The sequence below is a fragment of the Paenibacillus sp. FSL R7-0198 genome (assembly GCF_038000415.1).
Classification (GTDB): Bacteria; Bacillota; Bacilli; order Paenibacillales; family Paenibacillaceae; genus Paenibacillus.
Genome location: NZ_JBBOCB010000001.1, coordinates 922,741 through 1,038,083, shown reverse-complemented (window position 1 = coordinate 1,038,083; position 115,343 = coordinate 922,741). Strand labels below are relative to the sequence as shown.

Genomic DNA, 115,343 nt, shown 5'->3' with positions numbered 1-115,343 from the left:
GGACATTGAACAGGCACATTTCTATCCACATACAGACCTGATCTCACATACGATCTACTCGGCTTCTGCCAAAGATGTTGAGCACGTATGGGTGGATGGGAAACAAGTGGTGAAACATGGCGAATGTCTGACGCTGGATGAAGAGCGCATTTTGCGTGAGTCTCAATTGGCATTTGATGGTCTGCTTGCTCGTTAATTGCAGGATAGAGCATCATAGGGAAAGGAAGTTCGACTTTTGAAGAAAAAAAAGAAGTGGATATGGATTTCGCTGCTTGCACTGGTTCTGATTCTGTTTGGACTTCAGCGTTATTACGTCCATGTCACGCAGGACCAGCGCAAGGAAGAAGCGCTCGCCATACAGGCAGCACAGGAGCAACTGGGCATTACATCCTATGATGAATTGCGCAAGTACATCTGGGGAGACAAAGAAGGCTCTGACAACATCTACTGGACCCTGATCGGCAAAAACAAGGATAACCAGGATGTTATGGTCTGGGTTAAATTCGATGCAAACAATCAACCGGCTAAGGGTGCAAACGCTGTACACAGTGAGCTGCTGCAGAATGGCATGTCCGAAGCGCAGATCCGCAATCGCTTCAGTTCTGAAGTTCCTGCCGGCGAGATTAAGCGAATCATGCCTGGAGTTGTGAATGGAATATATGTGTGGCAAGTGTATTATAAAGACGGTACGCATAACCACTATCGTTTTTATCGTTTTAGCAACGGAGAACAGGTGGACCTGGTCTACACACTCCCGAACAGCTAGAACAAATAGAGTGACGTAGCTAGAGAATGAATGAAACAAAAGAACCGGCAGACGGATATCCGACTGAACCGGTTCTTTGTGTTGCCCATAAACTTAAATAATTTAAATAGTTAAAATTAATAATTTATTCATATTTTCGCCTTCGAAATTGTATATACGATGTGATATACTCAGATATGTACTCAAAGTTACATTCAAAACAAATAAACCTGTCGAAATTATCGCAGGAGTCAATGTGCACATATTCTTATATACCAATAAGCCAGTAGGTTGGGCCAAAATCTGGGAGGGGTAATTCACTTGAAACTAAAAGTATTGCCTATTGCTTTAACTGCCGTCATTTCAGCCGTTGTGTTGTTTGGAGGTTGGTTTGTATATCGTCAGGTGGCTGTGCAGAATCCGATTGAAAAGATGGTTACCCAGTACGATGGAGTTAATGACGTTCAATTAACTATTAACCGCAATGACGTACAATTGAAACTGGATCTGCAACCTGATGTTGATTTGGGCAGACTGGTACAATATATTCACAAAGAAGGACAGACCCTGATTGGAACACGATCACTAAAATTGGACGTTGTGGATCATTCCAGTGAAGCACTGGAAAGTTGGTGGGGTGATGCGATGTTTACCGTAGCCCAGGCGATGGAGAACAAGCAATACACCGAGATTACACCAACGTTGTCAAAGATGGCGACCAATGGAATTAAGGTAAATACAGCGATGGATGACAACAATGTATATGTCAGTCTCAGAGACGGAGATGCCAGCAAGTTTATTATTCTGCCGCGTGTGCCCGGTCAGATAGGAGTGTGGCCTAATGCCTAAGTGGACAAAAGAAGTTGCCATCGGATTTTTTCCCGTATTGATTATTTTTCTTGCTTTTACTGGTGTTAATATTGTTCCGATTCTGATTGCAGCGGTGCTTGTCGGAGCTTTGCTGTTCATGATGCAAATGCGTGGCGGGATTACAGTAGGCGCTGCACAGGAACGTAAACGGAAGAAAAAAGGACCTTCCAAGCTCACTTTTGAAGAAATTGGCGGACAGGACAGTGCCAAGCAGGAATTGCGTGAAGCACTTGACTTTCTCATCAAACATGAAGAAATTCGGAAGTTCGGGATTCGCCCGTTAAAAGGGATCTTGCTGACGGGCCCTCCAGGGACAGGAAAAACGTTGATGGCCAAGGCTGCTGCCCATTACACCGATTCTGTTTTTGTAGCAGCATCGGGCAGTGAGTTCGTGGAAATGTATGTTGGTGTAGGTGCCAGCAGAATTCGGGATTTGTTCAAGGACGCGAGAACTCGTGCCACCAAGGAAAATAAGGAAAACGCTATTATATTTATCGATGAAATCGATGTCATCGGGGGGAAACGTGAGGGCGGTCAACAGCGTGAATATGATCAGACCCTCAATCAGCTCTTGACGGAAATGGATGGAATCTATTCTTCCGATACGCCGAGAATCCTTGTTATCGCTGCAACAAACCGCAAAGAGATGCTCGATAGCGCTCTGACGCGCCCGGGACGTTTTGACCGCCACATTCAAGTGGACTTGCCTGACAAAAAGGGCAGAAAGCATATTCTGGAACTGCATGCGGTGAACAAACCTCTGATGAAGGAAGTTAATCTGGAGAAAACAGCTGAAGAATCGTATGGTTTCTCCGGTGCACAGCTCGAAAGTGTGATGAACGAAGCAGCAATATACGCCATGAGAGACGGCCTGTTAAATATCGAACAGCGGCATTTGTCTCTGGCTATTGATAAAGTCATGATGGGTGAGAAGACAGACCGTGAGTCCAGTGTGGAAGAGAAGAAAAGGGTCGCCATTCATGAATTGGGACATGCCATTATGGCAGAACTCGTTCGTCCAGGCAGTGTAAGCCAGGTGGCACTCAGTCCGCGTGGTCAGGCGCTGGGATATGTGCGTCATAACCCTCAACAGGAACAGTTCCTCTATACGAAGCGCTTTCTGGAAGAGCAGATTATGATTGCACTCGGAGGAGCAGCTGCGGAGGAAATGTACTACGGTGGTCGTTCCACAGGTTCACGCAATGACTTCGATCAGGCAACCAATGTTGTACAGACCATGATGGCTTCGGGATTGACTTCACTTGGGATTGTGAACATGGATATGGTCACAACCGAGGAACTCATGCGTGAGAATAAATTAATTCTGCAAGAACTGATGGAACAGACAAAGCGGTTGCTTGAAGAACAACGGACAATTTTCGACAATTCACTCGACATCTTGATTCGTGAGGAAGTTTTGTCCGGCGAGCAATTTCGTTGTCAATTTCGTGACAGTGCCCTTCTACCAGCATAATTTATTTATGCTGGTTATTTTTTTTTACATTTCACTCGTGCTAAGATATTATTATATGTTGGGTCGAAATTTGTAATTTTCGGCGAACAGGGTACAATAGAGAAATAGAGAACCGAAAGGATGGAGCAGAACCATGTTTTTCAAAAAAATAGGAGTTGTCGGCGGCGGTACGATGGGGCAAGGTATTTCCCAGATGCTAGCAGCCAAAGGACTTGATGTGCTTCTCGTGGAGCATACAACACAAAAGCTGGATCATGCATATGACATGATCGAAACCAATCTGGATAAACAACTGGAGAAATGGGCGATTACAAAAGCGGAGAAGAAGTTGATTCTTTCCCGCATTACCAAGGTAGCTCATTTAGCTGAACTTGGAACTTGCGACATGGTCATTGAGACGATTTCAGAAGATCTGGATGCGAAAAAAGCAGTATTCAGCCAACTGGACCAAGTTTGTCCAAGCAATGTCATTCTGGCAAGTAATACATCCACGCTGAGTTTGACCGAGCTTGCAAGCTCGACCAAATACCCAGAGCGTGTTATTGGTATGCACTTTATTCACCCGGTATCCCGGGTTGATCTTGTAGAGATTATTCGTGGACTGAAAACTTCGGATACAACTTTCGAAGAGACCAGACGTTTTGTTGAAGAAGTAGCGGACAAAAAAGGAGTCATGATCTATGAATCACCTGGATTCGTAACTTCCCGCTTGATCTGTCTGCTGATTAACGAAGCGTTGCATGTATTGCAAGAAGGTGTTGCATCTGCTGAAGATATCGATGATGCAATGCGTATCGGATATAACTTCCAGCATGGACCACTCGAAATGGCTGACCGTTTCGGATTGGATTCTGTTGAAGCTGCACTCGAAAGAATGTTCCGTGAATTCGGAGAATTGAAATATCGTCCTTCTACAGTCCTGAAGAAAATGGTGCGTGCAGGACACCTGGGTGCCAAAACAGGCGAAGGATTCTTCAAGTACGACAAGGATGGTGACAGACTGTGAAAGTACTCGTAATTAATGCGGGGAGTTCCTCGCTCAAATATCAACTGTATAATATGACTGACGAATCTGTACTGGCTAAAGGTTTGGTAGAACGGATCGGAATGGATTCCTCCATTCTGACACATAAACCGACAGGCCGTGAGGATGTTACAGAAGTTAGTGAAATTCTGGAGCATACAACAGCGATCCGTAAAGTCATTGATATTTTGACTCACAAAGAAAATGGTGTACTGGATTCTGTAAGTGAAATTCAAGCTGTTGGACACCGTGTCGTTCACGGTGGTGAAGCATTTAAAGAATCTGCATTGGTAGATGATGCTGCCAAAGCTGAAATTCGTCGTTTGTTCGACTTGGCTCCACTTCATAACCCTGCAGCAATGATGGGTATTCGTGCGGCTGAATTAAATATGCCAGGTGTGCCTCAGGTAATGGTCTTTGATACAGCATTCCATCAGACGATGCCTGAAAAAGCTTACCTGTATGCCATTCCGCGTGTACTTTACAAAAAATATAAAGTACGTCGCTACGGCGCACATGGTACTTCCCATGATTTCGTAAGCAAGGCAGCTGCTGAATACTTGGATCGTCCAGTGGAAGATTTGAAAATTATCACTTGTCACGTCGGTAACGGTGGTAGTGTAACAGCAGTTAAAGGTGGCGTATCCGTGGATACTTCGATGGGTATGACTCCGCTTGAGGGACTGATGATGGGAACGCGTTCTGGTGACCTCGACCCAGCCATCGTACCTTATGTAATGAACAAGGAAGAACTGAGCGTAAGCGAAGTGAACTCCATGTTGAACAAACACAGTGGATTGCTTGCGATCTCGGGAATCAGCAGTGACATGCGTGAGATTACGGAAGGTATGGAGAATGGCGATGCCAACTCCACGCTTGCTTTTGAAATGTACGAATACCGTCTGCGTAAATACATCGGCTCATATGCAGCTGCAATGAACGGTGTAGACGTGATCGTCTTTACGGCTGGTGTAGGTGAGAACTCCGTTGTACTTCGCCAAAAAGTATGTGAGCAGCTCACTTATCTGGGTGTTGAACTGGATGAAGCGTTGAATGCCATTCGTTCCGGCGAACCACGCCGGATCACAACAGCGAATTCCAAAGTGGAAGTTCTCGTTGTGCCAACTAACGAAGAATTGGTAATTGCACGTGATACACACCGAATCGTATTGAATTCTCAGTAATCTAACTGTAAAGTAAATATAGAATGACAAGGAAGTGCAGAGGACAGGCATAAGCCTGCCCGCTGCATTTTCAAATTCAGGAACCAAGGGGAGATATGGGCATGAATACGAATTGTGTAATTCGTAATGTGAACGAGCATGTGGGCGAAACCGTAACAATCGGTGCCTGGATTAACAACAAACGTTCCAGCGGTAAAATTCAGTTTTTGCAGCTGCGTGATGGAACCGGATATATCCAAGGGGTTGTTGTAAAAAGTGAAGTTAGTGAAGAGATCTGGAACAATGCCAAGAGCCTGACACAAGAAAGCTCTTTATATGTTACAGGTATTATTCGTGAAGAACCTCGCAGTGCGTCTGGTTACGAGATGACTGTTACAGGGGTTGAGATCATTCACCTGACTGAAAACTATCCAATTACGCCTAAAGAGCATGGTGTTGATTTCTTGATGGACCATCGTCACCTGTGGCTTCGTTCAACGAAGCAACGTGCGGTTATGGTGATTCGTGCAGAGATTATTCGCGCTGTTCAGCAGTTCTTTGATGGTAACGGATTCACACAAGTTGATCCTCCGATTTTGACACCATCGTCTGCGGAAGGAACAACGAACCTGTTCCACATCAAATATTTTGATGAAGATGCTTATCTGACACAAAGTGGTCAATTGTATATGGAAGCTGCAGCCATGGCGCTGGGCAAGGTATATTCCTTCGGTCCAACATTCCGCGCTGAGAAGTCCAAAACACGTCGCCACTTGATTGAGTTCTGGATGATTGAGCCGGAAATGGCATTTGTAGATCACGAGGAAAGTCTGCGCGTACAAGAGAAATTTATCGCTCATGTCGTTCAATCCGTGGTGAAAAACTGCCGTGCAGAACTGGAATCTATCGGTCGTGACGTATCCAAACTCGAAGGCATCGTAGCGCCATTCCCGCGTATTACGTATGATGAAGCAATTGAATTCCTGCATGGTCAAGGCTTTGATATTCCTTGGGGAGAAGACTTTGGTGCACCGCACGAAACAGCAATTGCTGAGAAGTACAATACACCGGTCTTTATCACGCATTACCCAGCTGGAATCAAAGCATTCTACATGAAACCAGATCCGAATCGTCCAGAAGTTGTTCTCTGTGCTGATATGATTGCACCAGAAGGATACGGAGAGATTATTGGCGGTTCGCAGCGTATCGATGATCCGGAATTGATGCAACAACGTTTTGAGGAGCACAATCTCTCGGATGAAGCTTACCAATGGTATCTGGATTTGCGTAAATACGGATCGGTTCCTCACTCCGGTTTCGGTCTGGGATTGGAGCGGACGGTAGCATGGATCTGTGGATTGGATCATGTACGTGAAACAATCGCATTCCCACGTATGCTTTATCGTCTGTACCCTTAATGCTTAACCGAGGAGCATCTATGGAAGACACCACATCCAAAGCTTGGTTGGATGGAGCAGCTTATGGCATGACATCGGGTACAGCCCATCTGCCGTATGCCTTGTTACGTTTTTATCACCAGCTTGGTCTATCAGATGCAGAAGTGCTTCTTCTGATTCAACTGCTAGGGTTCCGTCAGGCAGAGTTCAACGAGTTTCCCACGCTTGAAGAGCTTGCGGCGCGCATGGGACTTGCACCTGAAGGCATTGCCAGAATGTTGCAACGTCTGATGAGGGATGGGTATATTGCTATTGACGAGCACCGTGACGAAGAACGGGACATCCAGTACGAGCGATATGACTTACATGGATTATATGCCAAGCTTGCAGCGTGCACTGCTGAAGAAGTAGCCGCATTCCGTGCGGAGCAGCAGAGTATCAATACAGCACGTCAAGATTCGAACAGTGTTCAAAAAGAAGAGGAAGAACGGAATATGTTCTCCATCTTTGAAAAAGAATTTGGACGTCCGCTCTCTCCAATGGAGTGCGAGACGATATCCAGCTGGTTGGATCAGGACCGTTATCAAGAGGAATTGATTCTAATGGCTCTGAAGGAAGCGGTTTTTGCAGGCAAAGTACATTTCCGGTATATCGATCGAATACTGCTTGAGTGGAGTCGCAATCGTGTCAAGACCGTTCAAGACGCGAAGGCGTACACGCAGCGGTTTCGTAATGGTGGACGTTAATTCAAGTGTAGGCAGGGACAAGAAACAGGCCAGAAGTCATTCTGTGCCTGTTTTTTTTGGATTAAAGATTGGATGAGTGATTAGCAGCATCAACCTTTCAGGCAATGATTTCATTTTGTTTTACAAAAATTTGATAGATCACGCAGGGGTTAACGCACAAGCTGTCGTCTATTGTATTGGAGAGGAGGGGAGAGTTATTGATGAAGCGCGCGTAATCGAACAAATCCGTCAAGGAGATACATCCCAGATGCGTACTCTGATTGATAAGTATAGCCAGCATGTATATCATGTGGCCTATTCCGTACTCAGGAACGATCAGGAAGCACAGGATGCAGCTCAGGAGGCGTTCATACAGATGTATAAATCTCTCCCCGACTACCGTTCTGAAGGTTTCAAAACGTGGTTAACCCGAATTGCCTTTCACAAAGCGATTGATGCCAAACGCAAACTGGGCAGACGAACTGCTGAGGATCTGGGTGGAGAAGAAAAAATAATCAATATGCCCGGACGGGATGAAGACGTTCTTACCCGTCTCGTTCGTGAAGAGCGTCAGGATAAACTTCGCGAAAGAATTAATCAGTTGCCTGCTCAGCATCGTGACATTATCACTGCGTATTATCTAAGCGAAAAAAATTATGAGCAGATTGCCAGTGATGCACAGGTGGCTGTGAAGACCGTGGAATCCCGCTTGTATCGTGCCCGGCAGTGGATTCGAAAACATTGGAAGGAGGATGAATGGCGTGAGTAAACAGGAGAAGTATACCGCTGCGCAATGGACTGATTATATTGAAGGCCATATGAGTGAAACTCAAGCGAACCAAATGGAACAGCTTCTGATGGAAGATCCGGATGCGATTGACATCTATCTGGAAGCGCTTGGTATCCATGGAGAACTGCCTCCGCTACATGACCCAACAGGGTTCGCGGATTCAGTCATGCATCGGATTGAGGGCATTCAATCACCCAAGGTACAACGCAAATCCCGTGCTGGACGAAACCGGCGCTGGCTTGATCATAAAGTGTTCCATTACGCGGTAGCGGCCTGTTTGACATTGATCTTCCTCTCGTCTGGACTTTTTGACAAGGTAGCACCATATCACAAGTTCCAGGATGGCGACCACAGAGGGTCATTTACCGAGAAATGGACGGAGGCAGCTACTTCATGGCTGGATAACCTCAAGCCTAAACCATAAATGGTTTCGCATTGCCTGAAAAGAAAGGATGACGACTGTGCACTCAGATCGTAACAAATTACTCGCATTTCTATTAAACCTGATACCCGGTCTTGGTTTTATGTATTGGGGACGAGCCGCAAGAGCCGTGATATATCCATTGCTTTTCTTCGGAACAGCTGTTGGCTCATTCATGTTAGCGATGGTCACTAATGAACAAGATTTATTGATTTTCGGTGCACTTTTTGCGGCTTTCTTCTGGGGGATCAGCATGCTGGACATGATCATTGTTCTGCTCCGTGCGCCTTCTGCCCGAGATGCTCATTATAGGGGATACGGTGCGCCTTATGGAGCTCCTCCACACCAAGGAGCAGCCTACCAGGGAGCATACATGGGTCAGCAAGGGCCTATGGAGCAGATGAATGAAGATGAGCTACATCAACATCCAGGTGGTGAATATGGCCATCCTGAGGGTCCCTATGGTCAACCCGTGTATCGAAAAGGCAGTGAGGGTGAACGATTCTTCACCATTTTGCTCTCATTTGTTCCAGGATTGGGACATCTTCACCTGGGATTGTTGCATCGTGGGTTGTCCTTCCTGATGGCGTTCTTTGGTTCATTTGCCATGATGGTTTTTGTAGCTTCGATCACCAATGAATCGGTATTTTTAATGTTCTTACTCATTCTGCCTGTAATATGGGTATACTGCATGTTTGATGCGGTGCAGCACGTTCACCGTAAGCAGGCTGGTGAGGTGTTGCAGGATCGGACATTATTCGAAGAATTGGAGATGGGCAGAGTAGCCGGACGACGTAGCAAAGTGCTTGCAACGCTGCTATCCGCTTTTCCAGGTGCAGGTCATCTATATCTTGGATTGCAGAAAAGAGGCATGCAATTGATGTTCCTGTTCCTGGGCAGCATCTATGTACTGGACCTGCTTCACTTATCTGTGTTTCTGTTCATGATTCCACTGGTCTGGTTCTACAGCTTCTTTGACGGGCTCCAGTGCTCCAGTCGTTATGGACGCGAGCCTTTGGTTGATCAACCGATCTTCAAGGACTGGGCCCGCCATCAGCGTCTGATTGGATTCGGGATTGCCGCGCTGGGTCTATATTACCTGACGATCCGTCTTGTCATTCCACAGCTGAATGAGCTCTTCCCTAATGCATTTATGACGTATGAGATACGTTCCTATTTGAATACCGTCATTGTATCCTTGCTGCTCATTTTTGGCGGCTTGAAACTGCTGTTTGGCAAGCAGAGGGGGGCGGGGATCCATAGTGCTGCTCAACGAAATGATGAGGGGGCAGACAGTCTCTTTTTATTCAAGGATCGGGATGATCGACTGTAGAGTGACCTAAAGTAGAGTTACACTGACACTACGATGACAGAGCAACCTTCTAATCGCTGTTATCCCCACAACATAAAAACACGCCAAGGGCTATGTATACCAGCCTCTGGCGTGTTTTTTGTTGTGCAGCTTTGATTTCGAATAAATGATTGCTATTTCGTAGCGCCCTTCAACAGAAGTTGACGGTACATCACTTCGAACAGGAACTCGAACGCTTCCAGATGACGTTTCGCTTCAAAAGCATCTTTACCCCACGCATATATGCCGTGATTACGAAGCAAGATCCCTGGCACTTTGGCATCCAGTACATCGGGTACCAATTCAGCAATGGACGGAATGTCTGCAAAGTTAGGCAGGACAGGTACACGAATCTCCGCATTTTCTTCCCAAATGTTGAAAGCCTTGATCAACTCGATACCTTGAATCGGCACCTGACCCTCTGCTCCAAAGAATTCACTGATCAGGTTGTTAAACACAGTATGCACGTGGAATACAGCACCACAGCCGGTCAAACGATAGATTTCACAGTGAATCAACGTTTCGGCACTTGGTTTCAACGTTGTTGTTTCAATTGCTTTGCCGTGTTTGTCCACAAAAAGAAAGTCTTCCGGTGTGCGAAGAGATTTGTCTTTGCCTGAGGCGGTAACCGCAAAATAAAATTGCTCCGGGTCAAAATCTCCTACACGCATCGACAGATTGCCACTTGTTCCGGGGAACCAGTTACGACTTGCGAACAATGCTTTAATATCAGCCAGTTCTTCAAGGACCTGACGTTTGTGTTCCAATGTAATCTTTTCAAAGCCCATCGTTTACAGCACTCCTTGTGTTTGCTTCTGTTTCATATCTTCGATGATATCGTAAAAGGTAGCGAATGGCACATGGTCCACACCAAGTTCAATACATTTGTCCGTCAAAATGGAGCGAGAGTAGACAAGATCGGCAATCTTTGCACCCTCAAAGTCTGTCAGACTGTCTCCAATGAGGATTCGATTGTATTGTTCTTCCGGGAAGGTACGAATCACGGTTGTTTTGCACATGCCGCAGCCATTCTCACAAGGAGGCTGACAGGGATTCGGCCATTCAATCTTAATGGTTTCACCCGCGAAGTCAGCTCCATTGCAATAGACATGATCCTTAGGGATATCGAATGGCGCGAGTAAGGGTTCGATAAAAAAGTCCATACCGCCACTGGTCACATTGAATTCGATCCCTTCGCTGCGAACGTAGTCAAGAAACTCGCTGAATCCTTCACGGATCCCCGCTTGTCCAAGCACAAATTCCACAATTTCATCTTTTTGCGATGCGGGCAACAGAGCAAACATGGCTCCAACACCTTCACGCAGCGAGATGTTCTGCTCAATCGTATCTTTCATAATCGCTTCAATGCCCTCAGGCTTGAAATGTTTCATGATTGCGACAATATTGTCCGAGAGGGTAATCGTACCGTCAAAGTCACAGAAAATGACTGTTTTTTTATCACTTCTCATCGTTCGCCACCCCACAGATCCAGTGCGCTTTTCAGTTCCGGATGCTCGGTTGCATATTGTGCAAGTGGAATGGAACGCTGAGCTGCCTCAATGGCTTGCAGGAATGCACGTCCGCCTGCCTCAGTGCCCATAGGATGTCCATGAATACCGCCACCAGCATTAACGATGACATCTGTACCAAAGTCGCGCAAAATAAGCGGTACAAGGCCTGGATGGATGCCGGCTGAAGGCACTGGCATACTGGTTCGTACTGGCAGATCAGCTGTCAGTAATTGCTCCGTGATCGCCATATTTTCTTCCTTCGGCATCGTAACCGAACCATAAGGAGAAGGGAAGAGCACCAGATCGGCACCCGCAAGACGCATCAACTGGCCAAGTACAACCGAAGCCGAGATGCCGTAATGTGGTGAAGGATACAATGCACCCGCAAGTGCAGGGTGAGCCATAATTGGCACTTTGATATCTGGATCACTGCTGAGTTCATGCAGGACATCATATCCGTAAGACAATACGTTGAACAACAAGGCATTGGCTCCTGCGCCGATGGCACGTTCAGCTTGCTCTTTCAGACGAGATGTAGGCCCTGTGAGATTGGTTGCATACATAAGTTTCTTGCCAGTCTCCTGGCGTGCCTGTTCGGCAGCTTTCATGCAGACCTCGACTCTTTTTTCGATGGGTGTCAATTTGTTCTCGAACAGAATCTCATCGTCCTTGATCAGATCAACGCCCCCAAGGGCCTGACGAATAAATTGTTCACGCAGTTCATCTGCATTTAGCCCAATAACTGACTTGAAGATACTCATTAACAGTGGACGATCATGCACACCAAGCAGATCACGAACACCATTCAGTCCAAACTTGGGTCCCGGGAATGCACTGAGGAAACCATCCGAGAAACCAAGCTTTGTTAATTTGATCCGGCCATCCATTGAGATTTTGCCAAAGACCGTCACGAGCAGGGCAGGGATATCACGACTGAAGTTAATATCGGGATATCCGATGGTAATATCGGCGTAACGCTCACCTGCAGCCATTCCTTCAGCTTCATGGACTTCTACGCTGATTACTTCACCCAGATGCTTCTGCATCGCTTCACGCTGGGCTTGCGGCAACTCAGTCCAGCTACCAACGGTCATGCCAATCGCGATGGACTGAGCCTTCTTGCGAAAGTCTGCATGATCATCATGCAGACGATATGTGGTTGTGCACATGTTATTCATTTTAAATCCCCTTCCAAAGCAGCTCCCATCTCCCGTGAGCGCTCTGCACAGCGGTTGACGGCTGCGATTACATTTTCAAAGAAATCTCCTTCGTCCAGCGTTTTCAATGCTGCTTGCGTTGCCCCTCCCGGGGATGTCACATCACTACGAAGCTTCATCGGTTCCAAGCCGGTTTGTTGTACCATACGTGACGCGCCCAGCACCGTCTGAACGGTGAGATCACGAGATTGCTGGCTGGATAAACCACCACGAATACCTGCGGCAATCATGGCCTCCATTAAATAGTATACATAAGCAGGGCCGCTTCCGGAAATCCCTGTGAGCACTTCAAGTTTATCTTCAGGCACGATGGTCACGATACCAACCGCTTCAAACATGGTCATCACTATACTGCGCTGTTCATCCGTAATCTCCGCAGAGAAGGCAAGACCCGTTGCACCGAGTCCAATGGTACTGGATGTATTCGGCATGGTTCTGGCGATCGGTTGTTTACGACCGAGCAAGGACTGCATCGTGCGGATCGATAATCCGGCAATGACAGACACGATCAGTTGATCAGGTGATAACAATGGACCGAGTTCACGCAGCGCTGCGGCAGCATCTTTGGGTTTCATACAGAGTACGATGACCGGAGTGGAGGCAAGATGATCCAGAGATTGTGAGGCAGTTCCGGTATGCACTGCATAACGGGTGCTGAGCTCCTCCTGACGTTTCTGGTTGCTGCGGTTCAGCATCGTAATATCCTGAGGACGAACGACTAGGCGGGAGATCAGTCCGCGCACGATGGCTTCAGCCATCGCGCCTGCTCCGTGGAAAGTAATCTTCTGTTGTAGTAACGTCTGTTGCTCTTGACTCATATTTATCGTTCCTCCTATATAACTGGTGCTGAGATATTATTGACGAATCTGTCCATTGCCTGTAATACGATATTTGGTTGATGTCAGTGCTGGCAGTCCCATCGGTCCACGTGCATGCAGTTTCTGGGTACTGATTCCGATTTCGGCTCCATAGCCAAATTCAAATCCGTCGGTGAAACGTGTGGATGCATTGTGATAGACGGCTGCCGCATCCACATCATGCATGAAGCGTTCTGCATGGGCTGTATCACGGGTTACGATACACTCGGAATGTTTGGTTCCGTAATGTGCGATATGCTGCATCGCTTCGTCCAGGTTCTCAACCACACGGATATTTAAAATATAATCGTTATACTCGGTCGCATAGTCTTCCTCGGTTGCCTCAAGGGCAAAAGGGACAAGACGGCGCACGGTGTCGCAACCTTTCAAGACCACATTGGCCTCACGGAATTGCTCGGCAAGAGCAGGCAGATGCTCTTCCGCATATGCGGCATGCAGCAGCAACGTTTCCATGGAGTTACATACGGATGGCCGTTGTGCCTTGGCATTGATGGCAATTTCGGCTGCCATAACTGGATCGGCTGATTCATCCACATAGGTATGACAGATGCCCGCCCCAGTTTCGATAACAGGTACGGTTGCATTGGCAACCACATTACGGATAAGGGAGGCCCCGCCGCGTGGAATGATGACGTCCAGCAGTCCGTTCAACTTGAGCATTTCATCTACGGAAGCACGGTCTGCATCTTCAACCAGTTGCAAAGCATCAGCAGGCATGTCTGTCGTTGCGAGTGCCCGATGCAGCACCTCGACAATTTTACGATTGGAGGACAGGGCTGAGGAGCCGCCGCGCAGCAGGACTGCATTACCTGTTTTGAGACATAATCCGGCTGCGTCTACAGTTACATTAGGACGAGCTTCATAGATGATACCGATCAGGCCAATCGGCACTCTTAATTTTTCAACATGTAATCCGTTTGGACGGGTAAATGTCTCTAACACTTCACCGACTGGATCAGGCAGATCTGCAATCTGACGTAATCCTTCAGCAATGCCAGCAATGCGCTCCTTATTAAGTGCGAGCCGATCCAGCATGGATTCCGGCGTGCCTTGTTCTCTGCCGCGTTCCAGATCTTCGGCGTTTGCCGTAATGATGGAATCCGTCTCCTTAATCAAAGCATCTGCCATGACACGCAGGGCCGTATTTTTCTGTTCTGTATTCAATCGGTTCAGCTGTGGAACCGTGGCTTGAGCTTTGATGGCTTTTTCTCTGACTTCACTCATCGTAATTCCTCCTCATATATAAAAAATAAAAATTCTAACCACATGTTGAACTAAAGATTATTCACACAGACACTACGATGACAGAATAACCTTCCAATCGCTGTTATCCCCAGATTTTTTTGATTCCCTTTTCTGAGGGGAAAATCCGGGGATAAAGGCGAACGCTCCGCTTTTTCAGGTTTTTTCTGTCCTCTCCGTTACGTGTAAATGATTAGTTTAACTTAATATACCTTCAAGTTTATTTTAAAGTAATCCATTCGTCTCTATGAATAACCTCAAGCCTATGGATGCTAGCGAGTTGTTTCATCACTTCGCCACTGGGAAGTCCGGCAATGAGTCGAAGCTGGTCATCATCATAATTGACAATACCGCGACCAAGCAAGGTTTCATCCATTCCGATGACCTCTACAACGTCTCCTGCATGAAACGTTCCCAGTACCCGCTTGACTCCTACAGGTAAAAGGCTGTGGCCCCCATGGACAAGTGCTTCTTCAGCACCATCATCCACAACGACAGTTCCCAGTGGAGTAGACATGAAGCCAAGCCACTGCTTTTTACGGGATAACGAAGCGAGTCGTGTCTCAAAGTAAGTTCCTTTGCCCGTGCCATCAACCGCTTTCTGCATATCTCCGGGTTCTTTCACACTTCCCACGAATACAGGTACGCCTCCACGTGTAGCAACCTTGGCTGCATCAACTTTGGATCGCATGCCGCCTGTGCCAACCGCTGAACCTGAACCGCCGGCAAAAGCGTAGATCTCCGCCGTTATCTCGGGGATACGGTCGTAACGCACGGCAGAAGGATCTTTACGCGGGTCTGCGGTGTACAGGCCGTTGGTATCCGTAAGAATAATTAGATGCTGTGCCTTCACCAGGTTTGCAACCAATGCGGACAACAGATCGTTATCCCCGAACTTCAATTCGTCCACCGATACTGTATCATTCTCATTGAAAATCGGAATCACTCGCTGTTTGAGCAGTTCCTCCACGGTCATACCTGCATTACCCATACGTTTACGACTGTGAAAGTCTGTACGGGTTAACAGAATTTGCGCCGTAGTAACGCGGTGCGCTGCAAAAGCCTGTTGATATGCCTGCATCAGTAACGCCTGCCCAACAGCCGCTGCAGCTTGTTTCTCATGCAACTGTTTGGGGCGCTGAGGGTAACCGATCTCCCGGAAGCCGGCAGCTACCGCTCCAGAGGTGACCAGAAGTACTTCATGACCCTGATCAGCCAATGCTGCAATTTCTCCGGCAAAAAAAGTGATCGAACTGCGATCAAGACCGCCTTCCTCCGTTGTAAGCGAGCTGCTTCCAATTTTAACTACAATACGTGAAGTCATGGTTTCACTTCCTTAAACATGATTAATAAGTGCTTCTGGAGCAGGCTTTAGCGGGTACAAAAAAAACTCCCGCCCTTTAGTTAAAAAGGACGAAAGTTTGTTACTTCCGCGGTACCACCTTTATTGATGATTAGATCATCCGGCTTCATGCCCTGTAACAGAAGGCACTGTCCTGTACGTAACAGGCCGCTCAGGGGTAGGTTTCAGAGAAGAGCCGCGGTAAATTCTTTCAGCAGGGTGGAATTTACTCTCTGTGCGCGACTGATATTCTCTTACTGGTCCCGTCATCACGTTTCGTTCAATATTTCTTATAACATACCATGGAAACTTGGCATATGCAAAGGGGTTATGGTCCTGTAAATTACTTGAATAAATTCAGCTTGCCAATCCGCTCCACAGCTTCGCGTAATCGGTTTTCATCACTTAGCAGTCCCGCACGCACATAGCCTTCGCCATGTGAACCAAAACCAATACCTGGGGCTACGGCCACCTTGGCTTCTCGCAGTAACAAGTCTGCAAATGAAGCGGAGGTATAACCGGCAGGTACAGGCAACCAGCTGAAGAATGAACCTGCGGGTTTCGAAGCTTGCCAGCCTATCGAGGAAAGAGCGTCATAAAATGCATTACGACGGGATTCGTAACGTGAAACCAGCGAAGTGACACATTCCTGAGATCCAGTAAGTGCTTCCGTTGCCGCAGCTTGAATCCCACCGAAAAGACTGACATAGATATGATCCTGAAGCAGATTAATTTTAGAGACAATCTCTGCGTTACCTAGCGCGAATCCAACACGCCATCCAGCCATATTGTACGTTTTGGATAACGTATAGAATTCAATGCCCACTTCTTTGGCACCAGGGGCTTGTAGGAAACTTACTGGACGATGTCCGTCGAACCCAATCGCACCGTAAGCAAAGTCGCTGGCAACGACGATTTGATTTTGAATGGCAAATTCAACCGTATCTTCGTAGAACGAAAGGGGAGCCGTTGCCGACGTTGGATTGTTGGGATAGTTGAGGAACATCAGCTTGGCCTTCTCCCGATCTTCGGCTGTAACAGCTTCATAATCCGGCAGGAATGCATTGGACTCCAACAAAGGCATAAATGACATGTTTGCTTTGGCGAGTGCAACACCGGACCAGTAATCCGGGTAGCCTGGATCGGGAACAAGAACGGTGTCACCGGGGTTAAGCAGGACCTGAGGTAACTGAACCAGTCCTGTTTTGCCCCCGAACAGAATGGCTACTTCAGTCTCGGGATCCAGATCAACGTTGTAATCTTCCTTATAACGTTTGGCGACGGCTTCCTTCAGGAAAGAGTACCCTCTAAAAGGGGAGTATTTGTGGTAGAGGGGATTCTCAGCCGACTCTTGCAGTGTTTTCACAATATGGGGTGGTGTAGGTGTATCCGGGTTCCCCTGACCCAGATTGATCACATCATGTCCACTTGCAATTTCACGATTTACATTTTGAACAAGGGTAGCAAAAAATTGCGTTGGCAGCTGTGTCATTACATCAGAAGTTGGTATCGTAAAGGCTGAACGAGCAGTTATATGGTCTGAATGGGTCATTATATTCATCACTCCGGTTATTAAAAATGGCAAATAGTTCTCATTAATTTATCACGTCAATCCCGAGCTGTATAGAGGGAAATGCACTTGAATATACAGTACATAGGAGCAAAGCGCGGAGGATTGTACAAAACTTAAAGTGCCCATATAGTTTTGTCCATTGAGCTGAGAGAAGCCTTGTTTTATGATAATATCCGATAATGATAATCAATATCATTAAATTATATTGCACAATGCACATGATACAGGGGGAGAAATAGCAATGAAAAAGGGCATACGAAATACGGCAGTACTATTTACGATTACGTGGTTATCCATTCTGCTACTGGCTTGTGGAAATCAGGCTACAACACCTGCTGCTGGCTCAGATGATTCCAAAGCAGCTACAGAAACACAGGCTGATGGAAAGACAACCAATGAGGAACAGACCGCAACGGAAGAGACAGATGAGGGCGAGACCCGGGTATTCAAAGATTGGACTGGCCATGAGGTAGAGGTCCCTGTAAATCCGAAGCGAGTCATCTATCATGGAGAAGTTACCGGGGATCTGCTCGCGCTTGGTGTTGTTCCTGTAGGCATACTTCGTCAGGATGGAACTGTATACGATGATCAGGTTGCTCAGGCAGAGGATGTAGGATTTCCGATCAGTGTGGAAAAAGCTCTAGCCTTGAATCCCGATCTGATCATTTTCTCGAACAGTGATGGGGCACAATACGATCAGATCTCAAAAGTTGCACCTACGGTTACATTTGATTCGTTCGGGTCAATAGAAGATCGTATGCTTATCCTTGGCGACTTGTTGAACAAAAAGCAAGAAGCGGAGGATTGGATTACGAATCATCAAAAAGCAACAGAAGAGATGTGGAAGCAACTCCATGAGAACGGATTGAAAGAAGGGGAGACTGCTTCGGTGTTCACCATGTATCCCGGGAATCGTCTGTTTGTCATGGCGGGTGCAGGATTGCCACAGTTGTTATATGGAAAAGACGGGCTGAAGCCAACAGCGGAAATTCAGAAAGTATTGGATCAAGACATGGGATTTGTAGAGATTTCGACTGAAAAATTATCTGAATTTGCCGGTGATCGGATATTTATTCTGGATCCTGTGACCGACGATGCGAAACAATCCACTAAGGAATTGCTGGATAGTACAATCTGGAAGAACCTGCCTGCGGTGAAAGAAGGAAAAGTATATCGTTTTAATATCGTAAAAGCTTCTAGTGATGCTCTTTCCAGGGAGTGGCTGTTACAAGAACTTCCAAAACAGATGATCCAATAATTGGTGATGAGTTCGTAAGGCACGATTAACATCTTTGAGTAATGCATTTTTATAAAAGTAAAAGGAGCCTTCAACCTTTCGTTGAACGCTCTTTTTTGCTGAATAAACTCATATCTGGATTATTAACAATCGCTCACTTATAATCAGACCATACAGAATGATTGATAATTATTCTCATTTTAGAAAAACGAGGTGAACCGACATGCAGGCTTTGGATGCCGATAGGGGAGCGTTGTTCTATTCAGCATTCATGTTTCGGCTGGATCATCTGGTACGACGAATTGAAGCACCTGAACAGGTGATGCTGGAAGTTGCTTGCGAGAAACATGCCTTCCTGATCTGCGAAGAAGGGGATGGGCGTTTATATATTGGACATGAACAGTTTCCGTTTACTACGGGATGTGTCTATCCGCTTTCTCCGGGAGAGGGGTACCAGATTGAACATCGTAATAACTCGGAATTGAAATATATCGTAATGGCTTTTGATGTTATTCATGTGTTAACGGGTGATCCCGAGCTCTTTACTCGCCCTGTATTTGAGCACAGAAACCAATTGAATGGTTATCCCTATGCTCCGTTAAGTGGGCTGCTGGAGCAAATGTATGTCATTCGAAATTATAAAACAGATGCCGAATACAGTCATTTGAATGCGCAATTCCAAAAATGGATGGAGATGATCATTACCCGGTACACTTCTCCAAAGACGGAGCAGAGTATGGAAGCAAGACTACACAGTACGATTCAGTATGTGGACGACCATTATGCTGAAGAAATCACTGTACAGAAACTGGCACGTCTTGCGGAGATCAGACCTGTACAATATACGACCCTCTTCAGACAACTCACGGGTCACAAGCCACTCGATTATGTGAATCATGTACGCATCAAACATGCCAAGGAATGGCTTCGCAAATCGGATGAACCACTTCGGGATATAGCGAGCCGCGTGGGGTTTAAGGATGAATATTATTTCAGCAGGCGTTTTCGCCAAATGACCGGATTATCTCCTCGTCAATATGACAGATCGATTCAGCAGCAGACATTAGTACAAGATTGGTTGGGTCATGATGTGAATATTCCAGTAAACCCGGAGCGAATTATGTATTACGGAGATTCCGCTGGGGATATGCTGATGCTGGGCATTCAATTGCTGGAAGATCGGACATATGATGCTGTCGCACCGGTTAATGTGGAAGCGGCTGTTCAAATGAAGCCGGATTTAATTATTTTTGATAGCAGCAATGAACAGCAGTATGAACAACTTTACCGGATTGCACCGACGCTTGCTTACAATTCACATGCCACGTTGGAAGAACGAATGCGCAGATTGGGCAGCTGGTTTGGCAGACAACCGCAGGCTGAACAATGGCTAACCTCCTATGCGGAGCGTACTGAGCAGATGTGGGCGAAGATCCATACTGTGATTGAAGAGGGGGAAACGGCATCCGTATTTACATACCATCGGGGTGCACGATTATTTGTTATGGGCAATATCGGGCTGGCGCCATTGTTATATCATCCAATGGGATTCAGGCCAGTTACCAAAGTGAAGGAAGCACTTGCGGCAGGCAGAGCCTATAAGGAAATTTCGGCTGAAGCGGTACGTCAGTATGCGGGAGATCATGTATTTGTTATGCTGCCTGAGGAAATTGTGGCAAGACAGGCTACAGAGATGCTGATGAAAAGTCCCAGTTGGCAGGCCCTTCCGGCTGTGCAGAATGGACGGGTGTATCCTGTGGAAGAGTCGATCTGGAATGTGGGTGATGCGCTTACGAGTGATCGATTGCTGACCCTGCTCCCTGAGTTGTTGTGTGCAAGTTCATAACAACAACAGGCTTGCAGTCCTCAGGAGGATCAAGCTATGATAGCAGGTATTACGGTTCAGAGGAGTGCTTGTCATGACAGAAAAACAACAGGGAGAAATGCGTGTAGCCCTGATTCAGGGCGATATTCAGCTCGGAGACCCTGAGGCCAATCATAAACATATGCAGACGTTGCTTGAGCGTGCGGTAGAACAATATCCGGATCTGGGGCTGGCTGTGTTACCTGAGATGTGGAATACCGGATACGCTTTGACTCAAATTCATGAACTCGCTGACCCGGAAGGCCAGAAATCTCGGGAATGGCTGTCTGCTTTTGCTCAAAAACATCAAATTTCCATCGTTGGCGGTTCAATTGCCGAGAAACGGGATGGTCAAATATACAATACAATGTACGCTTATGATCGTGAAGGAAAACAGGTAACACGATACGATAAATTACATTTGTTCCGTCTGATGGACGAAGAGAAATATTTACAGCCTGGTACAGAACCTGAAATTTTTGAATTGCAAAATGGTCTTACAGCCGGTGCTTCGATCTGTTATGATATCCGGTTCCCGGAACTTGCCCGCACCCTTGCTTTAAATGGTGCCAAGGCATTGATTGTACCCGCCGAATGGCCGAAACCTCGTCTGCACCACTGGCGTACGTTACTAACGGCACGAGCGATTGAGAACCAGATGTATGTGATCGCATGTAACCGTGTAGGTAAAGGGGGAGAGACCGAATTTTTCGGACATTCCCTTATCATTGATCCTTGGGGTGAGATTGTGGCTGAAGGTGGCGAAGGGGAAGAGATCGTGACCGGAATTATTCGTCCATCTCTGGTGGATGAGGTTCGCGGACGTATTCCCGTATTTGAAGACCGTCGACCTGGCGTTTATTTTGGCGGAAAATAAAAACGGAAATAAAATTCTTCAGTAAAAGTGTTTATTCTTCCAGGACGCGGGTAATGATAACTATCCCGTCACCAAGGAGGATGATCAATCAATGGACAACCATGTGAAAGATACGCTCAGGAGACTGGAACAGGATAACACAAGGGAAGATCACTTAAGGGCATTCTTAGAGAATGGAGCAGGAGGGCTATCACCCCCTGATTCAACTGTTCAGGACGAAGGCCGTGTAATGAATCAGCAAAACAGGCTGACAAGCGATCGTAATTTGCGAAAATAAACCGCCAAACATGAAGTTTTCTTATGTACGTTTCCACGTTAACATTATAAATTAGCATTGTAGCTTAACAACTTAACAAGCAACATTGTACTGTAACCAGTTACTGTGATTGCAATGTAAGAACTCTATCCTGCGGATGCGGGAAACGAGTATATGACAAAGGCTTGGCCCATAAGGGTCAAGCCTTTGTTTTGGTTCAGTATGAAATGTACCCATACCCATAGGAAAAAAATTTAGTCTCCCTTTGACAGTTCGGCCACGGTTTGTTGAAACGTATGGATGAATGCTTCGGCTGCCTTCGACAGCACTCTGCCTTGACGATAAGCCACAACAAGTGTTCTGCTGGGAGTAGGCTCAGCAAGTGGCACATACACAGGCACGAACTCACTGCGCGGAGCCCGGGCAATAAAGCGAGGTACCAAGGTAATACCCATACCTGTGGCGACCAGCGACTGAACGGTTTCAATATTGGTGCTTTCAAACACAACATTGGGGTCAAAACCGGCCTGCTCACAGAGATCAAAAGTAAGTTTGCGGAAACCTTGTCCTTTTTTCAATACAACAAAGGGTTCATCACGAAGCTCTTCAATTCGCACCGGAAGCGGATTTTCCGGATCTGCCCTGCGCGCCAAAGGGTGATTCGGGGGAACCGCCAGATCAATTTTTTCCTCTCCAATGGCAACGTAGGCGAGACTTGGCTCTTGTAAAGGAAGAGATAACAGACTGAGATCTGCTTTGCCGCTTGCTGTCAATTTCTCAAGTGTAAGCCCGGAGTCTTCCAATAAAGTAACCTCAATCTCGGGATAAGCTTGTTGGAACGCTGGAAGCACGTGTGGGAGCAAGTGTGAGCCCGTGATCGGCATGCTGCCTACAACGACTTTACCTTTGCGAAGCTGGGAGATATCGGACATTTCCTGACGCAATAGCTCCACGGCATCTACGATCTTCTGGGCTTGCTCGACAAACGTAACACCGGCATGGGTTAACTCTACGGTACTCGTATTACGCTGAAAAAGGAGTACACCCAATTCTTTTTCCAATTTGGATAATTGCTGGCTTAATGAAGGCTGGGCAATATGCAGCTTCTCTGCTGCCCGGGAGAAATTGCGTTCGGCCGCAATTTGCAACGTATATTGAAGTTGTCTGAATTCCATCGCATTGGTCATTCCTTTCGTTATGCCACCATTATATCATTACAGATGAAGAAATCATTAATTTCGCTTAACCGCTTGCACTCCATCAGAAGAGTTGATATACTGATTTTGAAAACGCTTAATAAGAACCACTTACCCGGGTAAAACAAAATCAACGTTTTCATGTGTAGCAGTTTCAAGTGTTAGCACAGAACCATTTCAAATGTTCATATTCTTTTTCGTTCATATAATTGAATAACATTCATCCAACGATGGCGTGTTACTGTTCGGCAGGCAAGACCTAGATTGGGTGGGAAGAGTTTCTTTTTCCTACCCTTTTTAGGTCTTTTTTTGTTCCCATCATGAAGAAATGGCGGAGGTGTCGTTATGAATCACAAACAATTAGCCCAATCGATTATGGAGCTGGTCGGTGGCAATGATAATATCAACACGTTAATTCATTGCTCTACCAGGCTCAGACTTACCCTGAAGAATCCGGATATGGCGAAGACCCAAGAAATTAAGAGCCTTGATGGTATTATTGGCGCAGTGAATAGCGGCGGACAATATCAGGTTATTATCGGTAATGACGTCGCGTACGTCTACAATGAACTTGCCAAGATGATGGATACTCGGCAATCAAACGAAATTCAGGAGAAACAAAAAGCGGATTATAGCCCCAAAGGACTGTTTAATACTTTTGCCAGTGTCATTGCAGGCATTTTCCAACCTATTATCCCAGCCATTGCTGCCTCGGGCATGCTTAAGGCACTGTTGCTACTGGCGACCGTGACCGGCCTGATGTCTAAAGAGAGCCAGACATATACCGTTTTGAGTGTCATGTCTGATGCTGCCTTTTACTTTCTTCCGATTCTACTGGCCTATTCCAGTGCAAATAGATTTAAAACGAACCCCTTTGTTGCCGTTCTGTTTGGTGGAATCATGTTACACCCGAATATGATTGGTCTGCTTGGCGGTGAAGATCCGGTGTCCTTTGTTGGCATACCCGTTGCATCCGTTCAATATGCGACATCCGTGGTACCGATTATTTTAACGGTCTGGTTCATGTCTTACATTGAAAAGTTCGCGGACAAGATCTCACCAGGGCCGGTCAAAATTTTCCTTAAACCTTTGATTGTTATTCTCATTGTTGCTCCAGTTGCCCTGATTGTACTTGGACCTCTGGGAATGTATCTCGGAACGGGAATGTCCAACCTGATCTATTGGATTCAGGATAAGATTGGATGGTTGACCGTTGTCATTATGGCTATACTGATGCCTCTGATTGTCATGTTTGGTATGCATAAAGTATTTTATCCCATTATTTTCGCAGCCTTGGCTTCACCTGGATATGAAACACTGGTGCTGGTCGCGATGCTGGCATCCAATATGGCGCAGGGAGCAGGCGCACTGGCGGTGTCATTCAAAACCAAAGACATCAAGCTGAAACAAGTCGCTTTGTCTGCAGGAATTTCAGGTGTATTCGGTATCACGGAACCTGCTCTGTACGGTGTACATCTAAGGCTCAAGAAAACGCTGTTTGCCTGCATGATCGGGGCCGGAGTCGCTGGGTTGTTCGCAGGTATTGTGAATCTCAAGGCATATGCTGCCGTGGGTCCGGGGATTGCATCTATGCCTATGTTTATCAGTGAAGATCATATGAATATTATCTATGCGATTATTACCATGCTGATCTCTGCCATTGTCGCGTTTGTCGCCGTATATGTCATTGGATTTCAGGATGTTGTTCCAACAGCAGTGTCGATAGCAGGCAGTCCTACAAACAAAGCGAGAGGCGAATCTGAAATCCAGCCATCCACAGGGATCAAATCGAAAAAGATCGTTTTTGCTCCATTGGAAGGTAAAGTTTTGCCATTAAGAGAGGTGAAGGACGAGGCCTTCTCGCAAGAAGCCATGGGACAAGGTATGGCCATTCAGCCAAGTGTTGGCAAGGTGTTTGCCCCGTTTGATGGTACCGTTGAGACGGTGTTCCGTACCAAACATTCCATCGGTCTGAGATCGGTAGAGGGGGTAGAACTTCTGATTCATGTCGGATTGGATACGGTGAAACTGAAAGGCCAGCATTTCCATGTAAAAGTGAACGAGGGAGAACAGATCTCTCATGGTCAGCTCCTGATCGAATTTGATCTTGAAGCTATACAAGCCGCAGGTTATGACACGACGACCCCTGTAATTGTGACCAATTCATCGGATTATCTGGAGATACTGGGCAATGAAACTGCGGCGACAACAGGACCGGGGAAACCATTAATTACGGTGTTATAACCCGCTGAAATATGAATGAAAGGCAGGCTGCCTGATATGGAAGTCATAAAAATATTGAATTCGAGCATTGTTCTTGCGAGACGTGGTGAGGATGACAAGGAAATTATTGTGATGGGAAAGGGCATCGGCTACAGGAGCAAACCGGGAGATGTCGTGGGCGAGGATGAGATCGAGAAGATCTATGTCCTTGAAAATGAAACGATCTCTTCGGATCTCACCGCCCTGATGAAGGAAACGCCAAAAGAATATCTGATTCTGGCTGACGAAATCATCTCCCATGCCAAACATACATTGTCCCGCCATCTGAGTGATCATCTCTATGTCGCATTAACAGATCACCTGTATATGGCCATGAAGCGATTCAAGGACAATATGACGATACAGAACCGAATGTTGTGGGAAGTGAAAAAGTTCTATCCGCAGGAGTTCAGTATCGGGTTGCATGGCCTGTCTCTCATTCAAAAACAGCTTGGACTCTCCTTGCCTGAAGAGGAAGCGGCGAATATTGCCTTTCATCTCGTTAATGCGCAGCAGAATGATGACAATATGAATCAGGTCATGATGATGACCAATACCGTCAAGGATGTACTCAATATTATCAAAATTCACTATCAAGTGGAGCTGGATACACACAGCATCAACTATTCACGCTTTTTGACCCATTTGCAGTTTTTTATTCAACGGCTTTTTGAACATAAAACATTAAACACACAGGATCATGAGCTCTTTGAGCAGATCGCGAATAAATATCCCCAGGAAGAAGCCTGCGTACTGCTAATCAAGGATTATATTGAAGCCCGGTTTGAACATACGATCTCCAATGAAGAGATGATGTATTTGATTATTCATATCAATCGGGTCATGAGTCGCAATTGAGCAAGAATGAAAGAGTCACAAAGATAATCCAAGGAGGAATACACAATGACCAATACAACAAGAACGTTTCCAGAAGATTTTCTATGGGGAGGAGCGATTGCTGCCAATCAGGCAGAAGGAGCGTGGAATGTGGATGGCAAAGGTCTGTCTACAGCCGACATTGCTATCTATCGAAAAGGTGTAGCCAAGAGTGAGTATAAAAAGCATAATGCGATCAATGAAGAACAGATCAAAACTGCGATGGAGTCTACCTCGGACAGAGAATATCCGAAACGCAGAGGCATTGATTTCTACCACCGTTACGAGGAGGATCTGGCCCTGTTTGGGGAGATGGGTCTCAAAACGTTGCGCTTATCTATTGCTTGGACCCGAATTTTCCCGAATGGCAACGAAACAGAGCCGAATGAAGCCGGTTTACAGTTCTATGACCGCGTTATTGATGGCATGCTGAAACAAGGGATCGAACCATTGATTACGTTATCGCATTATGAGATGCCGATGTATCTGGTGAATCACCATGGTGGATGGACGGATCGGAAAGTCGTCGAGTACTTTGTTCACTTTTGCAAAACCGTGTTCACCCGTTATAAGGACAAAGTGAAGTATTGGATTACATTTAATGAAATCGACAGCATTGTTCGTCATCCGTTTACGAGTGGTGGTATTGTTCCGGAGCGTTTCGAAAATGTGGAGCAGGCTGTATATCAGGGGTTGCACCATCAATTTGTAGCGAGTGCGCTCGCAGTGAAATACTGTCATGAGATCATTCCCGGTTCCCAGATTGGATGTATGCTTACCAAACTGACAACATACGCTCATACATGTAATCCCGAAGACGTACTCGTTGCTTCCCGGGATAATCAATTCAATCTTATGTTTACGGACGTACAGGTGCGTGGAGCGTATCCGTACTTTACGAAGAGATTTTTTGCCGAAAAAGGGATTAACCTGGATATGCTTGAGGGGGATGAAGAGATTCTGAAAGTACACACTGTGGACTTTATCTCATTCAGTTATTATATGTCCTTGGTATCAAGTGTGGATGGCGACCGATTGGAGCAGGTGAGTGGCAATACAACTGGAGGGGTGAAGAACCCGTATCTGCAAACGAATGATTGGGGCTGGCAGATTGACCCGGTAGGTCTGCGCATCTCACTGAATGAACTGTACAGCCGTTACGAGGTGCCTTTGTTTATCGTTGAAAATGGAATTGGAGCGGTAGACACGATTGAAGCTGATGGTAGCATTCAGGATGATTATCGTATTGATTATTTCCGCTCTCACATTGAACAGATGCATGAGGCGATTCTGGACGGTGTTGAACTGCTCGGCTACACCAGTTGGGGAGTGATTGATCTGATCAGTTATTCTTCTTCAGAGATGGAGAAACGATATGGCTTTATTTATGTAGATCAGGATAATGACGGCAATGGAACACTGGAGAGAAAACGCAAGAAGAGTTTCTATTGGTACAAAGATGTGATTGCGAATAACGGTTTGTAATACAGTAGTCGGACAAGTACTCTCTATAGAAGGCGTTGATATGATAATTTTCATTTCATAACAGAAACTAGGAAAGCAGCTCTGGATTCAGGGCTGTTTTTTATGTTTTAGATAAAAAGCATTGACAGCGAAGCAGCGGAAACGTAGTATAAGACTTATATGATAATGATAATTGTTATCAATTGAAACCTCTGCGATGAGCAGTGGTTTATTTGTCTTTCTCTCATTATAGGTTAAACCTATTACATCTATAGATATTATATCTTGGAACAATGAAGGACAGGGTGATATATTTATGTCATTCAAGAGCTTCACTTTTTAAAGAAAACAGAGGCTCTTCCAAGGACCGAACTTATAATGAGGTGAAAATGATGAGTAAAAAAACGATGTTTGAGAAAATTTGGGAAAATCACGTAATTCATCAAGAAGAAGGCAAACCAAGCATTCTGTATATCGATCTGCATCTGGTGCACGAAGTAACTTCTCCGCAGGCATTTGAAGGTCTTCGTCTCAGCGGACGTAAAGTTCGTCGCCCTGAATTGACATTTGCAACAATGGACCACAACGTTCCAACGAAAGACCGTTTCAACATTACAGATCCTATCTCCAAACAACAAATTGATACACTTTCGCAAAACTGCCGTGATTTCGGCGTGAAATTGTATGATCTGGACACGATTGATCAAGGCGTTGTACACGTTATGGGACCTGAACTGGGTCTGACTCACCCGGGTAAAACGATTGTATGTGGTGACAGTCATACGTCCACACACGGTGCGTTTGGCGCACTGGCATTCGGAATCGGAACAAGTGAAGTTGAGCACGTTATGGCAACTCAATGTTTGCAACAAGCAAAAGCCAAAACGATGGAAGTTCGTTTTGTCGGCAAACGTAACCCGGGTGTAACCGCAAAAGACATGATCCTCGCAGTCATCGCCAAATACGGTACAGACTTTGCAACAGGTTATGTTATTGAGTACACAGGCGAATCCATCCGTGAGTTGAGCATGGAGGAGCGTATGACAGTCTGCAACATGTCCATCGAAGGTGGAGCAAGAGCAGGACTGATCGCGCCGGATGAAACAACATTTGAATATCTGCGTGGACGTGAATACGTACCAGCGGATGCCAAATTCGATGAAGCTGTAGAAGGTTGGAAACAGCTTGTAACCGATGAAGGTGCCGAGTTCGACCATGTGGTTGAAATCGATGTGGAGACATTGATTCCGCAAGTAACTTGGGGAACAAGCCCTGGCATGGGAACCGATATTTCTTCGAAAGTTCCTGTTCCGGCTGAATTGCCAACAGAAAACGAACGTAAAGCGGCTGAAAAAGCGCTTGAATATATGGGACTTGCACCGGGAACACCAATCGCCGAGATTCCAATTGATTATGTATTTATCGGTTCTTGCACCAATGGTCGGATCGAAGATCTGCGTGCAGCAGCAAAAGTGGCTAAAGGTCACACGGTATCCAGTCAGGTTACAGCAATTGTTGTACCAGGTTCAGGACGAGTTAAAATCCAAGCAGAACAAGAAGGTTTGGATAAAATCTTTACGGAAGCCGGATTTGAATGGCGTGATGCGGGATGCAGTATGTGTCTGGCGATGAACCCGGATGTATTGAAGCCAGGACAACGTTGCGCTTCGACTTCCAACCGTAACTTTGAAGGACGCCAAGGACGCGGAGGACGTACGCATCTGGTATCTCCGGCAATGGCAGCAGCTGCAGCGGTTAAGGGTCACTTTGTGGATGTACGGGACTGGAATTTCAAAACAGAAGCAGCGATCTAATCTATAACAGACAGAAGGGAGAACGTTTAATATGGAAGAATTCAAAACATTACAAGGCATCGTTGCACCGGTAGACCGGGTCAATGTAGATACAGACGCAATCATTCCAAAACAGTTCCTGAAACGGATTGAACGTACCGGATTTGGACAATTTTTGTTCTATGAATGGCGTTTTGATGAAGAGGGGAACAACAATGCTTCCTTCGAAATGAACAAACCTCGTTATGAAGGGGCATCGATCCTGATCTCACGTGCCAACTTTGGCTGTGGATCTTCCCGTGAGCATGCGCCATGGGCAATTATGGACTATGGATTCCGTTGTGTCATCGCTCCATCTTTTGCAGATATTTTCTATAATAACTGCTTTAAAAACGGAATCTTGCCAATCAAGTTGTCAGAAGAGCAAGTTGAAGACTTGTTCCAACGTACAGCGACACATGAAGGTTATGAGATGAATGTAAATCTGGAAAACAAAACGATTACTGATGCATACGGACTGCATATCGATTTTGATCTGGATGAGCACCGTCGCCAATTCTTGTTGCAAGGATTGGACGATATCGGTCTGACTCTTCAACATGATGATGAAATCGCTGCTTACGAACAACGCCACGCGGCAAAACTGTTCGGTTAATCGTTAAAGTATCGCATAGCAGAAAGCTTCTGCCTCGCCAAAGGGATCTTGTTCCCAGCGGTGAGACAGAAGCTTTTTTTTGTAATACTTCCTATTCCGATATATGTATACTTTAAAGTTACATTAATAGATGGAATATCGTCAATTTATGACATCACTGATACGAAATCGATACACATTCATGTAAAAGAGATTATGTTCTTAAATGTGATCTGCTTTTTTATCTTATTTCCGACTGAATATGACAACGTTGTAACCGGATGAAGGGACAATATCTGATAAACTGATTAGTAGATTATGGAAGGTTACATAGGCTCATTGATGTTATGCTGTGCAGAGAATCAGGTCGGATGTTCAAAAGACAAAAAGAATGGTGGATGAGGTATGAAAAAATGGTCGGCAGCAGTTGTTTTTCTTCTGTTCCTATGTTTATTTCCAGTCATGGCCCATGCAGACACCACTCCCTCGATTGTACTCGACGGTGTAACCATTAATCAGCAGAGGGGTGCACCTGCTGAAAATATCGGAAAAACGGTTATGGTTCCGATTCGAATTGTATCCGAGAATCTGGGTTATAAGGTGAAATGGGAAAAAGCAACCCAGTCAGTCCAGGTTCAAAAAGGAAACAGCACGATTCTAATGACGGCTGGCAAAGATGCAGCTACAGTGAATGGAAACGTGGTGAATCTGGATTCGCCTCCACTGATCAAACAGGGAACGACGCTTGTTCCGTTACGCTTTGTCGGGGAAGGCATGGGTCTGCGTGTTGGTTGGGACAATGGAACCAAGACAGTAAGCCTATTTAGTATTCCTCCCGTAGTTGGAACGGAAGGTGACAGTGACCCCGTTGAGGCACCTGTCCCGGATGGTCTGACAGAGCTTCAAGGCATCAGCTTCAGCGGAGATCGCTTGATTGTAGCAACAAACGGTAATATTAGCCCCAAAGTATCCAGTATTGGTGGGCCAGACCGAATTATTGTTGATCTGCCATCGGCGACATTCTCTCAGGAATTCATTCAGGGACAAGCATCTAATGTGGATGGCAGTGGACAGATTCTCGTTACGGATTCATCATTAGTTTCCAAAGTCCGGTATGCCATGTTCAGTAAATCGCCTTCTACCGTGCGTGTCGTTCTGGATCTGAATCAGACGGTTACAGCCAAATGGTCTGTTGGAGATAACAATGTCTTGCTCGTTGACCTGACAGCCACGAGTGGAGAACCGACAAGCCAACCGGCAGTACCTACGAATGATGGTAAAACGATTGTGGTCATTGATCCGGGACATGGTGGTCGTCAATCGGGTGCAGTGAGTTTGTCAGGAGCTTATGAGAAGGATTTCAATCTGGCTGTAGGACTGAAGGTACAGGCAATCCTTCAAAAATACCCAAATATTCAAACAGTCATTACACGCCAGGATGATACAGAACTTTCGCTCAAACAGCGTGTGGATATTGCTGAATTGAATCAGGCAGATGTTTTTGTGTCCATTCATGGAAACAAATTCACTACACCGGTACCAAACGGTATTGAAACGCTCTACAGTCGTAAAGAAAGCAAGACATTGGCTGATACTCTTCACAAATATGTATTGCCGATAACAGGACTCAAGGATCGTGGGGTTAAAACGGCTAGTCTGCATGTGACGCGTGAAACAACCATGCCTGCTGTGTTACTTGAACTTGGTTTTTTAAGTAACCCTATAGATGAAGCAGTTATGCTCACGGAAGAATACCAGGACAAATGTGCACAGGCGATTGTAGACGGAATAGTTGAATTTTTGGGACTGTAAATTGAATTGTGCGCAAATATGAAGGTTAGGGTAGTACGTTGTTTAGAGATGTATATTTGATAAATAAGGAAAAAAGAAGACATTAAAATGTAAAAAAAGCTTGATCTGACAACGTTTTTTTTCTGTTATGTTGGAATAAATTCGCAACTTTTAAGAGCGAGGGGCGTCTAATAGGTGTCTGGTAATGCCCAAGCGGTCAGTCGGAGTTGGAAAATGACAACATGCGGCAAAAAAATATGAGAATGGTAGGGGTGAAGGATGAAGAAGTTCGGTTTTTTGGTACTGTTATTTGTCTTTGGGCTCGTATTCCCGGGCTATAGTCACGCAGCAACAGACACGAAAATTATCCTAGACGGAAAAGAAATCGTACAGCCATCGGATACAAAAGCGGAAATTATCAACAGCAAGGTGATGGTTCCGATCCGGGTTGTGTCCGAAAATCTTGGATATAGCGTGGAGTGGAAGCAGCAAACGCAAACGGTGACTATTAGCAAAGACAACACTGCCATGCAGATGATTGTTGGACAGAAGACGGCAACGGTGAACGGCAGTAACGTAAACCTGGATGCCCCGCCACTCGTGAAAAATGGTACTACGCTCGTACCTCTCCGATTTATTGGTGAGGAAATGGGTCTTAAGGTGGGTTGGAACAATGCCACGAAGACGGTAACATTAGTTACCCAGAATTCAGGTTCCGGAAACGGGACAACCACACCTCCGAACTCTGGCAATAATGGCGGAGGATCGGATCAGGAAGGTCTTGTACTGGTGAACGGCATCAGCTTCAGCGACAACCGCTTCATGATTGCAACAAGCGGAAGTACGAAGCCGAACGTCTTCACGATGACAGGACCAGATCGAATCGTTATAGACTTGCCGAATACCGCATTTGCTGATTCGTTCAGTGAAGGACAGGCTCTAGACAGCAACCAGAATGGACAACTCGTCGTTAGCGGCTATCCGGATGTGTCGAAGATTCGTTACTCGTTATACAGCAACAGTCCATCTACAATTCGTTTTGTAATAGATCTGTCCAGTTCAAAAGGGTACAGTGTGCAAAATGATTCCGGACTGGTTATGATTAACCTCGACAATCAAAGTGGTACACCTGCTCCTCCGGTTGGTAATAATGGCAAAAAAGTTGTCGTTATCGATGCAGGTCACGGAGATCATGATCCTGGGGCAATCGGTGTAACTGGTAAACGTGAAAAAGACTTCAATCTGGCAATGGCTCTGAAAGTGGAAGCCTTGTTGAAAAAAGAATCCAAAATTGACGTTGTGTTAACGCGCAGCGATGATACATTTTTGGCATTGAAAGAACGTGTGAAGATTGCACAAGACATAAAAGCGGATATCTTCATCTCCATTCACGCTAACAGTGGCCCTGCTGCTGCGAACGGTGTAGAGACATTCTATACACGCTCCAACAGCAAAGCACTTGCTACAGTGATGCACAAGTATCTTTTACAGTCTTCCGGACTGAAAGATCGTGGAGTGAAAACGGCAAGTCTCCATGTGACCCGTGAAACGACAATGCCAGCAGTTCTGCTGGAAGGTGGATTCCTTAGCAATAAGAGCGACGAAGCAGCCTTGTTCACTGAGAGTTTCCAGAACAGTGTTGCCAAAGGGATTGTTGCAGGAATCAAGGAGTATCTGGGAATTAAATAAGGGACAAGCCCTTATGTTGAGGAGGCGGAGTTAGAATGAACAAGAAAATATGGATTGCAGCCTTGCTGCTAACGGTTATGGCAGTTGCTGCTGGATGTGGAAGCAAGCCAACAGCTGCTCCGAATCAGACGCAAGGCGCAGGAACTGAAAACAATGTGACCGAGGTTGAAGGCGAAACAATTACCGAACCGGTAACTGCTGAACCTGAAGAGAACACAACACCTACAGAATCGACGGAAGGCAGCTCGGAGGAAACAACTACAACAACTCCGCCAAGCGAAACGTCTACGGAGAAGCCGCCAACTTCCGAAAGTAATGAAAAGAAAACGATCACTGTATTCTATACGGATGAAGAAGAACTGGAGTTGCACAAAGCTGCGGCAGAGATTTCATACGCATCGGATGATGCCAAATATAAAGCTGCCTTTGAATCACTGCAACAGAGCAAAGACGCTAAGCTTGTTCCGCTGTGGTCTAAAGAAATTGAATTGAAGTCTGTTCAGTTCAAGGATGGAGCTCTTACGCTGGATATTCATATGCCAGATACGGCACGTCTTGGAGCAGGTGGAGAATCTTATGCGCTGGATGCTCTAAAACAAACGTTCTTCCAGTTTGATGAAGTAAAATCACTTGATTTACTGGTGGATGGTCAGCAGACGGAGAGTCTGATGGGCCATGTGGATCTTGAACATCCAATGACAAGATCCGAATAGGCTGTACAGCATGTTGTTGTACCGTGAATCCACGGAATATGGGTCGTTTTACATGAGAGAGGGGAATCATAGGTGACTTTTAAATATAACAATCCATCACACTCTAAAAAAGTAGTATCAGCCGTGCTTGCAGGCATGATGGCCCTTAGCGCCGGCGGAGCTGCCATGGCAGCAGAATCAACAGAAACAGGGCAGGGTCAGACTGCTGCAATAACAAATACGGCTGCACCAACTGGTTTGTTCAGTGACATCAAGGTCGGATACTGGGCTGAAAAACATGTCTACAAACTGGCATATCAAGGTATTCTTCTCGGTAACAACGGCCTGTTCCGTCCAGGAGACGCGGTAACACAGCAAGAAGCTGTAACGATGGCAATCCGTTTTATGAATCAAGAGGGCCAGTTGAATACCGACACGGCTGCGGCATTACCGACAAACATGGAAGTGGGAAATTATTTCAAGCCATATGTCGCGCTGGCACTTCAACTGGGACTGATTGACAAAACGGAAGAATCAACAGTGGATGTATCCAAGACCTCCTGGGGTCAAAAGCCGGCTTCACGGGAATGGATTACGAAATTGTTAATCCGTTCATTGGACAAGGATGCTGAAGCAAAGGCACAAAACAATCAATCTACCGGATTTGCTGATAATGCAAGTATCTCCGAAAGTGGTAAAGGTTATGTCAATCTGGCTGTTAGCCTGGATCTGGCCAAAGGTGTGGAAGGCAACAAATTCAATCCAACCGGTTCCGTAACCCGTGCTCAACTCGCTACCTTCTTCAGTCGTGGCGAATCGTTAACGGATACGAAGTACCCGAACACATCCACGGGTTATGTGACTGGATTGAAAGATGGGCAGATCACGCTGGTTGTGGACGGCAAAGCCGTTAACTTCACAGTGAACAGCAGTACGCCTTACTTTACGAAAGACAGTGAAACTCGTGCTTTCGCCACAGATGTAAAACTATATACGAAAGTTATGGTTGTAGGTTCGGCAGGTGTGGCTTCCTATGTGGAAGTTGTTGATGCTACACCGCAGGTGGAGAGCGTGGAAGGTACGTTTGCGCGTTCATTGTCTGGTAATAAAATTGGTATCTTTGTGGGCGAGAATTACGAAACGTACAGTTATGATGAGGCAACTGCATTCATCGATCAGAATGGTAATGCAATCAAACTGTCCGATATTACGGCAGATAGTATCATCGAAGTTCAGCGTGAGACGTTCTCAGCTGACAAAAAAACAGTCGCTATTCGTGTGAAATCAGGCATTGTTAACAAGAGTGACAATGGCGTAATCGCTGAAGTGTCTACCTCTGGCAAAACAATTAAGCTTGTTAACGCAGCGGGCAATACAGAGCAATATACGTATAATGACAATCTGATTATTCGTTACCAGGACCGCATTCTCTCTCTGGCAGAGCTTAAAGCAGGCAGTGCCGTGAAATATACCGTGAAAGACAGCATCGTGCAAACGATCGAGTTGTCTCAAGGTATGGAGCAATCTGTGCGCGGAACACTGGTTGAGATTGGTGGTAACCAGTCCACGTTAACGTTCAAACGTGAAGGGGGTTCCCTTGAGGCGAAATTGCTGACTGAAAAGCCGGAAGTCATTATCAATGGCATTCAGGATGCAACGCTGAATGATCTCATCACGGATGCAACGAACGGAGATCAGGTGGAGTTGACATTGAACTCTGACGACCAGGTAACGCGTATTCAGGTGATTGGACGTCAAATGGAACCTATGAACGGGGTAACGGTTGTGTCTTACAACAGTAAAACAAAGTTACTTACCGTGTTAGATAACAACAAAAAACCGTTTGTATTTACATTGGATGAGAAAACCAAGCTGGATTATAATACAACCAAACCTACACTGGCTGGTCTGGAGTCACTCTTAAATGATGGTCGCAAATTGGATCTGACCTATGTGGGAACACGTGCATTGTCCGTTAAAGTGATTTACAAGTATGAAGGTACGATCAGCAACATTGATACTTCTGGCAAGAAAATCAGCTTGTTGTCTGGTAATCAGACAATTACAGTGCCTTATTCTACTGTTCCTACAGTTGAGATTTATAACAAATCCGGCGCAAGTCTGGGAGATTTGAAGATTGGTGACAAAGTTACCGTAACGCTTGGAGCAAATCAGGATGTCGTGCAGAAGGTTGCACTGAACACTGTGGCTCAATTCGAAGTGGTGGCCTTGGAAGCAAATAGTCGTATTCGAGTAAAATCCGATCTGTTGACAAGTCAGTTCTACGTGGATCAAGCGGTACTGACAGGAGAGAGTGGTCAGACGATCACGCCTTCACAACTGACAGCAGGCAACCTGATTAATGTAACGTTTGAAGGAGCTACGCCAAAAGCGGTTCAAGTTGTGAAGCGTACGCTGGCTGAAGTTACAGCGGTGGATGCTTCATCTGTAACGCTCAAGCAGTTTAACGGCCAGACTGAAACCGTGCCTGTTAGCGGTTCTGTTAAAGTCGTAAAATCTGGCTCTACATTAACTTCATTGACTAGTCTTACGGTTGGAGATCGTGTGGAAATGACAAAAGATACGGATAATTCCACACGCTTCAGAGTACTAACTGTCATGAGCAAACAATTCTGGTCTTATGATGGCGTTGGTAACCAGATTTTGGTTAAACGGGAAACGACAGCAGACACGAACTATCGTTTTGCACTCGGATCAAGTGTATTTGTTCACCAGGGTGACAATACTTTAAGCGTGCAATCTCTCAGAGATAATGATAATATTGTATTGTATCTCCTGAACAATGTTATTCTGGAGATTCAAAAACAGTAATCGTTTCTTTTCGAGGATCAAAAGAATGACCGTCTTGATACGGGATCTTTCCCGCATCAAGACGTTTTTTTTGCAAGCTTTTTGAGGTCCCCGCAAAGTACTCGGATGAAGCTTCGAAGTAAGGCTCCGCAGAGTGGAGTCATTTTGTGGGAGGTAGCTCTTCATGAATGCAGCGACGGTTAGACATATACTCGAAACTATGGAAGCAATGTTTCCTGATGCACATTGCGAATTAAATCACAGCAATGCATTTGAATTGACGGTAGCTGTCCTTTTGTCTGCCCAGTGCACCGATGAAACGGTGAACAAGGTAACCGCAGATCTGTTCCAGAAGTACAGAAGCCCAGCAGATTATCTGGCAGTTCCTCTCGAAGAGTTGGAACAGGATATTCGGCGAATCGGTTTGTACCGGAACAAGGCCAAGCATATTCAGAACATGTGCCGAATTTTAATAGAGCAGTATGGCGGTGATGTACCGCAGGAACATGATCAGCTTGTGACGCTACCAGGTGTCGGGCGGAAAACCGCGAATGTAGTTGTTTCCAATGCGTTTGGAGTACCGGCAATTGCGGTAGATACTCATGTTGAACGTGTATCCAAGCGGCTGGCGCTTGCAGGTTGGGATGACTCCGTACTTGAAGTCGAAAAGAAACTAATGAAGCGCGTACCCCGGGACGAGTGGACTTTAACTCACCACCGGTTTATATTTTTTGGACGCTACCATTGCAAGGCACAGAACCCTGCGTGTCATATCTGTCCATTGCTGGACATATGCAGGGAAGGGAAAAAACGTATGAAAACGTCCCAAATCAGGAAAGATAAGGAACGTGTCACCACCCGAAAACGAAAAATAAATTAATGAGCAGAAAAGGATGAATAATCATGAAATGCATTTCCGTGTACACTGACAATTTTGAGGCCTTCTCCGATATCTTTGAACAAATCGTTGAACAGGAAATGGCTGAAAATGAAGAAAAAGAAGTAGAAGGCATCACAGTAAGCCACTCTGGCGACGTGCCTGAACATTATCTGGAGCGTATGTCCGTTAAACCCGAAGTTGTTGTTATGAGAGACAAAGGCAGAGACATTACAATTCTGCAACATGGACAAGTATTTGAAATCTTGCTGCCTTCCATGGAGAACGCAGTTTCATAAGAAGTGATTACACTATTGGTTCTGTTGTATTAATGTCATGAGGATCGTTGTGGTTAAGGTGATCGCATCGCATTCATGCAACAGACACTTGGCGTAAGCATTTGCTAAATACCGAGTATAAAACGTATTACAGATAAAACCGACTTGTTCGGTTTTATTTTTTTTAGATTATAGAACTTATACGTTCATTTATGTATATTCAATTCCAACCGTTCAAATTCAAACTTGATAATGTTAAAATAAATGTTGTAAAAGAGATAGACGTCGAAACGGATGTCAAATTAGAGGAGCCAGGGGGAAGGCCAGTCATGTCCAGAACAGATTACCCAAAAGAAATGGCCAAACCTCTGCTTCCGCTGCGTGAAGCGATGGAGCAGACAGGGGACCATACGGCTGTACAGGCTATAACGGATTTAATCAGCAAGGCGGAAATGAAACATCTGACGATTGCGTTCTGTGGTCATTTCTCTGCAGGCAAATCGAGTCTCATCAACAGTTTATGCGGTAAGCGGGTGCTGCCTTCAAGTCCCGTGCCAACAAGTGCAAATGTGGTATCCATACGTAATGGTAAGCCAAGAGCGCTTATTTATACTACTCCAAACGTAAGCGCTGACAATGGAGCAGGAACACTTGAAGTTTCTCCAGAGGAATTGGAGGCGTATTGCAAAAATGGCGGAGCGTACAGCTCAATTGAGGTATGGGATGATATTCCGCTGCTGAAAGATGATGCTGTCCTGCTGGATACACCAGGTGTGGATTCAACAGATCGCGGACATAGTCTCGCGACCCATTCCGCGCTCCATCTGGCGGATGTGGTCTTCTATGTCATGGACTACAATCATGTTCAGTCCGAGACGAATCTTTCATTTGCCAAGAGTCTGTCGGATTGGGGCAAACCATTGTTTTTGATCGTGAACCAGATCGACAAGCATCGGGAACGTGAGCTTTCTTTTGACCAATATACCGAAGGTGTCGAAGCTATATTTGCAGCCTGGGAAGTCAGATATGACGGACTGTTGTTTACTTCCCTACGCGACAAGCAGCATCGCTACAACCAGTGGGATGTGCTTCCGGAACTCATTGGACACATGATGCAAGAGAAGGAAGCGTTAATTACGCACAGTTTGGCAAGTTCGGCCAGTCATGTAACGGAGCAACACCTGACGAGAGAAGCGGAGAAACGTGAAGACGAAGAGAATTCCCTGCTGGATGAGATTGGTGGCAAGGAAGGAATTGAACGCTTGGAACGAGAGCTGGAGCTTCTTGATCAACAAGCAGCAGACATTCGTAACGGGCCTTCGCGAGTGCGCGAGAAATTCCGGGCGGAGCTTGAACCTCTTCTGGCAAATGCAAATCTTACACCTGCGGATATTCGTGCGTCGGCTGCTGCCTATTTGGAGAGCCGCAAACCAGGTTTCAGGGTAGGTTTATTGTTCTCAGGTGGAAAAACCGAGCAGGAGAAACAACGCCGTGCTTCTGAGCTGGTCAGACTGTTACAGGATCAGGCTTCCGGACAAGTTGAGGTACATATTCGTACGATGCTTAGACAGCTGGGTGAATCCCATCAGCTATGGGGAGCAGAGTGGGAGCAGGCGCTTAATACGGAGCTGCCTGCTGTAGATGAGGCACTATTGGAGATGAAACGCAGTGCCAGTGCTGAGGTATCTCCAGAGTATGTGATTCAGTTCAGTAAAGATGTGCGGGGCGAGATTGAGGCCCGCTATCGCAGGTCGGCCATGATGCTGGCCGACCGCATGCTGGAAGCGCTGGGCGCGCGAGGCGAAGCCGCGCTCCAGGCGCTGGACGCCAGCCGCGCAGCGCTGCTGGCGCAATCCGCGGCGGCGGCGCGCTACACGGCGCTCCAGCGCAGCGCCGCCGCAGAGGCAGCAGGGCTGCGCAGCCTGCTGCCCGATGCGGGCCCCCTCCCCTCCGGGCTATTGCCGGAGGTGAAGGGCCCGCACGTGCCCGCGGTGCCTGAACCGGGCGAAGCTCCCGGTTCGCATGCGGGCACGTCAACGTCAGTGGCTGCGCAGCCACTGACGCCAGAGGCACCGCCGCAGCAGCACGCAGCCGCGGCGGTGCCTGGGCCATCGTCGGCGGCAGGCGCTGAACGCCGCCGACGCCTGGACGCAGCAGCGGCACGGCTCGAAGCCGCTGCTGCGCTGGTGGAGCCGTACCCCGCCATGGGGTCGGCGGTACGGGATCTTCGTGCACGCGCGGCTTCGCTTGCGGGCGGCACGTTCACTCTGGCGCTGTTCGGAGCATTCAGCGCCGGCAAATCCTCCTTCGCCAACGCGTTGCTGGGCGAAGCCGTACTACCCGTCTCACCGCATCCAACAACTGCGGCGATTAACCGGATCATGGCTCCTGCCGGGGGCGCGGAGCATGGAACAGCCCGGGTCCGCATGAAGACCCGGGACGCTTTCAAGGAAGATCTCGCCTATTCCTTCCGATTGCTCGGACTGGGTGAGCCTGGAGCGGAGTGGCAGAAGCGAGTACGCTCCCTCTCACCACAGGATGTGCATCCGGCGGGGCGCCCGCATTACAGCTTTTTGCAGGCAGCGGCAGCCGGCTGGGAAGAAACCGCGGACCAGTTAGGTCAGGATGTGCTGGTGGATCTGGACGGTTATCGTGACTTTGTCGCAAACGAGAAAAAGTCCTGTTTTGTAGACAGTATTGATCTGTACTACAGTTGCGATGTGACTGAACAAGGCATTGTATTGGTGGACACACCAGGAGCAGACTCCGTGAATGCTCGTCATACGGGTGTAACCTTCAATTATATGAAGAATGCGGATGCACTCATTTTTGTAACGTATTACAACCATGCTTTCTCCCAAGGAGATCGCCAGTTCCTGAATCAGTTGGGACGTGTTAAGGATAGTTCTGCCATGGATCAGATGTTCTTTGTTGTGAATGCCAGTGACTTGTCTTCCTCTGAGGAAGAACTGGAGCAGGTTCTCGATCATGTGAGTACCCAACTGCGCAGTAATGGAATTCGGGCACCACGACTCTTCCCGGTATCCAGCATACTGGCGATGGAAGGCAAGATGGCAGGTGATTCGAAGCTGCTGGAGCAATCCGGTTTTATCCGTTTTGAGGAAGAGTTCAATCAATTTGCAGGCAGAGAATTAGCCGATCTTGCCGCAGGTGGCGCTTCCGAAGAGATGGCACGTGTCATTCAGCGGCTGAAGAAGCGTGCAGAGGATGCGGCTCAGGGCGAAGAAGTATTGCAGCAACGACGGGATGAACTGGAGACGATCCAGGGACAGTCACGCCAGCGCATACAGCAACTTGCAGCAAGATCCATGAAGGAAGAACTGTCACAGGAAACAGCAGAATTGCTGTTCCATGTGCGGCAGCGACTTGCCTATCGCCTTGGTCTATTCATGGCAGAAGCATTCCATCCTTCCGTACTTCGGGAGGATCGGGGCAATTTGAAGACGGCTTTTGCAGCCTGTGGACGTGAACTGTTACGCATGATTGCGATTGAACTGGAGCAGGAACTGCTTGCTACCACCCTCAGACTTGAACAGGCAGGTCAGACCTGGCTGATGAAGCAAATTACGGATTGTATAGACGAGGTGAGACAGTTATCTGGAGGCGTGGATGTGTCACTGCCACTGAACGAACGCTGGAGTACACCTGTGCTTGAAGAAGTTCGTCTGGAAGAACCGTCTGGATGGAAAAGCTATTTGAATTATTTCCGCAATCCGAAACAGTTCTTCGAAGGGGATGGACGTCAGCGGTTACAGGAGGCACTTGATCCTGTCCTCAAACAGATGATCATTGAAGTTCTTCCTGCTGCGCAAGACAAACTGATTCAGTTTTATGACAACCAGCTCTGTCAATCCTTGCAACACCAATCCCGTCAGTTGGAAGAACGTCTGGACGAGGCGGTAAGTGGAATTCAAGATACACTGGAGAGCGGAATTCCGGCGGAGCAATGGACCAACTTGTCTAACCAACTGGAACAGATTGAACGTAGTTAAAATTGCGGCATAACGCGTATTCTCTGGAAGTCTTTGTAAAACAAAATGAATGATACAGCAACACATTGAAAATGTTGCGAAAATCAACCCAAAAAGGCCCCTGCCGAAAAGGCATATAGGGAGCCTTTTTTTGGTACGAACAACCTGAAATAAAGAGAATATTCAAACATTTGATTGAAAGGTGGGTATTTACCTTCGTTAATGCGTCAATAAGCTGAAAGCAGGCAGAATATGGTCTGTTATTCGCTTTGCCGCGAATGGGGTACGGTGATAAACTTCATAAATGTTCATAGTATTTTTGAACGATATAAGAGGAGGAGAAACATGGATGTTCTTAGGCAACTGCAAACCTTTTTTTGGGAAAAGCGAACGTATTTATTTGTATCAATCTTGTTCCTCGCCTTAGCGACCGCACTTGGGTTGGTGTATCCGTACATGCTGAGGATACTGATTGATGACGTTATTGTTCCGCGAACTTTTGAAGACGTTCCCATAATTGCCTTGACTGTGTTAGGTGTAGTTATTTTGAAAGCGGGAATGCAGTTTTTACACGGCTTTTTTGGAGGACGCTTGGGTAACTTCCTGGCGTACAGACTTCGTAACGCATGTTACGAAAAGCTTCAATTTTTATCCTTCCGTTATTATGATACGGCCAAGACAGGTGATCTGATGTCCCGCCTCACGGGAGATTTGGAAGCCATCCGTAACTTTATCGGATTTGGTTTCGCCCAGATTCTCAACATGGTTTTGATGGTCGTATTCGGCGCAATCATGATGATGACCATGAGTTGGCAGCTTACGCTGTTCACACTCATATGCATCCCATTACTTGCCTTCGTTGCGCTGAGATTCGAATCCAAAATTCACCCTGCGTTTCAGGAGATGCGGCTGGCGCTCAGTTCACTGACAACAGCGGTACAGGAGAATATCACTGGAGTACGTACTGTAAAATCCTTTGCACGTGAGCCTTATGAAGTGGAGAAATTCTCTACACGTAATGAGCGTTACAAGACAAATCAGATTCATGCTGCAACATTGTGGAGTCGTTATTTTCCGATCATGGAGATTCTTGCTTCGGTGAGTATCGTGCTGTTGCTGGTGATTGGTGGAAGAATGGTTATACAGAAGACGCTGACACTCGGTGAACTCGTTGCCTTTTTCAGTTTGATCTGGTACATAATCGGTCCAATGTGGAACCTTGGGTTCCATATCAACAACTATACGCAATCCAAAGCTTCAGGTGAACGGGTGCTCGAACTGCTCAATACGCCAGTGGACGTGGAAGAAACGCAAGATCCGGTCATTGTGGAGGCAGACCAGGTGAACGGCCATGTGACATTTGAATCCGTTACCTTTGCCTACGGCAACAAAATGCCAGCGGTAACCGATATTAATTTTGATGCTGCACCCGGTTCTGTAATCGGTTTCCTCGGGGGGACAGGGTCTGGTAAATCAACCATCATTCAGCTTCTGATGCGTGCATATAACGTGAACTCAGGAACGATCAAGCTGGATGGCAAAAACATCAAAGATATAGGCATTCGCAGTTTGCGGAGTCAGATCGCTTCTGTTTTCCAGGAAACATTCCTGTTCTCATCCAGCATTCGTAATAACATTTCTTACGGACTTAAGAATGTCACCATGGATGAGATTATCCGTGCAGCGAAGCTGGCCAAGGCTCATGAATTTATTATGGAGTTCCCGGACGGATATGACACGGTAGTAGGTGAACGCGGCATGGGATTATCGGGTGGACAGAAACAGCGGATTGCGATCGCAAGGGCTTTGCTGAAAAATCCGAAAATTCTGGTACTTGATGATGCAACCAGCGCCGTGGATATGGAGACGGAACATGAGATTCAATCCGGTTTCCAGGAAGTTATGCGCGGCAGAACGACATTTATTATTGCACACCGGATATCTTCACTACGACATGCAGATGAGATTCTGGTGCTCGATGAAGGCCGCGTGGTACAACGGGGCAAACATACCGAACTCATTGAAGTGCCTGGACCATACCAGGATGTTTATAAAATTCAATATGCAGATTATATTGCCCGCGGTAAGCGGGAGGCTGGGGAGCAGGTGAATTCATGAGTGCCGAAACGATAGCCGACAGGCGCGAGGCCAAAGTGGCCTCTGAGAAGAAACTGAATGAACGATTTGTGTATCAGGATGATGAAATTATTGAAAAACCGTTTAACTGGAAAGAGTTCGGACGTTTATTTGCATACATGAAACCTTATGCGAAACAACTGTTACCACTTGTTATTCTAATGATGATCTTGGGTACCATTACGAAATTGTCCGTCCCTTTTCTGATCAGTCTGGCGATTGACCGGGCCATCGCACCGGCAACAGGGTTACCAAGCATGACTATGCTTTATCTTATCGCAGGCTCCATATTTGTGTTGTATCTGATTCAGTGGGCAGCCAATACGTACCGGATCAAACTGACGAACATTATTGGACAGCGCGTTATTTATGATCTTCGCTCGGATCTGTTCAAGCATATCCAGAAGCTGTCCTTTAACTTTTTTGACAAAAGGCCGGCAGGTTCCGTACTGGTGCGTGTTACGAATGATATTAACTCCCTTCAGGATCTGTTCACCAATGGTGCAGTGAACGTCATGATCGACTGCGTACAGTTGCTCGGGATCATTGTGATCTTGCTATTAATTAACTGGAAACTGGGTCTTGCCGTAATCATTACGGTGCCAATCATGTTTATCATCTCGACCAAACTGCGGGTGCTGATCCGTCGGGCTTGGCAGGATGTGCGCATGAAGAACTCTCGGATTAACTCCCACTTGAATGAATCCATTCAGGGGATTCGAGTGACTCAGGCCTATACCCAGGAAAAAGAGAACATGAAATACTTTGACAACATGAATCTGTCCAGCAAAAAGTCATGGGATAGAGCATCAGCGATGAACCAGGGCTTTGGACCGCTGATTGAGATTACCGGCGGATTCGGTACATTAATCCTTTTCTGGTTTGGTGCTTATCTGATTCAGGAAGGTCAATTGACTGTGGGATTACTTGTTGCCTTTGCCAACTATGTGGGCAACTTCTGGGACCCAATCAACCGTCTGGGACAGATGTACAATCAGTTGCTGGTTGCAATGGCATCATCGGAGCGTATCTTCGAATTCATGGATGAAAAACCAAGTATTGCGGATAAATCAGGTGCCAAGCCACTTCCTTCTATTAAAGGAGATATTGCATTCGAAAATGTGGTGTTCGAATATGAGAAGGGCAGACAGGCGCTGAAAGGAATCAGCTTCTCGGCGGCTGCGGGCCAATCGATTGCACTTGTTGGTCATACGGGCTCGGGTAAAAGTACAATCATCAATCTGATCAGTCGTTTCTATGATATATCCGGCGGACGTCTCACCATTGACGGACAGGATGTGCGGGATGTAACAGTAGAGAGTTTACGCAGCCAGATCAGCATTGTATTACAGGATACCTTCATCTTCTCGGGTACGATTCGTGACAATATTCGATTTGGACGACTGGATGCAACGAATGAAGAGGTGGAGGATGCAGCCAAAGCAGTCAATGCACATGAGTTCATCATGAAGCTGCCTGGCGGATATGATACTGAAGTAGAGGAACGCGGGAACGTATTATCCATGGGACAGCGACAACTGTTATCCTTTGCCCGTGCGCTGCTTGCTGATCCACGCATACTGATTCTGGATGAAGCTACAGCCAGTATTGATACGGAGACAGAGCTTAAAATCCAGGAAGCGTTGAAGGTGCTGTTGCAGGGAAGAACGTCCTTTATGGTCGCTCACCGTCTCTCAACCATCCGGAATGCAGATAACATTATCGTCCTGGATCATGGTGAAATTAAAGAAGAGGGTAACCATGAGCAACTGATCCAAAAACAAGGCGTCTATAATGGATTAATAGAAGCTCAATACAGATTTTTGTGATGAAACCTTCGGACGCCTGTTAAGCGTCTGAACACATATGAACTTATAACACTCTGGTGTTTTTTAGCCTGATCCTTCAATAATAAGTGCATCTTATTCATTGAAGACAGGTTAGAGGATAGCCGGAGTGTTTTTTTTATTCGTTAGTGTGGTATGTTATATTTTTGAAGAATGAAATCAATACAATCGTTCATGGCTGGAGGGAGATCAATGCAGATGGACAACAACGAAATAAATTCAAAGCATTTGGATCACCTGGATCATATGAATTTTAGGCTCCTTCACGTGAATTATACGAGTGATCCTGCGACGGAGTGGCTTCTGAGGAAACACTTCATTGAAACATACATGTTATTATTTGTAGCCAGTGGGCAAGGGTGGTTAAAGATAGATGGCAGTTTCATCGAATTGAAGGCGGGCGGACTGTATGTAGGCTTCCCGGGGCAACTGGTTGAGGCAAATGTGCATTCGTTGGATGAACGAGGTGTGTATCACATGAGTTTTGATGTCATGTACGCACTGGAGCAGGAGGGTGGAACAGCCCTTGAAATGATGAAGCAACTTTTACGTAATGAAGTGAACGGCGAGGTCAACTCATCTTCACCCGTTGCTGTTGGCGTGATCTGTCAGATGATTTACCACCACACATTGAAGAAGGATGGTTTGCAAAGGTACTATGGTCAGATTCGTTTTCAGGAACTATTGTATACCATGTTTTACGACGTGGCCTGTGCCGAAAAGACGGATCTGGCTTCACCAATTGAACATGTTAAAGGCTACATGGAGCAGAATTATTCGAAGAGATTAACCATTGAGGAATTAGCAAATGTGGCGCGAATGAGCCCACGACATTTCATGCGTTTATTCAAGAAAAGGTATGGTTACAGTCCAGTGGACTATTTAACGCTATATCGAATTAAACAAGCCCAGATCTTAATGAGAAATGATCACAGTTATCGACTCAAGGATGTGGCATCGTACGTGGGTTATCAGGATGAGACGTATTTCCGGCGTAAATTCAAACAAATCTCTGGCATTCCACCAGCAGCGTTTATACGTAATAGCAAACAAAAAATTGCTGCACTTCATTCTTTGAGCATTGGTATACTGCTTGCTTTGCAGATCATTCCATGTGCCGCGCCGGCAAGTCATCCGTGGACATACTATTATAGACGTAAATATGAAACGGACAAAGTTATGCCACTTGCAGAGAGTGAGACCACCTGGCTGGAACAGCTTCAATTAGTTAAGCCTGATTATATTATTACGATGGGGACGGAGTCTGAGGCTTCGCAAAGTCAGCTTCATTCCATTGCTCCTGTGTGTGACCTCCCGTGGGAAAAAGGCGATTGGAGAGAGCATTTGAGATATGTTGCAAGTTTTTTGGACAGGTCGGATATTGCAGAGGTGTGGCTTCAAAGATATGAAGAGAAGGCAGAGATCATTAAGAATCAGCTTACAGATTTCATACGAAAAGACAGGCTGGTTGTACTCAAAGTTCATGGTGAAGCGTTGCAGATGTTAGGCCCAAGGAGCATTGCTTCCGTTTTTTACGTTGATATGCAAATGGAAGCTCCCCAAGGAGCTGAGACTTATTGGGAACGGGGCACAGTGACCATTAAGGAGTTATCTGTTCTCAACGTGGAAAGAATATTACTGATTGTGGGTGAGGATGAGACATCGAGGCAGACATGGTCTGCTGTGCGGAAGTCTGAAGAATGGCTTGCGTTGTTAGCGGTACAGAAGGGCAGAATGGATATCCTCTTGTCGAGCGTTCTGCTGGACTACACCGCGTTTACCCATGAGCTTATGTTGGATGAAATATTAAAGTTATGGCAAGATCGTCCATAGCAAAAAGTCTGAATAGTCAATATCATACCTGAACATATTTTAATATACTTACTCCTATATCAAATGATAATGATAATTATTATTGATTAGACATTGTCATATATTAATGACCTATAGGGGGTACATAGAGAATGAGATTTAGATGGTTAACCGTAATATGCACAATGATGTTGATGCTCGTTATTTCTGCTTGTGGGGCAGCAGGCAAAGAAGCATCCTCGAGCGAGGGACAAGAAGCGGGTACCGCCAATTCTTCAACAACAGAGGCCAGTCAGGTGAAAAAAGTGAACACGGAAATGGGAGAAGTTGAAATTCCGGTGAACCCACAAAAAATAGTTGGATTGTCCGTTGTATATCCAGAATTTTTATATTCACTTGGCATCGTACCCATTGCTGTACAGAACTACCATGAGGATTTTCCTTCTTACTTGCAAGAGCCATTTGCAAACACGATGAAAATGGGAATAGGAAGAACGCCTAACTTTGAAGCCCTGATGGAGGCAGCTCCGGATTTAATTATCGCTCCTGACTGGTGGTCCAAAAAGGACTATGATCAGCTTGCTCTGATAGCACCTACCGTACTTTTGCCACAGCGTGATGATTGGCGCGATGAACTGCGGGATATGGCCAAAATTTTGGACAAAGAAGAACAGGCAGAAAAGGTGATTCAGGATTTGGTGGATAAGGAGAAGGTAGCTGCTGCCAAATTGAATAAGCTGATTGGTGAGGAGACTGTTCTCTACATTAGAGTGATGGAAAAAGAAATCGTACTTCATGGGGAGAACCTTGACCGAGGAAACTTTGTCCACAAACGATTGGGAATGAATCCACTTCCTAATTTCCCGAAAGATCAAACTGCCATGTCCGTATCCTTGGAAGTATTGCCTGAATACGACGCAGATCATCTGATCGTTCAGCTGGATGATGAGACTAATCCGGAAATTAAAAAGAAATTTGAAGATATGTTATCTTCATCGTTATGGAAAAATCTGAAAGCAGTCAAGCAGGACCACGTCTACATGGTGGGTGGCAAGGAATGGTTCAATCTGGGAATGTCTCCACTTGCCGATGAATATGTCATTGATGATATTGTTGCTGCTTTTGAAGCAAAAAACAAATAAAGCAAACTGGGAATGTTACTTGTATCTCGAATTCATAACTAAATAAACAAGGTGTGTTTAAAATGAATGAAGAAGATATCTATGATGTAACCATCATTGGAGGCGGCCCTGCTGGCATGTATGCAGCTTTTTATGCAGGGATGCGTGATATGAAAGTTAAAATCATCGAAGGTAAAGACCAGCTTGGTGGATTTCTGCATACCTATTCGGAAAAAACAATTTGGGATGTAGGCGGTTTACCGCCTATGAAATGTTCGAAGTTGATCGAGTGGCTTGTTCAGCAGGCCAATACGTTTAATCCAACGGTTGTATTGAATTGCAAAGTGGAAAGGTTCACTCGACTGGATAACGGAATATGGAGTATGTATACCACTGGAGGGAAGATACATTATACGCGCACGATCCTTGTTGCAGTAGGCCGCGGTATCGCAGAGATTCAGAAGCTGGAGCTTCAGGAGCCGATTGAATATGAGCAAGAGAACCTTCATTACACCGTGCAAAATCCAGAACATTTCGCTGGGAAGCGTGTACTCATTTCGGGTGGAGGCAACAGTGCTGTAGACTGGGCAATTGAACTTGCTCAACTTGCTCGCAGTGTAGTTGTAATCCACCGGAATAATGAGTTCCGCGCGATGGAACGAAATGTAAGTGAGATGAACAATATAACGGATGTGAGAACACCATACAGCATCACGCAACTTCATAATAATGGCAAGCGAATCCAGCAGGTTGAGATTACACATATGAAAAGTCAGGACAATGTGGTGTTAGAAGTGGATGAAGTCGTCATTAGTCATGGATATAAAAGCAATTTAAGTGATCTTGCCAGTTGTGGCTTAGAAATGGACGATGGAATGGTTCTAATGAGTCACCATGCACAGACGAGTCTGCCGGGTGTTTTTGCAGCAGGGGACTGTGCGACCCACGAGAGCAAAGTTAGACTCATTGCAGGTGCCTTCAATGATGCGATCGTGGCAGTTAATAGTGCGAAACAATATATGACGCCAGACGCACCCCAGATGGCTTATGTTTCTTCCCATAATGAAATCTTCAGAGAAAAAAATCGACAAATCCCAAGTGTTTAAACTTGGGATTTGTTTGCGTATTTCGATTCGTTGGAATATGGAAGTCTGCTCTTTTAACATTTCCTTAATTTTGGGAGGAATGGAAGGAGTATCGAATCTGTGAGCGGTAATTGTAAAATTTGATCGAAAAAACACAAAAAATCTTGTAAAATTCACAAGAAAAATAGGGAGTACTCTTGCAATCTTTAACCAAAACCCCGAAAATAGAGAGACAGATATAGAAGATTTCTCTTTGGGAGGATTGGAAAGAACATGTGGGGTGCTCCTTTTACGGCTCAAGCCAAAAAAATGCTGCTACTAGGCAGTGGAGAATTGGGAAAAGAGGTCGTTATTGAGGCCCAACGACTGGGAGTAGAGACGATCGCTGTTGATCGTTACGAGAACGCACCTGCAATGCAGGTCGCGCACCGGTCTTACTGCATCGACATGCTGGATGCCGAAGCTTTGAAACAATTGATCCGTAAAGAAAAACCTCATTACATCGTACCTGAGATTGAAGCTATTGCAACAGAAGCTTTACTGGAGCTTGAGGAAGAGGGATTTTGTGTAGTACCTACTGCCCGAGCTGCACGTCTAACGATGGATCGCGAAGGCATCCGTCGGCTTGCAGCCGAACAATTGAAACTTCCGACAGCTGACTACCTTTTTGCGGACAACCTGGAACAACTTCAGGAAGCCGTACGTGAGCTTGGCACACCTTGTGTCATTAAACCATTAATGAGTTCATCCGGCAAAGGGCAGAGTGTATGCCGAACACCGGGCGACGTGGAGGATTGCTGGAACATTGCTCTTTCGGGGGCTCGTGGCAAATCCGTTCGTGTTATCGTGGAGAGCTTTGTGCAATTTGACAGTGAGATTACATTACTTACCGTTAGGTCTGTATCAGGCACCGTATTCTGTCCTCCGATCGGCCACATTCAGAAGGATGGGGATTATGTCGAATCCTGGCAACCTCATGCAATGACTCCTGAACAATGGGAGCAGGCTTGTCATATTGCCAAATCCGTCACGGATGAACTTGGCGGTTATGGACTGTTTGGAGTGGAATTATTCCTGACTCCAGATGGTGTTGTGTTCAGCGAGGTATCTCCTCGTCCACATGACACAGGAATGGTTACAATGGTGACGCAAGACAGTTCCGAGTTTGCGCTGCATGTACGTGCAATTCTTGGTTTTCCGGTCACAGGTGTACATCTGTTGACACCGGGAGCTTCAGCAACGCTGAAGGCTAATGATGAAACATCTGACTTTACTGTAGGCGGGATAGAAGAAGCACTGGCTCTTCCTCGTACTCAGATTCGTGTATTTGGCAAACCTGAGACCAAAGTAGGACGCCGAATGGCTGTAGCCTTAAGTGCTGGCCAAGATGTGGAAGAAGCTCGTAAAACAGCGGTGCAAGCCGCTAATATGCTGAAAGTGGAGGTAAATCATGTCCAATAATGTTGAGGCCCCTGTACTGATGATCCGAGAGTGTGAGCTACGAGATGCTGAAGCGGTAACGGGACTGATGCGAGAGGTCAGCTATCCGACAACAACCAATGTCATGAAAGAACGTATTGAATGTTTGGAAACCAATCCAAACGCATGCATGCTTGTTGCCGAAGTGGATGAACAAATTATTGGTGTGATTGGCTTGCAATGTGTGCAAAGTCATGCCTATCCAGAACCTGCCGCACAGATTACTTCCCTGATTGTAGGTCAAGAACATCGTGGTGGTGGGATTGGCCGTCGTCTGATGGCTCGTGCCGAAGATTGGGGCAGACAGCAAGGTGGTAAACAACTGTTTGTCACGGGTGCAAACCGTGAAGTGACTTCAACAACGTACTCTTTTTATGAGCACATTGGTTTTCAGAAGAGAGGCTATCGGTTCAGTAAAGTTCTTCTATAGTATAAATAAAGTTTCTTCTATTGCATGGAAATTCTCATGATATCCTGATCTGCACATTCTGGTGTGGTGAATGATAAATAGATGGTGAAGCGACATTCGACTAGCATTTTTAGTTCGAATGTCTTTTTTTTATGGCTAAAAAATGACAAAAAAGTTACTTTTCCATATTTTATAGGTTCACAATCTCCTGTTGAATTGATATACTGCTAGAGTATTAATTACAAAGTTGTAATAACTAATCTTAAGGAGATGAATGAATTTGAAAAAGAAATGGATGAAAACTGTCGTAACAGGTAGTCTGACAGCCGTACTGGCCGTAGGGGTAATGCTTCCTGCTTCCGCGTCTGCTGCAGATTCAACATATAAGACTGTCACAACGTACAAAATTACAAGTACAGACAGCTTGAAAGCTTATATTGAGAAATGGCTCAAACAAAATGGATACACCGTATCCGAGGGGCAAATTGTAGAGAAGCCTGCTACGCAGCCTGATCAAACGACGAAACCTGCTGAGCCGACAACAAAACCAACTCAACCAACAACAAAACCTGCTGAGCCTACAACTAAGCCTGATCAAACGACTAAGCCAGCACAACCAGCACAACCAGCTCAAGAAGAAAAACCGGCAACTACACCGGCTAAAGATCCTTCAAACACGGGTAACACAGGTAACAATACAAGTAATAATGGTAGCGAAAGCACACAATCCGACTTTGCTACTCAAGTTGTAAAACTTGTGAACGCTGAGCGTGCTAAAGCAGGTCTGAACGCTCTGTCTTCAGATGCACTTCTGGACAAAGTAGCTGTTGCTAAAGTAAAAGATATGAGTAACAATAACTATTTTGATCACCAGTCACCTACGTATGGTTCTCCGTTTGATATGATGAAACAATTCGGAGTAACTTACAGCTATGCAGGTGAGAACATTGCCAAAGGACAAAAAACACCACAGGAAGTTGTTACAGCTTGGATGAATAGTGAAGGTCACCGCGCTAATATCTTGAGCAAAAACTTTACGCATATCGGTGTAGGTTTCTACAACGGATACTGGGCACAAGAGTTTATCGGTAAGTAATCGGTTTATAATGAAGAAAATATGAATTTCTTTTCCACAAGGTTATGCCAGCACACAGTTCAAATCTGTGTATGGTATAACCTTTTTTCCGTAAAATGACATAAGGAAAATGAATTTTGCGAATATAGCGCCAAAATTTGCAAATTAACGACAGAACATTTATGTTATTTAGGAATAGCATCATTAAGGCGTGTCTGAAAACTCCGAAGGAAGCGGATTTTCAGACACGCCTTAATGTAAAGTCATTATAAATTATAAAGCACCCGGACTGGTGTACATGAGCGGAGATGTGATGATGAAAAAGAAAAAAAGCCTTGATTCAGCACCATGGATCTGGAGAACTGTCAGTACAGTTTCCATCTTGGCAACTTTGTTGTTGTTATTTGGATTTGGATACGCCATAAAAGACGTGATTTTCCCCGAGGGAGATTCCGCATTAACTACAGGCCAGGAGGCAACTGCTCCATCTAAGGATATCGAGGGGGAACCGGCTGTCGTGGAAGATGGCAAGATTCGGATGGCCGTCATCGGCGATTCCTTGGCAAGAGGCACGGGGGATGATGAAGGACTCGGTTTTGTGAGACGTGCAGGAAACCTGCTTAAAGATAAAGGATATGACGTTCAGGTTCTTAATAATCTGGGTGTAAACGGTTTGAGAACAGATGCTTTAATGACAAAACTTGATGAGCAAGGTGTGCGTTACGTCCTGCAGCAGTCCAATTTTATTTTGCTCTCGATTGGCGCAAATGATTTGTTTCAGGGAGGACAAGTTCTACAGGGGGAAGATCCGCCAACAGCAGAGCAGCTGGCAGCGGCTTTACCAGAAACGTCGAAGCGCCTTCAAGAGATATTGAAGAAAGTCAAAGAAATTAATCCTGATGCACAGATTGCGTACATAGGGTTGTACAATCCATTTGGCGATGTGAAGGAACTGGAGAAGCCGGGTAATGCAGTGGTTGCAGCATGGAACGATGCTGCACTGGCTATTTTGAACAATGAGGACAAGATGACACTGGTCCCTACATTCGATTTATTTGAAAATCATCTGGGGGAGTATCTCTCTTCAGATCATTTCCATCCCAACGGACAAGGTTATGAGCAAATTGCAGTTCGGATTGCACAGGAATTCCAGGCAGATACACCGGCAGAAGGGAGCGGAAATTAAATGGCAGAGCAGCAGTATGATTCCGTTTTGTCTGTACAGCATCTGAAGAAGCGGATCGGACGCAAGTGGATCATTAAGGACGTTACATTTGACGTAAAACCTGGTGAAATCTTTGGATTTCTCGGTCCCAACGGTGCCGGCAAAACAACAACGATACGGATGCTGGTGGATCTGATCAAACCGACAGAAGGGAAAATTAAAGTCTGTGGTTATGATGTGAATCGGGACCCTGAGCGTGCTTTGAAGTATGTAGGCTCCATTGTTGAAAATCCGGAGGTATATACATATCTGACAGGATGGGAGAACCTGGAGCATTTTGCCCGCATGCAACCAGGTGTGGACAATGAACGAATTCAGGAAGTTGTAGATATTGTGCGTCTGGATCAGCGGATTCACGATAAAGTCAGAACGTACTCATTGGGTATGCGTCAACGGCTCGGTATTGCACAAGCGCTGCTTGGGCGACCGCGTCTGCTTATTCTGGATGAACCGACAAATGGTCTTGATCCAAAAGGCATTAAGGAACTTCGTGTCTTTATTAAGCAACTTGCCAGCGAAGGTATGGCTGTATTTGTCAGCAGTCACTTGTTAAGTGAGATCCAGCTTCTCTGTGACAGAGTAGCCATTATCAGTGCTGGACGTGTGCTTGCTGTTGGAGGTGTAAGCGAACTGATTGAAGATCATTCGAAGTTGGCTATATGGCATGTTTCACCACTGGAGCAAGGCAAAAAAATGTTGCAGGATGCAGGCATTGCTCTGGTAGGTCGACCTGCGGATGTGATGGATGATACCATTGTTGCGGGCCTTGGTCCCAACGCCGTGGTTGCCGAGATGCATGAAGATCGAATTCCTGATCTGGTGCAGCAGATGGTTCAAGCAGGTATTCAGGTTGAAGGGGTACAGCGGATTCAGCCTACGCTCGAACAACTATTCTTAAAAATGACAGAAGGTGAATCCATTGAGTAATATCATGCCTCTGATCCGCAATGAAACGATTAAGATGGTGAAGAAAAAACGGCTTTATATTATATTTATTGTACTTGCGGTCCTCGTACCGATGTTTACGTATGCCCAGATGAAATCTGCGGAGAATAATCGTGACAAGTTTGGCGGCGATTGGCGTCTTGAACTTCAACAGGCCATCACAGACAATCAGAACTCGCTCGGCAGTGATCGGGTACCTGAAGAGTACAAAAAATATAGAACAGTATATATCCAGCAGATGCAGTATTATCTTGAAAATGACATCAATCCCAAAGAACCGGGTGGTGTTACCTTTACGCGGGAGTTCATGAACAACGCAGTTGGATTGTTTATTCCACTGTTAATCATGGCTATTGCTTCAGATCTTGTTTCTGGTGAACGTACGACAGGTACGATTAAAATGCTTTTAACGCGTCCTGTCAGACGCTGGAAAGTGCTTCTGAGTAAATTAATTACGCTGATTATGTTTGTTTCGATCATAGTGGTATCAGCCTACATTATATGTTATGTCATATCGGGTGCGGTCTTTGGTTATAAAGGCTTCAACCTGCCAATCTTCACAGGATTCAAAGTTGTGGGAACAGATGTCGATATGTCGGCAGTGCATGCTGTAGACCAGTGGCTGTATATGCTAATGCAGGCAGGACTGATCTGGTTTGTGAGTGTAATTGTGGCTATGCTTGCATTTATGGTATCCGTGCTTGTGCGCAGTACTGCTGCAAGTATCGTTATCATGATGGCCGCTTTGATTGCAGGAACAATCTTGACCAGTATGGCAGCGTCCTGGCAGACCGCGAAGTATTTGTTCATGGTTAACCTCGAACTTCCGAATTATTTGTCTGGCGGGTTACCTCCAATCGAGGGTATGAATTTAGGTTTTTCCCTTATTGTGCTTAGTGTTTGGGGCATTGCTTCACTCATTGTGTCATTCCTTGTCTTTACGAAACGGGATATCTTGAATTAAAATGGACAAGGATAAGAAAACATCTGTTTGCATTTTAGGCATTTTTTTAGTTGCAAGTTAAGAAGGGGGAGCATGAATGGTCGAGCAAATCGATATGTCGGCAGGTTCGACAGGCGGAGGACAGGGGTCTTCAGGCTACGACGCGGACGACATTCAAGTACTTGAAGGGTTGGTAGCGGTACGGAAACGGCCGGGGATGTACATCGGCAGCACCAGCACTTCGGGTCTACATCATTTGGTATGGGAAATTGTCGACAACGCTGTCGACGAACATCTCGCCAAATTCTGCTCCAAAATCGATATCACGCTGCATAAGGACGGTTCTATTACGGTTCAGGATAACGGAAGGGGAATTCCGACAGGTATACATAAAACAGGGATTCCTACTCCCCAGGTCGTGTTTACGATTTTGCACGCAGGCGGAAAGTTTGGTGGATCAGGATACAAAAAATCAGGCGGTTTGCACGGTGTAGGTGCGTCAGTTACAAACGCATTGTCCGAGTGGCTTGAAGTCGAGATTTTCCGTGATGGCAAGATTCATCGTCAGCGATTCGAGTATTGGAAGGACAAAAAAGGGATTGAACATGTCGGTGAACCGGTCTCCGGTCTCGAAGTGTTGGGCAATACCAATCGGACAGGTACAAAAGTTACATTTAAACCGGATATTCGGGTGTTCCAGAACGGCATTCAATTTAATTATGATACATTGGCAGAACGCCTTCAGGAGATTGCTTTTCTGAATTCAGGTCTGAGAATTGTGCTCAAGGACGAACGTTCCGGCAATCAGGATGAATACATGTATGAAGGCGGAGCAAGCCAATTTGTTGCTTTTCTTAACGAAAATAAAGATGTGCTGCATGATGTTATTCACTTCTATGCGGAGAAGGATGACATTGAAGTCGAAGTGGCAATCCAGTATAACGCGGGTTATACGGAAACACTGGCTTCGTTCGTGAACTCGATACCTACTCGGGGTGGCGGTACTCATGAGACCGGATTCAGGGCTGCGTATACCCGTGTAATGAATGATTACGCACGGCGTACCAGCATGATTAAGGAAAAAGACAAAAACCTCGAAGGTAATGACCTGCGTGAAGGTATGATGGCCGTCATCAGTGTCAAAATGTCAGAGGTTGAGTTCGTAGGTCAGACAAAGGATCAGCTCGGCAGCGCTTCCGCTCGAAGTGCAGTGGATTCGGTCGTGTCCGAGAATATTCAAAGGTTCCTGGAAGAAAACCCGCAGGTAGCGCAAACGTTAATTCGCAAAGCGGTTCAAGCCTCCAGAGCCAGAGAAGCAGCTCGCAAAGCACGTGATGATATGCGCACAGGCAAGAAACGCAGTGAAAGTTCCAACCTGAACGGCAAACTGACGCCGGCGCAATCAAAGGATTTTACCCGCAATGAGTTATTTATTGTCGAAGGGGATTCCGCAGGTGGTTCTGCCAAACAGGGACGCGACTCGAAGATTCAGGCTATTTTGCCCCTCAAGGGAAAACCGCTCAATCCGGAAAAATCAAAGCTGGCCGACATTCTCAAAAATGAAGAATATCGTGCGATTACAGCAGCGATCGGTGCGGGCATAGGAACCGAATTTGCAGTTGAAGACAGCAATTATTCCAAAATTATCATTATGACCGATGCGGATACGGACGGCGCACATATTCAGGTGCTGTTGTTGACCTTCTTTTATCGTTATATGAAGCCTTTAATTGATGCAGGCAAAGTATATATTGCTCAGCCGCCATTGTACAAACTTACTCGTAAGTCTGGTAAGCTCGCGACTGTTCGATATGCATGGACGGATGAAGAACTGGCGAATTATATGAAGGAATTTGGTAATAATGTTGAGCTTCAACGGTATAAAGGTCTTGGTGAGATGAATCCGGATCAACTGTGGGAGACAACAATGAATCCGGAAACTCGTGCGATGCTGAAGGTACAGATTGTTGATGCAGCAAAAGCAGAACGTCGTGTATCTACGCTCATGGGTGATAAGGTTGATCCGCGGAAACGCTGGATTGTAGAGAACGTCGACTTTACAGAGTACGAAGAATAGAAGGTGCTTGGAATGAGTCCATCAGAACAATTTATGCCGGCCTTTCTCGAAGAGGTCGTTGGGGACCGTTTCGGTCGCTACTCCAAATATATTATTCAGGATCGAGCCATTCCGGATGTCCGGGATGGGTTGAAGCCAGTACAACGGCGTATTCTGTACGCCATGTACGATTCAGGTAATACGCCTGACAAGACTTACCGCAAGTCTGCCAAAACCGTTGGGGACGTAATGGGTAATTATCATCCACATGGTGACTCCTCCATCTATGAGGGTATGGTGCGGATGGCTCAGCCTTGGAAAATGGGCCATATGCTCGTGGACGGTCATGGTAACTGGGGATCACAGGATGATGACCCGGCAGCGGCGATGCGGTATACGGAGGCCCGTTTGTCGCCCATCGCAATGGAGATGCTTCGCGATATCGAGAAACGGACGGTGCTGTTTAAGGATAATTTTGATAATACGGCCAAAGAACCGGTTGTATTGCCATCCCGTTATCCGAACTTGCTGGTTAATGGCGTCAGCGGTATTTCCTCGGGCTTTGCAACCGAGATTCCTACACATAATCTGCGTGAGGTCATTGATGCTTCCATCGCTGTGATGGAGAAACCATCGATTGAGCTGGACGAGATCATGATGTTTATGAAGGGTCCTGACTTTCCAACAGGCGGATTGATAATGGGCGGTGACGGCATTCTGGATGCCTATCGCACAGGTAAAGGACGGATCTATATCCGGTCCAAAACCGAGATTGAAAACATGCGCGGTGGCAAACAGCAAATCGTCATTACCGAAATCCCTTATCAGGTCGTGAAGTCTCGTCTGGTTACAGCGATGGAGAACATCCGACTTGAGAAGAAGGTTGAAGGTATTGCCGAAGTGCGTGATGAGAGTGGACGTGAAGGTCTGCGAATCGTGGTTGAGCTGAAAAAAGAAGCGGACGCACAAGGTATTTTGGCTTATTTGCTGAAGAAAACCGACCTGCAGGTCACCTATAATTTCAATATGGTGGCGATTGTGAATAAAGCACCTCACCAATTAGGATTGAAATCGATCCTCGAGGCTTACATTGCCCATCAGCGGGAAGTTGTAACATTCCGTACCCGGTTTGAGCTGGAGAAGGCGCAAGACCGTGCGCATGTGCTCGAGGGCTTGGTAAAAGCACTTAACATCCTTGATGAGGTCATTGCGGCCATCAAAGCGTCTAAGAACCGTCAAGATGCTCAAAATAACCTGATGTGGATGTTTGGATTCACGGAACGCCAAGCGGATTCCATCCTTACTTTGCAATTGTACCGTTTGACTAATCTGGAGATCAATTCTCTGGAGAAGGAACTCGGTGAACTGATGAAGAAGATTGCACAACTACAATCTATTCTGGATAGTGACCGCAAGCTCATCGGAGTCATCCGCAAAGAATTGATGGAGATTCGTGAGAAATACGGCATAGACCGTCGTTCCGCGATCCAGGGTGAAGTGGAAGAACTCAAGGTTAATCTCGAAGTGCTTGTCAATGCGGAAGATGTATTTGTTACGTTATCCAAAGAGGGATACGTGAAACGTACAGGCATGCAGTCCTTTACACGTTCAGGTGGTGAACGGAGCGGAAGTGGAGTAAAAGATGGCGATTATATCGCTCAGGTTCTGGAAGTAAATACGCTTGAGAACTTGCTTGTCTTTACGAGGAAAGGGCAGTACTTCCTGTTACCTGTTCACCAGGTACCTGAATTCAAGTGGAAAGATCCAGGCACAGCCATTGTGAATGTCATTCCCCTTGCGAAAGATGACCGTATTGCAAGTGTGCTTGCTGTGAAATCCTTTGAAGAGCCAAACCACAGTCTGGTTTTCGTTACGCGAAGAGGACAGGTGAAACGAACGGAACTGAAGGATTACGTTACCAAGCGTTCCGGTGCAGTTGCGGCTTGTAAAGTGGGCAAGGACGATGAAGTGTTATCTGTACATCTAAGTACAGGTGGTCAAGATATTATGTTGATTACAAAAGAAGCCATGGCGATTCGTTTCCGAGAGGATGAGGTTAATCCAATGGGACGTGTATCCGGTGGTGTTCGTGGTATTCAGTTAAGAGATACAGATGAAGTTGTATCTGCCCTATGGGTAGAAGGAGATGAAGGTGAAGTTGCCGTGTTGTCCGATTTGGGATATGGTAAACGTTCATTACTCCTGGATTATGCTATCCAGAGCCGTGGAGGCAAGGGGCTTGCCACATTCGAGTTCAAGGAAGGCAAACGTGTGAAACCGAATGGCAGCTGTATTGTTGGAGCGTTTTATTGCAAAGAGCAACGTAAGATCACTGTAATGACCAAGGAAGGCCAAGTGCATCCGATCTCTTCGGAAGGTGTTCCGATTACTGAGCGCAAACATATTGGCAAACTGATCGTTCCTGTGGATAAACAGGACGAGATCGTTGAACTTCTGAGGGACTTCAATGAGAATCAACCAGCATCATCTTCATAAAAACAAACAAACGAGACTTTTCGCAGAACAGCTAATCCTGTCATGCGAGGAGTCTTTTTTTGTTGTTCGAAGGCGGATTAGAAGAGGTCATTCATGCGAAGTTTAACAACCTTCGTCGATTACGGTCGATCGCTAGGAAATTGAAAAAAGGCAGCAGGAATGCGGCTTTGGAGCGCGAAAACTTAAGCAGGTGAAGTGATAACCGGTTGCAGAGAGGAGCGATGGAAGATGTATAATTCCGATTTTGCCAAGTGCTGGTCCAGGTTAACCAAAGATTATAAATTGCATATGGATCAAGAGCTGGCACCCTCATTAACGGAGGCTCAGCTGGCTGTTCTGGAGGTACTTGAAGATCATCAGAAGATGAAACCTTCGGATCTGATACCTTATCTGGCGACTACGCCAGCTGCTGTAACCATGCTGCTTGATCGGATGGAGAAGAATGATCTGATTCGCAGGAATCGGGATAATCAGGATCGACGCATTGTGTGGGTATCTCTGTCAGAGAAAGGAAGAATGGAGACAGAGCGGGGAATCACCATCCGTAATGAATTCATGAACTCTGTTCTCAGTAACATTTCGATGCACAATCAACAATTGCTGGTATATCTGTTAGGCAAAATGACAACACCGAAGACCAAAGAGCCTGCCTTATCTACTTCGGTATAATACCATGCTGATTCTTCTGAATAACCATAGGAGTGCCTGCTCGTTTCATGCAGGAACCCTATGGTTATTTTATTTACAAATTACATATGATACACACTGTGTCCAGGTTAGTTGAGTAAAGACATGGATGTAACACAGTTAGTATGTCCTGATATTATTTTTGTGAATTCATATGTAAAGAGTTGACTATGTAAATATTTTTGTTATAATAAATAATTGTTCCCCTGATATTTCGTGTACGAAATATTATATTCCAAAAGTAAAAGGGTGAAACAATGACTGATACGTATGAAGTATTCTATATTATTAATTCGTTCCGCCAAGTGAATCAAATGCTTTTTCGAGCATTTTGGAATGAAAACAAGGAGATCGAGCTGACTTCGATCCAGTTTATGGTGTTATCCATCCTGAGGGAGCGTCCTTCCATTGGCATCAATGAAGTGGCTGAGCTATGCCATATGGGCAGCAGTTCCATGAGCGCTGTTGTGGAGCGACTGGTCAAAGGCGAGTATATCGTTCGCACACGTTCGGATGCTGACCGCCGATCCGTTAAGCTTCAGATTACGGACAAAGGGGAACAGGCCCAACAGGAAACGCACCATTTGTGGATGGAAAGAGTGTCACCCATTCTGGATATATCGAAGGAAGACCTTGAGCACCTACTTAGAATTCATAGTCAAATGATTGAAAAGTTAGAAGGAAGAGAGATGAACAACATATGAGTACGACTACTGCTGCAGCTCCATCCTCAGCGATGGACAACATCAAGAAAGGCCCGATTGTAGCGGCATTGTTAATTGGTGCCTTTGTGGCATTCCTGAACCAAACCCTGATGAACGTAGCGCTTCCTAAAATCATGGAAGACCTCGCGATCAATGCAAACAAAGCCCAATGGTTAACTACGGGTTATATGCTCGTCAACGGTGTACTGATTCCGGTTACGGCATATCTGATTGCCAAATTCTCAACGCGTCAAATTTTTATTACAGCCATGACTCTATTTACCATAGGTACATTAGTCTGTGGTCTTAGTCCAACCTTCACCATTCTGATGGTAGGTCGTGTCATTCAAGCGGCAGGTGCAGGTATCCTGATGCCTCTCATGACCGTTGTATTCCTGACCATCTTCCCGATTGAGAAACGTGGTCAGGCCATGGGAACCATGGGGATCGCGATGATTCTGGCTCCTGCGATTGGGCCTACACTTTCAGGTTATGTGGTTGAGCATTATTCCTGGAGATTGTTGTTCTACATCATCTTGCCATTTTCTATTATTGCAACAGCAATTGGTATTGCTTTTGTCAAAAACGTAACACGTCAGTCCAGACCTAAACTGGATTATCCAGGCGTTATTTTATCTACACTTGGTTTTGGTAGTTTGCTCTACGGATTTAGTGATGCGGGTACCGATGGATGGGGCAGTGCAATTGTCATTGGATGTCTCGTCGTAGGTGCGATATCCCTGATTCTGTTCGTTATTCGTCAACTGACAACAGATCATCCGCTCCTTGAGTTCCGTATTTTCAAATACAACATGTATACATTAACAACGATTATCAATATGCTCGTGACAATGGCGATGTTTGCAGGTATGATCCTGCTCCCTATTTTCTTGCAAAACATTCGTGGATTCTCACCAATTGAATCAGGACTTCTGATGATGCCTGGTGCGATATTAATGGGGATTATGTCTCCAATTACAGGTCGCATATTTGATAAAGTGGGCGCACGCTGGCTTTCGGTTGCAGGTCTTGCCATTACGGCAATTACTACTTGGGGACTTAGTCGCCTGGCAATCGATACTACGTACGGCTACATGATGTTTATATATACGGCTCGTATGTTCGGTATGTCGATGCTGATGATGCCGATCCAAACAGCAGGTCTGAATCAACTGCCTCAGCGTCTGAACGCGCATGGTACCGCGATGTCCAACACATTGCGTACAGTTGCCGGTGCGATCGGTACAGCGATTCTCGTTACCATCATGAGTAGCAAGCTCAAAACACATCTGGCGGATGCAGTGGCTGCTGGCCAAGTTGATCCTAATAATAAGACAGCGATGTTAGCTGCTACAGCAGATGCAACGATTTACGGTGTAAACTATGCATTTATCGTTGCAACGGGAATGACCGTGGTTGCTTTGATCATGGCGTTCTTTATTCGGAAAACAAAACCAGCTGTTGAACCTGTTACTGTAGAACAGGAAAAAGCGACGGCTACAGCATAACGAATATCAGATAAAAACCAAAAAGAGAACTCTAGCAGTTGAAATGGGGTAACCCTAACTGCCTGAGTTCTCTTTTTTTTGGTGTGCGCAATATGAGGAGAGTAATCTTATTATTTGGGCTGGATCGTTGGATCGAGAAGAAATACAGGATCCGGCTCATGACCGAACTGTTTGAGGTTAATGGTTCCGTTCAGTTGAAACTCCACACCTTCGCTAATCAGTTCTGTTTCCTGCATCATGCGCGAGTGTTCGTCCGGTATGGAGATTTCGCCTTTTGCGTTGACGACACGGTGCCAGGGCAGACGTTCCTTGCGGCTCATCGAGTGCAGAATACGTACGACTTGTCTCGCGGCTCTTGGACTTCCGGCATGGGCTGCAATCTGACCGTACGTCATCACTTTACCTTCGGGAATCGCCGCGATGATCGCAACGACTTGTTTGGTAAACGGGGTCATCATGATGTCTCCTTTCTGTCTTAGGTATATAGCTGAAAATATGAAAAAACGTGTCGTTCAGATACAGAATCTGAACGACACGTGATATGGACAGATCTAACCTGATCCTGTGCATTTATAGAGGTTGTTCGATAAAAATGCTTGTGATCCCATCTTCTCGTTACTGAAAACCAGTCTTTTTGAACACGTATTTATAGAGGTTGTCCAAAAGCTTTTTGGTACACAGCAGCTGGCCATTCTGCCCAGGGGAATTCTCTTGCAGGCAAAGATTGCAGAATAACTTCTTCCTTGGTAACTGGATGAGGAAAAGCTGCAATCGCAGACCAGAGAGCGATCTGTTGCCCGGGTTTATTCACGCTTGCACCGTACTTCTGATCCCCGTACAGAGGGCAGCCAATTTCTTTCATTTGCACCCGAATCTGATGAGATCTGCCGGTGTGCAGTTCGATATGAACGAGGCTATATCGGTCTGTCTCCCCAATGACCTGATAATCCAGAACGGCATCCTTACCGCCAGCCGTGCCTTTAGGCACAACAGTAACGGTATTTGTGCGTGCATCTTTCAGCAGCGTGTGTTTTAACGTCCCCTGCTGTGCAGGCAACTTGCCGTGTACAACAGCCGCATATATTTTACGGAAATGGCGTCCCCGCACAGTCTCGGACAATCTCGAAGCTGCTTTGGAAGTCTTGGCAAAAATCATTGCCCCTCCAACAGGACGATCAAGTCGGTGTACTAACCCGAGATAAACATTGCCAGGTTTGTTGTATCGTTCTTTCAGATCCTGCTTCAGCAATGTAAGCAAATCCGGATCACCTGATGCATCTTCCTGGGTAGGTACATTGACCGGCTTCGTAATACCTAACAGATGGTTGTCTTCGAACAGAATCGGAATTGCATCGTGATCATGCCGATGTTCTGACATGATTAAGACTCCCAACGGCCCAGAATACCACAAGGCAGATCCAGACCACTGCGTGTGATTGGCAGACCAATTTCACCTGCAGTAATGTCACCACCGTACTGAGCAGACATGGTCATGGTCAACATGTTGCGCAGAACCGTAGAGGAAATGCCTGTAGTGTAGGAGTTAACCAGCATGAATAATGGATTATCCGACAAGATCGTCATACATGACTTCAAGAAAGGATATAGGTTCTCTTCCAGTTTCCATGTCTCTCCATTAGGGCCACGGCCATAAGAAGGAGGGTCCATAATAATGGCGTCGTAACGATTTCCGCGACGTTGTTCCCGTTGTACGAATTTGAAAACATCATCTGTAATAAAACGAACAGGGCGATCAGCCAGTCCGGATAATTGAACATTTTCCTTGGCCCATTGAACCATGCCTTTAGCAGCATCCACATGCACAACAGAAGCGCCTGCGTAAGCTGCGGCTACCGTTGCTCCGCCTGTATAGGCAAACAGGTTCAAGACAGAAATAGGGCGTCCTGCATTAGAGATTTTATCCATCATCCAGCTCCAGTTGGCAGCTTGTTCAGGGAACAGGCCAGTGTGCTTAAAGCTGGTAGGTTTAATATGGAACTTCAGGTTTTCGTAACCGATCGTCCAGCGCTCGGGAATGGGCTTTTTCATATCCCAGTTACCGCCACCGGAAGAGCTGCGATGATAGTGACCATGCACCTGACGCCATTCATTGGTTTCTTGCTCAAGGGGCCAAATAATCTGTGGATCGGGTCTGCGTAAAATCACATCTCCCCAACGCTCCAGTTTCTCGCCGCCTCCTGTATCGATTACTTCATAGTCCTTCCAATTCTTAGCTACGTACATAATGATTTATCCATCCTTCAAAAGTCATTTGGATACTATTGTACAACAAAAAAGGGCTTGTACGCCAGTTGGGGGACGGGATCATTGAAGGAAGCTATTACATCTGACCTTAAAGGATGAAGTATTTTAGCTGTGTTGAAATCCGAGGTGCGCCATATACTGAAAAACAAAGATAACCAAAAATTTAATTTGACAATGATAATCATTATCACATATGATTTTGTTAATCCAAAATTCATTCTTTCTTCATAGAGAGAATATAACATGATCAAATTAAAGTGAGGGAAAAATAGATGGCTAAATTGTTAGTGGCTTATGCGAGCATGACAGGAAATACAGAAGAAATTGCAGAACTGATCGTGGAAGGAATTACACAGGGAGGCCACGAGGCTGACCTGAAATCCGTAACGGATTGTAATGCATCTGATGTATTGGACTATGACGGATTCATGATCGGTGTGTACACCTGGGGAGACGGGGAGTTGCCAGATGAATTCCTTGATTTCTATGAGGAGCTGGATGAACTAGACTTGAGCGGTAAGAGAGCTGCGGTGTTTGGAAGTGGTGACACCTCGTATGAGCAGTTCTGCGGTGCAGTTGATCTCGCGGCTGCCAAGCTGCAAGAGCGTGGGGCGGAGGTATCTCCAGAGATGTTGAAAATTGAATACAGTCCGCTTGAGCAGGAGAAAGAAACATGCCGTGACTTTGGCAAACGCTTCGCTGCTGCCGGATTACAGGTATCCTAAAGATCATGTTAAGACATAATGTTCAGGCAGCGATGCCAGTCGGAAGGAATGACCTTCCTGAACGTCTGCTTGAAGATTACAGATTGGAAGAAATGCTGCGCAGCCCACACCGATTCATCCGCCCTGAACCAGTGTCTGAGCAGCGTCTTCCACTGCAATGGAGGCACCGTGTACAATATGCGGTGAGCCATGCGGTTAATGCCTTTTACAGTCTCGACCCCGATGTTCGCAAAGAGGTACCTGTACAGTATTTACTTGAGAAGTGGTGGCCCAGAAAGACGGATGGTTTCGAATCTGTTCTCCATTACTGGGATGTGAAGAACAAGATTACGGATGAATTGTCACTCGCCATTGCAATGAACGATGATTTGAAGCATCCAGCCATTCTTTTTGAACAGTGGAGAACGGAGTTACCTTCATTATCCATGCATTTATCGATGATATTTCAGGCGGCCTGGCAGCCAGAAGGCTGGGATTCGCTGCTTATTCAGAAATATATGGTTGTCCATGATCCAAACGTAGTTGAGGCGTTTCAGCATATGGTCAGTGCATTCTGCTGGGAAGCCTTCGGAAAATTACCGGGTATGATCGAGATATACTGCTTGTTGGAAGGACGCAAAATCAGGTACATCCCTGGACGCCAGTCTCTGATACGTTCCATGGACTACATTCGCTTGATACGTGACAGCATGCCGCAAGCAGAAGTGGTGGAATCAGAACAGTTTACGACGCGTGATAAAGCTCGTATCCACGAAGAGGTAGATCGCTGGAGAACGGAAGCTGTTGAACCGAAGAAAACATGGTTGATGTGAAGGCGGTTGAAGGATAGATATATCATGCAGATAGAGGAGGGGAAGTTGCCATGTCTACCGGTCTAAGTCAAGATATAAGCAGCGGCAAGAGACGTGCAGGAACTTGCGAATTCAGTCCGTTGCCAGTACCCCAGTCGGTTATACGAAAGTTGCTTGATGAAGCAGATCCTTCATTATATGTGATGAGTTCAGAACCCTGGAGGTTTATGTTGTTTGCAGGCGAAGGGCGACAGCTATATCTGGAAGCGGTCAGACAGAGCTATCCACCCCATCTGGCTGATCGCTACGGCGATTGGGCTACATATCAATACACGGAAGCAATCCCTACCCATCTGGTTGTCGTGGCGCCTAGAAATGCCCGTGAGGATGATCTTCTGCCGGCCAAAGCCTGGAGCAAACGTTTTAGTATTCTGGCTGCGGAACAGGGTTTGAATGCGGTCTGGAAGATCAATGATTATCAACAACATCCTGTGTTTATGAATTTGATGGGTTTGACAAGTGAAGAGAAGGTGCTGGGGGTATTCCATATCGGTTACGGAGACCAGCCTGCATCGCGGGATATGGATGCAAGCAGACCAGCCTCTGAACTGATGACGGTCTATGACCATCTGGTATAAAAATGATTCATTGGTTCTCTTATTTGCTGGTGTTGAATAGAAAATCACGAACGAGCTGACGATTCGTCTGATCTTTGTTGTAGACGGAGAACAATCGATTGGACACCGTAAGGACATTGCCAAAAAAGAATCGTTCGAATTGGGTCTGTCTGCCCCCGAATGATCCAGCCCCAAGCTCCCAGACCAGGCGAAACAGAGCGTTGCGTTCGTGAGAAGCCATATCGTTCCCTTTCAGATATATATTCAGTGACGGAGCGACATCGGATTGAAACTCTTCTTCCTGAGGGATCATAATCACCCCGCTCGAACCCAAGAGTTGCAAAATTTCAATCATCTCAGGATAAAGTTTCGGAAAAAGGAGATTGGCTGCCATCAATGGTTTGGGTGCAGGTAATACAAATCCTCTTCCGTCTGGTATTGCACCTGCCTCCGCGGCCAAAGCCAATGCTTTTAACGATTCAAGACCTGCGAACACACGTGCAGATTTCTCTATAACATGTGCTTCCGTATTCAGATCCAGCGTATCCGTGAGAAGCTGGATTGTACCGAGAACAAATTCCGTCTTGGCTATATAACGACACAATACCTGATGACCTGCATGAATATGAAAGTTGCTACCACTGAAGAGACGCGAGGACATTTCCTCACTTCCTGCAAAAAATATCCGTTCATGCGGAACGAGCACCCGGTCAAAGATGACGATATTGTCCATTTCTTCATATCTGGAACTCAGAGGATAGTTGGTGTGAGATTCGGCTGCGTAAGTATCCCTGCATACCAGAGTGATTCCCGGAAGATCATTAGGGACAGCAAAAGAGAATGCAAATGGATTTTCGTCATCAAATGGGGCGGGAGAAGGTGACGGATAGACAAAAATCTCATCCGAAGTGGCAGCTTGTGTAGCCATCATGAATGCACCGCTAATAATGAGGCCTTCCTCGGTGCGATCTACGACCTTTGCGGCGATAGCATCCTCAGTAGCATCCAATTGCCCTGAGATTTTGCTGGCATATGGCTGAATGAAGGCATGGGATAACGTGATATCATGATCACGGCAGTACGCATAATAATTTTTGAGATTTTCTGCATATTGGGGAGATAATTCGTTCAGGAGATCGGCACCTGTGTAAAAGGACATTATGGCTGTATTCATGTAATCGGGTGAGCGACCAAGAAAGCCATGATGGACATTTGCCCAGATATTCATCCCTTCCCGTCGTTTACGGAGGTCATCGGCACTCGTTGGAGGCAGGAAGGATATGCCCACAGGTTTGCCGTCTGCCGGGGAGGCATACGTCATCTTTTCCGCAAATTGAGGGTCAGATTGCAGATCATACATGTACATCTGAGTCTCCATTAAACCAGCAAATGCTACATGTTCAGAGCGTTTTCCAGTAATAAGGTTACCTTTGTACCAGCAAGGGACGGACTGTGCATCAATTCGTTCGCGATACTGTGTGCCACTTTTAACAGGCATTATTATTCACCTCTTGGTTCTAATCGTTCATGGGCATACTGACTTCTTACGTAGTGTACGTAGGTCATCTGTCCAATGTGCATTGAAGAGGTGAGAAGGATTTTTACAGAATAGGGCTTGATAATAATTATCATTCTTGTTACAATAGACAAAGAAAAAAGGAACCGGTAAGGGCTCCTTTAAGTGGATCACATGAATTACTTATTTTACTTCAAAAGTCTTACAGTCTGTTTCAGCAGACTGACTTGCTTCTTTGTTACTGTGACTCACGATGTAGATCGAAGAAGCGTTACATTTGTTCTCTTGAGCCCAGTGACGACAGGAATTAACTTCACACAATACGTCTTTTGCCATGATTGTTAACCTCACTTTTAATTGGATTACAGTCGTTGGTATAAAGAATCCGGATATAACAAGTTGCCGCTTGCGAATCTGGAAAATTTTTGCTCTCTCACGAAATTCGGAGGGCTTTTTTGCGTTATACACAACGATGCACTCTTAGAATAGCAAATTTTATTAAAGCTTGCAACCAAATGACTTCCTTCTGTGGCAAAATAGTGTACATGCTGTGGTTATATTTGCAAAAAGGCAGTATTGTGCTATTATTTAATAGTAATAATTACGATTAAAAGTCTAAGTGGTTCTATATAACTTGAATCACGGACTGAAACCATAAATGAAGGAGCATGTGTTTACATGAGCAAAATGAACCATATGAACCGGATTCCCCGCGCAAAAGGGATCGATATGGCCGCTTTTTACACGCCAAAAGAGTGTAGGCGCAAAGCCCAGCATATTGTATTTTCCGCTGAAAATGAGCGTATCATTAACGAATTCATCACCATTCTGGGCATGAAAGAGAAGTTCAGAGAACATGATGTATCAATCCCCAACAAAATGGTCATGTTCGGTCCTCCCGGTACAGGGAAAACATTAACGGCATCACATCTGGCGGAGCGCCTTGATCTGCCACTGGTACTCGTGAGATTGGATGCAATCATTCATAGCCATCTTGGAGAGACGGGGAGTAATGTACGCAAGTTATTCGAATATGCACGAATGAATCCCTGTGTGTTATTTCTGGATGAATTTGATGCCATAGGCCGTACGCGTGAGAGCAATGATGAAGTGAAAGAGATGGCGCGTGTCGTCAATACGTTGTTGCAATGTCTGGACGAATTCGATGGGGACAGTATTCTGGTCGCTGCGACGAATCTGGAAACCCAACTGGATCATGCCATCTGGCGGCGTTTTGATACGAAGATGACCTATGGAATGCCTGATGATTCAAGTCGCAGATTGTATATCAGCAAGTTGGTGGGATCATTTGAACAGGAGACCCGGCTGGAAGATTACATATGTGAACGCTTGGCAGGGTGCAGTTATGCGGATATAGAGCAGATCGTTTTGAAAGCAAAGCGGAAAGCAATCATTGCCAGTAGTACACTTCATAAGCAACTGATCTCGGATGCTTATGATGAATACAGGCCACGTGTCTTAGAGTGTTGACTGCTTCCGTTTTGGATAGTTTGGATAAAGCAACAAGGAACAACGCTGAAATAGCCCAGTCTCCTGAATGGAATCCTGGGCTATTTGTCATGTTAGCATGTTGCGTTACACTTTAACGGCTGCTCCGTATGCTTTTTCTGTATTCATGGCTTCTTGTGTTGCAGTCCAGCGTGGCAGGCTTAATCTGAACATGCTTCCTTCCGGGCTGCTGGAGACAAGTGTCAGCTCACCGCCTTGTTCCTGAGCAAGTAGGCGGCTATATGTTAATCCTAGCCCCAAGCCGCGGTTACGACGTTTCTTGAGCTCTCCACGATAGAAGCGTTCGAAGATCTTGGGTTGGTCTTCAGCCGCGATACCTGTGCCGTTGTCCTTGACATCAACGTACAGCATCTGTTCTTCTGCGTGTAGATAAATATCGAAGACAGCCTTTTGTTCAGGAGCTGTGGCATGAAGCGCGTTATTAAGCAAATTTACAATGATCTGCTGAATGCGCAGAGCATCCCCCATGGTAAAGAAGTTGACTGGAGGGGAGTGCAGCTGAACCTCTGGCATTTTGTCCTCATAAGCAATCTTCCACTGATAGATGATCTCACCGACCAACAGCTTCAGATCCGTTCGTTCCTTGCGAACGGCAACACTTCCTGCAGCCATGGCGTTATAGTCAAGCAAATCTGCGACCATACGCTCCATACGTTCAGACTCCTTCAAAGCGATATCCAAAAATTCTTTCCCTTCCTGTGGACTCACGACATCGTCACGTACTGCCATAACAAGCCCCTTGATGGAAGTTACCGGTGTCTTGAGTTCATGACTGACCCCTGCCAGCGAAAGTGTACGCCATTCTTCGAGTTGTCGGAGACGAGTCGCCATATCTCGAAATGAATTTACAAGTTCATTGATCTCACGTTCTCGTGTATTCAAGTCAAGGCTCACATCATAATTGCCACCTCGAATCTGCTCAGCGGCATAGGCGACCTGACGAATAGGTCTAGATAACTTATTGGACAGGAGATAGATTGTAAACCATCCACAGAGGATTAGTCCTCCGAGGATTAGAGCCACGAGCCATATCGTCTCTGGACCAAATGTAATGGATTGTTTGGACTGCATAACCCATACTTTACCCAAGGTTTGATCTCCCTCGGATATGTTGACCGTTACACCTGCATATTTGTTGTTTCGCGGTTCAAGATAGTCATCTGACAGTCGATAATGCACATCTTTTTGCTCCATTTTAGGCTGGGAAAAGATCAATTGATTGTTATTGTCCAAGATCATGACACAAAAATAATGATCTGTATTAAATAGTTTCTCTCGCTTGGTTACCAGTCTGTCAAGATCGGGTGGAACACGAAGTATATTATTTTCACTGGTCACATGATCGGCAATCTCCAGACCAAGCAGTTCTGCGGTTTTGAGGCTTTTTTCAATAGAAGTTGTTCGAATCCAGTAGAGTGCCCCTGCCGCAATAATCGTGAAACCAATGCACAAAATGAGAAAATATCGCAGTGTCCAGTGTGACAGAATGGATATCGTCCGTTTGTTTTTTTTCTGTTTCAGTTGGCGATCCAAAATTGATACCCCATTCCTCGCAACGTCCGAATTTCTCCCGTCTCTGGCGACCAGTGGGAGAGGGCTTGACGAAGTCGTTTAATCGATAGATCCACAGCACGGTCACTGCCATCGTAGTCCATCCCCCATACCTGTTCAATAAGATGATCTCTGGTAAATGTACGATTCGGATAATCGGACAGGAAGAACAGTAACGACAGGTCACGAGGTGTGAGTGCAACCTCTGCACCGTTCAGCAGCACCTGCTTGGCAGCAAGATCAATGACGAGATTTCCAAAGGAACGCTTCTCTTCGCCACCTGATGTCCAATGTGGATTACGGCGCAATACCGCATTAACTCTGGCGACCACTTCTTCCGGTACAAAAGGTTTGCTCATATAATCGTCAGCACCGGCATTTAATCCGTTGAGACGGTCTGAAATGTCATCCAGTGCGGTTAGCATGATCACGGGACAAGCACTTTTTTCACGAATAATCCGCAGCAGATCCCATCCGTCCATTCCTGGCAGCATCACATCAAGTAATACCAGGGAAGGCGTTACGGTATCAAAAAGGGTAAGTGCAGTCGGTCCATCTGCTGCATGATGAACTTCAAATTCTGCTTTTCTCAGATAAGCAGCCAGTACTCGTGCAATAGCTTGTTCATCCTCGACGATAAGTATGGATTTCAAGAAAAGCGTTCTCCTTTCGCTGAGTAAACTTGTACTGATTTTACATGAGCTAGAGCGTAAAGCCAATCCTGTATTACGGATTTGAAAAAAATATGGGACTTGTCTTATCTTGACTTCTTCCTGACACATTCAATTGATATGATTCACTCCAACAAGCAATCTAAACAATAATATACTGGAGGAAACATACAGATGAACAAGAAAGCAAAAGCATGGCTTATTACAGGTGTGGCGGCGGTTGCCGTAATTGGTGGCGGGGGTTACTATCTCGCAAATAGCTACTTGGGGAACAACGTGGAGATTGAACAGGTGCTTCCTGCCAGCACAGCAACTTCCACAACAACTGTAGATAGCACAGGAACGGCTGTAGCCAATGAAACTGCAGGAGCAGAGCAACTGAACGGAGACTGGAACATCAGCGAAGGTTCCAAAGTATACTTCTCCGTAACCACTTCACAGGAGACGGTTAATTTTGTGGACGAGCAGGTAACAGGGAATTGGACAATAAATTTAGACGATGCTTCTCAGATGAAGGCAGAAGGACAGATCGAGATGGACGGAATTGATTCCGGGAATGGACAGCGTGATGGTCACGTGAAGCAAGCGGATTTCTTCGACATTGCTACGTATCCACAAGCGACATTTACAGCGACTTCATTTGAAGGGGTACCTGCGGAATGGCCTGTCGGTCAAACGGTTGATATCAAAATGAATGGTACGATTACGGTTAAAGGTATTGAAAAAGAAGTAACTTTTGACGCAAAAGCTGCTTATGAGAATAATGCAGTATTGTTGTCGGCAACATCCATGGTAACGTTCGAAGATTTCGGAATGGAAAATCCACACTCCGTTGTGCTCTCAACTGAAAATGATATCCAGGTACAGCTTGAATTGAAACTTACTAAATAAGTGTAACAATGATCATATACCTGAAAATCTGTTCTGTTCTGCCTTACGGTAGACGGACAGATTTTTTTGTTTCTTTTGCAAAATAGTGTGATTAATATAGCTCAAATGTAACTGTCACAGGATCATATTGTTAAAATAACTGCTGTTTCCTTTGGATTATGCCGTGTCGCCTATCACTATTAAGCGCTTACAATGAGGAGGATTCATAACATTCATTGATCCATGCACAATCAAACACAAAAAGGGGGGAGATCAAGAGTGAACAAAAGGTACATAAGCGGGTGTCTGGTGTTACTGATACTATTCTGTGATCTGGGACTGATGGTTCGTCCAGCGGCTGCAGAAGATGCAAAAGTCAACGTGGCACTTAACAAGCAGGTTACGGTAAGCACAGAATATTTGGAGTGGGGGAGTAAGAAGGAGCACTTGGTTGATGGTAAAAGTGACACGCATTGGGCTGCTAAGGCTGGAGTGACAACGGAACAACCACAGTGGGTCATGATTGATCTGGGTGAGGCCTACAATCTGTCCGGAGCGGAAATAACGTGGAGAGAAAACACGGTTGTGAAATATATGGTAGAAACATCTGCTGACCAGCAGGCATGGACCAACGTTGTTGATCAAAGTGAAAATGCCGATCCTAAACAGATCGCTGATCTGACGTTTGAGCAGAATGATGTGCGATACATCAGACTGAACATCTCCTTTTACAAGGGTGAAGGAGTCTGGCCGGAAATATTGGAGTTCAAAGTGTGGGGAGAATCAGAAGGCACTGAACCAGCCAATATTAAAGGATATGATGAGATCGAAGTGAGAACGGTGACAAGAAGTGCGCCAATTCTGCCTAATCAGGTAAAAGCATGGTACCAGAATGGAAAATCAGGAATGGTTCCAGTGGAATGGGACAGTATTGACCCTTCAGAGTACGCACATGCGGGCAGCTTTACCGTGACAGGTGCGGTATATGGTGCGCCTCCAGAGCCTCAGCTTAAAGCTAAGGTGATCGTTGAGGGATATCGTGAAGACTATGTTAGAGGTGTCGATATTTCCACGTTAACGGCCATTGAGGCTAAAGGCGGAAAATATGTGGACAGCAACGGTACACAGCGTGATTTGCTCGATATTCTCAAGGATCGTGGTGTCAATTACGTACGCCTTCGTCTATGGAATGACCCGCAGAAATCCGGGGGCTTTAACGATAAGAAAGATGTAATTGAGCTAGCCGCACGGGTGAAAGCAAAAGGAATGAAAGTGCTGCTTGATTTCCATTATTCTGACGAGTGGGCTCATCCGGGACAGCAACTTCGTCCTAAAGCTTGGGAAAGTTATACTTTCGATCAATTGAAACAAGCTGTATATGATTATACGTATGAAGTTGTAAGTGAGATGAAAGCCGAAGACGCTATGCCTGATATGGTGCAGATCGGTAACGAAATCAACAGTGGTCTTCTGAACGGCTTGAGCAGTGACGTGGATTTCAACGAAAATGTTGCCTTGCTGAAAAGCGGAGTCGATGCTGTACGTGCAGTAGAAGGAGAGATGACCGATAACGCGGATAAGGTGAAGATTATGATCCATCTGGCTGAAGGCGGCAAGGTGGATACATTCAAATGGTACTTTAAAGAGTTAAGTGATGGCGGACTGGACTATGACATTATCGGACTGTCGTATTACCCGTTCTGGCATGGGACGTTTGCGGATGTACAGAAAACGATGAACGAAGTGTCAGTCGAGTTTGGCAAAGATGTTATTATCGCTGAAACGTCCTATCCATTTTCCTATAAAAACGGGGATGCTCATGGCAATATCATCGGATCGGATGAAGCGCTTCATGTCGGTGGAGCAGACTTTCCCGCAACCGTTCAAGGTCAATATGATGCCATCGCCGGCATTATGGACATGATTGCGAACGTGCCGAATAATCATGGTGCAGGTTTCTTCTACTGGGAGCCGGCGTGGATTCCGGCCGGTGTAGGCTGGATTGCATCCGAAGGGAATGCTTGGGAGAACCAAGCGATGTTTGACTACGATGAATTTCCGGCTAACGGCGGGCATTCGTATGAAGGCAGAGCATTATGGTCCCTTGATGTGTACAAACGTGGATTGAGTCTTCTGCCCGCAGACCGCCAGCAACTGGATGCGGCACTTACACGAGCCAAATCATTGGTACAGACTGATTTTACTCCGGAAAGCTGGGTGACTCTGGCTCCGGCAATCTCGGCAGCGAAAGATGTATACCAACAGGCATACACGCCGGGTGGGGTGACTCAAGCAGATACAGATGCAGCGACAACAGCATTGGAACGTGTGATGCAGCAGATGCAAGTTATCGCCCCGCAGCTTGACGAGCTCAGAGCTAAAATAGCGGAAGCGCGCACGTATCAGCAGACTGACTGGTCTGCGGCCACTTGGGCGGTATTGACCAAAGCGCTGGAAGGCGCTGAGCAGGTCTTGAATGATCCTAGAGCGACACAGACGGATGCGAATACAGCGGTTAAACGTTTGCATGATGCCATTGATGGTCTATCCAATGTGGACAAAACACAACTGCACCAGTACATTCAACAAATGCAGCAGCAGACTAAATCTTCCTATACACGCCGGAGCTGGTCTGTATTGGAACAGTCTTTGCAGGCAGCGATTCAGGTCCGAGATAACAATGCTGTTGTTCAGTCTGAGGTGAATTCAGCACTGAATACGTTGAAACAAGCCTTTACTAGTCTGGTCTCTCTGGAGGCTTTAACAACGGGCAAAACGGCAACGGCTTCGAGCAGTGCAGGGACAGGAGGCAATCAAGCCAACTCTCCTGAAGGTGCAATTGACAACAATCCAAACACTTCATGGGGAACAGACCAGAGTAAGGATAGCTGGTGGCAAGTGGATTTGGGTCAGGTTGCTAACCTCCGTAAAATCGAAATGTCGATGTGGAGTGGCGGCATCAAATATACGATCGAAGTGTCCAACGATAACAAAAATTTTGTGAAAGTAGTGGACACCACAAGTGATGTTGTTGTATCGACCGCACCTAGCCATGTACTTCCAGAAGGCACGGAGGGACGTTACATTCGGGTAAGGATTAAAACAGGTCCCACATGGGTAGGATTCATGGAATTTGAAGCCTACGGTACGTTCCCAGCGGACAAATCTGCACTGCAAACTACTGTAGATACCGCTGAGAAATTAAAACAAACCGAATACACGACATCAAGCTGGAATGTATTCAGTAAGGCACTTTCTGAAGCGAAGGCATTCATTCTGGATGTTGAAACTTCAACGCAAGATGTGAGCAATGCGGATCGTGCGTTACAAGATGCTGTGAGTAAACTTGTACGTCTAGATGTAACACCTGGCCCTGGCCAGCCATCCCAACCAAGTGAACCATCACAACCGTCCAACCCGGGAACAGCCCCTTCAACGGGGAATCCGGCTGTAACAACACCGGCTGAACCTGGTAATCCGCCAGCGAAGGGTCTAATAACGGTAAAAGGAACAGCAACCGGGGATGACAAGTATTCGATTCGTCCAGATGTATCTCAATTAACTCAGGCACTGCAATCCATGGATGCAGGAAATCGTACGTTGAAACTGCTTGCAGATGTACCCGACACAGCCAAGACAGTCACATTCCAGTTGGCTGCAAGTCAACTGGCAGCATGGATTCGTTCCGAGGAAGTGAAATCCCTGGATGTAGTTGTAGGACAAACTACCGTTCGTGTTCCTCTAAAATCACTCCCGCTAACCATTGCGGAGACTGCGGGAACGTTCGACATCGTAGTGGCAAAAGGATCGACAGATACACTGTCCACATCGCAAAAAGCAGCGATCGGTAATCACGCAATTGTTGATGTGAATCTGTTAATGAACAATAAGCCATTGCAATGGACAAACAGAGCGGTTGAAGTTGCCCTATCCAATGTGGAGCAACCTAAAAAGAATGATGTAGTTATGGTTGTACATTCCGTATCTCCAAGTGGTGAAATGAAACCTGTTATGTATTCCAAGTACGATGACAAGACAAAAACGATGGCGTTCAAACCGCTGGAATCGGGCAGTTATGTCATTGCAGAAGTTGAAGTGCCATTACATGATCTGCAAAATCACAATTGGGCTCTCCAAGAAGTGCAGAACCTCTACGGGAAGGGAATTATTACGGGGATGAGTGCAACACGTTTTGTCCCACAAGGTGAACTGACCAGAGCACAATTTTTGCAAATGATTATTAAAGGTATTGGTGATGTACGCCAGCCCGATCCATCTATCTCAATCCCAACAGATGTGAAGGAAGGGCAGTGGTATGCCGATTCAGTACGACTCGGAATTGAAATGAACATTATTCAAGGCCGGGCGGATGGAAGCTTTGGAGCCAATGAACGTATTTCACGAGAAGATATGGCCGTTATGCTGAACAGAGCACTGAAGGTTGTACAGCGTGATGTTGCGACCAATTCTGTACAAGGAGATATGGTGTTTGTAGACAACGCCGAGATCGCCGGGTATGCAAAAGAAGCTGTAGCTTCGATGCAACAACTTGGACTGCTGAACGGCATGCCTGATGGCACGTTTGCTCCGAAAGAAACAGCGAACCGTGCACAGGGTGCTGTTGCAATCGCGAGACTGATGGAACAACTGTATTAGAGATAGTTCAAAAAGTCCGTTTTTATTATGAAGGATGCCTGGTGCATCATCAGCATGCATTAATAGAAAATAACGTAGCAGGTAAAGAGATCGAATCAAATGATTCGATCTCTTTATTTTTTTGTGAAAAGAGATTATATAAGTTTAACTATTGATTTACACGATAACGGAGAGGACAGAAAAACTGAAAAAGCGAAGCGTTCGCCTTTATCACCGGATTTTCCCTTTAGAAAAGGGAATCGAAAAAATCTGGGGATAACAGCGATTAGAAGGTTATTCTGTCAGCGGAGTGTCAGTGTAAATAATCTTTAGTTCAACTTATATAGAACGGACCCGCTTTCTTTAAATAGGCATATAAACATTTTGTTAATGTCGTATTGACAATATCAAATTCATTTGTTATCATTTCGATAATATCAAAACGACAATATAAAGAAATGGGGAATGAGCCATGTTTGGATTCCGATTTGCGAAATTTCAACCCAGTGAGTATGTCATGAAAGTGAAAAATGGTGAGGTACAACGTCAAGGTGTCGGATTGTCTTTCTATTATTATGAGCCGACCACATCGGTAGTGGTTCTACCCGTGTCCTCGGTGGATGTACCATTCATGTTCGAAGAGATTACAGCGGACTATCAGACGGTTACTGTGCAAGGGCAGCTAAGCTATCGCATAGTGGATTATTTGAAAATAACCCAGAGTCTGAATTACACGTACAATTTGCGCAAAAATCGGTATATCTCCGACGACCCCGGCAAGCTGGACCAACGGGTGATCACCACAGCAAAAGTACTAACCAAGAAACATCTGGAGCAAATGCCGCTGAAGGAGGCCATTCAATCCAGTGAACGGCTGGCAAGCAGCATGAAACGTGAAGTTGTGCAAAGTGAAGAGTTGGAGAAACTGGGCGTTGAGCTGATGAGTCTATCCATTCTGGCCATTCTGCCTAATAAAGAGACGATGCGTGCATTGGAAGCACAAGCGCGTGAAGAGATTTTGCGTCAAGCAGATGAAGCGCTCTATGTGCGTCGCAATGCATCGATTGAACAAGAACGCAGAGTGAAAGAGAACGAACTGAACACCGAAATTGCCGTAGAGACAAAGAAACAGCAAATTCGCGAGACCCAGTTGCAGGCTGAGCGCTCGGTGAAACAGAAACAAAACGAGATGGAGCAGGAGCAGCTTCAATTCAATACAGCGATGGAGGAACGTAAGCAACAACTGATTGAGTTAACCATTGCCAATCACAATGCGGAAGCGGATGCCAAAGCGTATGAGATTGCTGCCGTGATGAATTCACTGCAAAATGTACAGCCAAATGTACTGCAAGCGATGGCAAACATGGGCATGAATTCCGATAAGCTGATCGCACTCGCGTTCCAGGAACTGGCTGAAAATGCAGGCAAGATCGGACAGCTTAATATCTCGCCGGATCTGTTGCAGGGATTAATGTCTCCCGCGCCGGGCAGAGATCAGGGAGGTCGAGCGAGATGAGATTAGGAAGAAGAGAGCAAGCAGAACAGGCAGGGAAATCTGAACCTCAGCAGCCTGCGGCAGATGATCGAATGAGCGAACATAAACTGATTCTGGTGAAGCGCCGGACCAGACTGGAAGAACTGGTGGTTCGATATAACACGGTGCAGCAAGCTCAGTTCTATATTGAACGTCTGGGCGCAGACTTCAGTGATTATATGGAGGAAGACCGTCGTTATCGGCTATCTGTGCAGCAGGCACAGCAGCAACTGGGACAGTTGGGTCGTGTACAGACGATTGATCGGGAACATGTACCCAATTTTATCTTTGGAGAGCAGGATATCGTGGTTGTGGTCGGACAGGATGGGCTTGTAGCCAACACCCTCAAATATGTAACCGAGCAGCCGCTCATTGGTGTGAACCCGGACCCGATGCGGTGGGATGGGGTATTATTACCTTTTACTGTGGAGGATCTCAGCTTCATTGTTCCTGATGTCATTCGAAAGCAACGAACCTTGAAAGAAGTCACTCTCGCCAAAGTGGAACTCAATGATGGACAGTATCTATATGGTGTGAATGATCTGTTCATTGGCCGGAAGACACATGTATCGGCACGTTATGAAGTGCGTTTGGGTTCATCCGCAGAACAACAATCCTCCAGTGGTATCATTGTATCCACAGGTATGGGATCAACAGGCTGGTTCAAAAGTGTGCTGGCCGGAGCCACCGGAATTGTAGGGTCGGCGGCATGGCAGAACTTGAATTCCGAAGCTGAGGCCGCTACAGTATCCGCATCCATTCATGGAAGCAGGCAGGAGTTGAATCATTTTAACTGGGATGCGCCGTACTTATATTTTTCAGTACGTGAACCGTTTCCGAGCCGGACGACAGCTGCCAATCTGGTGTTTGGACAGATTCATTCAAAGCAACCATTGCACATTGTATCCCAGATGCCAGAGGATGGTGTTATATTCAGCGATGGGGTTGAGCAGGACTTTCTTGAGTTTAACTCAGGGGTGGAAGCTATTATTGGGTTGGCAGAGAAGAGGGGGCGTCTCGTAGTCTGACCCTTTATTTCCAAGCCGTTTCCGACTAGAATGGGTAACTAGATGTGATACATTGACGTCAGGAAACGGAAAGAGGGTTAACGATGCAGTCGATATTGTTGGTTGAAGATGATGCCAAGCTTGCAGGATTGCTGGCGGCTTATCTGACCCGAAATGGATTTCAGGTACAGGTCACAGATGATTTCCGTCATGTATTGGATGAATTTGTGAAGATGGAACCGGATCTGGTGCTGATGGATGTGAATTTGCCTCAATACGATGGCTACTATTGGTGCAGACAGATACGCACACATTCCATATGTCCCATTTTATTCATATCCGCTCGGGATAGTGGTATGGATCAGATTATGGCATTGGAACATGGAGCGGATGATTATATTACAAAACCTTTTCAATATGAAGTCGTTCTTGCCAAAGTCCGCAGTCAGCTGCGCAGAGCCTATGGTTCTTACGCTGCTGTGCAGCAGGAAGCAAAGGTGAAGAACGGTCCCATGATCCTTTATCCTGAGCGATTTGTATTGGAATATGATGAACGCTTAACAGAGCTGACACAGAAGGAAGCCATACTGGTGGAAGCGCTGATGGCGAAGGCAGGGCGAGTGGTCAGCCGGGAAAAATTACTTGAACAGATGTGGGAAGATCAACATTTTATTGATGATAATACGTTGAATGTATATATTACACGTGTTCGCCGGAAGTTGAAGGAGCTGGGTGCAGAAGAGATTTTGGAGACGGTTCGCGGAGCGGGTTATCGTGTGTTGGATCTGGATTCGTCCTCACAGGGGAAAGGGAAAGGGAAATGAGACTTTTCCTGAAAGACCACCAGATGTTAGTTGGATTCTATGTGCTGCAGATGTTGCTGGTTCCATGTGTGTATTGGCTCTCTGGTGAAGATCGCCCGATGAAAATTGTCCTCTATGGCGTGCTGATCAGTACCGTTGTGCTGATGGTCTATCTGATCATACGTTACTTCCAGCTACGAGCATATTATCATCTCCTTGAACAACCACGTAAACGGGTAAACGAGCCCTTTCAAACGCTTGGAAATTCGGTTGTGGCGGAGGCCGTCCAGGAATTGTTACATGAACTGGAGCGTAATCGGCAGAACGAGATAGGTCAGTTATGTACTAGCAAGGAGCAGCAGGTGGTATTCATGAATCGCTGGGTTCATCAGATGAAGACACCGTTGTCTATTATTCAACTGACCTTGGAAGATGTGGAAGATGAGACAGCTGGCAGCATTCAGGATGAGCTGGATAAAATGCGCAAAGGACTTGAAATGGTCTTGCATTCATCCCGGCTTGAACAGTTTGAAGGAGATTTTCGTGTGGAGCTGTTGTCTATGCAAGAAGTGCTTCGAAGCAGCATTGCAGAGAACCGACGTTTGTTTATACGCAGAGGCATTACGCCGGATATCCGTATAGAGGAAGAACTTCAGATCTACAGTGACTCCAAGTGGCTGCGGTTCATGTTCACCCAGATCCTGACCAATGCCGTGAACTATTCCGATAGCAAATCAGGCAAAAAAGTGATCATTACAGGCTATAAGCAGGAAGAGCGTACAATCCTGGACATTCAGGATGAGGGAATCGGCATCTCGTCCGAGGACATTCATCGTGTGTTCAATCCCTATTTTACAGGCGAACGAGGCAGACAATACCACGAATCCACAGGGATGGGGTTATACCTGGTCCGTGAGATCAGTGCCCGACTGGATAATCGTGTGGAGTTGTTTTCGGAGCCGAATGAGGGAACATTGGTCAGATTCAGCTGGGTTCAATCGAAATATCCGAAGTGAAGAGCGCTTTGCCCATGGGCGAGGTGCTTTTTTTAATGCATAGGAGTGTGATAGAGGAGGCAGGGGAACAGAACCTTAAACGCGCTGTAAGGGAAGTTTAAGGTAATTCGATAGCACCGTTACGGGAGGTCCGTTAGGATAAGAATAGAATTAACGTATATAGAATGAAAGATTCGGAGGGGAATACACATGGAAATGTTACAAGTATCGGCACTGAGCAAAGTATATCAGGGTAAAGTGCAAACTCAAGCCCTTAGTGATATTCATCTGACAATTAAACAAGGTGAGTTTGTGGGCATTATGGGTCCGTCTGGCAGTGGCAAAACTACATTGTTAAACATGGTTTCCACCATTGATGAACCCAGCTCAGGCAAGGTTCTGATTAATGGCATGAATCCTTTTGATATGAAAAAGAAGGAACTTGCCATGTTCCGGCGTCGGGAACTCGGATTTGTCTTTCAGGATTTCAATCTGTTGGACACGCTGACGGTTGCTGAGAATATTGTACTCCCATTGACACTGGACAAGGTCAAACTGAAGGAGATGGAGAGCAGACTTCATCGTATTACAGCCAAGCTTGGGATTGATCACATTTTGGATAAACGAGTTTACGAAATCTCGGGCGGACAGCGACAACGAACAGCCATTGCGAGATCCATGATTAATATGCCTTCGATTGTTATGGCGGATGAACCAACCGGTGCCCTGGACTCTACGTCATCCCAAGCGGTCATGGAGTCCCTTGAACAGATTAACCAGCAGGAGAAAACGACCATTATGTTGGTCACACATGACCCGCTTGCGGCAAGTTATTGTAACCGCATCGTGTTCATCAAGGACGGAAAACTGGCAGCCGAGGTGCACCGCGGAGATAATCGACAGACGTTCTTCCAGCGGATCATTGATACTTTATCCTTCTGGGGAGGGAATTCACATGAGCTTTCCTCAGTTCGCGTTTAACAATATTCGCCGGAACGGGCGAGCGTATATTGCTTTTTTTCTAAGTAGTGTGTTTATGGTCATGATTTTCTTCGCTTATGCGGTGTTCATCTATCATCCGTATGTGAAAGAGTTGCCGATGGGAGACACAACTGCTACGGGGATGCAGGTGGCTTCGATCATTGTATATGTGTTTGCATTTTTCTTTGTCATGTATTCTATCAGTGCTTTTCTCAAATCACGGAACAAAGAGTTTGGTATTCTGACCATACTTGGTGCAGAGCCCGCACAGATTCGGAAATTGGTCATTTTGGAAAACATGTTGATCGGCTGCCTGTCCATTATTGCCGGTATCGGGGGAGGTATGTTGTTGTCCAAGCTGTTTCTGATGTTAACGACTCGTTTTATCGGGATGGACGATTTGCCCTTTTATTTTCCCGTGAAAGCGATTCTGATTACGATCGGGGCCTTTTTGATATTGTTTTTCTGCATTTCACTCTTCACATTACTCTTTATCGGGAACAAGCGGACGTTAGAGCTCTTGACGGGAACCAACAAACCTAAAAAAGAGCCCAAAGCTTCATGGTTCTTCTCACTTCTGGGTTTTGCATTACTTACAGTAGGTTTTGTGGTACTCCGTAGCGGGTTAAATGGCGGAACAATCATGCTTGCAGCAGTAACAGGGATAGCCGGGACGTATTTTTTCTATTCACAACTTTCCGTGCTCATCATCCGTTTATTGAAGCGTAATCGTAAAACGGTATGGCGTGGTACACGTCTGTTATGGATCTCAGAGATGAGTTACAAAATGAAGGATAATGCTCGCATGCTCTTTATGGTGACCGTGGTGATTGCAATTGCTTCGATGAGTGCAGTGGTGATTTTGTCACTGGATCAGGAGAATCGGGAGCAGTTTATCAATAATGATTTTGCAGTCCAATACAATGTATACACACCCTCGGATCAATTGGATATGAGCGCCGTTGATTCGAGACTTCAAGCCGCAGGCTTGGATTATCAGCAAGTGTATTTGGAGTACTTCTGGTCTGATGCGGATCTGAGTGCTGTCTCGGTCATGCCGCTCAGTCATTACAACCGATTCAATACAATCCTAGGAAAAAAGACATTCCAATTGGATTCAGACTCAGCATTGTTTGTAGATTCCCGTAATGTGAAGAATCAGGCTCAGATCGATCGCAACAGATTTCGCAATTATGCGGAAGGAGACACATTGACCTTGAATCTGGAAGCTGGCTCAATGCAAGCAACAGTTACAGCTACGGATGTTGAGACACGGTTTGCAACCTTGATCTATTCAACAGCTGTGGTTGTCCTCCCGGATGAGAAGTTTGAAGAGATCACACAACAGATCAAAGGATACAGGTTATCTGGCAAAGTTCTGTATCAGATTCCTGCCTGGGGTCATGCTGTACCTGACCGACACTCCTCGGAAGCCATGGTTAGCGATCAGATTCTGTCTTCCGCAGATACCATTCGAAGCGATAATGCTTCGGATGATAATTACTCCGGATATCTGAGCACTCGATATGGAGATTTTGAGAGATACAGACAAGGTACAGCACTCTTTACCTTTCTGGGCATATTTATCGGATTAATCTTCTCCATCTCTTCCGCAAGCTTTTTGTATTTCAGACTGCATACCGATCTTGAAGCGGATGGAAAGATGGTGCATTCTCTATCGAAAATGGGTCTCAGTTTCCAGGAGATGAAACGATCATCCACCGTTCAGATTGCCATCTTGTTCTTTTTACCGATCGGGGTAGCTATCATTGAAACTTTGGTCGTGGTTAAGCCATTTCTTATTGAATTCGGTATTACCAATTATACGATGCCGGTGTTGACTGTATTTGGTGCCTTTGTACTTGCACAGACGTTTTATTTCATCATTATACGTTCGAGATATATCGCTTCTCTGCGCAAAATGATGGTGTAACTATCTTAGAAACAAACGGTCATTAGGACCGACTCATGATTTGTTCATTGCCCGCATTTTCTTGATTCAGATCAAGGAAACGCGGGCTTTCTAGCGTTAAGATGAATGCATCAACAGATGATATTATCGAGGAGGACGATTATGATGAGTATCACGTCATTGCAAGAAGTCAAAACATTCAGTGAGGACCGGTTTACGAAACGGGTTTTATTCCAACAGGGTTGTGGAGTGACCTTTGTCCTTCATTTTCTGCCAGGGCAGCAGCTTCCCGTTCATAAACATCCGGGCACAGAGGTTATTTTACTGGTAGTCGAAGGCACAGGCACACTTATGCTGGATGGAAAAGAACAAGCGGTGAAACAAGAGGATGTGATCCATTGCGGCGGTGAGGTGGAGTTCGCATTCCATAATACAGGAGATCAGGAAGTTCGTTTGTTCGTGGTGTTAAATAAAGTGCCAGCAGCATCCTATGCAAAGGACATCTAACATCTAATATCAAGGAATCGATGTAATGATTCACTGATAGGCACTAATATAAGGGAAACTCTATTCTGGAGTTTCCTTATTTATTTTTATTCAAGAATATCTTGATCAAGAGTATGTTCCCATCGCAAAACAAAAAGCATACCTGGGTCTGAGAACATCAGATCTTAAGTATGCTTTTTCGTATTCCGGCAGCAATTTGTTCATTCATCCGGTCACTGTTCATTCTGCCTAGAAGTATCCCAACATTTCTTTGGCTTCATTCGACATCAGCTGTGGAGACCATTGTGGCTCCCAGACCACTTGAACATCAATATCGGTCTTATTTGTATTTTTCTGCAAAACCCATTTCACCGCACCAACAATTGTATCATGCAGCGGGCAACCTGGTGTAGTCAGCGTCATTCGTACATGAACCCGTTCAGACTCTTCCCTTACTTCATAGACCAGACCCAGGTCAACGATATTGACACCTAATTCAGGGTCATACACTTCCTTGAGACATTCCAGCAAATGCGTGGTTTGTTCCATCATGTTCACTCTCCAGTCCACCTTATTTATGTTAACGTCTGAATACCAGAGCAATATTTGTTATATAAACGATGGAGACAAGAGACAAGATCGTCCCTCCAACCATCATGACCTCAGCCAGATTAATCAGAATTCCACTGACAAGCAACAGGCTTCCAGCGACCATGGCGAGCATACCCCAATTGACATACTGTTCACTCAGCATACCTGCCATCAGTGGTGTTTCGGGTCTGCCTGCCTGCTTGCCATATTTGTGGGTCCACCATAGAAAAGGCACGATTTTGGAGGCATAACCAAGTATGTTGAGAGACACCCAGCCCCCGAGATATACCCATCCAGAAAGCAGAACAACACGTGGATGAAGCAGCAGTTCAGTCCCTTGCGAGGAATAGATCAGTAGGGCAACTGCATATACAGCAAACGCACGACTTACATAGACAGACCAGCGAATGCCCGGACCTGGGTTACTTTTGTGCCGTTTCTCCTGAATTTGCTCCAAGTGATACACATAGAAGAGAAGGGCGGCGGTTAGAAGTAAGAGCGCAAGCCAGAGCAATCCTCCCTTGATACCTGTCAGAAATGCGACAACGCCAGTAACTACAGCTGCATTCCACAGAACCAAGACCACTTTTTGCAGTCGAATGGAATACTCGTGGGACAAGTAGAACATCGGAAGCATTTTGTAACTGAATCCGGTAATCAACATGCCAAACCAGCCGAGTGTACCCATCCAGATATGTGCGCCGAATAAGCGTTCATGTAGACCGTTCCAATCACCAAAGGCAAAATTCAACCCCATCAGCATGCCGGACAACCCGGTTAACACAAGATAAAGACAGGCGCAGGCGGCGCTAATCGTCACAGGGTTCCATTGTGAAGCTCGGAAAAGGGTGACGGTCATGTTCCATCCGAACACTAGAATGCCCGAAAGGGCGAGTGTAGCAGAACCGGCAATCCAGGTGACATCTGCACGAATGAAGCCGTATAACATGCCCACGATTCCGATACTGAACAAGAAATAATGACAATAACCGAGAAACAGACTGTAGATATTGGATTGCAAAATAACATGTATCAACTGATAAACGGCACCCATGGCCAGCATGGTTGCCCACCCAAGCACAAACAGATGAGCATGAAACCAGCCTTCGGGACCTCTGAGTTCATCACCAAGCCAGCCTGTTAGCGAGAGCAGGGAGAATGCATGATACATTATAAATCCAAAGATGCCCGTGATAATAAAAAGAAACGGCAACCTGGACATGGCTTTTGCCTCCTTACCCTTTTTCAATTCTCACTTTGGCCGTACCATCGGCTTGATCCTCAACCGTGAAGGGGCAACCGAGGTTGTTCAACTCTTCAATCAGGAAGACTGGCACACGGTCATTATGAATCAGTACGACTTCCCCAGGTTTGCAACGTTCCAGTGCAGCAAGTGTTCGCATCATGGGTTGTGGCGGTTCCAATCCGCGATTGTCCAGTATCACGGTGGGCGCCTGTAGGGATTCAAAGTTTTCAATCGCAACAGCTTGCTCCTCCGGATGGCCTTTGCATGAAGCTGATTCTTCGTCTGAACCGGGCTCAGAATCGAATTCCGATCCAGATAAAACTATTGAAGATAATGCTTTGTCACCGGTTTTATTTTTTTTGTGCACAAACGTGGTAACCCAGTGATCTGAACCTTTTCGTTCCGATGTGCTGGAGTATCCTTTCATCTTGAGAATACCGAGCAGGGGCGTTGGTTTGAATGGAGCGTGTAGTACAAATACATCTTCATGCTGAAGGCCTTTGACCGTGTCCATGATCAGTTGAAACGGCTCCAACTTTTTACTCAGATGAGGACGCACATCCAATTCAACAATATGGACATCAGATGGAGACATGTGCGTTCACATCCGATCCTGCACTAGCTACATCCGCCTGTTGTACCAACTGTAGAGATGATTCATACAGGGCGGCCATTCCACCGTGCAGCGCATAAAAGAATGACTCCGGCGCATCGAGGGAGAAGGAAAGATAGGCTTTGGGGTCCATGCCGAGCACACGCTCAAAAAGTCTTGCACTGTCATAGGCGTAAAAACAGAAATGAGTATATTCGAATACAGGCATTTTTTCGTAAATGGTGATAATCTCTTGCGCATATTCCGCTTGCTCCCGCTGCGCCATTTGAACCATGGTTGTGGCGTCTTCCAGCCGTAGCGTGATGCGAAGTGTAGTATCGTCAATGATTTCAACGTGCGCCATAGCGGTTCAGCTCCAATCTATAATTTGCTGATTTTGACCTGGAAGGTTGTAGGGCCTTGCTCAATATACTCCCAGTTGAAGCCATCGGGATGTGTGGACTGGAACTGGAATCGAAGGGGTTTTGGATCGTGATCGTTAATGAGCAGCATGGATTCCTGTGGTTGCAACTGATCAAACGTTTCGAAAATAACTTTATGTTTCAAATGCGGTGGATACTCCGTGGCATTAATGGTTGCTGTGTATGTGTTCATGTGTCATTCCTCCAAATAGGGATAGTGTGGTGTTGCAATTTGATTATAGAAAACGTGAAGAGGGGTCTGTGTGAGCAGGGTCACACCTTTTTTAATGTCATAGACTCGCCTTATTTAAGTCAGAATCCTGAGTGGAAAGAGTGCCATAGGCAAGCCAAAGCTAACAATATCCTGATACGTATAATGCTAATTGTGCATGCGAAAGAGACCTTAACAACAATTACGGGCGTTAAGGTCTTTGTGCACACACAGTTTAATGTAATAGCGTGGGAGAAAACAATGTATCTGGGTGCAGGGTGGTCACGCATCCCTTTGTTGTTTCAAAGCTTGCAAATCATGAATAATGATTCGGCTGCGATCCACTTCTAGCAAATTTTCTTTTGTAAGCTGGTTTAAAAGCCGATTTGCTGTTTCCCTTGTTGTACCAATGGAATTGGCAAACTCCTGATGTGTCATGGGCAGGTTGATAATCACTTGGTCCCCATGTGTCTGTCCGTGCTGCTCTGCGAGCATAAGGAGGAAGGAAAGCACACGATTGCGTACATCCTGACCAGACAGCACCTGCAATTTATCCTGTAATTCTCTTATTTTATCACCGAGCACACGCATAATTTTGATCGCAATGGAGGGTGTACTCAGCATTAATCGTTCGAAAAGTCGGACAGGTATGGCTAGTAGTTCGGTAGGGGTAATGGCTTCTGCGGTAGCCGGGTAAGGGTGCGCGTTAAAAAAGCCGGTGTGTGGGAACATATCTCCTGTTTTGAGGAAAGAGACAATCTGTTCATGCCCGTTCTCATCGGTTTTATAGGCCTTTACTATGCCGGTACGGATGAAAAAAACAGCTTCTTTTTCGCTTCCTTCGCTGAAAATAACCGATTTCTTCTGAATGCTTCTGGAAATGGCGATATCTTCGACTTGCTTTAATTCCTCGGGGCTAAGGTCATGGAAGATGGGGAACTGTTGTAGAAACTCCACTGTTGTATCTTTGTTTACCCTACTCATGAGAATCTCTCCTCTCTGTGTTCATAGTTCTGAACGACGACATCATTGTATCATAGCGTGATTTTTGAACACATCAGGTGATATAGATCACCGTAAAGCCACATCACTGTTTTTGATTGCTCAACGAGGGTTAATGGAATGATAGAATATGATTAAACAAGAGAGGGGTCGGCCCGGATGTGGACTGCATTCATGTGGGGCGGCATCTCTGCCTCAGCGGTGGTTATTGGCGCACTCGCAGCCTTGTTTCTGAAGATACCCAAACGAGTCATTGGCTGGATCATGGCTTTTGGGACAGGAACATTAATTGGTGCAGCGACCTTTGAACTTCTCGGAGATGCGCTGAATGATGGAGGAATTATACCTACAGCCATTGGATTTACGGCGGGTGCCGTCGTGTATACCCTGTTTGACCTGCTCGTTTCTGCAAAGGGAGGAGCGGGGCGTAAACGTTCGGCAAAGTCGGGAGACTCGAATCAAAGCGGGCTTGGGATCTTTGCAGGCACGGTAATGGATGCTATCCCGGAATCTATCATGCTTGGAGCCAGCTTGCTGGCCGGAAACGGTGTCAGTGTGGTTCTGGTAGTATCGATCTTTGTCAGTAACATTCCTGAAGGTCTGTCCAGTACAGTTGGACTACAGGGCATGTACAGTCGTGGCAAAATCATATTAATGTGGCTGAGTGTAATGTTGATCTCCGCGCTTGCAGCACTGGGTGGATATCTGTTTCTGGAACAGCTTCCAGAGGAGATGGGTGCAGCGATTGGTGCATTTGCAGGTGGCGGAATCATTGCCATGATCTGCTCGACGATGATGCCGGAGGCATTTGAAGAAGGCGGACCTGTAGTGGGTTTGATTGCATCCATGGGATTGCTTGTGTCGCTGTTGCTCGATCTGTAGATGACAGAATAAGCTTCAAATCGCTGAGTTGAATTTATAAAAAAGAAGTATCCGAACAGAGTGGTTTCTGATCGGATACTTTTTTTGCCAAAACAGCTTCCTCAGCATTCGCAAGTTTTCTTACCTAATTCATTGGCTTCGGACAGGCGGTTCCATTCTTTCCCTGAGCTGTTCCAGTTGAAGAATAAGAATGCAGTTTCCTGTAACCTGAAGAAGTCCCTGAGTTTGCATCATGGTAAGTTTGCGACTAAGTGTTTCGGGTGTAATACCGAGTAACAGAGCCATATCTTTTTTGAAAACAGGCAAGCGAATCTCATGCTTTGCATGATTTCGGGTATGGAAATACAAAAGCAACTTGGCAATCTTCTGTTCCGTTGTCATCGCACTAAGCGAGCTGTTCCATTCATCGGTTTCACGGAGAAGATTGGAAATGGCAAGCAGGAAATGATAAGCAAGCTTTGGATCATGTTCAAGTAACTGGTCAAAGTCATGTTTGTTGATGGAGCAGATGGCCGAAGGCTCCAGAACTTCAGCGTTTGCAGCATGTGGTTTTTGGTGTAATAGGGAATCTTGTCCGAAGAAATCGCCGGGAAACAGAAACCGCATAATATGTTCCTTGCCACTTTCATTGTATTTGGATAACTTCACACATCCCTGATGAACCACGTAAAGCGTATCTGAGCGTTCGCCCTCCTGGACGACAACTTCACCTTTGTTATATTTGCGGGTATGCAAAAGGGAGGTCAGTAATGCAGTTTCGGATGGATCTAGATGCTGGAAAAGAGATACTTTGGAGAAACAGGCATCCTTCGCTTCGTGCGCACAGATCATCGTCAATCACCTCGAAATTGTTCAGAATGGGTATAACCGTTATCTATTGTCATGTCTCAGTGAGACATGGCAGTTCCACCATGATCAGTACCATCCTTGGTCACACGCAGAACAGCGGCAGCGCCTTTGGCTACATGGTTGAACTGATGCGTTACAATCGCATAATCACCTTCTTCGGTCACGGTGAACTCTACGACAGCTCCACCACTTGCGGGAAGCATAACCGTCTGTATTCCATACTGAATGTTGCGTGGATTCCCATCAGTATACACACGGTCCATAATGGTACCCACAACGTGGAAGGATGAGACTTCATTGGGGCCGGCATTACTGACATAGATCCGCACCGTATCTCCTACTTTGGCTAACAGGGGATGTTTTATTAATCCATAATCATTACCGTTAAATACGACATAATCCGGTTCCCCGTTCAAAAAAGCTTCATAATCATGTTCTTTGTACCATTCACTCTGAACAAGGGTATACTCACGATCAACCAAGTGATCGGAAGGGTATCCTGCCTTGGGTTCCACAATAATCATGCCGTACATCCCGTTTGCGATATGGGCAAGAACCGGTTTGGTTCCACAGTGATACATGAATACGCCGGGTGAGGAGGTGGGATAGGTGAACGTACCTTCCTCGCCTGGCATAACATCAATAAATTTGCTGCTGGGAGCAGCATGTACGGCGTGAAAATCCATGGAGTGAGACAGGCTGGAATCTTTATTTTTTAACGTGAACACCAAGGTATCTCCCTCGGTTACTCGTAGGACGGGTCCGGGAACGGTACCATTAAATGTCCAAGCATTGTAGATTACACCTTCGGAGATTTCAACATCTGTAACCTGGGCCGTCATTTCAATATATACCGTAGTACCTTCTCTGCGAATGATCGGGTCCACCGGGGGGTGACTGATCGCAGAGGAGGAGACTTCATCGTGGTGAACAGGTTTAACCGTATCGGTTGAACTACAGTGAGAGAGAGTTGCTGTGAATATAGCGAATACGAGTGACCATTTATATACATTCAGTAAGGAGAACATAGTTGCACAACCTTTACTCAAGTGATGTTTTTCACAATCTAAAAAGCAGGTTTTCTTTCATTTCAGTAGTTATTTAGTTATAGATTACGTTATTGAGGTGGAGACGGGTGTGATGAGGCACACACTTGGGTATGTCGTATTAGAGGCATTTCCAACAATCTGTCTTCAATTGTTGTGCTGAGGAACGGAGTTTCATATAATTTTAGAGAGATGGATTGGTAAATGTTGAGTATTTTGACGCGGGGTGTGTCGTAGTTTCAGAAGAAAGGTGGATACAGGATGAAACGTTTCGAAGATGAAGGTGCGTATAAGTATAGTTTCTATTCGGTTCTTCGACGGGGAGAGCGGATTGATGTGAAATGTCCCAAATGCAGTGGGCATGCTTCGATTGATCAACGGAATGGTCAACTGGGTTGGAAGTGTTACGAATGTTACGCTCAAGCTTTTGAAGAACCAGTATATCAATATAAAGCCAAGGGGAATTGCGCTGTATGTGAACGTTGGTTTAACGTGGAAGTCACAGACGGGAAGAAGACTTCTCACCGATCAACGCATGTGGAATGTCCGCATTGTGGTGCTGTTAATCAGGTTGAATTACATGCCAAATCGACATACGGAAGGTGTTTTTCCGAGATTCGTGCAGGGAAAGATCCTGTATTCGGGTTGGAGCTATACTTCCTGGATGAGTTCAGAGGAAAAATCATATGGGCTGTGAATCGGGAGCACCTAAATTATCTCATTGCTTATGTTTCCGCAGATCTGCGTGAGAAACCTGGAAATATGCCTTTAAGAACAGCTTCACATAGTATTCCGGCTTATATTAAAGATGCGAAGAACAGGGATGTGGTTGTGCGTACACTGTCGAAGCTTCAGCACAAGACTGGATGAGACTGAAAGCGAAGATGAAGCATTAAAGCTGCAAGGAGAGAAGACATGAAACTACGAGTTAAATTGGCTATTTTTGCAATCATTCTGGGTATGTTGATGATTCCAGCTTATTTTATTTTACAGACTTATGGTGTATTTCAAAAAGAGACAGTATTATCTGACTATGCTCTGGCCGTTGATGTTAATGGGAAGTCCTATGGGGCTTGGCCGCTGATTAACAGTTTTGCAGCGATGGACAAAGAGGAAGATAACCGTCAGTTTTATTACCGGATTGATATGAATCATATCCAATACCTGTTTAATCTGGCTTATAAGGAGTATGATGTGAAGCCAGGCGGGGACAATCCGTATCTGGCTGGTACTGTAAACTATCAACATACGGATCACAACTATGTGCAGACTGAAAGAAAGTATGAGAACGCCAATGATTTTGCAACGGTCTTAAATCTGTATGATCAGGATGGGCAGGTGATCTACACCTACGATAATACCGGCAAGGGAGATAAACAGCTGGTAGAATCCATCATTCATCAGGGAATGAGCCGTAATAGTGGCGGTAGTAGCGAAGCTGCCCGCGATCCGTATATCAATATTACGGCGTTATTTCGCGACAAGCTTAACATTGATGTGAAACTGACGGTGGATGAGGAACACAAAGTGGTTACCATTCGAATGAACAAATCGGAGGCGAGATGATGAATGCGTATGGTGTACAGCACGGACCTGCTTATCTGGAAGGATTAATTAGGAAGGAAGAGGACATTAAACCCGATGAAGTAGAGTGGAAAGGCAAACTTCAATCGAGTGACGGACATGATAAATTCCATATTTTTTATTATGGTGACTTGACGGAAGATGATCTGATTACCTGGCATGATTCGACACCGATTCTTGTATATGCGGAGCATACCGTCACGGGTGAACGCTACCTGCTCATTGATGCCGCCAAGCACGGATATGATGCCATGTTATGTGAGACTTATTCGCAAGAAGCACTACATGACAGACCACTTCGCCCTTATCTGGATGTTGAAGGAGAGGACATCTTTGAGGTAGAGTTGACGGCCTACTACAATGTGCCTTGGGATGATGAGTTTGGCGAAGATGTAGATGAGCATGGTACGTATGAACTGATTACGGGAGAGCGCATGGATTTTGATCAGGTCAAACGTGATGGATATGATGCCTTTGCCATTCGCATTCTGAATCGTAAAGGAGTATGGACTGAAATTGTGCAGGAAGAATTGGCTTAGATCCTGAAAACGAATGAACCAAACTGAGATGGGAGATGTCGAAAAATGTATATTGTATCCCGTGTACTTAAACCGGTTCCAGCAGAGGAACTGGATCACTTTGAACAACAGCACGCCATCTCGCTACCTTTGTCATACCGGACCTGGATTGAACAATACGGAGAGGGTACATACACGGGCTGGATGAATGTGCAGAGGCCGGACCCGGAAGTGTTGAAGCCTTTTGTGGAATATGATTTTTGGATACATACGGACGATTCGCCTATAAGTCAGCAGCAACTTGAGCAGTGCATCTCCATCGGCAGTTCTGTAGATGGAGATTTCCTTGCTGTTCATCCGGAAGTTGAGGGGCTGTTGTGGCTACCGCGTCATGATGAGAATATCACCTTATGGACATGCACGGAGACTGAATTTGGCGAAACGCTGGACCGGATCTATTGTGGGTATTACCATCAGGATAAACCAATAACGCCACTTTACTTTGAGCCGTGGAATGAGTTGCGGAAACATACGTTTTACCATTTTTCAGGAACAGAACAGGGAAGCTCCATGAAGGAACTCGCCGATATATGCAAAACAGAATTTAAGTGGGATGTTGTGTTGGAGAATGAGTACATGTGCAAGATGTTCATGGTGTCGATGGGAGGATATTTACGATTTAACTATGCAACTGGGAGAGAAGTTGCCCTTTTCTATGAAGAAAAGAATGGTGCGGAGGAGGCGACGGATAACGAAATCAGTTTGTTCTTGCAGGCACATCATTGTACGGCATATGAATAGAGGCAGAGTGGAGGGGAACAGATGAGTTGGTTAAAGGAAGACATCGCGGAACAATGGCGCAATGAAGGCAGGCGTTATGCAAGGGATGTCAATGCATTTGTACGGAAAGGCATGGAGGGAGAGCAACCAGATGAATCCGAGCTGAAGGAAGATGCCAGAAGCGGTATGAGTACTGAAGTATTCCATATGGTGAGACAGGCCAATCTCCACGGTGACTTGGAGATGCTACGACGTGAGCTGCCAGCAGCGACGTGGCCATTGAGCGAGGCATTTCAGGCTTCCATGCAGGCTGTCAAAGTTGTAGGTTATCTGAACGAGGAAACGGTTGTATGTCATACGGGGATTTTCACGGAGAATAGTCAGATATATACGATGGATCAGCAGGGGTGGCAGTTGATTTCTCCGTATACTTTTGCTGGTTGCTCATCAGACGGTTTGGACTATGCGCTTGCAGGACCGGATGGGATTCGTGTTATTCGTCATCCAGATCGCAGGTTGGAAGGACAGGAGATAGCGACATATCGATGGGAAGATATTCAAGCCCGGATACAGTCGGCATTACCTCGGATTGAATCACTTGCGGACTGTGAGCATCCCGAACGGACACTTGAAGGACTTATACCTATGGATGAAGGCAGAGCACTACTTATTCATTCAAGATACGGGATATATCTTGTAACGCAAGATCAGGTGACCTTGCTTCATCCCGATCTGGCAGAGATCGAAGAGTATGAGCTAGAGGATACACAGATAGATATGGGGCATGCAGCGGTATCTCGGGATGGTCGATGGATTGCATTTGGTAGCCAAGGGAGCAATCATATGGTGATGGACCGCCAGCTGAACAAAACATACTCTCTCTATCCAGAATCGAGCTACCCTCATTATGCGGCATTCACCAGTAATAACCAGACCGTCTGGTTTAACGCATGTCATTTCTATAACGGAGTCACGATACAGGTTCCGCTGGAATCAATCGCAGGTAACGAAACGAAGGAAGATTGGCCGGTCATGGATGAGAATGCACGAGTGTATGCAGCGGTTGAAATAGAGGCAGGCATGGTGCTTGGTGATGCATATGGTTATCTATATTGTGTAAATGGCGAGGGTAAGAAAGTATGGCGTCATTTTGTGGGAAGTACCATCTATTCTCTCACCGTATCGCCGGAACAGTCCAAACTTGCAGTTGGCACGTATGGTGGCATGCTGCATGTGCTCGATCTTCGTTCCAAAGAAATGGACGAGTACGGGATCGGTACAGGCACTCTTCGGGAGCTGGAGAGATATGTGTTGTGGCGTGGAGAAGAACCTCTGCGCTGGTAAGTTCGTATTTTGAACTAGTTAGGGGTGAAGGAATGGAACGTGAAGAGGCAGTAATGTTATTAAAATGTCATTCCTTTTCCTATGATGATCTGAGTCATCCCAAGATGGAGAACGGTTTTATTGGCAGTCTGCGGCCCTTTCGAGGACATTTAATTGAGGAGAATTTTCATGAGTTGATGGAGATACTGCGGGTTCTGGCACCAGAACTTGCACAGCCTTCACTGGATCGGGAAGTCATGGCATGTCTATGGGGAATTACTCATATGGCACGTGCCTGGGCCGTTGAACCTGAGGGTATGCTTCGCAGCAACAACCTCATCTCGGACGAACAGGTGGCGTTGATGGAACAATGGCTTAATTTGTTATCTTACGCAGTCATGATTCTGATTGAAGGTGGCGGAGAGGAAGAAGCGTTTTGGGAATATCATCAATATCTACAAGAAGAGAAGGGCTGAAATAGGGAGGTGTGGTGAGATTGGAGCCGAATGTATCGTTAAACGTGCTAATGGACGAGCTGAATCACTTGTTAGATGAGAAAATACAGGATCACGAGATTCGGCAATTGTTTGAAGAATATCAACATCGGGAAGGTGCATCCGAGGAAAGTCTCGATCTATTCGAAAAGGAGTATGGCGTCCGGCTGCCTGGCGATTTTCGTACCTTTTACCAAGGCAAAGACGGTAGTGGTTACGGGTTGCATGTGCTGTACCCGGGTGATGCCGAGAAGGGCCGATGTACACCATTTTATCTGATGTCATTGGAAGAGATTCGAGAGACCAAACAATACTTCTGTGAAGTAGATGAGAAGTTGGAAGAGCATTATTCTGCGGAGGAGATCAGTCAGTTGGACCCGGAGATCAAGCCATACCTGTTCCATAAAGCATGGATTCCTTTTGCAACAATCGCGGGAGGTTCACTGTATCTGATGCTCGATTTTGATCCAACGGCGGAAGGCACGTATGGGCAGATTATTATGTACGTGCACGATCCAGACTTTGTTTATTACCTTACACCTACCTTCACGGATCTCCTCAGCATGTCGAACCGTAATCTGAAGATGATGGATGAGATCACGTATTAAATCCTGAACGATTAGATAATTCCTTAATAACAAAGAAGCTGCCGAAGCAGCTTCTTTATCTGATCTGATCTGAACCTGAACTTTGGATACGTCTCATGATTACGGATTACCAGTGGAAGAAACGATGTCCGTGAAATCCGCCGCCTGGAGGTCCTCCGTGTCCACCTGGACCACCCGGACCACCAGGTCCACCTCCGTGAGGTCCACCGGGATAGCCACCTCCTGGGAAATGACCAGGGTGTCCACCGGGGTAACCACCGCCGGGATATCCACCATGCCACCAAGGACCGCCAATTGGATATGGTAGTGGAACAGGAACGATGGGCGGGTATGGATAGGGATAAGGGTAAGGATACGGTGGGGGTGGCGGATAATAAGGGTAAGGATAACCCGCAGGTTGCGGGGATGATACTGAACCAGGGCCGTATGCCATGTAATAAGCCTCCAATAACTGGATTGATGATATCAGCCTATGCCACAGTGGTTTCAGATGATACAGCAGATTACAGATTTAATGAATATAGAGCCATGAGGGGGATCATATGGTAGCCGTAGCTTTTCACACCGACCCAAGAGGAACGGCCTATGAACTGTTGATTGACGAATTGATCGAGAAGACAGACCGGTTTATGCTGGTTGATAGAAAGTATGCAGAAGAACCTACACCTGAAAGAGTAACCAAAGTGTTACGGAGATTGGATCCGTATCTGATTGAAAGCAGTACGATGGAAGAAATGATGGTGAAAAGTGGTGCAATGTATGCAGAAGGCATCTATTACATATATCGTTGTACGCCTGAATCCGGGCAGGTTCTTAAGGAGGAAGCCAACCGCTTTCATGACTGGTTATATCCGTCATTGCCGGATGATCTTTGTTTTCTGAAAGAGGATGGGAGCGATTACTTCTACACTGTTGCTCATGAGAATATGTATGGCATGCACATTACACAAGAAGAAGCAATTGAGTTAATGGAGCGTATCACAGGGTTGTTTTTTAGATTAGATCGACATCAGGACATTCATTCCTTACTGGACGATGCGATTAGTCATCAGACGGATGTGCTGAATATTAGTTCATATTACTTGAAAGAGATTCCGGAACGGATTCGGGAATTAAAGCACTTGAAACGTTTGACGATTTTTGAGCAGGATGTTTATACGCTTCCTCCAGCCCTTTTTGAACTGACATCATTGGAAGAATTGGAGATCATGACGGCTGATTTGGAAGGTATTCACCAAGACGTTGGGAAATTGAAACAACTCCGAGAGCTTAGAATTTATTGCGGTAGTTCTTATCATGTTCCGACCGGGTGGAAGCCAAAGGAGAAGTCGGACCTTGGTCTGAAACATATTCCAGCCGAGATTGGTGAATTGAGTGAACTCGTAACTCTGGATATAGGCTACTCGGGCATACGTGAGCTTCCACCTGAACTGGAGAAACTGAAGAAGCTGCGTTATTTGAGTGTAACTAATGGTTTAATTGAGGGAATTCCAGACATGGTCAAGCGAATGAATTGGCTTCAGAGTGTAAATTTGAACAGTACACCATTAGGAATTAGTTGGGAGGGCATCTCTGACGAAGAAGAATTTTAATAGCCAATGAGCCCTGATTTGTATGTCCGAGTCAGGGCTATTTGTTGTTCGATAATAACTTGGCGGAAATGGGCTCACGTATCTGGGCGCTGGGCATAAGCTGGCATATAGGTTATGACCTAAACCGAGAGCGAAGGGCAGGCGTTTTATTTTGGCAACCTCATACATGGATTACACTTTACCAACCACCGAATTTACTTACGATTTGAGCAATAACCCGTTATTCAAGAAGGATGAGAACAACTATATTAACTCTCTTTCCATCAAACAGTTAAACACACTAGGCAATACTTCTTTACTGGATATTTTCCTCAACACGGGCAATGTGGTTGAACCACATACGCATCAGAATGCTACCGAGTTGGTATACTGTATCAGCGGTTCGGCAGTTGTTTCCCTCATTAATCCGTTTACCAACGAGCTGCTTCATTTCCCGATTACTCCGGGGCAGGTGGCTAACGTTCCTCAAGGCTGGTGGCACTATGAAGTGGCTACTGCTGATCATACGCACTTACTCGCAATCTTTGATGCTCCTATTCCTGAGGCGATATTTGGCTCAGACACCTTGCGTCTTACACCTGCAAAACTTTTGGCTTATACGTACTGTCTGGATGAGAAAAAAGTTCAAGAAGCGCTTGCTCCCATTCAAAAAACAGTGATTATTGGCCCGCCGGCAGATTGCCAGCCTTCAACTGCTCCTGCCTCTAACAGTGCTCCAAATGTGAATCATCAGCCTTATGTGATGCCTAACGTACAGCCAAACATGCAGCCCAACACACAGCCAAACAACCAACCAAACATGCAACCTTACGTGAACCGGCTTCCGTACTGGGGCACTTGGGTTGATCCGCGTATTATTCATGAACCGGGGTGTCCGTATTATAGAGAGCTTCCTGTGAATACGAACAATCAAGAGGAAAGATGACGTTCCTGAGGCGAGGTTTATCTAGTACACATAAGTATTTCAGTTAAATTAGGTATAGCAAAAGAAGCGTCCACAAAGGAACGCTTCTTTTGTTGATTAAAGGTGTCTTCAAACCTGCTGAAAGCTGATGCATACTTAAACTTGTCTGGAGCATAGAGTGCTAACGAATCGTAGGCGTCTTAATCAAGGATTTGAGGCGCGCCCAGAAATCTAAAGAATCTGAGACACGTTATATCAGAATAAACAGCCGTATGAAGTGTTTTTATCGGGGATTATGGGAAATAAGATGTCTGGAGTTCCTTACAATTTTAAATGAGGATCTAGAGGCTAAATAAGACGTCCTGTGTTCCTTAGAAAATGGTCTACCTTTCCCCAGAGTCCGCAGGATGGTACTTCAAGACTTTCTTAGGCGCTGCCATGCATCATTGATAACTTGCCTGAGATTAAAGAAGAACACCTATATATGTTCAACTAAACATTTACACGATAACGGAGAGGGCAGAAATAACTTGAAGAAGCGGAGCGTTGGCCTAAAAGATTTCTAAAAGAAAGCTACATCGGAAGCCTACGCTATCACCGGATTTTCCCTTTCAAAAATTGGAATAAAAAAATCTGGGGATAACAGCGATCGTAAAGTTATTCTGCCATCGGAGTGCCAGTGTAAATATATTCAATAGTTGAACTTATATATGATTTAATTTACGATGTGTAATTTCGTCCCAATCCAAGCTCGGTTAATAACTGACGATAGGCAATCGAAGTACGGTCTGCAGGAATATGGGCCTCGGCATGCAGATCAAGGGGGAGATCCTCCGGTTTCTGTGACTCGACCATCTCACGGTCTTCTTCAAAGACCTGCAAGTTAAACTTGATTGTGTCTTCAATCGGAGCGTCTTTGTCAAAGTTGCGTGTGATTGGACAGAATAAACGTGTATAACGGGCAGAGATTGGCGAAGCACAATTCAGAATATTCAGCTTGTCGTCTCCTGGGAAATGTACCGTAAGAGAAGCCGCAAAAGGTGGGAACACTCGAAACTCGCGCAGCCATTGGAAACCTTCAGGTGCAACAAGATCCTGCCCTTTGCCATAGTTACTCACCGTACTCCAATACTCGGCCAGTAACTCATTACCTTTGCGTTTCACTTTGTATTGGGGGACTTCGGTGTTGTTTCGGTCACCAAACGTTTCGGTATGCACATAGGCAAAATGGGATACATCCAGGAAACCCTCCATTTGTCGTCCAGAGGAACCAGCAATGTCAAAGTTGGGTGGCAGAATATTGATATAATCCGGATCATCCCATCCAGGGAAGGAGGGGATCTGTTCTTCTGTTCCCGCCAAAGTGGTCCATATTAAGCCATAACGTTCGACTGCCGGATACACGATAAGTTTGAGCTTAGGCGAGATCTTGGAACTTGGGTGCGCAGGAACTACGGTACATTTGCCTTCGCAATTATAACGAAAACCGTGATAAGGGCAGACAATCTCGCCATTTTCTACCCAGCCTTTGCTAAGCGGGGCCCCGCGGTGAAAACAAAGATCTTTGGCTACGACAACCTGATCATTACTGCGATAGAGAACCAGCTTCACATCGAGTAATTGAGCAGCAAGTGGTTTGTCTGTTACTTCGGTTGCTTGGGCTACCGGATACCAATATTGGGATAATACATGCCAGTCTTCAGCGGTGAACGTACACCCTCTAGGCAATTCGGAAGTTATTGTATGGTTTGCGTTGGAAGTTATCATAGGAAACACTCCTTGCTGATATGGATAAACGATTCTCTTTTTAATGTCAGAAAAGTTAACTTAATTAGCCGTATGTTACTACTATTTTGGTCAAAGTATCAATATATCCAACCTACTTTTGGTTGAAAACACAAACACTACAGCAAAAACCGTACATGAATACGGAAAAACGCTTATTTTTCTTACGTTAGATGTTAATTGTAAAAAGAGAACAACCTTTCAGTATGTTTTTCCATTATTGATTATTAACTCCATGGATATTGTCCTGCCATCAGAATCTCAGTGTGAATATTCGTTAGATGAGCTGCCATCCTTGTAGGCATAAAAAGATTTTCGTAAAGAATGTCACAGATTCCGACTGTCATTTGTCTTCAGTATGTAGACCAAATGACGGAGGCGAATGAGAAATGAATTTAAGAACGAACTACAGAGTAGCGAGTCCAGGCGCATTTAAAGCGATGATGGCGATGGAGCAATATATATCCGGGCAATTTGAGGATAAAGTGTTATACGAATTATTGAAAATCCGCGTGTCCCAGATCAATGGCTGTGCCTTTTGTCTCGATATGCATGCCAAAGATCTGATGAAACTGGGAGATTATGCGGATCATATTTTATTGCTGAGTGTGTGGCGTGAAGTATCTTTCTTCACGGATCAGGAACGTGTTATGCTGGAGCTGGCTGAAGCGGTGACCCGAATCTCGGAACACGGTGTACCCCTTGCGTTGTACGATAAGGTTCGTGAACATTTCAGTGAATCCGAACTGGTGGATCTGATCCTGGCCATTAACACGATTAACAACTGGAACCGGATTGCGATTACAACAGGAATGTATCCGGGTTGCTTTAACTAAAAATACATGCACCATGCCAGAGGGGGCCATTCTCATGAATTCCAATCTCCACGCCAATGAGCCAGAAGTGTCTTCTCTGGATGTTGGTGAGTTGTATATTCGTTATAAAAATTATGCATTTTCAATAGCTTACCGCATGCTGGGCAGTGTGGTAGAAGCTGAAGATATTGTGCAGGATTGTTTTGCGGGGATTCAGAGCATGTCTGCTCAGGATATTCGTAATCCGAAGTCCTACATTGCCAAACTGATTGTGAACCGAAGCTTGAACCTGCTAAATTCTGCCCGTAATCAGCGGGAAAGTTATGTTGGTGAGTGGCTGCCAGAGCCGATGGGTGACAGAGAAGTGGGGAATATGCCAGAGGAAACGATGCAGAAGAAAGAGATGATCTCCTACGCCTATCTGGTCATGTTGGAGCGTCTATCGCCCATGGAACGGGCTGTTTTTGTACTTCGTGAAGCATTTCAATATGATTATTCCGAAATAGCGGATTGGCTGGGCAAAAAGGAGAGTAACTGCCGTCAAATCTATAGCCGTGCCAGACGAAATCTGCCCGAAAAACTACCACCGATCGAGCAGAGTGATACGGATATGATAGCCAAAGGTGAATTGCTCAGCCGTTTTACAACGGCTTTCCTTCGTTATGATGTCGCTGCGATGCTGGAGTTACTGGCGGATCAGCCTGTATTTACAGCAGATGGCGGTGGCGTTGTGCATACAGTTATGAGAACAATGAACGTTCACAAAGGTGTGCTTGCACTCCTGACCTCACGGCGAGTCCTTACGCTATTGCGTGAAAGAGAATGGGTGCCGATGTGGATCAATGGTGAGCTTCAACTTGCGTTGATGAAAGAAGGGCAATTGTCCGAAGTACTCTGTTTGGAGTTGGACGCTTCTGGAGAGCGGATTGAGGGCGTGTATCTCGTCGTAAATCCGAACAAACTTACATCAATAGACACTTCAGTTCTTTGATCCAAATGTAAGGACTTGATATGTAAACTTCAAAGCGGCACCCTCTGTCACGAGGATTGCCGCTTTTTTTTGCATTCACATTTTGTTATTCAGCATCCAATTACTCCGGGGCAAATTGTTGTTGAACAGTTTCGATGATTGCTCTGACTTCAGGTGTAAGCTCATCATTGTTCTGATTGAGGACCAGCAAAATCTTTTCCATAGTGTCCAGAATAACACTCTCCGTATTGGGCTCCCGCTTAGCCAAAGCTTTCTCGTAAGCCTTTTTCACCTCAGGGTCTATGGTGCGGATTTCTTCGTCGTCCGTGTACCAATCATATGCAGGCGTGTTGTCACTTCCGTAAAACAGGTAATCCACAGATATCCACTGCTTCACTGCTGATGTACGATTGGAATTCGGGAAGTTGTTCAAAAAGGCTTCTTTCTCCAATATACGCTGAATTAAATCATTCCAGGAGATGATAATGCCACCATCTGAAGTTGTCATCTGATTGGACTCGGTAGCCATGATATTAATGTATGCAGCAATATCAGCTTTAACAAAAGGTTTGAACTTTTGGTATATCTCATAATTGATGATGGGATAATACAAGCCTTCACTGGTTTCCAGTTTGAACCCGAGATCAGAAGCTTCCTGCAGAAGTTTCTTCACTGCCGGATCTTTAATTTCTTTGAGTAAACGACTATATGTAAGCTTCTGTTCGTAACCAAGTTGTTCATGGGCTTGAGATATGGCCTGTTGAAACGGTTCCGTATACATTTGGTGATCCATGTCCGCTAGCTTCACGTTCTGCATGTTCTCCAATTGCAGGGTCATTAATGTTGCCTGCCAAGGACCGACTTTGTCGATATGATTCATCAGGTATTTACGTGCTTTAATCAGACTTTCTGTGGACTTCACTGCTTCTGTTCGATAGGTTTGGAATTGATGATACACCGCTTTGGAAGCGGGAACAGGTGCAGCCAGTGTTGTTGAAGGTGTGATTGTTGCGCCAATGGCAGTACAGCCGAGAGCCATAGCCAGTAAACCAAGTTTAGCAGGTTGCTTCCATCTCATTTGTATACCTCCCCATAATGAAGAAAAAGCCATTTGAATTTTCTTATAACCGCATTTTACCGTGTTTTATATGTATGATCCGTATGTTGAATATGTAAGTTCTGTCTTTGATTAAACCAGTTTCTGGTAAGCGAATCAAGTGTCTTCAGTAGGAAAATGATTGTAAATAACCAAAAAACAGCCCCTAAAACCCGAATGGGTTGAAGAGACTGTTCTCTGGGGAATCGGACTCTATATTTTCTAAGTTAATGAAGTGGTTTATTGCTGATAGGCATCTGAGGTGCTCCGGTTGCTGGAATGTATGCCTGAAGCATCTGTTGTGTATCACTTGGAGTGAGCTGAGGTACTTGATAATAGGCGTTTTTATTCTGGAACATGAAAATTTCATAGGCCATCTCGATAAAATGCTGGATCTGTGAAGCGATGACTCGGCGAACCGTTCCATTGGTGATCTCGCTGCAGGACATGCCGAGCAGACTCGCATGTGACTTGATCAGTCCCAGCATATGACCGCTAATCCCGGCATCCTTTACATCAGCCAAGCTCTGGTTTGGCTTTTTCGGTGCTGATGGCTTAAGGCCATATACCGGTGGTACGATGTTGGGGATCATGTAGGTTGCTGTCTCTTGATGAGGCTTCTGTCCGGATGCAAAACACTCTGCTGTCAGATTGTACTGGGATAATATGAAATTATACTGCCGGTCGAGAATGCCAATCAGTTCCTGGCTCTGCACAAATGTACGAAAGATCATATATTGATCCAGCACGTTAATGGTGGAGGACAGAATCTCATGCACATCGAACATCTCATGACCGCCATGGTTCATGTTAGGGGTGATATTTGGATTGGTGTTCAATGTGGGTTGTACTGCATTCTGAGGGTTCATGGAATTTGGATTCATTGTAAATTTGATTCTCCTTTGGTAAATGGTATGATTCTATTTAAGTTGAACTAAATTATATTTACACTTGCCACTCCGATGACAGAACAACCTTCCGATCGATGTTATCCCCAGATTTTTAATTCGATTTTACAAAGGTGAAAATCCGGTGATAAGCTTATGCTTCCGAAGAAGCTTTCTTGTAGAAAGCTTTTAGCGAACGCTTCACTTCTTCAGGTTCTTTCTGTCCTCTGCGTTCTCGTGCAATTGTATAGTTCAACTTCTATAGTATGCTTGGAGAGTAGTAAGTTTATGTAATATGTTAGGAGTATACGCACAAATAGGAACAGGTATGGTGGTGGTTAAGATGGAGGAGACCGATTGGAGTGTAGCAAAAGATTTGTTCGTCAAACATTACGGGAGCGCTATACAGATGCATCGGGAAGGTGTATATGCCGACTATAAGCGCTGGGATGTACCCCAAGAGTTAGAAGAACAATGGATAGGAGAGCGAATTCAACAATTAAGTTCCGAGCTGTCTATCATGAATTGGGATGCGGTGGATGAACTTGCGTTGATTGCCAAACATCGGACAGAACCCAGTATTATTATGGCAATAACAGCATTTGCATCGAGACAATTGAAGAGTGCGGACAGTATGGTTCGTCTTGTGTATGCTGAACGTCTGATTGAGCTGATTAAACGGTATGAATGCTCTCTGCCAATGGACAAGATACGGGAAACCTATCAATTGACGATGGACTTGCTGGTTGATGTGGCGACAAAACCGTTGGTGCTTGATCCAGGTCATGAATTACAGCAGTATGGATTAAAGGATAAACGTGGATTGAATTTGCGCGTGGAAAAGAATAAGGAAGAAATTATCCGATATTTTCAAAATTAATTGAATTTTATCAAGTGAGGTCAGAATCATTGAGAAAACTGAATTATATTCGCATATTTATTTTCCTTAGTGTGGTCACAATAGTAACGCTTGGTTTGTACTATGTAGCCGCAGATTGGCTGGATCAGCGTTATTTCCGCTTCCTGATCTGGAATCTGTTCTTGGGCTGGATTCCTTTTGTGTTCTCTTATGCAGCCTATCTTCTAAGTGATGTGAAATGGAAAGGTGCCGCATGGCTTGCAGTCGCAAGTGGGCTGCTGTGGTTGTTATTTTTCCCGAACTCTTCTTATATTGTTACGGATTTGGTTCATCTGACAGCAAGAAGTTCCCGGTATTATGGTGGTAATGGGGTCGACTACACGTATTGGTACGACTTAAGTGTTGTATTGATGTTTGTCTGGACTGGACTCTTGCTTGGCTTCCTGTCGATGTATCAGCTTCAGGAAGTGATCTATCACCGAATTGGACGCTGGGCATCCTGGATCTTTGTGCTGGCTGGCTGTGCTTTGGGAAGTTATGGAGTATTGCTTGGGCGTGTATATCGACTGAATAGCTGGGATGCACTGACGAATCGTGAGACGTTGATTGAGCTGATGCACGAAAGTGTAAGCCGCCCGTCTCTGGCGTTTTGCCTGTTTTTTGGCACGTTTATCACTACAATCTATGCCACCTTGTATTATCTGATCAATACGAGGACTCCTCGTGAAATGAAGAAGAGTGCAGGAAGTCCCGAGTCGGACCTGCAAGCGTTACGCTAACTCATGTTTTCTTAAGGCCGAACTCATTAGATCTAATCTTAATGTATATTGCTTAAAGGGCTGTTCCAAGTCATACCCATGGCTATTGGAACAGCCCTTTAACATTGGATTGAGCGCAGGATGTTCTGAAGAAAAATATCTCTACTTATCAGAGATTAACTCAAGGATTGTTTTTACAACCAGTTCAGGTTCATCGTGAATAATCATATGACCACTGCGGGTGGCCACAATGAGCTGACTTTCCTTCGATATATTCAACATGTTACGCTGTCCCGATTGCCATATGGATTCGAGCTTCTGCCCAATTTCAACCGGAATCCCTGCACTAGCATAGTCTTGAGGACGTCCGCGTGCAATGATACGTACAGGGATTGATCCAAGACGTTGGCCACGAATGGCATCTTCTGTTGAATGAGCGTGGAGGGCTTCTTCTTCTTTGGCGTGAAAATAGGAGGGGGTAGCAATCACATTAACAAAAGTATCCCGATCTTGCTTGGCAACCAGACCATCAAGCATAAAGTCTGGAAATAATCTGAAAGCTCCAGATACCTTTAGTAAAGATAACAAAGAGGCAGGTGGGTTTCCCTGAAACTGAGCCTGTTCCAACAAAGCCTTTGTATTCCGTTCATCATCCTCAGGTCTCGCATCAATGAGCACAAGGCTCTGAACCTCACTTGTATACGTCTGTGCGAAGAGTCTGGCATACATACCCCCAAGGGAATGACCTACTATAACGTAAGGGCCGCGGATATTCTCTTTCTCCAGAGCTGCATGTAAATCGTTGACGATATTTGCACCTTTACGTTCTGTAGGTGCAGATTCACTCCAGGCATATCCTGCGCGATCATACGTGACCACGGTTGCATGTTGGGCTAGTTCCGCAGGAATGTCTCTCCACGACAAACTGGTCTCACCACTTCCAGCCTCCATAAGTATGGTTGGCGAACCATTGCCTTGTTTATGAATGTGTAGTTGGTAACCGTTGACTTGAACTAACGTACCCGGAGGTGGAAAATTCTTTTTGGCCTGAGCCGAAGCAAACCACTCGTAAAGAAATGCTGCAACGAACAGGAGTAGCATTGTGCAGAATATCCTTACTATGAAGGTGAGAACGCTGAATTTCTTACGTTTTGAGGCGGGGATAGTTGTATGCATGATCTTATGAATTCCTCTCCTACAGCTGTTTTTTATTTAGTACAATGTATTAAAAAGTATTATAGCACAGTGTATTACTAAAAGAGAAGTTTGGTGTATAATGTTGTCATGCCAAAAATCGTAGATCATGAAGCTCAAAGGAAAATCGTTGCTGATGCAGCAATTCGGGTCATTCAAGTGCACGGATTAGAGCATGCTACAGTTCGGAATATAGCGAAGGAAGCGGGACTATCTGTAGGGTCCATGCGGCATTATTTTGCCACACAGGCCGAATTGTTCACCTTTTGCATGAATCTTTTTGCAGAACGGGTACAGAAAAGGGTGGAGGCGTTACAGATGAGTGGATCTGTGCTGCAGGATATGAAGAATCTGCTCTTGCAATTTCTCCCGTTGGACGAAGACAGAATCATGGAAATGGAGGTCTGGTTTACGTTTACAGCCAAATTATTGGTGTATCCGGAATTAAAAAAGTTAAGTGATCAGATGCATCAAGGGATGTATCGGTCTGTTCAGTGGGTAATACAGGAATTGCAGAAGCAAGGTATGACACATCCTGATCTGGATGCCGAGATGGAGATCGAGAAGTTATATGCTCTTGTGGATGGACTCGCCATTCATATGTTAATGCAGCCAGATAGACTTACAGCAAAACGAGTGATTGAACAGCATTTGAGCACACTTTGTCCAACTTAATCTTACGTTGTATGAAGAAGGGTTATTTCCTTTTATAAGGGAGTAATCCTTCTTTTTATGCAAATTTGGCAGGTATGCAGGAGATGACGAAGAATTAAGAATGAGAATGTAATGAATACATAGACAAGTAGGTGAACAACAAAATGTTGAATGTATTAGAGCTGACAACAAAAGTAGAAGAAGTCATGGAACGTGTGAATTTTTCGGGTGTTGTATTACTTCAGCAAGCCGGGAAAACCCTTTTGAATATGAAACGTGGTTATGCGAATCGCAGTGAAGAGCTTGCCAATCAGGTGGATACACGCTTCGGAATTGCATCAGGATGTAAAATCTTCACGGCAGTGAGTATATGCCAACTCATAGAAGCGGGCAAGTTATCTGCTGATTCCAAGCTGAACGATGTGTTGGATGTGGATTTTCCACTATGGGACGAAGAAATCACCATCCATCAGTTGTTAACACACACGTCAGGTATCCCAGATTATTTTGATGAAGAAGTGATGGAAGACTTTTCAGAATTGTGGAAAGACAGACCGGTTTACGCAATGAGGCGATTAAGTGACTTTCTGCCCATGTTTCAGTATCTGCCGATGAAGTCTGCTCCGGGTGAACGTTTTCACTACAACAATGCGGGTTTCATTGTGCTGGGGCTTATCGTGGAACAACATTCAGGACAGTCGTTTACAGATTATGTGGAAGAGCACATTTTCAAACGGTGTGGCATGAAGGACTCCGGTTATTTCGTAACAGATCAGCTTCCGCGCAACACAGCTTTAGGCTATATCGATCATGAAGACGGCTCTTGGAACACCAATATGTTCTCCATTCCTGTCAAAGGTGGATCAGATGGCGGGGCCTATGTTACGGCACCTGATATGATTCGATTCTGGGATGCTTTGCTGGGTCACCAATTGTTGAAAGAAGAGACGACACAGCAGTTATTAACTCCACATGCTCATCAAGAGAATGAAGAGTACTATGGGCAGGGTATCTGGATTGACCGCAAAGAGGAAGACATTTTCAAATTTCATGTCATGGGGTTTGATCCAGGGGTGTCGTTCATGTCTTCCGTTTATCCGGACTATGATCTGCAACTGGTTGTAGTCTCTAATCAGGAGTCTGGTCCGTATCCATTAACGATTGCCATCGAAGAAGCTTTGGCATGACGAATAAACCCCAGCCTATAGGCTGGTTAATGCCTACATAAGGTTGGGGGTTCATTGGTCGAACAGGATAGCAGGACTGCCCGTGTTTATAACATTTTCCATAGCTCAGGGGCGATTAATCGCGGGAAAACATCCAGCGGAGGTTTCTCTTTCTTTCGTTTGTCATTGGTTAACACCGTAACAAGTTCCAGCTCTGGGACAATGTATACATACTGCCCACCAAACCCTCTTGCGTAGTAATAATGGAGATTGGGTTGGTCGTCTTCAGAAGCAATATCTTCGGCGGCAGATCTTTCATTCGGATAGACATCCACCCACCAATGCCAGGCATAACTGCCGTGATTCGGTGGAGTGACTGTAATGAAAGGCTGCGTCGAACGGGATACGAGATCACTTGAAATGAGAGACTTACCCTCCCACATACCTTGCTGTAGAAACAGCTGACCGAATTTCAGCAGATCTACGGGTAACATCTTAAGACCGAATCCGCCAGTATGTACACCTTGAGGGTCACTTTCCCATTCATAATCCTTAATTCCCAGCGGAGCAAAAAGATAATGTTCTGCGAACTCGGCTACGTTCATTCCTGCATTTTGCATCAGGATGGCGGATAGAATCTGTGATACTCCTGAATTGTATTCCATGTATGTACCCGGTTCATGACTTAAGCGCTGTTCCAACGCAAAATCCACCCAATGATCGGTGCGGGTCATGCGAGGAAATGAATTCTGCCCCCCGAACTCATCCCAGTTGAATCCGGCTGTCATGGTAAGCAGTTGTTCCAGTGTGATCGCTGGTTTACGAGGGTCAGGATCGGATGTCAACTGTGGGAAAAAGGTGGAGATTGGGGTTGATGCCTCTGGCAACAAACCTTTATCCATCGCTATACAGTTGAGTGTGGATAGCACACTCTTGGTACATGAATTGATTTTTGCAATATCTGTCGCAGCCACTTGGTTGCGGTAGTGTTCGTACATAATCTCACCGCGTACGCTGACGAGGCAGCTTCGCAGATCCAGCGGTGGAATGATCTGTTCTAATTTGGATGACAGTGATGAAGGATTCATAGTGTCCTTTCTGTGCGGTTGATTTGTTATACGATGTTGTGGAAATAGGTGTCCATATCGTAGCATACTCCCGAGGTAGGGCTCAACAAGCGCTACATTATTATGTTACAGCAAGCATGTAAAATACGATTTTCGATGTAAGCGATAAGAAACCCATGCGAATATCGCATAAATCCCCAGCATTGTCTGTCAATCTTATATAATTGTCAGGAGAAGAGTACCAGACATGTATAAGAGAAAGGGGGGCTGTGATGTGGGAAGTATATTAGAACAATTATATTACGGTAACCTGAGACCAGAGGAGAACATTGTTCCTAAAGACGCAGAGTATCGATCGATTAATAAGGAGATTACCGCTTATATCGATAAATTCCAGAAAAGGCTTTCGGAGGAAGACTTTAAACAACTCGAGGTATTGTTTGATAAGATGGATCAAGTTCACTCTATACATTCAAAAGAGGCTTTTGCGAGTGGTTTCAAAATTGGGACGTTGATTATGATCGAGAGTGGATACTCAAGCTAATATTTTGATTTTTCACAACCTGTGGTTTTATAGTTAACCTCTTTCCTATTAACATGTGGAAGAGGTTTTTACTATTATGAATATGCGAATATAGGAAAATTTTCGTATGAAAAATGAACTATGTTAGTGCGTAATAAGGTTAGAAATGGTAAAATATCTATGCCTAAACATGAAAACAAGTTAATGAAAGATCATTATAGCTTTTTAATATAGGAAATAGTGTAGAATCAGTGTTTTAGCAAGAGTGCTTCTATCAAATTATAGTAATCTAATATTGAATTGAGGAATTGAACATGGCGATTATTGACGTAATTAAGTATGATGGCTCACCTGATGTGTTTGCTTGGAAACATCCCGAGACTGAGTTGGGAACATGGACCCAGTTGATTGTGAATCAATCTCAACAAGCAATTCTTTTTAAGGATGGAAGAGCGCTTGACATGTTTGGACCAGGAAGGCATACGCTGAGTACTGCGAATATCCCGATCTTGAACCGACTCGTTAACCTTCCGTTTGGAGGAAAGTCACCTTTTGCAGCAGAAGTCTGGTATGTCAATCAGGTTAGCGCATTAGACGTTAAATGGGGAACAGCGAATCCGATTCAGATCCAGGATCCCAAGTATAATATTATTGTTCCCGTAAGAACATTTGGACAAATGGGAATTAAAATTACGGATTCACGAAAATTTTTGGTCAAGCTTGTGGGAACACTGCCAGAGTTTAACCAAGTTAATATGATTAATTACTTCCGCGGGTTGATTATCATGAATATTAACTCCATGTTGTCATCATATCTAATACATAGAAAAGTAAGTGTTTTGGAGATCAATGCCTATATCGCCGAGATATCACGTCATTTTGCAGATACGGTAGCTTCTACTTTTGAAGAATTTGGTATTGAGTTAATCAACCTGTATATTCACAATGTCAATCTGCCCGAAGAAGACCCTTCCGTCATTCGATTAAGAGAAGCGTTGGCACGCAAAGCTGAGATGGATATCATTGGGTACACATACCAGCAAGAACGTTCGTTTGACACGCTTGAAGGTGCAGCCAAAAATGAAGGAAGCATGCAGTCAGACATCATGGGCGCAGGGCTTGGTATGGGCATGGGGGTTGGTCTTGGTGGTTCTTTCAGTAGTGAGATGTCCCAGATGTCTAAAGTGATGTCTACTAAGGAAACGCCTGCGGTACACATATGTAAGCATTGTCATCATCCGAACCAGGAGAACAGCTCATTTTGCAGCAAATGTGGCAATTCATTAGCTGAACAATCCGCAGCCGCAGCAACAACAGACTGTAACAATTGTGGACATGCCTTGCAGAAGGGAACCAAATTCTGTCCTAACTGTGGTGACAAATACCATGCATGTCCATCATGTGGAGCGGATAATGCGGAGAGCGCATTGGAATGTATCCAATGTCATCAACCGATGCCTAGCCCATGCCCAAATTGTAACCATATGAATTCCGGTCATACAAAATTCTGTGGCAACTGTGGCACAAGTTTAAGTTTGAAGTGTAGTCGGTGCCAACATGAAGTAAAACCCGGTCAGAAGTTCTGTCTCGATTGCGGAAACAATCTGCAAGAAGGAGGACAGGCATAGTGATGGTAAAACGGAGCAATCTCTTGATTTTGGATGTCGTCTATTTAATATGCATGTTAGTATCCTCAATCGTTTCTTTTACGGTGTTTAATGATGCGCTTTTATCGTTTTCTTTTTGGATGAATCTCGTTGCTTCTTATGTAGCGATTACGGCAATTTGGATCTACGCACGGTTCATCATGCAAAATATGGATCGGTTTAAAAGGCTTGTTCCAGGTTACACAGCGTTAGGTGTAGTATTGGTTATTTATCTGATGTGTGTGATGATCTACACCTTGTTAACAGGTTCAGCAGATCATGCGCTTCGTTGGTTCGTATTGTTACATACGGTAACGATTGCCATCGCAATTATTTTGTGCGGAATCATTATGATCTATATTCAGAGTGCGCGCCGTCATGAAGCAGATGAACTTACAAAAATCGGAAATTTACAATCAATCGAAAATGCTTTACAGCAATTGCTTCACACTATGGTCCAACATCCCGTCTTAACTGTGGAAGAGGAGCGCAAAACCGTTCAATCATTAATTGAACTTGTAAAGTATAGTGACCCAATCACTCCGGATTC

The 115,343-nt window shown here is 45.5% G+C and carries 103 protein-coding genes and 1 other annotated feature (2 of these 104 only partly in view); of the genes, 74 read left to right on the top strand and 29 right to left on the bottom strand.

What is annotated here, in order from left to right; all coding sequences use genetic code 11:
• The 11 genes from MKY87_RS04255 to MKY87_RS04205 form a co-directional block, all read left to right on the top strand.
• Positions 1–196: the 3' end of an amidohydrolase gene (locus MKY87_RS04255; protein WP_339783008.1), read on the top strand. The gene continues 1,112 nt to the left of window position 1, outside the view; only the last 196 of its 1,308 coding nucleotides appear in the window; its start codon lies off the left edge, out of view; its stop codon occupies positions 194–196.
• A 39-nt stretch (positions 197–235) separates the two neighbouring features.
• On the top strand, positions 236–766 hold the full coding sequence (locus MKY87_RS04250) for a DUF5590 domain-containing protein (protein WP_338587556.1): 531 nt from the start codon (positions 236–238) through the stop codon (positions 764–766).
• Positions 767–1,066: 300 nt separating this feature from the next.
• Positions 1,067–1,594, top strand: a complete 528-nt coding sequence (locus MKY87_RS04245; protein ID WP_017687748.1) for a hypothetical protein — start codon at positions 1,067–1,069, stop codon at positions 1,592–1,594.
• Positions 1,587–3,089: an AAA family ATPase gene (locus tag MKY87_RS04240; protein WP_338587555.1), complete on the top strand. Its 1,503-nt coding sequence runs from the start codon at positions 1,587–1,589 to the stop codon at positions 3,087–3,089. Before MKY87_RS04245 ends, MKY87_RS04240 begins: the two co-directional genes overlap by 8 nt.
• A gap of 133 nt (positions 3,090–3,222) precedes the next feature.
• On the top strand, positions 3,223–4,095 hold the full coding sequence (locus tag MKY87_RS04235; RefSeq protein ID WP_017687750.1) for a 3-hydroxyacyl-CoA dehydrogenase family protein: 873 nt from the start codon (positions 3,223–3,225) through the stop codon (positions 4,093–4,095).
• Positions 4,092–5,297 (top strand): acetate/propionate family kinase, encoded by a 1,206-nt coding sequence (locus MKY87_RS04230; protein ID WP_036671987.1) that lies wholly within the window; start codon positions 4,092–4,094, stop codon positions 5,295–5,297. Before MKY87_RS04235 ends, MKY87_RS04230 begins: the two co-directional genes overlap by 4 nt.
• 101 nt (positions 5,298–5,398) lie before the next feature.
• On the top strand, positions 5,399–6,694 hold the full coding sequence (asnS, locus tag MKY87_RS04225; protein WP_017687752.1) for an asparagine--tRNA ligase: 1,296 nt from the start codon (positions 5,399–5,401) through the stop codon (positions 6,692–6,694).
• Positions 6,695–6,714: 20 nt separating this feature from the next.
• Positions 6,715–7,419: a DnaD domain-containing protein gene (locus tag MKY87_RS04220; RefSeq protein WP_338587553.1), complete on the top strand. Its 705-nt coding sequence runs from the start codon at positions 6,715–6,717 to the stop codon at positions 7,417–7,419.
• Between the two features lie 247 nt (positions 7,420–7,666).
• A complete protein-coding gene (locus tag MKY87_RS04215) occupies positions 7,667–8,167 on the top strand; it encodes an RNA polymerase sigma factor (protein ID WP_152416945.1) in 501 nt (166 codons plus the stop codon).
• Positions 8,160–8,612 carry a hypothetical protein gene (locus MKY87_RS04210; protein WP_340963100.1) on the top strand — a complete coding sequence of 151 codons (453 nt, stop codon included), beginning with the start codon at positions 8,160–8,162 and terminating at the stop codon, positions 8,610–8,612. Before MKY87_RS04215 ends, MKY87_RS04210 begins: the two co-directional genes overlap by 8 nt.
• 28 nt (positions 8,613–8,640) lie before the next feature.
• Positions 8,641–9,942: a multi-tm2 domain protein gene (locus MKY87_RS04205; RefSeq protein ID WP_445669409.1), complete on the top strand. Its 1,302-nt coding sequence runs from the start codon at positions 8,641–8,643 to the stop codon at positions 9,940–9,942.
• Between the two features lie 152 nt (positions 9,943–10,094).
• Here MKY87_RS04205 and MKY87_RS04200 read toward each other — a convergent pair whose 3' ends face one another.
• The 7 genes from MKY87_RS04200 to MKY87_RS04170 form a co-directional block, all read right to left on the bottom strand.
• Complete coding sequence (locus MKY87_RS04200) at positions 10,095–10,748, bottom strand: methylthioribulose 1-phosphate dehydratase (protein ID WP_264927388.1); 654 nt, start codon at positions 10,746–10,748, stop codon at positions 10,095–10,097.
• Between the two features lie 3 nt (positions 10,749–10,751).
• Positions 10,752–11,429 carry a 2-hydroxy-3-keto-5-methylthiopentenyl-1-phosphate phosphatase gene (locus tag MKY87_RS04195; RefSeq protein WP_340963093.1) on the bottom strand — a complete coding sequence of 226 codons (678 nt, stop codon included), beginning with the start codon at positions 11,427–11,429 and terminating at the stop codon, positions 10,752–10,754.
• Entirely contained in the window at positions 11,426–12,649 is a 1,224-nt protein-coding gene (locus MKY87_RS04190) for a 2,3-diketo-5-methylthiopentyl-1-phosphate enolase (protein ID WP_340963090.1), read from the bottom strand. The genes MKY87_RS04195 and MKY87_RS04190 overlap by 4 nt, the downstream gene beginning before the upstream one ends.
• Complete coding sequence (proC, locus tag MKY87_RS04185; RefSeq protein WP_339783023.1) at positions 12,646–13,506, bottom strand: pyrroline-5-carboxylate reductase; 861 nt, start codon at positions 13,504–13,506, stop codon at positions 12,646–12,648. Before proC ends, MKY87_RS04190 begins: the two co-directional genes overlap by 4 nt.
• Before the next feature lie 36 nt (positions 13,507–13,542).
• On the bottom strand, positions 13,543–14,790 hold the full coding sequence (locus MKY87_RS04180; protein ID WP_340963087.1) for a glutamate-5-semialdehyde dehydrogenase: 1,248 nt from the start codon (positions 14,788–14,790) through the stop codon (positions 13,543–13,545).
• Positions 14,791–15,028: 238 nt separating this feature from the next.
• Positions 15,029–16,132 carry a glutamate 5-kinase gene (proB, locus tag MKY87_RS04175; protein WP_340963084.1) on the bottom strand — a complete coding sequence of 368 codons (1,104 nt, stop codon included), beginning with the start codon at positions 16,130–16,132 and terminating at the stop codon, positions 15,029–15,031.
• A gap of 82 nt (positions 16,133–16,214) precedes the next feature.
• Positions 16,215–16,429: a binding site (T-box leader), on the bottom strand.
• A gap of 64 nt (positions 16,430–16,493) precedes the next feature.
• A complete protein-coding gene (locus MKY87_RS04170) occupies positions 16,494–17,702 on the bottom strand; it encodes a pyridoxal phosphate-dependent aminotransferase (protein ID WP_445669448.1) in 1,209 nt (402 codons plus the stop codon).
• 262 nt (positions 17,703–17,964) lie between these two features.
• Between MKY87_RS04170 and MKY87_RS04165 the strand changes: the two genes are divergently transcribed.
• From MKY87_RS04165 to MKY87_RS04155, 3 genes are all read left to right on the top strand, one after another.
• Positions 17,965–18,981 carry an ABC transporter substrate-binding protein gene (locus tag MKY87_RS04165; RefSeq protein WP_340963081.1) on the top strand — a complete coding sequence of 339 codons (1,017 nt, stop codon included), beginning with the start codon at positions 17,965–17,967 and terminating at the stop codon, positions 18,979–18,981.
• A gap of 202 nt (positions 18,982–19,183) precedes the next feature.
• Positions 19,184–20,806, top strand: coding sequence for an AraC family transcriptional regulator (locus MKY87_RS04160; RefSeq protein ID WP_340963080.1), 1,623 nt, complete (start codon positions 19,184–19,186; stop codon positions 20,804–20,806).
• Positions 20,807–20,879: 73 nt separating this feature from the next.
• A complete protein-coding gene (locus tag MKY87_RS04155; protein ID WP_249912258.1) occupies positions 20,880–21,701 on the top strand; it encodes a carbon-nitrogen family hydrolase in 822 nt (273 codons plus the stop codon).
• Positions 21,702–22,211: 510 nt separating this feature from the next.
• On the opposite strand, the gene MKY87_RS04150 is transcribed toward MKY87_RS04155, so the two are convergent.
• The gene (locus MKY87_RS04150; protein ID WP_249912260.1) at positions 22,212–23,132 is read right to left on the bottom strand and encodes a LysR family transcriptional regulator; all 921 of its coding nucleotides are present in this window, start codon (positions 23,130–23,132) and stop codon (positions 22,212–22,214) included.
• 366 nt (positions 23,133–23,498) lie between these two features.
• Between MKY87_RS04150 and MKY87_RS04145 the strand changes: the two genes are divergently transcribed.
• From MKY87_RS04145 to MKY87_RS04010, 28 genes are all read left to right on the top strand, one after another.
• Positions 23,499–25,397, top strand: a complete 1,899-nt coding sequence (locus MKY87_RS04145) for a beta-glucoside-specific PTS transporter subunit IIABC (protein WP_340963078.1) — start codon at positions 23,499–23,501, stop codon at positions 25,395–25,397.
• Between the two features lie 15 nt (positions 25,398–25,412).
• Positions 25,413–26,273, top strand: a complete 861-nt coding sequence (gene licT, locus MKY87_RS04140) for a BglG family transcription antiterminator LicT (RefSeq protein WP_340963076.1) — start codon at positions 25,413–25,415, stop codon at positions 26,271–26,273.
• Between the two features lie 45 nt (positions 26,274–26,318).
• On the top strand, positions 26,319–27,776 hold the full coding sequence (locus MKY87_RS04135) for a glycoside hydrolase family 1 protein (protein ID WP_253501322.1): 1,458 nt from the start codon (positions 26,319–26,321) through the stop codon (positions 27,774–27,776).
• Positions 27,777–28,147: 371 nt separating this feature from the next.
• Complete coding sequence (gene leuC / locus MKY87_RS04130; RefSeq protein WP_249912599.1) at positions 28,148–29,569, top strand: 3-isopropylmalate dehydratase large subunit; 1,422 nt, start codon at positions 28,148–28,150, stop codon at positions 29,567–29,569.
• Positions 29,570–29,600: 31 nt separating this feature from the next.
• On the top strand, positions 29,601–30,203 hold the full coding sequence (leuD, locus tag MKY87_RS04125; protein WP_091028995.1) for a 3-isopropylmalate dehydratase small subunit: 603 nt from the start codon (positions 29,601–29,603) through the stop codon (positions 30,201–30,203).
• Positions 30,204–30,587: 384 nt separating this feature from the next.
• On the top strand, positions 30,588–31,994 hold the full coding sequence (locus tag MKY87_RS04120; protein ID WP_340963072.1) for an N-acetylmuramoyl-L-alanine amidase family protein: 1,407 nt from the start codon (positions 30,588–30,590) through the stop codon (positions 31,992–31,994).
• A gap of 258 nt (positions 31,995–32,252) precedes the next feature.
• Complete coding sequence (locus MKY87_RS04115; protein ID WP_340963069.1) at positions 32,253–33,662, top strand: N-acetylmuramoyl-L-alanine amidase family protein; 1,410 nt, start codon at positions 32,253–32,255, stop codon at positions 33,660–33,662.
• 35 nt (positions 33,663–33,697) lie between these two features.
• Positions 33,698–34,375, top strand: a complete 678-nt coding sequence (locus tag MKY87_RS04110) for a GerMN domain-containing protein (RefSeq protein WP_340963066.1) — start codon at positions 33,698–33,700, stop codon at positions 34,373–34,375.
• Between the two features lie 72 nt (positions 34,376–34,447).
• Positions 34,448–37,186 (top strand): S-layer homology domain-containing protein, encoded by a 2,739-nt coding sequence (locus MKY87_RS04105; protein WP_340963065.1) that lies wholly within the window; start codon positions 34,448–34,450, stop codon positions 37,184–37,186.
• Between the two features lie 163 nt (positions 37,187–37,349).
• Complete coding sequence (gene nth, locus MKY87_RS04100; protein ID WP_036607558.1) at positions 37,350–38,045, top strand: endonuclease III; 696 nt, start codon at positions 37,350–37,352, stop codon at positions 38,043–38,045.
• A 23-nt stretch (positions 38,046–38,068) separates the two neighbouring features.
• Positions 38,069–38,341: a hypothetical protein gene (locus MKY87_RS04095; RefSeq protein ID WP_017687779.1), complete on the top strand. Its 273-nt coding sequence runs from the start codon at positions 38,069–38,071 to the stop codon at positions 38,339–38,341.
• 308 nt (positions 38,342–38,649) lie between these two features.
• Entirely contained in the window at positions 38,650–42,333 is a 3,684-nt protein-coding gene (locus MKY87_RS04090) for a dynamin family protein (protein WP_340963062.1), read from the top strand.
• 324 nt (positions 42,334–42,657) lie between these two features.
• Positions 42,658–44,430 (top strand): ABC transporter ATP-binding protein, encoded by a 1,773-nt coding sequence (locus tag MKY87_RS04085; protein WP_340914148.1) that lies wholly within the window; start codon positions 42,658–42,660, stop codon positions 44,428–44,430.
• Complete coding sequence (locus MKY87_RS04080) at positions 44,427–46,277, top strand: ABC transporter ATP-binding protein (protein ID WP_340963060.1); 1,851 nt, start codon at positions 44,427–44,429, stop codon at positions 46,275–46,277. The genes MKY87_RS04085 and MKY87_RS04080 overlap by 4 nt, the downstream gene beginning before the upstream one ends.
• Positions 46,278–46,625: 348 nt before the next feature.
• Positions 46,626–48,128, top strand: a complete 1,503-nt coding sequence (locus MKY87_RS04075; RefSeq protein ID WP_340963056.1) for an AraC family transcriptional regulator — start codon at positions 46,626–46,628, stop codon at positions 48,126–48,128.
• Positions 48,129–48,259: 131 nt separating this feature from the next.
• A complete protein-coding gene (locus MKY87_RS04070; protein ID WP_339783045.1) occupies positions 48,260–49,249 on the top strand; it encodes an ABC transporter substrate-binding protein in 990 nt (329 codons plus the stop codon).
• A 62-nt stretch (positions 49,250–49,311) separates the two neighbouring features.
• Positions 49,312–50,334 (top strand): NAD(P)/FAD-dependent oxidoreductase, encoded by a 1,023-nt coding sequence (locus MKY87_RS04065; RefSeq protein WP_339783046.1) that lies wholly within the window; start codon positions 49,312–49,314, stop codon positions 50,332–50,334.
• Between the two features lie 252 nt (positions 50,335–50,586).
• Positions 50,587–51,774 (top strand): formate-dependent phosphoribosylglycinamide formyltransferase, encoded by a 1,188-nt coding sequence (gene purT / locus MKY87_RS04060; protein WP_062835127.1) that lies wholly within the window; start codon positions 50,587–50,589, stop codon positions 51,772–51,774.
• On the top strand, positions 51,764–52,222 hold the full coding sequence (locus MKY87_RS04055; protein WP_017687788.1) for a GNAT family N-acetyltransferase: 459 nt from the start codon (positions 51,764–51,766) through the stop codon (positions 52,220–52,222). The genes purT and MKY87_RS04055 overlap by 11 nt, the downstream gene beginning before the upstream one ends.
• A gap of 259 nt (positions 52,223–52,481) precedes the next feature.
• Positions 52,482–53,297, top strand: coding sequence for a CAP domain-containing protein (locus MKY87_RS04050; protein WP_340963054.1), 816 nt, complete (start codon positions 52,482–52,484; stop codon positions 53,295–53,297).
• Between the two features lie 295 nt (positions 53,298–53,592).
• Positions 53,593–54,462, top strand: a complete 870-nt coding sequence (locus tag MKY87_RS04045) for a GDSL-type esterase/lipase family protein (RefSeq protein ID WP_340914152.1) — start codon at positions 53,593–53,595, stop codon at positions 54,460–54,462.
• Positions 54,463–55,428: an ABC transporter ATP-binding protein gene (locus tag MKY87_RS04040; RefSeq protein ID WP_339783049.1), complete on the top strand. Its 966-nt coding sequence runs from the start codon at positions 54,463–54,465 to the stop codon at positions 55,426–55,428.
• Positions 55,421–56,410, top strand: coding sequence for an ABC transporter permease (locus MKY87_RS04035; RefSeq protein ID WP_339783051.1), 990 nt, complete (start codon positions 55,421–55,423; stop codon positions 56,408–56,410). The genes MKY87_RS04040 and MKY87_RS04035 overlap by 8 nt, the downstream gene beginning before the upstream one ends.
• 76 nt (positions 56,411–56,486) lie before the next feature.
• Positions 56,487–58,466: a DNA topoisomerase IV subunit B gene (gene parE, locus MKY87_RS04030; RefSeq protein ID WP_339783052.1), complete on the top strand. Its 1,980-nt coding sequence runs from the start codon at positions 56,487–56,489 to the stop codon at positions 58,464–58,466.
• Positions 58,467–58,478: 12 nt separating this feature from the next.
• Entirely contained in the window at positions 58,479–60,941 is a 2,463-nt protein-coding gene (gyrA, locus tag MKY87_RS04025) for a DNA gyrase subunit A (protein ID WP_339783054.1), read from the top strand.
• 228 nt (positions 60,942–61,169) lie between these two features.
• Positions 61,170–61,610 (top strand): MarR family winged helix-turn-helix transcriptional regulator, encoded by a 441-nt coding sequence (locus MKY87_RS04020; protein ID WP_124116267.1) that lies wholly within the window; start codon positions 61,170–61,172, stop codon positions 61,608–61,610.
• A 275-nt stretch (positions 61,611–61,885) separates the two neighbouring features.
• On the top strand, positions 61,886–62,332 hold the full coding sequence (locus MKY87_RS04015; protein ID WP_036613308.1) for a MarR family winged helix-turn-helix transcriptional regulator: 447 nt from the start codon (positions 61,886–61,888) through the stop codon (positions 62,330–62,332).
• A complete protein-coding gene (locus tag MKY87_RS04010; RefSeq protein WP_091029016.1) occupies positions 62,329–63,840 on the top strand; it encodes a DHA2 family efflux MFS transporter permease subunit in 1,512 nt (503 codons plus the stop codon). Before MKY87_RS04015 ends, MKY87_RS04010 begins: the two co-directional genes overlap by 4 nt.
• A 110-nt stretch (positions 63,841–63,950) precedes the next feature.
• On the opposite strand, the gene MKY87_RS04005 is transcribed toward MKY87_RS04010, so the two are convergent.
• The 3 genes from MKY87_RS04005 to MKY87_RS03995 all read right to left on the bottom strand — a co-directional run bounded on the left by MKY87_RS04005 (position 63,951) and on the right by MKY87_RS03995 (position 66,084).
• Positions 63,951–64,295, bottom strand: coding sequence for an MGMT family protein (locus MKY87_RS04005; RefSeq protein WP_339790578.1), 345 nt, complete (start codon positions 64,293–64,295; stop codon positions 63,951–63,953).
• A gap of 191 nt (positions 64,296–64,486) precedes the next feature.
• Positions 64,487–65,218 (bottom strand): RluA family pseudouridine synthase, encoded by a 732-nt coding sequence (locus tag MKY87_RS04000; RefSeq protein WP_339783055.1) that lies wholly within the window; start codon positions 65,216–65,218, stop codon positions 64,487–64,489.
• A gap of 2 nt (positions 65,219–65,220) precedes the next feature.
• Entirely contained in the window at positions 65,221–66,084 is an 864-nt protein-coding gene (locus MKY87_RS03995) for a class I SAM-dependent methyltransferase (protein ID WP_017687801.1), read from the bottom strand.
• 293 nt (positions 66,085–66,377) lie between these two features.
• Between MKY87_RS03995 and MKY87_RS03990 the strand changes: the two genes are divergently transcribed.
• From MKY87_RS03990 to MKY87_RS03980, 3 genes are read left to right on the top strand one after another with little or no spacing between them, the layout of a single operon-like run.
• Entirely contained in the window at positions 66,378–66,830 is a 453-nt protein-coding gene (locus MKY87_RS03990) for a flavodoxin (protein ID WP_017687802.1), read from the top strand.
• Positions 66,831–66,835: 5 nt separating this feature from the next.
• A complete protein-coding gene (locus MKY87_RS03985; RefSeq protein ID WP_339783058.1) occupies positions 66,836–67,642 on the top strand; it encodes a hypothetical protein in 807 nt (268 codons plus the stop codon).
• Between the two features lie 50 nt (positions 67,643–67,692).
• The gene (locus MKY87_RS03980) at positions 67,693–68,259 is read left to right on the top strand and encodes a nitroreductase family protein (protein ID WP_133385300.1); all 567 of its coding nucleotides are present in this window, start codon (positions 67,693–67,695) and stop codon (positions 68,257–68,259) included.
• A 19-nt stretch (positions 68,260–68,278) separates the two neighbouring features.
• Here the strand turns inward: MKY87_RS03980 and MKY87_RS03975 are convergent, their stop codons facing one another.
• Together MKY87_RS03975 and MKY87_RS03970 are read right to left on the bottom strand one after the other, a co-directional pair.
• A complete protein-coding gene (locus MKY87_RS03975; RefSeq protein WP_339783060.1) occupies positions 68,279–69,736 on the bottom strand; it encodes a 4-hydroxyphenylacetate 3-hydroxylase family protein in 1,458 nt (485 codons plus the stop codon).
• A 201-nt stretch (positions 69,737–69,937) separates the two neighbouring features.
• Complete coding sequence (locus MKY87_RS03970) at positions 69,938–70,090, bottom strand: DUF1540 domain-containing protein (protein WP_076209985.1); 153 nt, start codon at positions 70,088–70,090, stop codon at positions 69,938–69,940.
• 342 nt (positions 70,091–70,432) lie between these two features.
• On the opposite strand from MKY87_RS03970, the gene MKY87_RS03965 reads away from it, so the two are divergent.
• Positions 70,433–71,245, top strand: a complete 813-nt coding sequence (locus MKY87_RS03965) for an AAA family ATPase (RefSeq protein ID WP_339783061.1) — start codon at positions 70,433–70,435, stop codon at positions 71,243–71,245.
• A 105-nt stretch (positions 71,246–71,350) separates the two neighbouring features.
• On the opposite strand, the gene MKY87_RS03960 is transcribed toward MKY87_RS03965, so the two are convergent.
• Both MKY87_RS03960 and MKY87_RS03955 read right to left on the bottom strand, forming a co-directional pair.
• Positions 71,351–72,817, bottom strand: a complete 1,467-nt coding sequence (locus MKY87_RS03960) for a HAMP domain-containing sensor histidine kinase (protein WP_339783063.1) — start codon at positions 72,815–72,817, stop codon at positions 71,351–71,353.
• The gene (locus MKY87_RS03955) at positions 72,802–73,488 is read right to left on the bottom strand and encodes a response regulator transcription factor (RefSeq protein WP_036613325.1); all 687 of its coding nucleotides are present in this window, start codon (positions 73,486–73,488) and stop codon (positions 72,802–72,804) included. The genes MKY87_RS03960 and MKY87_RS03955 overlap by 16 nt, the downstream gene beginning before the upstream one ends.
• A gap of 192 nt (positions 73,489–73,680) precedes the next feature.
• On the opposite strand from MKY87_RS03955, the gene MKY87_RS03950 reads away from it, so the two are divergent.
• From MKY87_RS03950 to MKY87_RS03910, 9 genes are all read left to right on the top strand, one after another.
• Positions 73,681–74,397: a YceI family protein gene (locus MKY87_RS03950; protein ID WP_340963047.1), complete on the top strand. Its 717-nt coding sequence runs from the start codon at positions 73,681–73,683 to the stop codon at positions 74,395–74,397.
• Between the two features lie 258 nt (positions 74,398–74,655).
• Complete coding sequence (locus MKY87_RS03945) at positions 74,656–79,032, top strand: glycosyl hydrolase 53 family protein (protein ID WP_340963044.1); 4,377 nt, start codon at positions 74,656–74,658, stop codon at positions 79,030–79,032.
• Between the two features lie 451 nt (positions 79,033–79,483).
• Entirely contained in the window at positions 79,484–80,527 is a 1,044-nt protein-coding gene (locus MKY87_RS03940) for an SPFH domain-containing protein (protein WP_062835104.1), read from the top strand.
• 71 nt (positions 80,528–80,598) lie between these two features.
• Positions 80,599–81,573 carry a sugar kinase gene (locus tag MKY87_RS03935; protein ID WP_340967374.1) on the top strand — a complete coding sequence of 325 codons (975 nt, stop codon included), beginning with the start codon at positions 80,599–80,601 and terminating at the stop codon, positions 81,571–81,573.
• 83 nt (positions 81,574–81,656) lie between these two features.
• Positions 81,657–82,376: a response regulator transcription factor gene (locus MKY87_RS03930; RefSeq protein WP_340963042.1), complete on the top strand. Its 720-nt coding sequence runs from the start codon at positions 81,657–81,659 to the stop codon at positions 82,374–82,376.
• A 23-nt stretch (positions 82,377–82,399) separates the two neighbouring features.
• Positions 82,400–83,371 carry a sensor histidine kinase gene (locus tag MKY87_RS03925; RefSeq protein WP_340963040.1) on the top strand — a complete coding sequence of 324 codons (972 nt, stop codon included), beginning with the start codon at positions 82,400–82,402 and terminating at the stop codon, positions 83,369–83,371.
• Positions 83,372–83,560: 189 nt separating this feature from the next.
• Complete coding sequence (locus MKY87_RS03920) at positions 83,561–84,331, top strand: ABC transporter ATP-binding protein (RefSeq protein ID WP_340963039.1); 771 nt, start codon at positions 83,561–83,563, stop codon at positions 84,329–84,331.
• Positions 84,306–86,264, top strand: coding sequence for an ABC transporter permease (locus MKY87_RS03915; RefSeq protein WP_340963036.1), 1,959 nt, complete (start codon positions 84,306–84,308; stop codon positions 86,262–86,264). The genes MKY87_RS03920 and MKY87_RS03915 overlap by 26 nt, the downstream gene beginning before the upstream one ends.
• Before the next feature lie 141 nt (positions 86,265–86,405).
• Positions 86,406–86,750, top strand: coding sequence for a cupin domain-containing protein (locus tag MKY87_RS03910; RefSeq protein WP_340963033.1), 345 nt, complete (start codon positions 86,406–86,408; stop codon positions 86,748–86,750).
• Between the two features lie 228 nt (positions 86,751–86,978).
• Here the strand turns inward: MKY87_RS03910 and MKY87_RS03905 are convergent, their stop codons facing one another.
• The 6 genes from MKY87_RS03905 to MKY87_RS03880 all read right to left on the bottom strand — a co-directional run bounded on the left by MKY87_RS03905 (position 86,979) and on the right by MKY87_RS03880 (position 90,775).
• Positions 86,979–87,278 carry a metal-sulfur cluster assembly factor gene (locus tag MKY87_RS03905; protein WP_340967373.1) on the bottom strand — a complete coding sequence of 100 codons (300 nt, stop codon included), beginning with the start codon at positions 87,276–87,278 and terminating at the stop codon, positions 86,979–86,981.
• Positions 87,279–87,309: 31 nt separating this feature from the next.
• On the bottom strand, positions 87,310–88,542 hold the full coding sequence (locus MKY87_RS03900; RefSeq protein ID WP_340963031.1) for a hypothetical protein: 1,233 nt from the start codon (positions 88,540–88,542) through the stop codon (positions 87,310–87,312).
• A 13-nt stretch (positions 88,543–88,555) separates the two neighbouring features.
• Entirely contained in the window at positions 88,556–89,161 is a 606-nt protein-coding gene (locus MKY87_RS03895; protein WP_339783079.1) for a DUF2249 domain-containing protein, read from the bottom strand.
• A complete protein-coding gene (locus MKY87_RS03890) occupies positions 89,148–89,522 on the bottom strand; it encodes a hypothetical protein (RefSeq protein ID WP_339783081.1) in 375 nt (124 codons plus the stop codon). Before MKY87_RS03890 ends, MKY87_RS03895 begins: the two co-directional genes overlap by 14 nt.
• Positions 89,523–89,539: 17 nt before the next feature.
• Positions 89,540–89,773, bottom strand: coding sequence for a DUF2249 domain-containing protein (locus MKY87_RS03885; RefSeq protein ID WP_091029052.1), 234 nt, complete (start codon positions 89,771–89,773; stop codon positions 89,540–89,542).
• Positions 89,774–90,073: 300 nt separating this feature from the next.
• Positions 90,074–90,775: a Crp/Fnr family transcriptional regulator gene (locus MKY87_RS03880; RefSeq protein ID WP_340963028.1), complete on the bottom strand. Its 702-nt coding sequence runs from the start codon at positions 90,773–90,775 to the stop codon at positions 90,074–90,076.
• Between the two features lie 177 nt (positions 90,776–90,952).
• Here MKY87_RS03880 and MKY87_RS03875 point away from each other — a divergent pair, with 177 nt between their 5' ends.
• Positions 90,953–91,675, top strand: a complete 723-nt coding sequence (locus MKY87_RS03875) for a ZIP family metal transporter (protein ID WP_340963025.1) — start codon at positions 90,953–90,955, stop codon at positions 91,673–91,675.
• Positions 91,676–91,804: 129 nt separating this feature from the next.
• Here the strand turns inward: MKY87_RS03875 and MKY87_RS03870 are convergent, their stop codons facing one another.
• Both MKY87_RS03870 and MKY87_RS03865 read right to left on the bottom strand, forming a co-directional pair.
• Positions 91,805–92,506 (bottom strand): Crp/Fnr family transcriptional regulator, encoded by a 702-nt coding sequence (locus tag MKY87_RS03870; RefSeq protein WP_340963023.1) that lies wholly within the window; start codon positions 92,504–92,506, stop codon positions 91,805–91,807.
• Positions 92,507–92,562: 56 nt separating this feature from the next.
• The gene (locus MKY87_RS03865) at positions 92,563–93,552 is read right to left on the bottom strand and encodes a multicopper oxidase domain-containing protein (protein WP_340963021.1); all 990 of its coding nucleotides are present in this window, start codon (positions 93,550–93,552) and stop codon (positions 92,563–92,565) included.
• Positions 93,553–93,831: 279 nt separating this feature from the next.
• Here MKY87_RS03865 and MKY87_RS03860 point away from each other — a divergent pair, with 279 nt between their 5' ends.
• Genes MKY87_RS03860 through MKY87_RS03830 form a run of 7 tightly spaced genes read left to right on the top strand, consistent with a single transcriptional unit; the run spans position 93,832 to position 98,877 of the window.
• Complete coding sequence (locus MKY87_RS03860; protein WP_340963018.1) at positions 93,832–94,440, top strand: hypothetical protein; 609 nt, start codon at positions 93,832–93,834, stop codon at positions 94,438–94,440.
• Between the two features lie 45 nt (positions 94,441–94,485).
• The gene (locus tag MKY87_RS03855; protein ID WP_340963017.1) at positions 94,486–95,136 is read left to right on the top strand and encodes a hypothetical protein; all 651 of its coding nucleotides are present in this window, start codon (positions 94,486–94,488) and stop codon (positions 95,134–95,136) included.
• Positions 95,133–95,693 (top strand): hypothetical protein, encoded by a 561-nt coding sequence (locus MKY87_RS03850; protein WP_339783093.1) that lies wholly within the window; start codon positions 95,133–95,135, stop codon positions 95,691–95,693. The genes MKY87_RS03855 and MKY87_RS03850 overlap by 4 nt, the downstream gene beginning before the upstream one ends.
• Before the next feature lie 45 nt (positions 95,694–95,738).
• Positions 95,739–96,473: an SMI1/KNR4 family protein gene (locus tag MKY87_RS03845; RefSeq protein ID WP_339783095.1), complete on the top strand. Its 735-nt coding sequence runs from the start codon at positions 95,739–95,741 to the stop codon at positions 96,471–96,473.
• A gap of 21 nt (positions 96,474–96,494) precedes the next feature.
• Positions 96,495–97,796, top strand: a complete 1,302-nt coding sequence (locus tag MKY87_RS03840; protein ID WP_339783096.1) for a hypothetical protein — start codon at positions 96,495–96,497, stop codon at positions 97,794–97,796.
• A 32-nt stretch (positions 97,797–97,828) separates the two neighbouring features.
• Positions 97,829–98,251 carry a hypothetical protein gene (locus MKY87_RS03835; RefSeq protein WP_339783098.1) on the top strand — a complete coding sequence of 141 codons (423 nt, stop codon included), beginning with the start codon at positions 97,829–97,831 and terminating at the stop codon, positions 98,249–98,251.
• 20 nt (positions 98,252–98,271) lie between these two features.
• On the top strand, positions 98,272–98,877 hold the full coding sequence (locus MKY87_RS03830) for an SMI1/KNR4 family protein (RefSeq protein WP_340963012.1): 606 nt from the start codon (positions 98,272–98,274) through the stop codon (positions 98,875–98,877).
• A gap of 106 nt (positions 98,878–98,983) precedes the next feature.
• On the opposite strand, the gene MKY87_RS03825 is transcribed toward MKY87_RS03830, so the two are convergent.
• The gene (locus MKY87_RS03825) at positions 98,984–99,310 is read right to left on the bottom strand and encodes a hypothetical protein (protein ID WP_339783102.1); all 327 of its coding nucleotides are present in this window, start codon (positions 99,308–99,310) and stop codon (positions 98,984–98,986) included.
• 109 nt (positions 99,311–99,419) lie between these two features.
• Between MKY87_RS03825 and MKY87_RS03820 the strand changes: the two genes are divergently transcribed.
• Positions 99,420–100,469 carry a leucine-rich repeat domain-containing protein gene (locus tag MKY87_RS03820; protein WP_339783103.1) on the top strand — a complete coding sequence of 350 codons (1,050 nt, stop codon included), beginning with the start codon at positions 99,420–99,422 and terminating at the stop codon, positions 100,467–100,469.
• A gap of 166 nt (positions 100,470–100,635) precedes the next feature.
• Positions 100,636–101,394: a cupin domain-containing protein gene (locus MKY87_RS03815; protein ID WP_340963010.1), complete on the top strand. Its 759-nt coding sequence runs from the start codon at positions 100,636–100,638 to the stop codon at positions 101,392–101,394.
• A 699-nt stretch (positions 101,395–102,093) separates the two neighbouring features.
• On the opposite strand, the gene MKY87_RS03810 is transcribed toward MKY87_RS03815, so the two are convergent.
• Complete coding sequence (locus MKY87_RS03810) at positions 102,094–103,140, bottom strand: aromatic ring-hydroxylating dioxygenase subunit alpha (RefSeq protein WP_340963008.1); 1,047 nt, start codon at positions 103,138–103,140, stop codon at positions 102,094–102,096.
• 407 nt (positions 103,141–103,547) lie between these two features.
• Between MKY87_RS03810 and MKY87_RS03805 the strand changes: the two genes are divergently transcribed.
• Both MKY87_RS03805 and MKY87_RS03800 read left to right on the top strand, forming a co-directional pair.
• Positions 103,548–103,994, top strand: a complete 447-nt coding sequence (locus MKY87_RS03805; protein WP_340963006.1) for a carboxymuconolactone decarboxylase family protein — start codon at positions 103,548–103,550, stop codon at positions 103,992–103,994.
• A 34-nt stretch (positions 103,995–104,028) separates the two neighbouring features.
• A complete protein-coding gene (locus MKY87_RS03800) occupies positions 104,029–104,964 on the top strand; it encodes a sigma-70 family RNA polymerase sigma factor (RefSeq protein ID WP_340963003.1) in 936 nt (311 codons plus the stop codon).
• A gap of 100 nt (positions 104,965–105,064) precedes the next feature.
• Here MKY87_RS03800 and MKY87_RS03795 read toward each other — a convergent pair whose 3' ends face one another.
• Positions 105,065–106,021, bottom strand: a complete 957-nt coding sequence (locus MKY87_RS03795) for a hypothetical protein (protein WP_340963001.1) — start codon at positions 106,019–106,021, stop codon at positions 105,065–105,067.
• A 245-nt stretch (positions 106,022–106,266) separates the two neighbouring features.
• Positions 106,267–106,908: a spore coat protein gene (locus MKY87_RS03790; protein ID WP_445259895.1), complete on the bottom strand. Its 642-nt coding sequence runs from the start codon at positions 106,906–106,908 to the stop codon at positions 106,267–106,269.
• Between the two features lie 313 nt (positions 106,909–107,221).
• Between MKY87_RS03790 and MKY87_RS03785 the strand changes: the two genes are divergently transcribed.
• Positions 107,222–107,806, top strand: coding sequence for a hypothetical protein (locus tag MKY87_RS03785; RefSeq protein ID WP_340963000.1), 585 nt, complete (start codon positions 107,222–107,224; stop codon positions 107,804–107,806).
• A gap of 29 nt (positions 107,807–107,835) precedes the next feature.
• On the top strand, positions 107,836–108,564 hold the full coding sequence (locus tag MKY87_RS03780; RefSeq protein WP_340962998.1) for a DUF1361 domain-containing protein: 729 nt from the start codon (positions 107,836–107,838) through the stop codon (positions 108,562–108,564).
• Between the two features lie 141 nt (positions 108,565–108,705).
• On the opposite strand, the gene MKY87_RS03775 is transcribed toward MKY87_RS03780, so the two are convergent.
• On the bottom strand, positions 108,706–109,644 hold the full coding sequence (locus MKY87_RS03775) for an alpha/beta fold hydrolase (RefSeq protein ID WP_340962996.1): 939 nt from the start codon (positions 109,642–109,644) through the stop codon (positions 108,706–108,708).
• 183 nt (positions 109,645–109,827) lie between these two features.
• Between MKY87_RS03775 and MKY87_RS03770 the strand changes: the two genes are divergently transcribed.
• Both MKY87_RS03770 and MKY87_RS03765 read left to right on the top strand, forming a co-directional pair.
• Entirely contained in the window at positions 109,828–110,412 is a 585-nt protein-coding gene (locus tag MKY87_RS03770; RefSeq protein WP_340962994.1) for a TetR/AcrR family transcriptional regulator, read from the top strand.
• Positions 110,413–110,555: 143 nt separating this feature from the next.
• On the top strand, positions 110,556–111,578 hold the full coding sequence (locus tag MKY87_RS03765; RefSeq protein WP_340967372.1) for a serine hydrolase domain-containing protein: 1,023 nt from the start codon (positions 110,556–110,558) through the stop codon (positions 111,576–111,578).
• Positions 111,579–111,664: 86 nt separating this feature from the next.
• Here the strand turns inward: MKY87_RS03765 and MKY87_RS03760 are convergent, their stop codons facing one another.
• Positions 111,665–112,645 carry a serine hydrolase domain-containing protein gene (locus MKY87_RS03760; RefSeq protein ID WP_340962991.1) on the bottom strand — a complete coding sequence of 327 codons (981 nt, stop codon included), beginning with the start codon at positions 112,643–112,645 and terminating at the stop codon, positions 111,665–111,667.
• A 253-nt stretch (positions 112,646–112,898) separates the two neighbouring features.
• Between MKY87_RS03760 and MKY87_RS03755 the strand changes: the two genes are divergently transcribed.
• From MKY87_RS03755 to MKY87_RS03745, 3 genes are all read left to right on the top strand, one after another.
• Positions 112,899–113,168 carry a DUF6809 family protein gene (locus MKY87_RS03755; RefSeq protein ID WP_338587430.1) on the top strand — a complete coding sequence of 90 codons (270 nt, stop codon included), beginning with the start codon at positions 112,899–112,901 and terminating at the stop codon, positions 113,166–113,168.
• A 293-nt stretch (positions 113,169–113,461) separates the two neighbouring features.
• Entirely contained in the window at positions 113,462–114,775 is a 1,314-nt protein-coding gene (locus MKY87_RS03750) for an SPFH domain-containing protein (protein WP_340962986.1), read from the top strand.
• Positions 114,775–115,343, top strand: the 5' portion of a protein-coding gene (locus MKY87_RS03745) for a hypothetical protein (protein ID WP_340962983.1). 175 nt of this gene lie beyond the right edge of the window; the window shows 569 of its 744 coding nt (coding positions 1–569); it begins with the start codon at positions 114,775–114,777; its stop codon lies beyond the right edge, outside the window. Before MKY87_RS03750 ends, MKY87_RS03745 begins: the two co-directional genes overlap by 1 nt.

Coding starts and splice junctions, on each gene's coding strand:
- licT (WP_340963076.1), top strand. CDS start 25,413: ATGAAAGGCAGGCTGCCTGATATGGAAGTCATAAAAATATTGAATTCG.
- MKY87_RS04045 (WP_340914152.1), top strand. CDS start 53,593: ATGAAAAAGAAAAAAAGCCTTGATTCAGCACCATGGATCTGGAGAACT.
- MKY87_RS03805 (WP_340963006.1), top strand. CDS start 103,548: ATGAATTTAAGAACGAACTACAGAGTAGCGAGTCCAGGCGCATTTAAA.
- MKY87_RS03870 (WP_340963023.1), bottom strand. CDS start 92,506: ATGATCTGTGCGCACGAAGCGAAGGATGCCTGTTTCTCCAAAGTATCT.
- MKY87_RS03900 (WP_340963031.1), bottom strand. CDS start 88,542: ATGTCCAGGTTGCCGTTTCTTTTTATTATCACGGGCATCTTTGGATTT.
- MKY87_RS04190 (WP_340963090.1), bottom strand. CDS start 12,649: ATGAATAACATGTGCACAACCACATATCGTCTGCATGATGATCATGCA.
- MKY87_RS03940 (WP_062835104.1), top strand. CDS start 79,484: ATGTTTGGATTCCGATTTGCGAAATTTCAACCCAGTGAGTATGTCATG.
- MKY87_RS03880 (WP_340963028.1), bottom strand. CDS start 90,775: ATGAGTAGGGTAAACAAAGATACAACAGTGGAGTTTCTACAACAGTTC.
- MKY87_RS03865 (WP_340963021.1), bottom strand. CDS start 93,552: ATGTTCTCCTTACTGAATGTATATAAATGGTCACTCGTATTCGCTATA.
- proC (WP_339783023.1), bottom strand. CDS start 13,506: ATGAGTCAAGAGCAACAGACGTTACTACAACAGAAGATTACTTTCCAC.
- MKY87_RS04040 (WP_339783049.1), top strand. CDS start 54,463: ATGGCAGAGCAGCAGTATGATTCCGTTTTGTCTGTACAGCATCTGAAG.
- MKY87_RS03915 (WP_340963036.1), top strand. CDS start 84,306: ATGAGCTTTCCTCAGTTCGCGTTTAACAATATTCGCCGGAACGGGCGA.
- MKY87_RS03750 (WP_340962986.1), top strand. CDS start 113,462: ATGGCGATTATTGACGTAATTAAGTATGATGGCTCACCTGATGTGTTT.
- MKY87_RS03930 (WP_340963042.1), top strand. CDS start 81,657: ATGCAGTCGATATTGTTGGTTGAAGATGATGCCAAGCTTGCAGGATTG.
- MKY87_RS03950 (WP_340963047.1), top strand. CDS start 73,681: ATGAACAAGAAAGCAAAAGCATGGCTTATTACAGGTGTGGCGGCGGTT.
- MKY87_RS04070 (WP_339783045.1), top strand. CDS start 48,260: ATGAGATTTAGATGGTTAACCGTAATATGCACAATGATGTTGATGCTC.
- MKY87_RS03980 (WP_133385300.1), top strand. CDS start 67,693: ATGTCTACCGGTCTAAGTCAAGATATAAGCAGCGGCAAGAGACGTGCA.
- MKY87_RS04160 (WP_340963080.1), top strand. CDS start 19,184: ATGCAGGCTTTGGATGCCGATAGGGGAGCGTTGTTCTATTCAGCATTC.
- leuD (WP_091028995.1), top strand. CDS start 29,601: ATGGAAGAATTCAAAACATTACAAGGCATCGTTGCACCGGTAGACCGG.
- MKY87_RS03825 (WP_339783102.1), bottom strand. CDS start 99,310: ATGGCATACGGCCCTGGTTCAGTATCATCCCCGCAACCTGCGGGTTAT.
- MKY87_RS04145 (WP_340963078.1), top strand. CDS start 23,499: ATGAATCACAAACAATTAGCCCAATCGATTATGGAGCTGGTCGGTGGC.
- MKY87_RS03790 (WP_445259895.1), bottom strand. CDS start 106,908: ATGAACCCTCAGAATGCAGTACAACCCACATTGAACACCAATCCAAAT.
- MKY87_RS04075 (WP_340963056.1), top strand. CDS start 46,626: ATGTTATTATTTGTAGCCAGTGGGCAAGGGTGGTTAAAGATAGATGGC.
- nth (WP_036607558.1), top strand. CDS start 37,350: ATGAATGCAGCGACGGTTAGACATATACTCGAAACTATGGAAGCAATG.
- MKY87_RS03895 (WP_339783079.1), bottom strand. CDS start 89,161: ATGTCTCCATCTGATGTCCATATTGTTGAATTGGATGTGCGTCCTCAT.
- MKY87_RS03815 (WP_340963010.1), top strand. CDS start 100,636: ATGGATTACACTTTACCAACCACCGAATTTACTTACGATTTGAGCAAT.
- MKY87_RS04165 (WP_340963081.1), top strand. CDS start 17,965: ATGAAAAAGGGCATACGAAATACGGCAGTACTATTTACGATTACGTGG.
- MKY87_RS04095 (WP_017687779.1), top strand. CDS start 38,069: ATGAAATGCATTTCCGTGTACACTGACAATTTTGAGGCCTTCTCCGAT.
- MKY87_RS03890 (WP_339783081.1), bottom strand. CDS start 89,522: ATGGCGCACGTTGAAATCATTGACGATACTACACTTCGCATCACGCTA.
- MKY87_RS03995 (WP_017687801.1), bottom strand. CDS start 66,084: ATGTACGTAGCTAAGAATTGGAAGGACTATGAAGTAATCGATACAGGA.
- MKY87_RS04000 (WP_339783055.1), bottom strand. CDS start 65,218: ATGTCAGAACATCGGCATGATCACGATGCAATTCCGATTCTGTTCGAA.
- MKY87_RS03845 (WP_339783095.1), top strand. CDS start 95,739: ATGTATATTGTATCCCGTGTACTTAAACCGGTTCCAGCAGAGGAACTG.
- MKY87_RS04090 (WP_340963062.1), top strand. CDS start 38,650: ATGTCCAGAACAGATTACCCAAAAGAAATGGCCAAACCTCTGCTTCCG.
- gyrA (WP_339783054.1), top strand. CDS start 58,479: ATGAGTCCATCAGAACAATTTATGCCGGCCTTTCTCGAAGAGGTCGTT.
- MKY87_RS03970 (WP_076209985.1), bottom strand. CDS start 70,090: ATGGCAAAAGACGTATTGTGTGAAGTTAATTCCTGTCGTCACTGGGCT.
- MKY87_RS04015 (WP_036613308.1), top strand. CDS start 61,886: ATGACTGATACGTATGAAGTATTCTATATTATTAATTCGTTCCGCCAA.
- MKY87_RS04155 (WP_249912258.1), top strand. CDS start 20,880: ATGACAGAAAAACAACAGGGAGAAATGCGTGTAGCCCTGATTCAGGGC.
- MKY87_RS04110 (WP_340963066.1), top strand. CDS start 33,698: ATGAACAAGAAAATATGGATTGCAGCCTTGCTGCTAACGGTTATGGCA.
- MKY87_RS04115 (WP_340963069.1), top strand. CDS start 32,253: ATGAAGAAGTTCGGTTTTTTGGTACTGTTATTTGTCTTTGGGCTCGTA.
- MKY87_RS03775 (WP_340962996.1), bottom strand. CDS start 109,644: ATGCTACTCCTGTTCGTTGCAGCATTTCTTTACGAGTGGTTTGCTTCG.
- MKY87_RS04180 (WP_340963087.1), bottom strand. CDS start 14,790: ATGAGTGAAGTCAGAGAAAAAGCCATCAAAGCTCAAGCCACGGTTCCA.
- MKY87_RS04205 (WP_445669409.1), top strand. CDS start 8,641: ATGACGACTGTGCACTCAGATCGTAACAAATTACTCGCATTTCTATTA.
- MKY87_RS04005 (WP_339790578.1), bottom strand. CDS start 64,295: ATGACCCCGTTTACCAAACAAGTCGTTGCGATCATCGCGGCGATTCCC.
- MKY87_RS03860 (WP_340963018.1), top strand. CDS start 93,832: ATGAAACGTTTCGAAGATGAAGGTGCGTATAAGTATAGTTTCTATTCG.
- MKY87_RS03835 (WP_339783098.1), top strand. CDS start 97,829: ATGGAACGTGAAGAGGCAGTAATGTTATTAAAATGTCATTCCTTTTCC.
- MKY87_RS03820 (WP_339783103.1), top strand. CDS start 99,420: ATGGTAGCCGTAGCTTTTCACACCGACCCAAGAGGAACGGCCTATGAA.
- MKY87_RS04200 (WP_264927388.1), bottom strand. CDS start 10,748: ATGGGCTTTGAAAAGATTACATTGGAACACAAACGTCAGGTCCTTGAA.
- MKY87_RS03795 (WP_340963001.1), bottom strand. CDS start 106,021: ATGAGATGGAAGCAACCTGCTAAACTTGGTTTACTGGCTATGGCTCTC.
- MKY87_RS03920 (WP_340963039.1), top strand. CDS start 83,561: ATGGAAATGTTACAAGTATCGGCACTGAGCAAAGTATATCAGGGTAAA.
- MKY87_RS04195 (WP_340963093.1), bottom strand. CDS start 11,429: ATGAGAAGTGATAAAAAAACAGTCATTTTCTGTGACTTTGACGGTACG.
- MKY87_RS04170 (WP_445669448.1), bottom strand. CDS start 17,702: ATGACCCATTCAGACCATATAACTGCTCGTTCAGCCTTTACGATACCA.
- MKY87_RS03785 (WP_340963000.1), top strand. CDS start 107,222: ATGTTAGGAGTATACGCACAAATAGGAACAGGTATGGTGGTGGTTAAG.
- MKY87_RS03885 (WP_091029052.1), bottom strand. CDS start 89,773: ATGAACACATACACAGCAACCATTAATGCCACGGAGTATCCACCGCAT.
- MKY87_RS04085 (WP_340914148.1), top strand. CDS start 42,658: ATGGATGTTCTTAGGCAACTGCAAACCTTTTTTTGGGAAAAGCGAACG.
- MKY87_RS04220 (WP_338587553.1), top strand. CDS start 6,715: ATGGAAGACACCACATCCAAAGCTTGGTTGGATGGAGCAGCTTATGGC.
- MKY87_RS03965 (WP_339783061.1), top strand. CDS start 70,433: ATGAGCAAAATGAACCATATGAACCGGATTCCCCGCGCAAAAGGGATC.
- MKY87_RS04080 (WP_340963060.1), top strand. CDS start 44,427: ATGAGTGCCGAAACGATAGCCGACAGGCGCGAGGCCAAAGTGGCCTCT.
- MKY87_RS03925 (WP_340963040.1), top strand. CDS start 82,400: ATGTTAGTTGGATTCTATGTGCTGCAGATGTTGCTGGTTCCATGTGTG.
- MKY87_RS03770 (WP_340962994.1), top strand. CDS start 109,828: ATGCCAAAAATCGTAGATCATGAAGCTCAAAGGAAAATCGTTGCTGAT.
- MKY87_RS04065 (WP_339783046.1), top strand. CDS start 49,312: ATGAATGAAGAAGATATCTATGATGTAACCATCATTGGAGGCGGCCCT.
- proB (WP_340963084.1), bottom strand. CDS start 16,132: ATGACTTCACGTATTGTAGTTAAAATTGGAAGCAGCTCGCTTACAACG.
- MKY87_RS04240 (WP_338587555.1), top strand. CDS start 1,587: ATGCCTAAGTGGACAAAAGAAGTTGCCATCGGATTTTTTCCCGTATTG.
- MKY87_RS03935 (WP_340967374.1), top strand. CDS start 80,599: ATGAGCGAACATAAACTGATTCTGGTGAAGCGCCGGACCAGACTGGAA.
- MKY87_RS04235 (WP_017687750.1), top strand. CDS start 3,223: ATGTTTTTCAAAAAAATAGGAGTTGTCGGCGGCGGTACGATGGGGCAA.
- MKY87_RS03760 (WP_340962991.1), bottom strand. CDS start 112,645: ATGAATCCTTCATCACTGTCATCCAAATTAGAACAGATCATTCCACCG.
- MKY87_RS03875 (WP_340963025.1), top strand. CDS start 90,953: ATGTGGACTGCATTCATGTGGGGCGGCATCTCTGCCTCAGCGGTGGTT.
- asnS (WP_017687752.1), top strand. CDS start 5,399: ATGAATACGAATTGTGTAATTCGTAATGTGAACGAGCATGTGGGCGAA.
- MKY87_RS04150 (WP_249912260.1), bottom strand. CDS start 23,132: ATGGAATTCAGACAACTTCAATATACGTTGCAAATTGCGGCCGAACGC.
- MKY87_RS03990 (WP_017687802.1), top strand. CDS start 66,378: ATGGCTAAATTGTTAGTGGCTTATGCGAGCATGACAGGAAATACAGAA.
- leuC (WP_249912599.1), top strand. CDS start 28,148: ATGAGTAAAAAAACGATGTTTGAGAAAATTTGGGAAAATCACGTAATT.
- MKY87_RS04055 (WP_017687788.1), top strand. CDS start 51,764: ATGTCCAATAATGTTGAGGCCCCTGTACTGATGATCCGAGAGTGTGAG.
- MKY87_RS03975 (WP_339783060.1), bottom strand. CDS start 69,736: ATGCCTGTTAAAAGTGGCACACAGTATCGCGAACGAATTGATGCACAG.
- MKY87_RS03850 (WP_339783093.1), top strand. CDS start 95,133: ATGATGAATGCGTATGGTGTACAGCACGGACCTGCTTATCTGGAAGGA.
- purT (WP_062835127.1), top strand. CDS start 50,587: ATGTGGGGTGCTCCTTTTACGGCTCAAGCCAAAAAAATGCTGCTACTA.
- MKY87_RS03905 (WP_340967373.1), bottom strand. CDS start 87,278: ATGGAACAAACCACGCATTTGCTGGAATGTCTCAAGGAAGTGTATGAC.
- parE (WP_339783052.1), top strand. CDS start 56,487: ATGGTCGAGCAAATCGATATGTCGGCAGGTTCGACAGGCGGAGGACAG.
- MKY87_RS03810 (WP_340963008.1), bottom strand. CDS start 103,140: ATGATAACTTCCAACGCAAACCATACAATAACTTCCGAATTGCCTAGA.
- MKY87_RS03840 (WP_339783096.1), top strand. CDS start 96,495: ATGAGTTGGTTAAAGGAAGACATCGCGGAACAATGGCGCAATGAAGGC.
- MKY87_RS03800 (WP_340963003.1), top strand. CDS start 104,029: ATGAATTCCAATCTCCACGCCAATGAGCCAGAAGTGTCTTCTCTGGAT.
- MKY87_RS03765 (WP_340967372.1), top strand. CDS start 110,556: ATGTTGAATGTATTAGAGCTGACAACAAAAGTAGAAGAAGTCATGGAA.
- MKY87_RS04020 (WP_124116267.1), top strand. CDS start 61,170: ATGTATAATTCCGATTTTGCCAAGTGCTGGTCCAGGTTAACCAAAGAT.
- MKY87_RS04010 (WP_091029016.1), top strand. CDS start 62,329: ATGAGTACGACTACTGCTGCAGCTCCATCCTCAGCGATGGACAACATC.
- MKY87_RS03910 (WP_340963033.1), top strand. CDS start 86,406: ATGATGAGTATCACGTCATTGCAAGAAGTCAAAACATTCAGTGAGGAC.
- MKY87_RS03985 (WP_339783058.1), top strand. CDS start 66,836: ATGTTAAGACATAATGTTCAGGCAGCGATGCCAGTCGGAAGGAATGAC.
- MKY87_RS03855 (WP_340963017.1), top strand. CDS start 94,486: ATGAAACTACGAGTTAAATTGGCTATTTTTGCAATCATTCTGGGTATG.
- MKY87_RS04215 (WP_152416945.1), top strand. CDS start 7,667: ATGCGTACTCTGATTGATAAGTATAGCCAGCATGTATATCATGTGGCC.
- MKY87_RS04120 (WP_340963072.1), top strand. CDS start 30,588: ATGAAAAAATGGTCGGCAGCAGTTGTTTTTCTTCTGTTCCTATGTTTA.
- MKY87_RS04135 (WP_253501322.1), top strand. CDS start 26,319: ATGACCAATACAACAAGAACGTTTCCAGAAGATTTTCTATGGGGAGGA.